The organism is Paraburkholderia sp. BL21I4N1 (assembly GCF_002973525.1).
In the GTDB taxonomy this organism is placed as follows: domain Bacteria; phylum Pseudomonadota; class Gammaproteobacteria; order Burkholderiales; family Burkholderiaceae; genus Paraburkholderia.
The window spans coordinates 57,672-171,971 of record NZ_PVEN01000014.1; the positions used below are offsets into that span (position 1 = coordinate 57,672).

104 protein-coding genes (2 of these 104 running past the window's edge) are annotated in these 114,300 nt (G+C 63.8%); 64 read left to right on the forward strand and 40 right to left on the reverse strand.

Features of this window, described 5'->3' with window-relative positions; all coding sequences use genetic code 11:
* The 9 genes from B0G83_RS28000 to B0G83_RS28040 all read left to right on the forward strand — a co-directional run.
* On the forward strand, window positions 1-576 hold the 3' portion of the coding sequence (locus B0G83_RS28000) for a hypothetical protein (RefSeq protein WP_105510643.1). The gene continues 114 nt to the left of window position 1, outside the view; only the last 576 of its 690 coding nucleotides appear in the window; its start codon lies beyond the left edge, outside the window; its stop codon occupies window positions 574-576.
* Between the two features lie 77 nt (window positions 577-653).
* Entirely contained in the window at window positions 654-1,274 is a 621-nt protein-coding gene (locus B0G83_RS28005; protein ID WP_105510644.1) for a YbjN domain-containing protein, read from the forward strand.
* A complete protein-coding gene (locus tag B0G83_RS28010; protein ID WP_105510645.1) occupies window positions 1,271-1,717 on the forward strand; it encodes a hypothetical protein in 447 nt (148 codons plus the stop codon). The genes B0G83_RS28005 and B0G83_RS28010 overlap by 4 nt, the downstream gene beginning before the upstream one ends.
* Window positions 1,718-1,809: 92 nt before the next feature.
* Complete coding sequence (locus B0G83_RS28015) at window positions 1,810-2,688, forward strand: peptidylprolyl isomerase (protein ID WP_105510646.1); 879 nt, start codon at window positions 1,810-1,812, stop codon at window positions 2,686-2,688.
* 111 nt (window positions 2,689-2,799) lie between these two features.
* Window positions 2,800-3,177, forward strand: coding sequence for a hypothetical protein (locus tag B0G83_RS28020; RefSeq protein ID WP_105510647.1), 378 nt, complete (start codon window positions 2,800-2,802; stop codon window positions 3,175-3,177).
* Window positions 3,174-3,368, forward strand: coding sequence for a hypothetical protein (locus tag B0G83_RS28025; RefSeq protein ID WP_105510648.1), 195 nt, complete (start codon window positions 3,174-3,176; stop codon window positions 3,366-3,368). The genes B0G83_RS28020 and B0G83_RS28025 overlap by 4 nt, the downstream gene beginning before the upstream one ends.
* Before the next feature lie 25 nt (window positions 3,369-3,393).
* Window positions 3,394-3,609, forward strand: coding sequence for a hypothetical protein (locus B0G83_RS28030; RefSeq protein ID WP_258168355.1), 216 nt, complete (start codon window positions 3,394-3,396; stop codon window positions 3,607-3,609).
* A 3-nt stretch (window positions 3,610-3,612) separates the two neighbouring features.
* On the forward strand, window positions 3,613-5,097 hold the full coding sequence (locus tag B0G83_RS28035) for a Do family serine endopeptidase (protein ID WP_258168357.1): 1,485 nt from the start codon (window positions 3,613-3,615) through the stop codon (window positions 5,095-5,097).
* Window positions 5,098-5,109: 12 nt separating this feature from the next.
* Complete coding sequence (locus B0G83_RS28040; protein WP_258168358.1) at window positions 5,110-5,577, forward strand: YbaB/EbfC family DNA-binding protein; 468 nt, start codon at window positions 5,110-5,112, stop codon at window positions 5,575-5,577.
* A 13-nt stretch (window positions 5,578-5,590) separates the two neighbouring features.
* Here B0G83_RS28040 and B0G83_RS28045 read toward each other — a convergent pair whose 3' ends face one another.
* Both B0G83_RS28045 and B0G83_RS28050 read right to left on the reverse strand, forming a co-directional pair.
* The gene (locus B0G83_RS28045; protein ID WP_105510649.1) at window positions 5,591-7,069 is read right to left on the reverse strand and encodes a UdgX family uracil-DNA binding protein; all 1,479 of its coding nucleotides are present in this window, start codon (window positions 7,067-7,069) and stop codon (window positions 5,591-5,593) included.
* Window positions 7,070-7,078: 9 nt separating this feature from the next.
* Entirely contained in the window at window positions 7,079-8,290 is a 1,212-nt protein-coding gene (locus B0G83_RS28050) for a putative DNA modification/repair radical SAM protein (protein WP_105510650.1), read from the reverse strand.
* A gap of 184 nt (window positions 8,291-8,474) precedes the next feature.
* Here B0G83_RS28050 and B0G83_RS28055 point away from each other — a divergent pair, with 184 nt between their 5' ends.
* From B0G83_RS28055 to B0G83_RS28105, 11 genes are all read left to right on the forward strand, one after another.
* Window positions 8,475-9,077: a 2'-5' RNA ligase family protein gene (locus tag B0G83_RS28055; RefSeq protein WP_105510651.1), complete on the forward strand. Its 603-nt coding sequence runs from the start codon at window positions 8,475-8,477 to the stop codon at window positions 9,075-9,077.
* 160 nt (window positions 9,078-9,237) lie between these two features.
* Window positions 9,238-9,639 (forward strand): DnaJ family domain-containing protein, encoded by a 402-nt coding sequence (locus B0G83_RS28060; RefSeq protein ID WP_105510652.1) that lies wholly within the window; start codon window positions 9,238-9,240, stop codon window positions 9,637-9,639.
* 89 nt (window positions 9,640-9,728) lie between these two features.
* On the forward strand, window positions 9,729-10,280 hold the full coding sequence (gene tadA / locus B0G83_RS28065) for a tRNA adenosine(34) deaminase TadA (RefSeq protein WP_374954948.1): 552 nt from the start codon (window positions 9,729-9,731) through the stop codon (window positions 10,278-10,280).
* A 28-nt stretch (window positions 10,281-10,308) separates the two neighbouring features.
* Window positions 10,309-11,235, forward strand: coding sequence for a muramoyltetrapeptide carboxypeptidase (gene ldcA / locus B0G83_RS28070; protein WP_105510654.1), 927 nt, complete (start codon window positions 10,309-10,311; stop codon window positions 11,233-11,235).
* 320 nt (window positions 11,236-11,555) lie between these two features.
* Window positions 11,556-12,296, forward strand: coding sequence for a GntR family transcriptional regulator (locus B0G83_RS28075; RefSeq protein WP_105510655.1), 741 nt, complete (start codon window positions 11,556-11,558; stop codon window positions 12,294-12,296).
* 337 nt (window positions 12,297-12,633) lie between these two features.
* Entirely contained in the window at window positions 12,634-14,115 is a 1,482-nt protein-coding gene (locus tag B0G83_RS28080) for an NCS1 family nucleobase:cation symporter-1 (RefSeq protein WP_105510656.1), read from the forward strand.
* 30 nt (window positions 14,116-14,145) lie between these two features.
* On the forward strand, window positions 14,146-15,012 hold the full coding sequence (locus tag B0G83_RS28085; protein WP_105510657.1) for an aspartate/glutamate racemase family protein: 867 nt from the start codon (window positions 14,146-14,148) through the stop codon (window positions 15,010-15,012).
* A 282-nt stretch (window positions 15,013-15,294) separates the two neighbouring features.
* Complete coding sequence (gene puuE / locus B0G83_RS28090) at window positions 15,295-16,245, forward strand: allantoinase PuuE (protein ID WP_105510658.1); 951 nt, start codon at window positions 15,295-15,297, stop codon at window positions 16,243-16,245.
* Entirely contained in the window at window positions 16,242-16,763 is a 522-nt protein-coding gene (uraD, locus tag B0G83_RS28095) for a 2-oxo-4-hydroxy-4-carboxy-5-ureidoimidazoline decarboxylase (RefSeq protein WP_105510659.1), read from the forward strand. The genes puuE and uraD overlap by 4 nt, the downstream gene beginning before the upstream one ends.
* 73 nt (window positions 16,764-16,836) lie before the next feature.
* Window positions 16,837-17,850 (forward strand): allantoicase, encoded by a 1,014-nt coding sequence (gene alc / locus B0G83_RS28100; protein WP_105510660.1) that lies wholly within the window; start codon window positions 16,837-16,839, stop codon window positions 17,848-17,850.
* The gene (locus B0G83_RS28105; protein WP_105510661.1) at window positions 17,847-18,359 is read left to right on the forward strand and encodes an ureidoglycolate lyase; all 513 of its coding nucleotides are present in this window, start codon (window positions 17,847-17,849) and stop codon (window positions 18,357-18,359) included. Before alc ends, B0G83_RS28105 begins: the two co-directional genes overlap by 4 nt.
* 473 nt (window positions 18,360-18,832) lie before the next feature.
* On the opposite strand, the gene B0G83_RS28110 is transcribed toward B0G83_RS28105, so the two are convergent.
* A complete protein-coding gene (locus B0G83_RS28110; protein WP_105510662.1) occupies window positions 18,833-20,026 on the reverse strand; it encodes a urate hydroxylase PuuD in 1,194 nt (397 codons plus the stop codon).
* Between the two features lie 320 nt (window positions 20,027-20,346).
* Window positions 20,347-20,700: a hydroxyisourate hydrolase gene (gene uraH, locus B0G83_RS28115; RefSeq protein ID WP_105510663.1), complete on the reverse strand. Its 354-nt coding sequence runs from the start codon at window positions 20,698-20,700 to the stop codon at window positions 20,347-20,349.
* Window positions 20,701-20,886: 186 nt separating this feature from the next.
* On the opposite strand from uraH, the gene B0G83_RS38295 reads away from it, so the two are divergent.
* Together B0G83_RS38295 and B0G83_RS28120 are read left to right on the forward strand one after the other, a co-directional pair.
* Entirely contained in the window at window positions 20,887-21,072 is a 186-nt protein-coding gene (locus tag B0G83_RS38295) for a hypothetical protein (protein ID WP_146120307.1), read from the forward strand.
* A gap of 181 nt (window positions 21,073-21,253) precedes the next feature.
* Window positions 21,254-22,642, forward strand: coding sequence for an 8-oxoguanine deaminase (locus B0G83_RS28120; RefSeq protein ID WP_105510664.1), 1,389 nt, complete (start codon window positions 21,254-21,256; stop codon window positions 22,640-22,642).
* A 68-nt stretch (window positions 22,643-22,710) separates the two neighbouring features.
* Here the strand turns inward: B0G83_RS28120 and B0G83_RS28125 are convergent, their stop codons facing one another.
* Window positions 22,711-23,643 (reverse strand): LysR substrate-binding domain-containing protein, encoded by a 933-nt coding sequence (locus B0G83_RS28125; RefSeq protein ID WP_006051768.1) that lies wholly within the window; start codon window positions 23,641-23,643, stop codon window positions 22,711-22,713.
* A 251-nt stretch (window positions 23,644-23,894) separates the two neighbouring features.
* Between B0G83_RS28125 and B0G83_RS28130 the strand changes: the two genes are divergently transcribed.
* The 4 genes from B0G83_RS28130 (at window position 23,895) to B0G83_RS28145 (ending at window position 28,793) form a co-directional block, all read left to right on the forward strand.
* Window positions 23,895-25,496 (forward strand): ABC transporter ATP-binding protein, encoded by a 1,602-nt coding sequence (locus B0G83_RS28130; RefSeq protein ID WP_105510665.1) that lies wholly within the window; start codon window positions 23,895-23,897, stop codon window positions 25,494-25,496.
* Between the two features lie 79 nt (window positions 25,497-25,575).
* The gene (locus B0G83_RS28135; RefSeq protein ID WP_105510666.1) at window positions 25,576-26,682 is read left to right on the forward strand and encodes an ABC transporter permease; all 1,107 of its coding nucleotides are present in this window, start codon (window positions 25,576-25,578) and stop codon (window positions 26,680-26,682) included.
* A gap of 28 nt (window positions 26,683-26,710) precedes the next feature.
* Complete coding sequence (locus B0G83_RS28140) at window positions 26,711-27,640, forward strand: ABC transporter permease (protein ID WP_105510667.1); 930 nt, start codon at window positions 26,711-26,713, stop codon at window positions 27,638-27,640.
* Window positions 27,641-27,698: 58 nt separating this feature from the next.
* Window positions 27,699-28,793 (forward strand): BMP family ABC transporter substrate-binding protein, encoded by a 1,095-nt coding sequence (locus B0G83_RS28145; protein ID WP_105510668.1) that lies wholly within the window; start codon window positions 27,699-27,701, stop codon window positions 28,791-28,793.
* A 167-nt stretch (window positions 28,794-28,960) separates the two neighbouring features.
* Here B0G83_RS28145 and B0G83_RS28150 read toward each other — a convergent pair whose 3' ends face one another.
* Window positions 28,961-29,167 carry a dodecin gene (locus B0G83_RS28150; RefSeq protein WP_105510669.1) on the reverse strand — a complete coding sequence of 69 codons (207 nt, stop codon included), beginning with the start codon at window positions 29,165-29,167 and terminating at the stop codon, window positions 28,961-28,963.
* 215 nt (window positions 29,168-29,382) lie between these two features.
* On the opposite strand from B0G83_RS28150, the gene B0G83_RS28155 reads away from it, so the two are divergent.
* From B0G83_RS28155 to B0G83_RS28170, 4 genes are all read left to right on the forward strand, one after another.
* The gene (locus B0G83_RS28155) at window positions 29,383-30,384 is read left to right on the forward strand and encodes an NAD(P)-dependent oxidoreductase (protein ID WP_105510670.1); all 1,002 of its coding nucleotides are present in this window, start codon (window positions 29,383-29,385) and stop codon (window positions 30,382-30,384) included.
* An 83-nt stretch (window positions 30,385-30,467) separates the two neighbouring features.
* On the forward strand, window positions 30,468-32,060 hold the full coding sequence (locus B0G83_RS28160) for an ABC-F family ATPase (RefSeq protein WP_105510671.1): 1,593 nt from the start codon (window positions 30,468-30,470) through the stop codon (window positions 32,058-32,060).
* Window positions 32,061-32,283: 223 nt separating this feature from the next.
* On the forward strand, window positions 32,284-33,474 hold the full coding sequence (locus B0G83_RS28165) for a nitronate monooxygenase family protein (RefSeq protein WP_105510672.1): 1,191 nt from the start codon (window positions 32,284-32,286) through the stop codon (window positions 33,472-33,474).
* 69 nt (window positions 33,475-33,543) lie between these two features.
* A complete protein-coding gene (locus tag B0G83_RS28170) occupies window positions 33,544-34,200 on the forward strand; it encodes an OmpW family protein (RefSeq protein ID WP_105510673.1) in 657 nt (218 codons plus the stop codon).
* Between the two features lie 66 nt (window positions 34,201-34,266).
* Here the strand turns inward: B0G83_RS28170 and B0G83_RS28175 are convergent, their stop codons facing one another.
* The 3 genes from B0G83_RS28175 to B0G83_RS28185 all read right to left on the reverse strand — a co-directional run bounded on the left by B0G83_RS28175 (window position 34,267) and on the right by B0G83_RS28185 (window position 37,404).
* Window positions 34,267-34,470 (reverse strand): DUF1289 domain-containing protein, encoded by a 204-nt coding sequence (locus tag B0G83_RS28175; RefSeq protein ID WP_105510674.1) that lies wholly within the window; start codon window positions 34,468-34,470, stop codon window positions 34,267-34,269.
* A gap of 151 nt (window positions 34,471-34,621) precedes the next feature.
* Window positions 34,622-35,884, reverse strand: a complete 1,263-nt coding sequence (locus B0G83_RS28180) for a phospholipase A (protein WP_105510675.1) — start codon at window positions 35,882-35,884, stop codon at window positions 34,622-34,624.
* A 215-nt stretch (window positions 35,885-36,099) separates the two neighbouring features.
* A complete protein-coding gene (locus B0G83_RS28185) occupies window positions 36,100-37,404 on the reverse strand; it encodes an Nramp family divalent metal transporter (RefSeq protein ID WP_105510676.1) in 1,305 nt (434 codons plus the stop codon).
* Window positions 37,405-37,913: 509 nt separating this feature from the next.
* On the opposite strand from B0G83_RS28185, the gene B0G83_RS28195 reads away from it, so the two are divergent.
* The 5 genes from B0G83_RS28195 (at window position 37,914) to B0G83_RS28215 (ending at window position 43,309) form a co-directional block, all read left to right on the forward strand.
* A complete protein-coding gene (locus B0G83_RS28195) occupies window positions 37,914-39,014 on the forward strand; it encodes a polyamine ABC transporter substrate-binding protein (protein ID WP_105510678.1) in 1,101 nt (366 codons plus the stop codon).
* A 93-nt stretch (window positions 39,015-39,107) separates the two neighbouring features.
* Window positions 39,108-40,274: an ABC transporter ATP-binding protein gene (locus B0G83_RS28200; protein WP_181157114.1), complete on the forward strand. Its 1,167-nt coding sequence runs from the start codon at window positions 39,108-39,110 to the stop codon at window positions 40,272-40,274.
* Complete coding sequence (locus B0G83_RS28205; protein WP_105510680.1) at window positions 40,271-41,200, forward strand: ABC transporter permease subunit; 930 nt, start codon at window positions 40,271-40,273, stop codon at window positions 41,198-41,200. Before B0G83_RS28200 ends, B0G83_RS28205 begins: the two co-directional genes overlap by 4 nt.
* Complete coding sequence (locus B0G83_RS28210) at window positions 41,200-42,018, forward strand: ABC transporter permease subunit (RefSeq protein WP_105510681.1); 819 nt, start codon at window positions 41,200-41,202, stop codon at window positions 42,016-42,018. The genes B0G83_RS28205 and B0G83_RS28210 overlap by 1 nt, the downstream gene beginning before the upstream one ends.
* Before the next feature lie 367 nt (window positions 42,019-42,385).
* Window positions 42,386-43,309, forward strand: coding sequence for a LysR family transcriptional regulator (locus B0G83_RS28215; protein WP_105510682.1), 924 nt, complete (start codon window positions 42,386-42,388; stop codon window positions 43,307-43,309).
* Between the two features lie 77 nt (window positions 43,310-43,386).
* Here B0G83_RS28215 and B0G83_RS28220 read toward each other — a convergent pair whose 3' ends face one another.
* The 9 genes from B0G83_RS28220 to B0G83_RS28260 form a co-directional block, all read right to left on the reverse strand.
* Window positions 43,387-44,301 (reverse strand): catechol 1,2-dioxygenase, encoded by a 915-nt coding sequence (locus tag B0G83_RS28220; RefSeq protein WP_105510683.1) that lies wholly within the window; start codon window positions 44,299-44,301, stop codon window positions 43,387-43,389.
* 45 nt (window positions 44,302-44,346) lie between these two features.
* Entirely contained in the window at window positions 44,347-45,318 is a 972-nt protein-coding gene (locus B0G83_RS28225) for a quinone oxidoreductase (protein WP_105510684.1), read from the reverse strand.
* A gap of 30 nt (window positions 45,319-45,348) precedes the next feature.
* Window positions 45,349-47,217, reverse strand: a complete 1,869-nt coding sequence (gene asnB / locus B0G83_RS28230; RefSeq protein WP_105510685.1) for an asparagine synthase (glutamine-hydrolyzing) — start codon at window positions 47,215-47,217, stop codon at window positions 45,349-45,351.
* Between the two features lie 48 nt (window positions 47,218-47,265).
* Complete coding sequence (locus tag B0G83_RS28235) at window positions 47,266-48,750, reverse strand: 4-hydroxyphenylacetate 3-hydroxylase family protein (protein ID WP_105510761.1); 1,485 nt, start codon at window positions 48,748-48,750, stop codon at window positions 47,266-47,268.
* 25 nt (window positions 48,751-48,775) lie between these two features.
* Window positions 48,776-49,669 carry a TauD/TfdA family dioxygenase gene (locus tag B0G83_RS28240; RefSeq protein WP_105510686.1) on the reverse strand — a complete coding sequence of 298 codons (894 nt, stop codon included), beginning with the start codon at window positions 49,667-49,669 and terminating at the stop codon, window positions 48,776-48,778.
* Entirely contained in the window at window positions 49,666-50,724 is a 1,059-nt protein-coding gene (locus B0G83_RS28245; RefSeq protein ID WP_105510687.1) for an L-tyrosine/L-tryptophan isonitrile synthase family protein, read from the reverse strand. The genes B0G83_RS28240 and B0G83_RS28245 overlap by 4 nt, the downstream gene beginning before the upstream one ends.
* A gap of 115 nt (window positions 50,725-50,839) precedes the next feature.
* Window positions 50,840-52,243, reverse strand: a complete 1,404-nt coding sequence (locus B0G83_RS28250; protein ID WP_105510688.1) for a methyl-accepting chemotaxis protein — start codon at window positions 52,241-52,243, stop codon at window positions 50,840-50,842.
* A 315-nt stretch (window positions 52,244-52,558) separates the two neighbouring features.
* On the reverse strand, window positions 52,559-53,548 hold the full coding sequence (locus B0G83_RS28255; protein ID WP_105510689.1) for an alpha/beta fold hydrolase: 990 nt from the start codon (window positions 53,546-53,548) through the stop codon (window positions 52,559-52,561).
* Window positions 53,549-53,610: 62 nt separating this feature from the next.
* Window positions 53,611-55,101: an NAD(P)/FAD-dependent oxidoreductase gene (locus tag B0G83_RS28260; RefSeq protein WP_105510762.1), complete on the reverse strand. Its 1,491-nt coding sequence runs from the start codon at window positions 55,099-55,101 to the stop codon at window positions 53,611-53,613.
* A 145-nt stretch (window positions 55,102-55,246) separates the two neighbouring features.
* On the opposite strand from B0G83_RS28260, the gene B0G83_RS28265 reads away from it, so the two are divergent.
* The gene (locus tag B0G83_RS28265) at window positions 55,247-55,936 is read left to right on the forward strand and encodes a TetR family transcriptional regulator (RefSeq protein WP_181157115.1); all 690 of its coding nucleotides are present in this window, start codon (window positions 55,247-55,249) and stop codon (window positions 55,934-55,936) included.
* 97 nt (window positions 55,937-56,033) lie between these two features.
* Here B0G83_RS28265 and B0G83_RS28270 read toward each other — a convergent pair whose 3' ends face one another.
* From B0G83_RS28270 to B0G83_RS28280, 3 genes are all read right to left on the reverse strand, one after another.
* On the reverse strand, window positions 56,034-57,221 hold the full coding sequence (locus tag B0G83_RS28270; protein ID WP_105510690.1) for a tetratricopeptide repeat protein: 1,188 nt from the start codon (window positions 57,219-57,221) through the stop codon (window positions 56,034-56,036).
* A 129-nt stretch (window positions 57,222-57,350) separates the two neighbouring features.
* On the reverse strand, window positions 57,351-58,031 hold the full coding sequence (locus B0G83_RS28275; protein ID WP_035545919.1) for a PspA/IM30 family protein: 681 nt from the start codon (window positions 58,029-58,031) through the stop codon (window positions 57,351-57,353).
* Between the two features lie 559 nt (window positions 58,032-58,590).
* Window positions 58,591-59,220, reverse strand: a complete 630-nt coding sequence (locus B0G83_RS28280; protein ID WP_105510764.1) for a hypothetical protein — start codon at window positions 59,218-59,220, stop codon at window positions 58,591-58,593.
* A 534-nt stretch (window positions 59,221-59,754) separates the two neighbouring features.
* On the opposite strand from B0G83_RS28280, the gene B0G83_RS28285 reads away from it, so the two are divergent.
* From B0G83_RS28285 to B0G83_RS28295, 3 genes are all read left to right on the forward strand, one after another.
* On the forward strand, window positions 59,755-62,265 hold the full coding sequence (locus B0G83_RS28285; RefSeq protein WP_105510691.1) for a penicillin-binding protein 1A: 2,511 nt from the start codon (window positions 59,755-59,757) through the stop codon (window positions 62,263-62,265).
* Between the two features lie 429 nt (window positions 62,266-62,694).
* Window positions 62,695-63,546 carry a lipid A biosynthesis lauroyl acyltransferase gene (locus B0G83_RS28290; RefSeq protein ID WP_258168364.1) on the forward strand — a complete coding sequence of 284 codons (852 nt, stop codon included), beginning with the start codon at window positions 62,695-62,697 and terminating at the stop codon, window positions 63,544-63,546.
* 494 nt (window positions 63,547-64,040) lie between these two features.
* Window positions 64,041-64,286 (forward strand): hypothetical protein, encoded by a 246-nt coding sequence (locus B0G83_RS28295; protein ID WP_105510693.1) that lies wholly within the window; start codon window positions 64,041-64,043, stop codon window positions 64,284-64,286.
* A 243-nt stretch (window positions 64,287-64,529) separates the two neighbouring features.
* Here B0G83_RS28295 and B0G83_RS28300 read toward each other — a convergent pair whose 3' ends face one another.
* The 3 genes from B0G83_RS28300 to B0G83_RS28310 are packed head-to-tail and all read right to left on the reverse strand — an operon-like array spanning window position 64,530 to window position 70,332.
* The gene (locus B0G83_RS28300; protein WP_105510694.1) at window positions 64,530-66,059 is read right to left on the reverse strand and encodes an efflux transporter outer membrane subunit; all 1,530 of its coding nucleotides are present in this window, start codon (window positions 66,057-66,059) and stop codon (window positions 64,530-64,532) included.
* Window positions 66,060-66,064: 5 nt separating this feature from the next.
* Window positions 66,065-69,187 carry an efflux RND transporter permease subunit gene (locus B0G83_RS28305; protein ID WP_105510695.1) on the reverse strand — a complete coding sequence of 1,041 codons (3,123 nt, stop codon included), beginning with the start codon at window positions 69,185-69,187 and terminating at the stop codon, window positions 66,065-66,067.
* Entirely contained in the window at window positions 69,184-70,332 is a 1,149-nt protein-coding gene (locus tag B0G83_RS28310) for an efflux RND transporter periplasmic adaptor subunit (protein ID WP_105510696.1), read from the reverse strand. The genes B0G83_RS28305 and B0G83_RS28310 overlap by 4 nt, the downstream gene beginning before the upstream one ends.
* 219 nt (window positions 70,333-70,551) lie before the next feature.
* Between B0G83_RS28310 and B0G83_RS28315 the strand changes: the two genes are divergently transcribed.
* On the forward strand, window positions 70,552-71,169 hold the full coding sequence (locus tag B0G83_RS28315) for a TetR/AcrR family transcriptional regulator (RefSeq protein WP_105510697.1): 618 nt from the start codon (window positions 70,552-70,554) through the stop codon (window positions 71,167-71,169).
* A 104-nt stretch (window positions 71,170-71,273) separates the two neighbouring features.
* On the opposite strand, the gene B0G83_RS28320 is transcribed toward B0G83_RS28315, so the two are convergent.
* Window positions 71,274-71,486: a hypothetical protein gene (locus B0G83_RS28320; RefSeq protein ID WP_105510698.1), complete on the reverse strand. Its 213-nt coding sequence runs from the start codon at window positions 71,484-71,486 to the stop codon at window positions 71,274-71,276.
* A gap of 261 nt (window positions 71,487-71,747) precedes the next feature.
* Here B0G83_RS28320 and B0G83_RS28325 point away from each other — a divergent pair, with 261 nt between their 5' ends.
* A complete protein-coding gene (locus B0G83_RS28325) occupies window positions 71,748-72,806 on the forward strand; it encodes a LysR family transcriptional regulator (RefSeq protein WP_105510699.1) in 1,059 nt (352 codons plus the stop codon).
* Window positions 72,807-72,876: 70 nt separating this feature from the next.
* Here the strand turns inward: B0G83_RS28325 and B0G83_RS38300 are convergent, their stop codons facing one another.
* The 9 genes from B0G83_RS38300 to B0G83_RS28370 form a co-directional block, all read right to left on the reverse strand.
* Window positions 72,877-74,325, reverse strand: a complete 1,449-nt coding sequence (locus B0G83_RS38300; protein ID WP_146120308.1) for a hypothetical protein — start codon at window positions 74,323-74,325, stop codon at window positions 72,877-72,879.
* A gap of 131 nt (window positions 74,326-74,456) precedes the next feature.
* The gene (locus B0G83_RS28335; protein ID WP_105510701.1) at window positions 74,457-74,846 is read right to left on the reverse strand and encodes a cupin domain-containing protein; all 390 of its coding nucleotides are present in this window, start codon (window positions 74,844-74,846) and stop codon (window positions 74,457-74,459) included.
* Window positions 74,847-74,992: 146 nt separating this feature from the next.
* Window positions 74,993-75,826: an AraC family transcriptional regulator gene (locus B0G83_RS28340; protein WP_105510702.1), complete on the reverse strand. Its 834-nt coding sequence runs from the start codon at window positions 75,824-75,826 to the stop codon at window positions 74,993-74,995.
* Window positions 75,823-76,053: a DUF2795 domain-containing protein gene (locus tag B0G83_RS28345; RefSeq protein WP_105510703.1), complete on the reverse strand. Its 231-nt coding sequence runs from the start codon at window positions 76,051-76,053 to the stop codon at window positions 75,823-75,825. Before B0G83_RS28345 ends, B0G83_RS28340 begins: the two co-directional genes overlap by 4 nt.
* A 103-nt stretch (window positions 76,054-76,156) precedes the next feature.
* Window positions 76,157-76,411: a hypothetical protein gene (locus tag B0G83_RS28350; RefSeq protein ID WP_105510704.1), complete on the reverse strand. Its 255-nt coding sequence runs from the start codon at window positions 76,409-76,411 to the stop codon at window positions 76,157-76,159.
* A gap of 356 nt (window positions 76,412-76,767) precedes the next feature.
* On the reverse strand, window positions 76,768-78,105 hold the full coding sequence (locus B0G83_RS28355) for a C45 family peptidase (protein ID WP_105510705.1): 1,338 nt from the start codon (window positions 78,103-78,105) through the stop codon (window positions 76,768-76,770).
* A gap of 116 nt (window positions 78,106-78,221) precedes the next feature.
* On the reverse strand, window positions 78,222-79,955 hold the full coding sequence (locus B0G83_RS28360; RefSeq protein ID WP_105510706.1) for a ClcB-like voltage-gated chloride channel protein: 1,734 nt from the start codon (window positions 79,953-79,955) through the stop codon (window positions 78,222-78,224).
* 112 nt (window positions 79,956-80,067) lie between these two features.
* Complete coding sequence (locus tag B0G83_RS28365) at window positions 80,068-80,805, reverse strand: glutathione S-transferase (RefSeq protein WP_105510707.1); 738 nt, start codon at window positions 80,803-80,805, stop codon at window positions 80,068-80,070.
* A 171-nt stretch (window positions 80,806-80,976) separates the two neighbouring features.
* Window positions 80,977-82,059 (reverse strand): YeiH family protein, encoded by a 1,083-nt coding sequence (locus B0G83_RS28370; RefSeq protein ID WP_105510708.1) that lies wholly within the window; start codon window positions 82,057-82,059, stop codon window positions 80,977-80,979.
* 123 nt (window positions 82,060-82,182) lie between these two features.
* Here B0G83_RS28370 and B0G83_RS28375 point away from each other — a divergent pair, with 123 nt between their 5' ends.
* From B0G83_RS28375 to B0G83_RS28410, 8 genes are all read left to right on the forward strand, one after another.
* Window positions 82,183-83,094: a LysR family transcriptional regulator gene (locus B0G83_RS28375; protein ID WP_105510709.1), complete on the forward strand. Its 912-nt coding sequence runs from the start codon at window positions 82,183-82,185 to the stop codon at window positions 83,092-83,094.
* Window positions 83,095-83,281: 187 nt separating this feature from the next.
* On the forward strand, window positions 83,282-84,055 hold the full coding sequence (locus tag B0G83_RS28380) for a sugar phosphate isomerase/epimerase (RefSeq protein ID WP_105510765.1): 774 nt from the start codon (window positions 83,282-83,284) through the stop codon (window positions 84,053-84,055).
* A gap of 181 nt (window positions 84,056-84,236) precedes the next feature.
* Window positions 84,237-85,220 carry a sugar kinase gene (locus B0G83_RS28385; protein WP_105510710.1) on the forward strand — a complete coding sequence of 328 codons (984 nt, stop codon included), beginning with the start codon at window positions 84,237-84,239 and terminating at the stop codon, window positions 85,218-85,220.
* 112 nt (window positions 85,221-85,332) lie between these two features.
* Window positions 85,333-86,628, forward strand: coding sequence for an MFS transporter (locus B0G83_RS28390; protein WP_105510711.1), 1,296 nt, complete (start codon window positions 85,333-85,335; stop codon window positions 86,626-86,628).
* A gap of 4 nt (window positions 86,629-86,632) precedes the next feature.
* Entirely contained in the window at window positions 86,633-87,610 is a 978-nt protein-coding gene (locus B0G83_RS28395; protein ID WP_105510712.1) for a D-glycerate dehydrogenase, read from the forward strand.
* Window positions 87,611-87,629: 19 nt separating this feature from the next.
* Window positions 87,630-88,703, forward strand: coding sequence for a LacI family DNA-binding transcriptional regulator (locus tag B0G83_RS28400; RefSeq protein WP_105510713.1), 1,074 nt, complete (start codon window positions 87,630-87,632; stop codon window positions 88,701-88,703).
* 60 nt (window positions 88,704-88,763) lie between these two features.
* Window positions 88,764-89,609, forward strand: coding sequence for a YhfC family intramembrane metalloprotease (locus B0G83_RS28405; protein ID WP_105510714.1), 846 nt, complete (start codon window positions 88,764-88,766; stop codon window positions 89,607-89,609).
* 75 nt (window positions 89,610-89,684) lie between these two features.
* The gene (locus tag B0G83_RS28410) at window positions 89,685-90,050 is read left to right on the forward strand and encodes a DUF3022 domain-containing protein (RefSeq protein ID WP_105510715.1); all 366 of its coding nucleotides are present in this window, start codon (window positions 89,685-89,687) and stop codon (window positions 90,048-90,050) included.
* Between the two features lie 91 nt (window positions 90,051-90,141).
* Here the strand turns inward: B0G83_RS28410 and B0G83_RS28415 are convergent, their stop codons facing one another.
* On the reverse strand, window positions 90,142-90,579 hold the full coding sequence (locus B0G83_RS28415; RefSeq protein ID WP_105510716.1) for a PGDYG domain-containing protein: 438 nt from the start codon (window positions 90,577-90,579) through the stop codon (window positions 90,142-90,144).
* Window positions 90,580-90,843: 264 nt separating this feature from the next.
* Window positions 90,844-91,356 carry a Spy/CpxP family protein refolding chaperone gene (locus B0G83_RS28420; protein ID WP_105510717.1) on the reverse strand — a complete coding sequence of 171 codons (513 nt, stop codon included), beginning with the start codon at window positions 91,354-91,356 and terminating at the stop codon, window positions 90,844-90,846.
* A gap of 209 nt (window positions 91,357-91,565) precedes the next feature.
* Here B0G83_RS28420 and B0G83_RS28425 point away from each other — a divergent pair, with 209 nt between their 5' ends.
* From B0G83_RS28425 to B0G83_RS28435, 3 genes are all read left to right on the forward strand, one after another.
* Window positions 91,566-92,450: a LysR family transcriptional regulator gene (locus tag B0G83_RS28425; protein WP_105510718.1), complete on the forward strand. Its 885-nt coding sequence runs from the start codon at window positions 91,566-91,568 to the stop codon at window positions 92,448-92,450.
* A gap of 79 nt (window positions 92,451-92,529) precedes the next feature.
* Entirely contained in the window at window positions 92,530-92,988 is a 459-nt protein-coding gene (locus B0G83_RS28430) for an Lrp/AsnC family transcriptional regulator (RefSeq protein WP_105510719.1), read from the forward strand.
* A gap of 243 nt (window positions 92,989-93,231) precedes the next feature.
* Window positions 93,232-94,329: a saccharopine dehydrogenase family protein gene (locus B0G83_RS28435; RefSeq protein ID WP_105510720.1), complete on the forward strand. Its 1,098-nt coding sequence runs from the start codon at window positions 93,232-93,234 to the stop codon at window positions 94,327-94,329.
* A gap of 174 nt (window positions 94,330-94,503) precedes the next feature.
* On the opposite strand, the gene B0G83_RS28440 is transcribed toward B0G83_RS28435, so the two are convergent.
* Entirely contained in the window at window positions 94,504-95,124 is a 621-nt protein-coding gene (locus tag B0G83_RS28440) for an ATP-binding protein (protein ID WP_105510721.1), read from the reverse strand.
* The gene (cydX, locus tag B0G83_RS28445) at window positions 95,121-95,267 is read right to left on the reverse strand and encodes a cytochrome bd-I oxidase subunit CydX (protein WP_105510766.1); all 147 of its coding nucleotides are present in this window, start codon (window positions 95,265-95,267) and stop codon (window positions 95,121-95,123) included. The genes B0G83_RS28440 and cydX overlap by 4 nt, the downstream gene beginning before the upstream one ends.
* A gap of 367 nt (window positions 95,268-95,634) precedes the next feature.
* Between cydX and B0G83_RS28450 the strand changes: the two genes are divergently transcribed.
* The 12 genes from B0G83_RS28450 to B0G83_RS28510 all read left to right on the forward strand — a co-directional run bounded on the left by B0G83_RS28450 (window position 95,635) and on the right by B0G83_RS28510 (window position 113,749).
* The gene (locus B0G83_RS28450; RefSeq protein WP_105510722.1) at window positions 95,635-96,120 is read left to right on the forward strand and encodes a hypothetical protein; all 486 of its coding nucleotides are present in this window, start codon (window positions 95,635-95,637) and stop codon (window positions 96,118-96,120) included.
* Between the two features lie 173 nt (window positions 96,121-96,293).
* Window positions 96,294-97,271: a magnesium/cobalt transporter CorA gene (gene corA / locus B0G83_RS28455; protein WP_105510723.1), complete on the forward strand. Its 978-nt coding sequence runs from the start codon at window positions 96,294-96,296 to the stop codon at window positions 97,269-97,271.
* A gap of 334 nt (window positions 97,272-97,605) precedes the next feature.
* Complete coding sequence (locus tag B0G83_RS28460; protein ID WP_105510724.1) at window positions 97,606-98,568, forward strand: sugar ABC transporter substrate-binding protein; 963 nt, start codon at window positions 97,606-97,608, stop codon at window positions 98,566-98,568.
* Window positions 98,569-98,953: 385 nt separating this feature from the next.
* Window positions 98,954-100,549, forward strand: coding sequence for a sugar ABC transporter ATP-binding protein (locus tag B0G83_RS28465; RefSeq protein ID WP_105510725.1), 1,596 nt, complete (start codon window positions 98,954-98,956; stop codon window positions 100,547-100,549).
* Entirely contained in the window at window positions 100,546-101,601 is a 1,056-nt protein-coding gene (locus B0G83_RS28470; RefSeq protein ID WP_105510726.1) for an ABC transporter permease, read from the forward strand. Before B0G83_RS28465 ends, B0G83_RS28470 begins: the two co-directional genes overlap by 4 nt.
* A gap of 179 nt (window positions 101,602-101,780) precedes the next feature.
* Window positions 101,781-102,821, forward strand: a complete 1,041-nt coding sequence (locus tag B0G83_RS28475; RefSeq protein WP_105510727.1) for a LacI family DNA-binding transcriptional regulator — start codon at window positions 101,781-101,783, stop codon at window positions 102,819-102,821.
* Window positions 102,822-103,151: 330 nt separating this feature from the next.
* Window positions 103,152-104,948, forward strand: a complete 1,797-nt coding sequence (locus B0G83_RS28480; RefSeq protein ID WP_105510728.1) for a methyl-accepting chemotaxis protein — start codon at window positions 103,152-103,154, stop codon at window positions 104,946-104,948.
* A gap of 421 nt (window positions 104,949-105,369) precedes the next feature.
* Window positions 105,370-106,131: a hydratase gene (locus B0G83_RS28485; RefSeq protein WP_105510729.1), complete on the forward strand. Its 762-nt coding sequence runs from the start codon at window positions 105,370-105,372 to the stop codon at window positions 106,129-106,131.
* 951 nt (window positions 106,132-107,082) lie between these two features.
* Window positions 107,083-109,005: a PrkA family serine protein kinase gene (locus B0G83_RS28495; RefSeq protein WP_105510731.1), complete on the forward strand. Its 1,923-nt coding sequence runs from the start codon at window positions 107,083-107,085 to the stop codon at window positions 109,003-109,005.
* Window positions 109,006-109,229: 224 nt separating this feature from the next.
* Entirely contained in the window at window positions 109,230-110,501 is a 1,272-nt protein-coding gene (locus tag B0G83_RS28500) for a YeaH/YhbH family protein (RefSeq protein WP_105510732.1), read from the forward strand.
* Window positions 110,498-112,219, forward strand: coding sequence for a SpoVR family protein (locus B0G83_RS28505; RefSeq protein ID WP_105510733.1), 1,722 nt, complete (start codon window positions 110,498-110,500; stop codon window positions 112,217-112,219). Before B0G83_RS28500 ends, B0G83_RS28505 begins: the two co-directional genes overlap by 4 nt.
* Window positions 112,220-112,444: 225 nt before the next feature.
* The gene (locus B0G83_RS28510; RefSeq protein ID WP_105510734.1) at window positions 112,445-113,749 is read left to right on the forward strand and encodes an MFS family transporter; all 1,305 of its coding nucleotides are present in this window, start codon (window positions 112,445-112,447) and stop codon (window positions 113,747-113,749) included.
* Between the two features lie 36 nt (window positions 113,750-113,785).
* Here the strand turns inward: B0G83_RS28510 and B0G83_RS28515 are convergent, their stop codons facing one another.
* The gene (locus B0G83_RS28515; RefSeq protein ID WP_105510735.1) at window positions 113,786-114,007 is read right to left on the reverse strand and encodes a hypothetical protein; all 222 of its coding nucleotides are present in this window, start codon (window positions 114,005-114,007) and stop codon (window positions 113,786-113,788) included.
* A gap of 150 nt (window positions 114,008-114,157) precedes the next feature.
* A protein-coding gene (locus tag B0G83_RS28520; protein WP_105510736.1) for a glycosyltransferase family 2 protein crosses the window boundary here: on the reverse strand, window positions 114,158-114,300 show its 3' portion. Its footprint extends 937 nt past the window's final position; only the last 143 of its 1,080 coding nucleotides appear in the window; its start codon lies beyond the right edge, outside the window; its stop codon occupies window positions 114,158-114,160.

Genomic DNA, 114,300 nt, shown 5'->3' on the forward strand with positions numbered 1-114,300 from the left:
TCCACGACGCAGACACTGCGTCAGCTTCAGGACAATCAGGCGCAACTTCAGGCCGACAAGACCGCCGCCGAGCAGCAACGTGATGCGGCGCAGGCGCGATTGAAGGATGTGCAGGCGCAGCTTGCGGCCGCGTCTGGCAAATCGGGCGGCGAGGCGGCGGCCGAGCGGGCGCTGTCTGTGGAAAAGAACAGTCATGCGCGGGACGCTCAGCAGCTCGCGAAGTACAAGTCGTCTTATGAGGAGCTGCTGACGGTCTCGCGAGCACGCGACGCGCAACGTTCGCAATGGCAGAACGACGTGAAGCAGCGCGATGCGCGCCTGCAGATGTGTCAGGCGAAGAACGCCGATCTGTATCGCGTGGGGCATGAAATTCTGGATGCGTATGAGCATGTCGGTTTCGGCTCGTTCTTCGCGTCGCGTCAGCCGTTCGCACAAGGCGCGCGCGTGAAGTACGACGAGATCGAACAGCGTTACGGCGACGCGCTTTACAGCGGCAAATACGATCCAGCGGCGCGCTCGACGGCTGCAGCGGCCGCGACCTCCGCGTCTCAGGACGCGCCTGCCGCCGCGCCGTGACACAAGCCGTGCGAGAGCACGAACAAACACGGCCCGGAACGGGCCGTTGGCAAATCAATCGACGTAGGAGCATCTCCATGAGCGACAAACAGACGAAGGCCGTGGCCGAGCAAGCGCCCGGCAGTGATTTGATCGAAGCGGTGAGCATCGATCGACTGGCGGACATCTTGAAGGCGGCCGGCTATCGCGTGACCGTCGCCGAACAGAACGGCGCGGTGCAGCTGATGAGCGCGAGCCAGGGCGTCGGTTTTTCGGTGCGCTTCGGCAACCCGGTGCAGGAAGCCTCCGCCGCGACCGTCGTCCGCTATCTGGACTACACGCATAGCTGCGTCCTGCAGGTGCAAGGCGAACTGCCGAGGGAACTGGTGGCAAGCTGGAACCGCACGAAACGTTTCGCGCGTCTCGCCGATCACGGGCCGTTCCTGGCGCTGGAGATGGACGTGATCGTCGCGGGCGGTGTGACCGAGCGCTATCTGCGCTCGACGATCGAACTCTGGGACCGTCTGATTCAGGAGTTCCTGTTGCATTTGCGTAACCGCCCGGCGTTGGCCGAACAGCAGGCGGGTTCACGGGCGACATCAGCAGTCGCCGCTCCCGCTGCCACGGCAACCGATCCCGCACCCGCGGCATTCGCCGGCGAGGACGCCGATGCCGCGGTGCGCGAAAGCGGCACGCGTGAGAGAGCGCTCGCGCCATGAATGTCGTGGGCCGCGTGAAGGCGTTCGGTGCGGCGCTGCTGTCCGCACTCGGCGGCGATCTACGCGTGAAACCCGACGCGGTCGCGGTCGGCGACGCGCCGGCCGCGTGGGTGCATTACGCGGAACAGGTCGCGCGGCGGCTGCACTCGGCACTCGACGGCGCGGATAGCGCCGCCTGCCGGCTTCGTGCGTCGCTCGAACAACGCGCCGGCGCGACGGGGGACAACGAGCCGCTGGCGTTGCGACTGAAGACTTGGCTCGACGCGCGTGGGCGCATCGAGCGGATCGAATGTGCGCCGCGTTGCGCGCCGGAAATCGAAGCCGATCTTCACCTCGTCGCGGTCGGCAAGGGGATCGGCAAGGCACCGCCGCGCGGCATGATCCAACCGATCGTCGTGCGGTTGGGCGGCCATGCAGCAATGAAGCGGTCCGCCGGATCGTAAGTTAAAGGCTGCGATCCCGGCCGCCGTGCAAGGGGCATGTCCCAATGAGGAGCGTGCCGTTGATGACAGCATTCAGGTAACCGCAGGGAGTCATGGTGAAGAAATTCGTACTGGCAGGATGTCTTGTGTCGACGATGCCGCTCGCCGCGATGGCGCAAAGCGATGTGATCGCCAGCGCGCCTCAGGCGTCGGTCACGCAGGCCGATATCGAACCGCTGCTGAAGTCGCTCAATCCCGACGGACGCACGCGGCTCGCGGCGGACCCGGCTGCGATGGATCAACTCGTGCGCTCGACGCTGGCGCAGAAAGCGGTGCTCGCCGAAGCCAGGGCGAAGGGCTGGGACAAGCAGCCGCAAGTGCGTACGGCGCTGGAACAGGCGCAGCGCGACGTGGTGGTTCGCAGCTATCTTGCTTCGGTGAATGCACCGCCGGCGGACTATCCGTCCGACGCGGAAATCCAGTCGGCGTACGACCAGAATCAGTCGGCGTTTACGGCGCCGCGCGCGCTGCATCTCGCGCAAATCTATCTCGAAGCACCGGCTAATTCGGACGCGGCGACGCTCGATAAAGCGCGCAAACAGGCGGCCGAACTCGCCAGTCGCGCGCGTACTGGTGATTTTGCCGCGCTGGCCAAGGCGAATTCGCAGGACACGACCAGCGCGGCGAATGGCGGCGACATGGGTGTCGTGCCCGACACGATGCTGTTGCCCCCGATTCGCCAGGCAGCCGATGCGCTCAAACCGGGTCAGGTGTCCGCGCCGGTCCAGACGCCGACCGGTTTTCACGTCGTCAAACTGATCGACGTGAAGGCCGCGACGCTGCGTCCGCTGGCCGACGTCAAGGAGCAGATTCGCACGACGTTGCGCGCGCAACGTTTGCAGCAGAACGTGCAGGCCTATGTCACGAAGCTGGCCGGCAATACGTCGATCAACGAGGACGCGCTGAAGAAGGCACTGGCCGCGGCACAGTGATCGGCGCGGGTGCCGGGTCAGTTTTGCGTTGAAGCGCGGCGCGCGCGGATATCTCGCGCGAACTGCCGTGGCGGCGCGTGCATCGCAGGGTGTCGCCGACTGGAGAGAGCCATGAATCTGGGTCGATTGATCGTCGTGGTGTTCGTTGCATTCGCATCGATGTCGGCTGGCGTGGCTTACGCGCAAACTGCCGCGCCGCGTGCGGGTTCTTCCGGCGCGGCGGCGTCCGCGACGAAGCCGGTGTGCGTGGATGCCGAGGTGGACGGCCAGCGCGCGCTGTCGTACGACTGCTTGAGTTCGCAACTGAAACCGAAGCCGGCGGTCCAGGCCGCAGCGTCGCGGACAGCGGCGGAAGCCGCGGCCAACGCGCCGTCGAACCGGGTCGGCACGTTCAATCTGTCCACCGAACGTAACCGGTTCGGCGCGAACTGGGGCAATTCGGTGACGCCCCAGCGTCCCGCCGCGCCGGTCGCGGTGCCGCCGAAATGATGCATGAACCCCAGCGTGAATTCGGTGCGGACGAGCGGCAGGACGAGGCTTCGTCGAGCGAGACCGCCGTGCGTGAGGGCGTCGACGAGTTCGTCGCCAATAAGCGTGTCGGCGCAATGGAGCGCAAGCGTCGCGGTGCCACGAGACGATCGCACCGCGGCATCAAAGTGCGGTTGTGGGACGAGACGTAGAGATCAAACGGCTGGGAGGACACGAATGATGGCGTGGGACAAGATGGACGACGTGGTCGAAATCGACGCGAAGGTGACCGAATCGACGGCGCATCGGATTTTGCGCAGCCGGGGCGGTTGGGTCGCATGGGATGCGTTGCGCGACTGTCCCGACTGGCAGATGGGCACCATCGCGCTGGACGGCCGTTTCTCGATGGATGAACTGCGCGCGCTGATTCTGTTCGCGCGTCGATGCGGCTGACGTATGGGACTTGCGGTGAAGGTGGCGAAGGCGGTGATAGCGCGTGGCAGGGGCGTGCGCACGGGCATGGCGGTGTCGATGCTAATGTGCGCCGGCCCCGCGCTCTGGGCGGCCAACCCGGGCGCGGCGGATAACGGTGTATCAAACGGCGTATCAAACGGCCCATCAAACGGCCCATCAAACGGCCCATCAAACAGCACCTCGCTGAGCGTTCCAAATTTCGCTGCGCTCGTCAAACGCTACGGCCAGGCCGTGGTCAACATCAGCGTCACGCGCGAAGTCACGCAGATGGGCATCCAGTTGCCGCCCGGCATCGCACCGGGCAATCCGCTTGCGCCGTTTCTCGCGCGCCGCGTGATCGGCAATCGCGAGGAAGTCAGTCTCGGCTCGGGATTTATCGTGAGTCCGGACGGCGTGATTCTGACCAACCGGCACGTGGTCGGCGACGCCGCGACCGTCGACGTGAAGCTGACCGACAAGCGCCAGTTCAAGGGCACGGTGATCGGCGGCGACGCGCTGTCGGACGTCGCGGTGATCCGCATCGACGCCCGCAATCTGCCGGCCGTCGTCACCGGTAATCCGGCCCGCACGGAGGTCGGCGACTGGGTGATGGCGATCGGTTCGCCGTACGGATTCGCGAATACGGTGACGCAAGGTATCGTCAGCGCGAAGTCGCGCTCGCTGCCGGGCGAGAGCTATATCCCGTTCATTCAGACCGATGTGCCGATCAATCCGGGCAATTCGGGCGGCCCGCTGTTCGACCTGAACGGCCGCGTGATCGCGATCAATTCGATGATCTATTCGAAGACGGGCGGTTATCAGGGACTGTCGTTCGCGATTCCGATCGACGTGGCGCTCGACGTGAAGGATCAACTGCTCAAGACCGGCAAAGTCACGCGCGGACGGCTCGGGGTTGCGTTGCAGGAAGTCAGCCAGGCGCTCGCGCGTTCGTTCGGACTGGCGCAACCGGATGGCGCGCTGATCAGCATGGTCGAGCCCGGCGGCCCCGGCGCGCAGGCGGGACTGCTCGCCGGCGATGTCGTGCTCGGCGTGAATGGCGACGTGGTGGCGGATCCCGTCGATCTGCTCGACACCATCGCCAGGATGAAGCCGGGGCAGAAGGCCGATCTTCTCGTCTGGCGCGCGGGCGCCCGGACGCGTGTTGAGGTTGCGGTGGGCGCGCTCGACAGCGGTGTTGCATCGAGCGGAAACCCGAAAGGGCCGGCGCGCATCGGCTTGAGCTTGCGGCCGTTGAATGGACAGGAACAGCAGCAGTTCGGCGTCGACCGAGGCTTGCTGGTCGAACAGGCGAGCGGTCAGGCGGCGCGCATCGGGTTGAAGCCGGGCGATATCGTGCTGTCGGTCAATGGCAAGCCCGTCGCGACCATCGACGCGTTGATCGCCGAAATCGGCGCGGCGCATGGCACGGTCGCGCTGCTCGTGCAGCGCGGCGGTTCGAGACTGTACCTTCCCATGGATCCGGATTAACCGGGAATCGTCATGAAGCCTAATACCGGCGGCAAGCTGTTTCGATGGACGGGCGCGATCGCTCTCGGATGCACGCTATTCTGGAGCACGCTGGCTGTGGCGCAGTCGCTCGACGTGCCGCAACCGTGGATCGATTACGCGCAGCGCGTTGGCCGGCAGTTTCAGACATCGCTCGAAGCGAACGACGACGCGGCCAACCAGTTCCATCAGTTCCTCGAAGACCGCGTGCTGAACGCGAAAGCCGATGCGCCACCACCCGCACTCGTGGTCCGCGCGTGGATCGGCGCGGATGGGGCGGTCACGAAGGTGCAGTTCGATTCGCTCGGCGATCCGCAGGCCGATGCGACCTTGCAGCAACTGTTGACCGTGCATCCGATTTCGGGGGCGCCGCCGGTGGACATGCGTCAACCGTTGAGAGTGCGCCTGCGGCTGACGGCGAATCCCGACGCGGGGCAAGGGGCGCAAGGTGCCGGACGTTAGGGCTTGTTACGTGTCAACTTTCCGGCGATTCGCGTCGCGGTTGCGTGACGGGCGCAACCGATTCTTCCGCTAGCCGACGCGCGTCCCTGAGCGCGTTGCTGATCTCGTCCAGCAGCTTGTCGCGGCTCGCGTCGCTCTGCTGCCTCAGCGCGAACGACGGATGCCACGTCGCAATGGCCCAGGCGCCCGCCGCTTCAAACGGTGCGCCGGTGTAGTCCTTCAAGCTGACTTTTCGTTGCAGCAACGCGTTGAGCGCGGTGGCGCCGAGCGCGACGATCACGACCGGGCGCACCGTCCGCAATTCCCGCTCGAGCCAATACGCACAGGCTGCGATTTCCTGCTGCCCGGGTGTTTTGTGCAATCTGCGTTTGCCGCGTGGTTCCCACTTGAAATGTTTGACCGCGTTGGTCAGATAAAGCTGCGCGCGCAACAAACCCGCACGCGCGATCGCAATGTCGAGTAGCTGCCCCGCCGGTCCGACGAACGGCTGTCCGGCCAGATCTTCCTGATCGCCGGGCTGCTCGCCGATCAGCATGATTCGTGCGTCGCCCGGCCCTGAACCGCCGACCGCCTGCGTTGCGTGGCGCCATAGTTCGCAACGCCGGCAACCATCGAGCGATGACGGTGGAACCCGAACCGGTTGCGCGAACTCCGCTTCAACCGGAATCGATTTGCCGCCGAGCGCGCCGACGCCACCGGCTTGCGCCACGCGCTGTGCGCCACTTTTCGCTTCGCTGATCATGGCGGGTATCAGATGACCTTCCGGCAAGCCCTTCCAGAAACGCACCGGCATGTGCTGTTCGAGTGCCGCTTCGTTCAGCCGCGCCGGATTGAACGTGCTGCGGTAGTAGGCCAGCCAAAGTGCTTCGGCGTCGTCCACCGTCTTGCCGCGATGCTCGCCCGGCAACGCGCGCCGCTGTTCCAGATGCAGTTCGCTGCCGTCCCAGAACGCGGCGCCGCGAGGTGTCGCGATCATCCATGTCGAGCGGCCCATGCGTTGGGCAAAATGGTCGGCGGCCCAGCCGAGCACGTCATGGTCCGGGTCGTACCACGCGATGTACTCGGGCGAGTGCGCCGCCGCCGTCTGCTTGCGAAACCGCACGTAGGCGATCATGTCGTGCTTCGCGCGACGCACGCTTTTTGCCATGCGAGTGAGCCGTGCGCCATCCACGTCGGCCGGCGATGCGACCGTGCGGTCGCCTTGTTGCCAACGCCACAACACTTTGTACAAAAACGCCCAGCGCTGCGGATCGCGAAACAGCGCGGCGTCTCGCAACAGTGCCGCCAATTCCTTCGAGACCTGTACGCCGCGCGCGGGCGATGGCGCGATGTCAGTCACCTCAAGGCAATCGAACAACGCCTGGGTTTGCGGCGACTCGGGCGCCTGTTTGACGCGCCATTCGATCGTCTCCGGCGCGAGGCCTCGACTCAACGCGTCGAGGGACGCCGCGCGCCACGCGGCAAAGTGGTCGTCGATCAGAACGGCTTGCATGACGCCGGATCAAAGCAGCGCGAGTTGAACCGGCGGCGCGGTCAAGGCCCGGCGCAATTGCGCGGACGACGCGTCGTGCATGGCCGCTCGATAGTCGTGCGTTACGACAAACGGCTGGATCTTCCGCAGCGGACAGCGCAAGCGCACGAGGTCTTCATAGCGCACACGCCGCGAGCGCCGCAATTCGACCAGCCGTTTCGCGGTGCGTAGCCCGATGCCCGGCACGCGCGCGATCATGCGCAGCGGCGCACGGTTCAGATCGACGGGAAATTGTTCGCGATGGGCGAGCGCCCACGCGAGCTTGGGATCGATTTCGAGCGACAGATTGCCCGGCTGTTCGAACAGTTCGTCGACGCTGAAGCCATAGGCTCGCAACAGAAAATCGGCCTGATAAAGCCGATGTTCGCGCAGCAGCGGCGGTGCCTGGGCGGGCAGCGCGGAAGGGCTATCGGGAATTGGGCTGAAAGCCGAGTAATACACGCGCTTGAGCTTGTAGGCGCTGTAGAGCGTGCTGGAGGTTTGAAGAATCGTGCTGTCGTTCGTCTGATCGGCGCCGACGATCATCTGCGTGCTTTGGCCTGCGGGCGTGAAGCTGGGCGCGCCGGTTTCGCCGTGGGCTTCTTCCTGCGCGAGACGGATCGACCCCATGGCGAGCTTGATGGTGCGGACGTTCTTTTCCGGCGCGAGGCGCGCGAGGCCGGCGTCGGTCGGTAGTTCGATGTTCACGCTCAAACGGTCGGCGTAACGCCCGGCCTGGGCAATCAGTTGCGGGTCGGCGTCTGGAATCGTCTTCAGATGAATGTAGCCGCGAAACCGATGGTCCTCGCGCAACGACTGCGCGACGCGTACAAGCTGCTCCATGGTGTAGTTCGCCGACCGGATGATGCCGGAGCTGAGGAACAGCCCGTCGATGTAATTGCGCCGATAAAAATCCAGCGTAAGCGTGACGACCTGCTCGGGCGTGAAGCGTGCGCGCGGCACATTGCTCGACCGCCGGTTGACGCAGTATTGGCAGTCGTACAGACAGAAGTTGGTGAGCAGGATTTTCAGCAGCGAGACGCAGCGCCCGTCTGGCGTAAAACTATGGCAAATGCCGGCGCCGGTGCTGGCGCCCAGACCGTCCACCCCGCGAGAGCCGCGTTTGGGCGCGCCGCTGCTCGCGCACGAGGCGTCGTATTTTGCCGCGTCAGCCAATATCTCCAGCTTTTTAAGCAATTCCACGTTGCCGCCAATACTGTATGAATGTACAGTATTGTACGTAAGAGGCTCAGTTGCGCAAGCGGTTTCTGGCAGTTTCTGGCGGTCTCGAAAGCGCGAGCGGCGAGCTTGATCGGCGGCTCGCGTCCAGGCACACTCAATCAACGGAGATTTATCGTCATGCCGGCTTCACCCGGTCAGGAGCACCATGCCTGAACAATTCTGGCTGCCCGGGCTCGAGGCGCCGCCCACACCGACAGACGGTCTGTTTTTCGCTGTTTTCCCCGATACCCAGACGGCCACCGGTATCGCGAAGTTCGCGCAACAGCTTTGTGTTGCAGCGCGCGTGCGCAGCAAGCCGCTGGCGGCGGGGCGTTTGCATGTCACCTTGCAGCACCTCGGCAATTTCGCGGGCGGTCTGCCGCAGGCGCGCGTCGACGCGGCGATGCAGGCGGCGGCCGCCATTCGCATGGAGCCGTTTACCGTCGAGTTCGATTCGGTGGTCAGCTTCGCGGCGCGGCCCCGGGCGGGGCCGCTGGTGCTGGGCGGCGGCGAGGGCGTGGCCGGTTTGCATGCGCTTCACGAGGCACTCCTGGCGGCGCTGCTCGACGCGGGTGGCGGGGCGGCTGCGGTATCTCCGGCGGTGTCCTATACGCCCCACGTCACGCTGGCCTATGGCATGCCCTGGGCAGCGACACGTGCCATTGAACCCGTCAGCTGGAACGTCCGCGAGTTTGCGCTGATGCACAGTTTGCTGGGGCGTACCCGGCATGTCGCGCTCGCACGCTGGCGGCTGGCCGGCGCTGCTTGACGGTGGCTTGAGCGCCGCCGCGAACCCGGCGGCCTGACCGATACCGCCCTGCGTCTGAAATACACAGAATCTGAAGACCAGGGGATTTCGTCGGTTCGCGAGCCGAAACCGTCGCGTGCTCCCTGATAGAATGCTCGGGCCGCAACGTAGTGGATTTCAGATGAAATTGCTTGACGCGCTAGTCGAACAGCGTATTGCCGCCGCAGCCGCGCGCGGCGAGTTCGATGCTTTGCCGGGCGCAGGCGCGCCGCTGCCGCTCGGGGACGATGCACTGGTCCCGGAGGAGGTGCGCGTCGCCAACCGGATTCTGAAAAACGCGGGCTTCGTGCCGCCCGCTGTCGAACAGTTGCGCGCGTTGCGCGACCTGCAAACGGAGTTGAATGCCGTGAGCGACCCAGCTACCCGTTGCCGTCTGCAGGCGCGCATGCTGGCGCTCGACATGGCGCTCGAGTCGCTGCGCGGCGGTCCGCTGGTGCTGCCGCGGGAATACTGCCGGCGTATCGCTGAGCGTTTGTCGGAGCGCGCCGGTAATCTCAACGCGGCCGAGGCGGGTTCGCGGTGAGCGGGCCGCTTACCGTTTGCGTTGCATCATCCGCTTCGGAATCGCTCGAATTGGCGGCGGCGAATAGCGTCGCGCCGTCTGCCGAGGCCTTGGCCGTGTCGACTCCCGCCGTCTCCGAACGCGATCGCCGCTTCATGGCGCTCGCCCAGGCCGCCGCCGAACAGGCGCGCGCAGCCGGCGAAGTGCCGGTCGGCGCCGTGCTCGTGCGCGGCGACGAGGTTATCGCCACGGGTTTCAATCATCCGATCGGCGCGCACGATCCGTCGGCCCATGCCGAAATGGTCGCGTTGCGCGCCGCTGCGCTGGCCGTCGAGAACTACCGTCTGCCGGGCTGCGAGCTCTACGTCACCCTCGAACCTTGTCTGATGTGCGCGGGCGCAATCATGCATGCACGCATCGCCCGCGTCGTATTCGGCGCGCGCGATCCGAAAACCGGCGCGTGCGGCAGTGTCGTCGACGCGTTCGCGAATCCGCAATTGAATCATCACACGTCGGTGACCGGCGGCGTGCTCGAAACCGAATGCGGCGCCGCGCTCAAATCGTTCTTCGCCGATCGGCGGCGCGCCAGCCGGGAAGCGCGTGCGGCGGCGCGAGCCGAGGCCGGCGAAACCGACACGCCAGGCTCTGCCGAGCCGCTCTAAACACAACAACATCGAACGGACTTCGCTCATGACCGTCCATCGCACTATCGAACTGATCGCGCCGTCCGGCTATCCCCATGATCCGGAAGCGGTGCATCGCGCGTTGCAGCGCTTTCATGCGCAAGGGCATCGCGTCGAAGGCGTGGAGGCGACGAAGCGTCGTTATCAGCGCTTTGCCGGCACGGACGGCGAGCGCGCGGCCGATCTGAACCGGCTCGCCGACCCGGCGCGCGCGCTGCCCGACATCGTGCTGGCGGTGCGTGGCGGCTACGGCGCGGCGCGGATCCTGCACGGTCTCGACTACGAAGGGCTGCAGCGGCGGCTGACCGATCAGCCGGTGGCGCTGGTGGGGCATAGCGATTTCACCGCGATCCAGCTTGCGTTGCTGGCGCGCGCCGGCGTCAAAAGCTTCGGTGGCCCGATGATCACAAGCGATTTCGGCGCCGAGGAACTCAGCGAATTCACCATGCAGCACTTCTGGTCGGCGCTCACCAAGCCGACCATGACCGTAACCAGCGCTACGCCGCAGGCACACGCCGTCAACGTCTCGGGCATGCTGTGGGGCGGCAATCTGGCGGTGCTGACGTCGCTGATCGGCACGCCCTACATGCCGCCGGTGCAGGGTGGCATCCTGTTTCTGGAAGACGTGAACGAGCAGCCGTTCCGCGTCGAGCGGATGATTTATCAACTGCACCTGTCGGGCATTCTCGCGCAGCAGCAGGCGCTCGTGCTGGGCGACTTTTCCGGCGGCAAGGCATACGACTACGACAACGGTTACGACCTGCACGCCATGATCGAGCAGGTGCGTTCGGTGATCGGCATTCCGGTCGTTACCGGGCTGCAATTCGGGCATGTCCGCAATATGTTGACGCTGCCGGTGGGTGCGGACGCCCACCTCGTCGCGGACGTGCACGGCTTCAAACTGAACTTGTCGGGGTATCCCACGTTGGCCTGAAGGTGAGGTGGCGTGGGGCAGGGGAGCGGGCGTTGCGCCCGCTTTAATTTGGTCACTCAACGCAACTAACGGTCTTGTTTTTCGACGTCCGGGCAAACAGACAAAGCGTGAAGGTCCTCCGATTTTGTTGACAAAAACAGCCACCAATAGACAACCTTCCATCCACCTATTTAAACTGATACTGAAGCTGTTCGGGCCTTGCAGCCGTACGCGCTGTCTTGCAGCCCAGCACCCTCCTCACGATTGTCGATATTCAAGATAAAAATTGTTGACAATCGTTATGTCCATCCTATGATGACCAACATACCGAGACGCACATCATGTCCGACACAGAATCCGCGGCCGTCAACAGTTCGAAGCCTGACGCGATCGCCGAGCGCATCCGCGCCGCGATCCTCGAGCATCGGCTAGCGCCGGGCGCGAAGCTGACCGAAGCCCAGTTGTGCGAAGTATTCGGCGTGAAGCGTGGCCCGATCCGGCAAGCGCTCGCGCAGTTGGCGACCGATCATCTCGTCGATCTCGAACCCAATCGCGGGGCGTTCGTCGCGAGTCCGTCGCTGCAGGAAGTGCATGAAGTGTTCGAGATGCGCCGCATCATCGAACTGGCGGTGGTGGAAAAGATTTGCAACGGTCACGGCATGCGGCGCCTGAAGAACATCGGCAGCATGATCGGCCGTGAACGCAAAGCGTTCGAAACCCGTGATTTTCCGGCGTGGATCCGTCTGTCGGGCGAGTTTCATACCGAGTTGGCCGGCCTCACCGGCAACGCGGTGTTGTGCGATTGTCTGAACGGTCTGGTGGCGCGTTCCACGCTGATTTCGGCGTTGTACGAGTCGCTCGGACGCAGCCCGTGCTCGTTCGAAGACCACGAAGCGATTCTCGCCGCGCTCGACGCCGGCGATGCCAAAGAGGCGGCGGCCCTGATGTCGCGCCATTTGCAAAGCGTCGAGTTGAAGATGTTGGAGCGCCCCGCACGCGGCGCGGCCGATCTGCATGAAGTGTTCGGCGCGCTCGACAGCGCATCGAAAGAATCATCGAAGAGCAAGTCCGCGCCAGGCTGAGGCAGGCGGCCGGTGCGCGCCCGTTCGTGGTGCGCGCCGCACTGAATTGAACTGAACCGAATCAGGTGTTGCAAGGCGGCTCGTCGTGAGCGCTGCCGGCTTGCGCACGCGTGTCCGTCGCCGGGAGACGGAACTCGAGCAGCGACGCAGCGTCGGCCATCCACGGTGGCGGGCGAGGCGATAACCACAAGTACGTCGGTACGGAGACATCCGCGACGCGGTCAGGCCGACGGCATCCGCGTCTTCGCTCCCGAGTGAGCGTGACGCGCGCGGTTGGCATGGTCGATGCAACGTCCTTCGATTCGCTTTTCGACGGTCCCTATCCCAAGGAGGAATCATGGCTCAGTTCAGTGCGGCGCCCGGCGCTCCAGCAGTTCACGCTTACGGAGAAGACGGCGCGTCCGGCGATCCGTCGATGCCGGCCGGCTACAGCGAGCGGCTTTACAACGAAGACCTCGCGCCGTTGCGCCATCAAACCTGGGGTGCGTACAACATCTTTGCGTTCTGGATGTCGGACGTGCACAGCGTGGGCGGTTATGTGTTCGCGGGCAGTCTGTTCGCGCTCGGCCTGACGAGCTGGCAGGTGCTGATCGCGCTGCTGGTCGGCATTACGATCGTCAACCTGTTGTGCAACCTGATCGCCAAGCCGAGCCAGGCGAACGGCGTGCCGTATCCGGTGGCGTGCCGCGCGACCTTCGGCGTGCTCGGCGCGAATATTCCCGCAGTGATTCGCGGTCTGATCGCGGTCGCGTGGTACGGCATTCAGACTTACCTCGCGTCGAGTGCGCTGGTGATCGTGGTGCTGAAATTCGTCCCGCAACTCCTGCCGTATGCCGACGTGCATCATCACGGCTTCATGGGGCTGTCGACGCTCGGCTGGAGCGGTTTCATGCTGCTGTGGGTGTTGCAGGCGCTGGTGTTCTGGCATGGCATGGAGACCATCAAGAAGTTCATCGACTTCGCCGGTCCCGCCGTCTACGTGGTGATGTTCCTGCTCGCGGGCTACATGGTGTATCGCGCGGGATGGCGCAACATCGGCATCAACCTGGGCGGCGTCAAGTATCACGGCATGGCGGTGGTGCCGGTGATGATCACGGCGATCTCGCTGGTGGTCTCGTACTTCTCCGGGCCCATGCTGAATTTCGGCGACTTCTCGCGCTACGGTAAAAGTTTTCGCAGCGTGCAGCGCGGCAATTTCTGGGGACTGCCGGTCAATTTTCTGGCCTTCTCGCTGGTGACGGTGGTCACGACCGCGGCCACGCTGCCGGTGTTCGGCGAGCTGATTACGGACCCGGTCGAAACCGTGGGCCGGATCGACTACCCGACCGCGGTGATTCTCGGCGCGCTGACGTTCACGATCGCGACGATCGGTATCAACATCGTCGCGAACTTCGTCTCGCCGGCGTTCGATTTTTCGAACGTCGCGCCGCGGCTGATCAGCTGGCGCATGGGCGGCATGCTGGCGGCGGTGGCGTCGATTTTCATCACACCGTGGAATCTGTTCAACAACCCGGCGGTGATCCATTACACGCTCGACGTGCTCGGCAGTTTCATCGGACCTTTGTACGGCGTCCTGATCGTCGACTACTACCTCGTGAAGCGCCAGAAGATCGTGCTCGACGATCTGTACACCGTCGCGCCCACCGGTTCGTACTGGTATCGCAACGGCGTCAACTATCGGGCCGTGGCCGCGTTGTTGCCCGCGGCGGTGATCGCCGTGCTGTGCGTGATGGTGCCGGCGCTCGACGGTATGGCGAATTTCTCGTGGTTCATCGGCGCGGGGCTGGCGGCGCTGTTCTATCGCATGCTGGCACGCTGAGTCTTGACGCTGCAGGCAACAGGAGTCGATATGCGCATCAAACTGATCAACCCGAACACGACCCAGCGAATGACCGACGCGATGGGCCGTTGCGCGCGCGAGGTCGCCGCGCCGGGCACCGAGGTGATCGCGGTAAATCCCACCATGGGACCGCCGTCGATCGAAGGCTACTACGACGAAGCGCTCGCGACGCCGGGCTTGCTGGCCGAAGTCATGGCCGGCGAGCGTGAAGGTTGCGACGGCTACGTGATCGCCTGTTTTGGCGACCCGGGTCTGTACGCCGCGCGCGAGGTGGCGCGCGGTCCGGTGATCGGCATCGCGGAAGCGGCGATGCACGCGGCGAGCGTGCTGGCGCCGGGCTTTTCGGTCGTGACGACGCTGGCGCGCACGTGTGGAATGGCGTGGCATCTCGCCGAGCGTTACGGCATGAAGCGGTTTTGCCGCAATGTCCGGGCCACGGATGTCGCCGTGCTCGATCTCGACAAGCCAGGTTCGGCGGCGCGCCGCATTATCCTCGACGAATGCCGGCGCGCGCTTGCCGAGGACGGTTCGGACGCGATCGTGCTGGGCTGCGCCGGCATGGCCGAATTGTGCGCGGAGATCGAAGACGCGCTGGGCGCGCCAGTGATCGAAGGCGTGACGGCTGCCGTGAAGTGGACCGAGGCGCTGATCGCGCTGCGCCTGTCGACGGCCAAGCGTGGCGACTATGCGCGGCCGCTCGCCAAGCGCTACGACGGCGCGCTGGAATCCTTCAGTCCGACCGCTGCCGACCCAAATCCGCGCATGCCGCGCGGGTCGGCCGCAAGTTCTGTCGGGAATCCGCAAGAAAATGCGCAAACCGTTGATTCGCTGCGGGTAAACGCTAAAAAAACGGACCCGCACATACATTCGGTCTGACACGCACTATCTGCCCGGGTGTATGGGCGCACCCGGGCGTTTTCGCTACACTGGTCCCACTCCGCGCTGGGGCCGCGACAGGCTTTTTGGCCGCAGCTACCCGCGCTGCTTCGAGTGAGTTTCCCGCCAGTACCGCCGTGAATTGCAGCAACGACTCGCAATTAAACCTGCAGCAAAGACCCGCAGGCAAACGTTGCAGTCGCAACCGCCCGGCCGAACCGCGCCAACCCACGCTCACCCCCACGCGAATTTTACGTACCGTCACCACGCATTCTTCAAACCATGCCACTCGACCCGAACTACCCACGCGATCTGATCGGCTACGGCCGCCACCCGGTGCAGGCCAACTGGCCGGGTCAAGCGCGTGTCGCGGTGCAATTCGTTCTGAATTACGAAGAAGGCGGTGAAAACTGCGTATTGCACGGCGATCCCGGCTCGGAGCAGTTTCTGTCGGAGATCGTTGGCGCCGCGGCTTACCCGGCGCGTCACATGAGCATGGAGTCGATCTACGAATACGGCTCGCGCGCGGGCGTCTGGCGCATTCTGCGCGAGTTCGACAAGCGCGGCCTGCCGCTAACGGTGTTCGGCGTCGGCATGGCGATCGAACGGAATCCGGAGGTCGCGCGCGCGTTCGTCGAACTGGGTCATGAGATCGCCTGCCACGGTTATCGCTGGATTCACTATCAGGACATGTCGCCGGAGAAAGAGGCGGAACACATGCGCCTCGGGATGGAAGCGATCGAACGCGTGACCGGCGAGCGTCCGCTCGGCTGGTACACCGGCCGCGACAGCCCCAATACGCATCGTCTGGTCGCCGAACACGGCGGTTTCCTGTACGACTCGGATTACTACGGCGATGACCTGCCGTTCTGGATGGACGTCGAAGTCACGGGCGGCGCGAAGGTGCCGCAACTGATCCTGCCGTACACGCTCGACACCAACGACATGCGCTTCGCAAGCCCGCAAGGTTTCAACACGGCGGACCACTTCTTCACCTATCTGCGCGACGCATTCGACGTGCTGTACGAAGAGGGCGACGAAGCGCCGAAGATGCTGTCGATCGGCATGCACTGCCGTCTGCTCGGACGCCCTGGCCGGTTCCGCGCACTGCAACGTTTTCTCGATCACATCGAACAGCACGATCGCGTGTGGGTGACGCGGCGCGTCGATATTGCGCGCCACTGGCGCGAACATCACCCTTACCAACCAAACAACCGCGGGGCTGCGGCATGAAGGCGATGCAATACACTCTGGACCAACTCAACAGCACCTCGACCGACGCGTTCGTCGCAGCGCTGTCCGGTATTTTCGAGCACTCGCCGTGGGTCGCGGAACTCGCCGCGCGGCAACGGCCGTTTGCCAGCATCGACGAGTTGCATCGCAAGATGTCGTCGCTCGTCGAGACCGCGGGCGAAGAGAAGCAACTGGCGCTGATCAACGCCCACCCGGAGCTCGCCGGCAAAGCTGCGGTACGCGGCGAGCTGACCGCCGAATCCACCCGTGAGCAGAGCGGCGCGGGCCTCGCGCAGTGCACGCAGGAAGAGTTCGACAAGCTGGTCGCGCTGAATAGCGCCTATCGTGAGAAGTTCGGCTTTCCGTTCATCCTCGCGGTGCGCGGCTTCGACCGTCACGGCATCATTGCGAACTTCGAGGCGCGGGTGAATAACAGCCGCGCCGACGAATTGCGCGCGAGCCTCGATCAGATCTACCGCATCGCACGTTTCCGGCTCGACGACCTGATCGACGCGTGACGCTTCATTCACGCGTCGCGGACCCCGAATCGAAACGTTTTTTCAGCACTAACAAACATTAAGGAAGACAAAGATGGCACTCCCGATTCTCGACCCCAATGCACCGGAATTCACGCGCCGTTATGTGAATCTGGCGGACCCGCGTCTGGGCGCACAGGCGCTCGAGACTAGCGACGATTTCTTCGCACCGAAGGAACGCATGCTGAATCCGGAGCCGGCCGTTTTCATTCCGGGTAAGTACGACGACCACGGCAAGTGGATGGACGGCTGGGAAACGCGCCGCAAGCGCGCCAACGGCTACGACTGGTGCGTCGTGAAGCTGGCGCGTCCGGGCGTCATCAAGGGTCTCGACCTCGACACCAGCCACTTCACCGGCAACTTCCCGCCGGCCGCTTCGGTGGAAGCCGCGCGCGTGGTGGACGGCGTGCCGAACCAGTCCACTCAATGGACCGAAATCGTTCCGTCGACCTCGTTGCAGGGCAACAGCCACCACTATCACGAAGTCAGCGACACGAACGCGTACACGCATTTGCGCGTGAACATCTATCCGGACGGCGGTATCGCGCGTCTGCGGGTGTACGGTCAGCCGCAAGTGGATTGGGCCGGCGCGAGCCGCACCGATCAGTTCGACCTGGCTGCAATGGAAAATGGTGCATACCTGGTCGCGGCCAATAACCAGCACTTCGGCGCTGCCTCCACGATCCTGATGCCGGGCCGTGGCGTGAACATGGGCGACGGCTGGGAAACGCGTCGCCGTCGCGAGCCGGGCAACGACTGGGCGATCGTCGCGCTGGCGCAACCGGGCGTCATCAAGAAGATCGAAGTCGACACGGCGCACTTCAAGGGCAACTATCCGGATCGCTGCTCGATCCAGGCGGCGTACGTGACGGGCGGCACCGACAGCTCGCTGATCACGCAAGCCATGTTCTGGCCGGTGCTGCTGGGCGAACAGAAGCTGAAGATGGATAACCAGCATTACTTCGAAAGCGAAATCGCGGCGCTGGGTCCGGTGACGCACGTGCGCTTCAACATCATTCCGGACGGCGGTGTCTCGCGTCTGCGTCTGTGGGGCACGCTCGCATCATGAAAACGCTCGCGATCGAACCCTTGACGAAAGAAGCGTTCGCCGCGTTCGGCGACGTGATCGAACTCGAAGGCGCGAAGCAGATTCCGATCAACCTCGGTACGACGATCCGCTTTCACGATCTCGCGAACGTGGACGTCACCGACGAGAACGGCCGCACGCTTGTGAACCTGTTTCGCGGGCAACCGCGCACGCTGCCGTTCGAAGTGAAGATGCTCGAACGTCATCCGCTGGGCAGCCAGGCATTCGTGCCGCTCAACGACAAGCCGTATCTGGTCGTGGTGGCGCCGGCGGGCGAGTTGGACGAGTCGGCGATTCGCGCGTTCGTGACGAGCGGCTGGCAGGGCGTCAACTATGCGAAGGGCGTATGGCACCATCCGCTGATCGCTTTGGGCGACGTGAGCGACTTTATCGTGGTCGATCGCGGTGGAGACGGGCTTAACCTCAATGAGCAGGATCTGGCCGAATCGCTGTGGCTCACGGAAGATGCGTTGAGCGCGGTGGCGGTTTGAGTATCGCCTAATGTCGTGACAAGCTGGTCGATGTGAAAGAAAGCCCACGGTGTATGCCGTGGGCTTTTTGCATGGGCGGGGGAAAGTGCGGAGCGACGCGCCGTGACTCATTGCCGTGTTCCTGTCCCCCGGTAGGGCTCATCGAGAAGCAGCGAACGCGCAATTACATCGCGCGCGCGTTGCGCCGGCTCCGGTGCGGAAAATCCATACGATGCGGCAGTTCCTGCTGCTAGCGGCTGCTTTCATGACGTACGGGCTACAAACTCGATCGATATCCAGTTTTTGTAGCGCCTGGGGGCGCATTTTTTGTATGCGCCTCCAGCGTTTCAAAGACGCCCTTAGCCGACCAAAACAAAAAAGCGGGCTTTCCGCTCACGCGAAAAGCCCGCTTCCTGTCCAGCAATACAACAATACAACAATACAACAATACAACAATACAACTGCATATCGGGCGCAAAGCCCGGCCAAACCGGTTACTTCGCTGCGCCGCCTTCGAACCATGCGGCGATCTTCATCCGCTCGTCGTCGGTCATGTGCGTGACGTTGCCGAGCGGCATCGCCTTCAACGTCACCGCCTGCTGATAAATCCGCTGTGCGTTCTGCGAGATTTCATCCGGCGTATCCAGCAGCACGCCAGCGGGCGCGCTGCCCATCATCGTCGGATGCGCGGAGTGGCACGCCACGCAGCGTTGTTGCAGCACCGGCGCGATGTCGGCCACCTTCACCGTCGGCGCGTTCGCGGCTTGCGCTTGCGGCACGACCGGCTTCGGCATGGTCCAGAAGAGGGCGCAGAACATCAGCACGATGCCGACCAGCGGCAGATACCACAGCACCTGGCCACGGTGACGCATCACGAAGAACTGGCGAATCAGCGCACCGGCCAGCATGATGATCAGCAGCACGGCCCAGTTGTACGGATGCGTGTACGTCATCGCGTAGTGGTTCGACAGCATCGCGAACACCACCGGCAACGTGAAATACGTGTTGTGCACCGAACGCTGCTTGCCGCGCTTGCCGTAGATCGGGTTCGGCGTGTCACCCTTGAGCATCGCGTCGACCATCTTGCGCTGACCCGGAATGATCACGAAGAACACGTTCGCCGACATGATCGTCGCCAGCATCGCACCCATGATCAGGTACGCCGCGCGGCCCGCGAAGATGTGGCAGGCCAGCCATGCGGCGATCAGCACGTATACGCCGACGCAGATGCCGAGCACCTTGTCTTTATTGCCCAGAATGCGGCACAGCGAGTCGTAAACGATCCAGCCGGCGGCGAGGAAGCCGAGCGCCGACGCCACGGCGACCACCGGGCCCATGTCCATCACGTTCTTGTCGATCAGATACGTGGACGGCGAGAACAGATATAGCACGGTGAACAGACCGAAGCCCGACAGCCACGTCGTGTACGACGGCCACTTCGACCAGTGCAGATCTTCCGGCATTTCCGGCGGTGCGACGGTGTACTTCTGCATGTTGTAGAAGCCGCCGCCATGCACGTGCCACAGTTCGCCGAACACACCGCGCTTACGCTGGTTCGGATCGGTTGGCGGTTTCAGGCTGTTGTCGAGCGCGACGAAATAGAACGACTCGCCGATCCATGCAATCGCGGCGATGACGTGGAACCAGCGAATCGCCAGATTCAACCAGTCGGTGATAAATCCTTCCATGAACTCCTCCACTTCTGATTCGTTGTACGCGCAACGACGACGGGTGCCTTCGGGAACCCGGCTATCGGGTTGCTGGCGGAGATGACGTCACTGCGCAGACTGCGGGGTGAAAGACGCGATGCGCTCAGTTCGCACAGCGTCGTTTTTAATGTGTCTTCGTGTCGGATCGGATCAGGCCGGTCGAGCCGTCGGCGTTTTTCGATTGCGTTTCGCGGGTGCTTGCGGTGAGAACCGTGCAGGCATCTGCGCAATGCAATCGAGCGTGAACGTCTGGGCGCGAACTCGACCGGGTCTCCTCCGGATCTCGCGGCAGACGTGCCTTAGCTGCCCCGATACGTGCTGTACGACCACGGCGACACCAGCAGCGGCACGTGATAGTGCGCACCGGCATCGGCCACGCCGAAGCGCAGCACGACACGATCGACGAAACGCGGCTCCGGCACTTTCGTGCCGATCGACGCGAAATAGTCGCCGGCGCCGAACACGAGTTCGTATTCGCCCGCGACTAGCGCTTCGCCTTCGAGCAGCGGCTGGTCGCAACGACCGTCGTCATTGGTGGTGGTGGTTTTGAGCGCGCGGCGGGTGTCGCCTGAGAGCGCGAAGAGTTCGACCTTGATGCCCGCGCCGGGACGGCCGTTCGCGGTGTCGAGCACATGGGTAGTGAGCTTTCCCATTCGCAATTTTCCTTATGTGAATGCGAGGTTTCGGCGGCAGCCCGATCCAGATACGTTTGCGGCGGATCGAGGCTCCACGTCAGTGGCTACATACCCGTCGGCGAATTGAAGCGAGCGCCGTGGCAGCCATTGTAAAAAGGTTGTTCCGCTCAGCGCGTCCGAGATAGGAAAGATAATACCTGGCGCATGACAGACAGCCTGCTGAAAGCCACGGCGAGTCGATTCGTTCGACTGTTGCCGGTCGTTCCGATCGTACCGGGGCCAAAAAAGGCCCACTATATCGACAGCCTGAACTTGGGTATCGCTATGGCGCGAGTTGTCAGCATTATTTTGGCCGTCGAAGGTTACACCCGTGCGCTGCAACAAGCATGAGCCGAGGCGGTTCGAGCGCGGCACACGCCCTGAAAGAAGTCCCCTTGGGGGACACCCCGAAGACGGCGTAATACGCTGGGTAACCGGGCCAACGGCGTTCGACGGGACGCGACGGCACGGTAGCGTGCCGTCACATCGCGTTCGGACGACTTTGCACGGAAGCATTAAAGCGGAGAAACGAATGACGATGGAACAGACGGCTGGCAAGCCGAAGAAAACGATGCTGGTGAAGCACGCGGACGTGCTGGTCACGATGGACGGCGCCCGGCGCGAACTGCGCGACGGCGGCCTGTATATCGAGGACAACCGCATCGTCGCGGTCGGACCGACGGCGGAGTTGCCGCAAGCGGCCGACGAAGTGCTGGACATGCGTGGGCATCTGGTGATCCCGGGGCTCGTGAACACGCACCATCACATGTATCAGAGCCTGACGCGCGCGATTCCCGCCGCGCAGAACGCCGAGCTGTTCGGCTGGCTGACCAACCTCTACAAGGTGTGGGCGAACCTCACGCCGGAGATGATCGAAGTTTCGACGCTGACGGCCATGGCCGAGCTGCTGCTGTCCGGTTGCACGACGTCGAGCGACCATTTGTATATCTACCCGAACGGCAGCCGTCTCGACGACAGCATCGCCGCGGCGCGCCGGATCGGCATGCGTTTTCACGCGGCGCGCGGCAGCATGAGCGTCGGGCAGAAGGACGGCGGTCTGCCGCCCGATTCGGTGGTCGAACGTGAAGCAGACATTCTGAAGGACACGCAGCGCCTGATCGAGACGTATCACGACGAAGGGCGTTACGCGATGCTGCGCGTGGTGGTGGCGCCGTGCTCGCCGTTCTCGGTGAGCCGCGATCTGATGCGCGAATCGGCCGTCATGGCGCGTCAGTATGGCGTGTCGCTGCATACGCACCTGGCGGAGAACGTCAACGACATCGCGTATAGCCGCGAGAAGTTCGGTATGACGCCGGCGGAGTATGCGGAAGATCTCGGTTGGGTCGGCCACGACGTATGGCACGCGCACTGCGTGCAACTCGACGAGGCAGGTATCGAACTGTTCGCCCGCACCGGCACCGGCGTCGCGCATTGCCCGTGCTCGAACATGCGGCTCGCGTCGGGCATCGCGCCGATCAAGCGGATGCGTCTCGCAGGCGTGCCGGTGGGGTTGGGCGTCGATGGTTCGGCGTCGAACGACGGCGCGCAGATGATCGCGGAAGTGCGTCAGGCGTTGCTGTTGCAGCGGGTCGGCTTCGGACCGGACGCGATGACCGCGCGCGAAGCGCTGGAAATCGCCACGCTGGGCGGCGCGAAAGTGCTCAATCGCGACGACATCGGCGCGTTGGCGCCGGGCATGGCGGCGGACTTCGTGTCGTTCGATCTGAAGCAGCCGCTGTTTGCCGGTGCCTTGCATGACCCGGTCGCGGCGCTGGTGTTCTGCGCGCCTTCGCAGGTGAGCTATAGCGTGATCGGCGGCAGGGTGGTGGTGAAGGACGGGCAGTTGGCGACGCTGGAACTCGGGCCGGTCATCGAGCAGCACAACCGGCTGGCGAAGACGTTGTACGAGGCAGCGGCATAAGAGCCGAACCAGGCGAGGTTGCCGGAGGCCGCCATTGAGCGGCCGCCGATAACCCGCCAGACAACACTTTAAGGCTTGTCGATCAAGGTCCTGGTCGCTTCGGCGACCAGACTGCGCAACCAGCGCACTTCGTCGGAATAATGCACGCGCTCGTGCCACAGCTGGTAGTACTGCATCGGCGGGAAATCGAGCGGCGCGGGCACCACGGTGAGCGGCAGGAACTTGGCGTAGTAATCCGCAAACAGGCGCGTCGTCGTGAAGATCAGATCGGATTTGATCAGCACGTACGGCGCCAGATTGAAGTACGGCAGGGTCACGACCACATGACGCTTGAGCCGCTCGCGTGCGAGGTGCACGTCGATCGCGCCGCGTTGGCCCACCGAATACGGAGTCGGCGCAAGATGCGGTGCATTCAGGTACTGGTCGAGCGTCAACCCGCCGCGTTTGGCGAACGGATGCGTGTTGCTCATCAGGCAGACGATCTGATCGACGAACAGATTCGACAGGTGCAGTTGCTCCGGCGGCTCCGGCCAGTTGCCGACCACGATGTCGAGTTTGCCGTCTTCGAGTGCGAGCTCGTAGTCGAAAGCGGGCCCAAGCGAATGAAACTCGAGCGTCGCGTTCGGCGCCGCCTGACGGAAGCGCTCGACCACCGTCGGCACGAACAGCACGTTCAGGTAGTCCGGGCAGCCGATCCGGTAACAGCGGATCGAGGTTGCCGGATCGAAGTTGTGCTGCTGGAACTTGATGCGTTCGATTTCGCGCAGCGCGTTCTGCACCGGTTCGAGCAGTCGCAGACCGTATTCGGTCGGCACCATGCCGGATTTACCGCGCACCAGCAGCGGGTCGCCGGTGATGTCGCGCAAACGGCGCAGCGCCGCGCTGATCGCGGGTTGCGATTGATTCAGTTTGACGGCCGCGCGCGTCACGCTGCGCTCCATCAACAGGGTGTGCAAGACGCGTAAAAGATACGTATCGATCGCCTCGCGTTGCTGACTCATGACTTCTCCGAAATATATGTTCTGGCTGATCGTACGGGCGTGGGGGTATATGCGTTTTAATATGAACTCGAGTTCACGTCAAGGGAGGGATACCCGCAGATCGCGCAGCGGCGCGGGTTTGCGGGGAATTTTGATGGCTCGACTGAGTGAGTCGAATTAGGTATTGTCATCCGGTTAAGGTGACGGATCGTCTGCCGGCAAGGCGGCGGCCCGCGCTGTAACCGGCGGTCACTGACGTACTACGGAATCACATGAGCGACTCTTTTTATAGCGACGGCGCCGCCGCGCAGCCGGCAACCAGGCCGGAACAGGCGGCGCCCCGGTTGATGCTTCAAGGCATCACCAAACAATATCCGGCCGTGCGAGCTAACGACGACGTCACGTTGATCGTCGCGCCGGGTGAAATCCATGCCGTGCTCGGCGAAAACGGCGCCGGCAAAAGCACGCTGATGAAAATCATCTACGGCGCGGTGCGGCCTGATGCCGGCGAGATTCGCTGGGAGGGCCAGGCGGTCGAGATCGCGAGTCCCGCGGCGGCGCGCAAGCTCGGCATAGGCATGGTGTTCCAGCATTTTTCGCTGTTCGAGACGCTCACGGTCGGCGAAAACATCGCGCTCGCGTTAGACGAACCCTTCGATCTGAAGACGCTCTCCAAACGGATTCGCGAAGTCTCCGCCGACTACGGCCTCGACATCGATCCGCAGCGTCACGTGCATAGCCTGACGGTGGGCGAGCGGCAACGCGTCGAGATCGTGCGTTGTCTGCTGCAGAACCCGCGTCTGCTGATCATGGACGAACCGACTTCAGTGCTCACGCCGCAAGCGGTCCGCAAGCTGTTCACCACGCTCAGGCGTCTCGCGGCCGAAGGTTGCAGCATCCTCTATATCAGCCACAAGCTCGACGAAATCCAGGAGCTGTGCGACACCGCCACGGTGATGCGCGGCGGCCGCGTGACGGGACATGTGAAGCCGAAGGGCGAAACGCATGCGTCGCTCGCACAGTTGATGGTGGGGCATTCGCTGCCCGACTACACGCGGCGTGAACACAATCCGGGTCCGGTGCTGCTCGACGTGAAGGCGCTGTCGGTGGAGAGCGACGACCCGTTCGGCACCTCGCTCGATAACGTGTCGTTCGGTGTGCATGCCGGCGAGATCTTCGGCATCGCGGGGGTGTCGGGCAATGGTCAGGCGGAATTGTTGTCGGCGCTGTCGGGCGAAAAGCGGGGCGTGCGCGCCGACGCGGTGACGATTTGCGGTAAAGCGGCCGGACGCCTCGGGGCGGGCGGGCGGCGCGCGCTCGGTTTCGGATTCGTGCCGGAAGAGCGGCTGGGCCGCGGCGCGGTGCCGGCCATGACGCTGTCGGAAAACGCGCTGCTCACCGCGCATCGGCAGCAGATGGTGAAGTCGGGCTGGATCAACGCCGGCGCGATGCGCGCGTTCGCGAAGCGCTGCATCGACGCGTTCGACGTGCGTTGCGGCGGCGTCGAAGCGCTCGCGCAGAGTTTGTCGGGCGGCAATCTGCAAAAGTACATCATGGGTCGTGAGATTTTGCAGGCGCCCAAGGTGCTGGTGGTCGCGCAACCTACCTGGGGCGTCGACGTCGGCGCGGCGGCGTTCATTCGTCAGCAGCTGCTCGATCTGTCGGCACGCGGCGTGGCGATTCTGGTGATCTCGGAGGAACTGGAGGAGTTGTTCGATATCTGCGACCGCATCGCGGTGCTCGCGGGCGGCCGGCTCTCGCCGGTGCGCGCCACCGGCGCGACCAATGCCGAGGAAATCGGCCGCTGGATGGCGGGCCTGTTCGGCGGCCGCGAGGGCGCGGCGCCGTCGGCGGAACAGCCGGCGCATGCCTGAGCGAAAGGGCGTCGCCAACGCTCACGCCAACGAGTCCGCACCATAAAACCAGAACCTGAACGACCACCACACGCTAGCCATGATTCTTCCGTATCGACTCGAAGCTCGCACGACACCCTCGCGCACGATGCAGCTCGCCGTACCGCTGATCGCCGCGTTGCTCACGCTCGCGATCGGCTTTCTGATCTTCAGCCTCGTCGGCCGCGACCCGCTCGACGCCATGCACGCGTTTTTCATCGAGCCGCTGTCCAGCGTGAACGGCTGGTCGGAACTGCTGCTGAAGGCCTCGCCGTTGTGCCTGATCGGCCTGGGTCTCGCGATCGGCTATCGCGCCAATGTGTGGAACATCGGCGCCGAAGGGCAGATGCTGCTCGGCGGGATTGCCGCGAGCGGCGTCGCGATCTATTTCGATCAGGCGACCGGCTGGTGGATTCTGCCGACCATGATGATCGCCGGTGTGTTGGGCGGCATGGCGTGGGCGGCGATTCCCGCGCTGCTGAAAAGCCGCTTCAACACCAACGAGATTCTCGTCAGCCTGATGCTCACGTATGTCGCCACGCAACTGCTGATTTATCTGGTCAGTGGTCCCTGGCGCGATCCGCAGGGGATGAATTTTCCACTGTCGGAAATGTTCAGCGGCGACGCGCTGTATCCGACCTTCTCCGGTGATTGGCACTGGAAATGGCTGCGCGGCACGCGCCTGAATGCGTCGGTATTCGTCACGCTGGCCGCGATTCCGCTCGTGTGGCTGTTCATGCGCAAGAGCTTCGCGGGCTACCGGATGAACGTCGGCGGTCTCGCGCCGCTCGCCGCGCGCTATGCCGGTTTCTCCGACAAGAAAACCATCTGGACCTCGCTGCTGATTAGCGGCGGTCTCGCGGGTCTGGCCGGTATGGGCGAGATCGCCGGTCCGATCGGCCAGCTTCAGGCGACGTGGTCGCCAGGCTACGGCTTCACCGCGATCATCGTGGTGTTCGTCGGACGGCTGCATCCGGTCGGCATCGTGCTCGCGAGTCTGCTGATGGCCTTGCTGTATCTCGGCGGGGAGGCTGTGCAGACCTCGATGCAATTGCCGCAGGCGCTCTCCGGCGTATTCCAGGGGCTGTTGCTGTTCTGCCTGCTGGGCGCCGACCTGTTCGTGAACTACCGTGTGCGCCGCCGAACCCTGGCCGCGCAAGTTCACTGATTCGCTCACCGATTCCCGCCGGATTGCCATGGATATCAACCAAGCCAGCGCGCTCACTTCGAGCGCCGTCACCGCCGCGATTCCGCTGATGTTCGCGGGCGCGGGCGAACTCGTCGCCGAGAAGTCCGGCGTTCTCAACCTCGGTGTGGAAGGCATGATGCTGATGGGCGCCGTCAGCGGCTACGCGGTCACCGCGATCACCGGCAACCCGTGGCTCGGCGTGCTCGCCGCGATCGGCGCCGGGCTCGCCATGTCGCTGCTGTTCGCCTTCCTCACGCTCACCATGCTGGCCAATCAGGTTGCCACCGGCCTGTCGCTGACGATCTTCGGCATCGGCCTGTCGGCGTATGTCGGCAAGCCGTACACGTCGGCGGCGGTGCGCGCGACCATCGACACGTGGACCATTCCGGGTCTCTCGAAGATTCCGGTGCTCGGCCCCGCGCTGTTCAGCCTCACGCCGCTCGATTACCTCGCGTTCCTGATGTTCGCGGCGATCGGCTGGTTCCTGTACCGCACGCGCGCGGGTCTCGTGCTGCGCTCGGTCGGCGAATCGCCGCAGGTGGCGCATTCGGTCGGCTTTCCGGTGGTCGGCGTGCGCTACGGTGCGGTGGCGTTCGGCGGCGGCATGGCCGGGCTGGCGGGCGGCTATTACTCGATCGTCAATCTGCATCTGTGGCAGGAAAACCTCACCTCGGGACGCGGCTGGATCGCGCTCGCGCTGGTCGTGTTCGCGACGTGGCGCCCCGGGCGTCTGCTGATCGGCGCGCTGCTGTTCGGCGCCGTGACGGGACTGCAGTTCTACGCGCAGGCGATCGGCGTGCCGGTGCCCACGCAGTTTCTCGCGATGCTGCCGTACGTCGCGACCGTCGTCGTGCTGGTGCTGATTTCGCGTAATCCGAACACGATCCGGCTGAATGCACCCGCGTCGCTGGGTAAACCGTTTTTCTCGGCAGGCTGACCGACCAGGTTTCGACCATCCGTTTCCAGATCATTCGATAAACACGACAGGAGAAAACATGAAGAGAAGAAATCTGCTGACCGCCTTCGCGTGGGGCGCGGCCTCGCTGGCGCTCGCCGCGCCGCTCGCGCAAACCGCGCAGGCCGCCGATGCACCGGGCGTCGCGTTCGTCTACCTCGGCAATCCGGGCGATGCCGGTTGGACCTACGCGCACGACCAGGGCTCGAAGGAAGCGGAAGCGAAGTTCGGCAACAAGATCAAGATCACCCGCATCGAGAACGTGCCCGAGTCGGCCGACTCCGAGCGCGTGTTCCGCGATCTCGCGAACAAGGGCAACAAGATCATCATCGGCTCGAGCTTCGGCTATCAGGACTTCGAGCTGAAGGTCGCGAAGGATTTCCCGGACACGGTGTTCCTGCACGCGACCGGCTACAAGAAGGCGCCGAACTTCGGCACCTACGACGTGCGCATGTACCAGGGCGCGTATCTGGCGGGTGTCGCGGCGGGCTATGTGACGAAGACCAACACGCTCGGCTTCGTCGCGTCGGTGCCGATTCCGGAAGTGATCCGCAACATCAACGCGTACACGCTCGGTGCGCGCTCGGTGAATCCGAAGGTGCATACCAAGGTGATCTGGATCAACAGCTGGTTCGATCCGGGCAAGGAAAAGCAGGCGGCTGAAACGCTGATCGGTCAGGGCGCCGACGTGCTGCTGCAAAACACCGATTCGAGCGCGACGCTCGCGACCGCATCGGAAAAGCACGTGCATGCGTTCGGCTGGGATTCGGACATGAAGAAGTTCGGTCCCGACGCGCATCTCGGCTCGGTGGTCGCGCACTGGGGGGTGTACTACAACGCGGCGATCCAGCAGGTGCTGGACGGCAAGTGGAAGAACGATCCGGTGTGGTGGGGCATTCCGCAGAAGGCCGTCAATCTGGAGGATCTGAATACCGGCGTGATTTCGGCTGATGCGCAGAAGCAGGTCGCGGCTAAGCGCGACGAACTGGCGGGCGGCAAGTGGGACGTGTTCACGGGGCCGATCAAGGATCAATCGGGCGCGGTCAAGGTGCCGGCGGGGAAGACGCTGGCCGATCCGGAATTGCAACGCCTGAACTGGTATGTGGAAGGCGTGGACGGCACGCTGCCGAAGTAAGCTGCGCTTCAACGCGCTTTTAAGGCATGACGATCGACCAGGCGGCGGTCTCAGCAACCGCTGCTTTAAGGCGCTGCGTCCACCATGGACGCAGCTTTTTTTGCTTCGGATTATTCGCGGGCCTCAGGCCTGACGGCGGCTTTAGACCAGCGCACCGCGCGCGCCTCTCAATCGATGCGCAAACCCACCTTGATGGTCACCTGCCAGTAGGCGACCTTGTCGTTCTCGATCTGGCCCCGCGTTTCCGTGACTTCGAACCAGTGCAGATGACGAAGCGTCTTCGACGCTTTGGCGATCGCGGTGCTAATGGCGTCGTCGATCGATTGGGTCGATGAACCGGTCAGTTCGATCTGCTTGTAGACGTGTTCGGACATGGACTGCCTCCTTTCGCGCTTCGTTGGTGTTCAAAAAGTATAGGCAACGGGTCAGGCGCCGCATGTCGTTCGCGCGGCCCTGTTCGCGTTCGCTCGGACTCGCGTCGGCCCGCATGAGCGAGTCATAACGCACATCGCGTGCCCGATATCCGGCGGCTTCGCGCGGCCGTTATCATGTCCGCGCAACTCAATCCGACAGCCAACGAGGTTCGAACGTGGAAATTGGTTTTTGCGGTCCCGGTCTGATGGGCGCGCCGATGATCCGGCATCTGCTGCGCGCGGGGCATACCGTGCATGTCTGGAATCGCACGCGGGCCAAGGCCGAAGCGTTGATCGCGGATGGCGCGAAGGTGGTCGACACGCCACGCGAACTGGCGGCGCGCTGTGAAGCGGTGCTGTTGTGTGTCGCGGATGCGGCGGCGGTGGAGGAGACGGTGTTCGGTGCGGCCGGTCTGCTGAGCGGCGGTGATGCCAGTGCTCCGAGCCGCGTGCGCTGGATCGTCGACCACTCCAGCATTCCGCCGGCCGCGACGCGCGTATTCGCGCAGCGCGCGGCGGGTGAGGCGACTCGCGAGAGCGCGGTGGCGGCCGCGTCATCAAGCGCGGCCGGCGATGCTCCGGCGACGCCCACGTCGACTCAGGCGCCCCACGAGCGCACCAGCGCACCACGCATCGGCTGGATCGACGCCCCCGTCTCCGGCGGCGTGGCTGGCGCGAACGCCGGCACGCTGGCCATCATGGCCGGCGGCGCCGAGGCCGACGTAGAAGCCGTCAAACCGTTGCTCTGCGCGTATGCCGCCCGCGTGACCCACATGGGCGAGGTCGGCGCGGGCCAGACCACCAAGCTGTGCAATCAAACCATCGTCACGGCCACGCTTGCGGCGATCGCCGAAGCCGTGAGCCTCGCGCAACGCAGCGGCATCGACGCCGCGAAGCTGACCGAAGGCCTCGCCGGCGGCTGGGCCGACTCCGTGCTGCTGCGCATTTTCGTGCCGCGCATGACGCAAAGCGGCCTCGCGCCGATCGGCGCGTTCCGGACCTTTCAGAAAGATATCGACACGGTGGCCGCCACCGCCTACGAGACCGGCACGCCGATGCCGGTGTCGTCGACGGTTCAGCAATTGCTACGGCTGGGCGCGGCGATGGGCCTCGGCGAGGCGGATCTGTCGGCGTTCATCGACGTTTTGCAGACGCCGCGCGGCGTCCCGCGCCAGTAACGCGGCGCGCGTGCGGGTTGCATTCGCGATAACCTGCTAAAATATTGGGTTTTTCGCCGATATCACATTCAAAGGGACGCGCCGTGCTGTCTACCGCCAATATCACCATGCAATTCGGGCCAAAGCCCCTCTTCGAGAATATCTCGGTCAAATTCGGGGGAGGGAACCGCTATGGCCTGATTGGTGCGAACGGCTGCGGTAAATCGACCTTCATGAAGATTCTGGGTTCCGACCTGGAACCGAGCTCCGGCAACGTGATGCTCGAGCCCAACATTCGCCTCGGTAAATTGCGCCAGGACCAGTTCGCGTACGAAGACGTACGCGTGCTCGACGTCGTGATGATGGGCCACGCCGAAATGTGGGCCGCCATGACCGAGCGCGACGCGATCTACGCGAACCCCGATGCGACCGACGACGACTACATGCACGCGGCCGAACTCGAAGCGAAGTTCGCCGAGTACGACGGCTACACGGCTGAAGCGCGCGCGGGCGAACTGCTGCTGGGCATCGGCATCGCGATCGAGGACCACAACGGTCCGATGAGCAACGTGGCGCCGGGCTGGAAGCTGCGCGTGCTGCTCGCGCAGGCGCTGTTCTCGAAGCCTGACGTGCTGCTGCTGGACGAGCCGACTAACAACCTGGACATCAACTCGATCCGTTGGCTGGAAGACGTGCTCAACCAGTACAACTCGACGATGATTATCATCTCGCACGATCGTCACTTTCTGAATCAGGTCTGCACGCACATGGCCGACATGGACTTCGGCACGCTGAAGGTCTATCCGGGCAATTACGACGACTACATGCTGGCCAGCACGCAGGCGCGCGAGCGTCAGCAGAACGCCAACGCCAAGGCGAAGGAACGCGTTGCCGATTTGCAGGACTTCGTGCGCCGCTTCTCGGCGAACAAGTCGAAGGCGCGTCAGGCCACCAGCCGCCTGAAGATGATCGACAAGATCAAGATCGAGGAATTCAAGCCGTCGTCGCGGCAGAATCCGTTCATTCGCTTCGAGTACGAAAAGAAGCTGCATAACATCGCGGTGGTGGCGGAGAAGATCTCGAAGAAATACGAGCGCACCATTTTCAACGACTTCAGCGTCAGCGTGCAGCCGGGCGAACGTATCGCGATCATCGGCGAGAACGGCGCGGGCAAGACCACGCTGCTGCGCTCGCTGCTCGGCAAACTGTCGCTCGATCACGGCACGGTGAAGTGGGCGGAAAACGCGAACATCGGCTACATGCCGCAAGACACGTACGAAGAGTTTCCGGACGACGTCACGTTGATGGACTGGATCGACGGCTATCGTCAGGAAGGCGACGACGAGCAGATGGTGCGCGGCACGCTCGGCCGGCTGCTGTTCAATGCCGACGACATCCGCAAGTCGGTGAAGGTGCTGTCGGGCGGCGAGAAGGGCCGCATGATCTGGGGCAAGCTGATGCTGGGCCGCCACAACGTGCTGCTGATGGACGAGCCGACCAACCACATGGACATGGAATCGATCGAGTCGCTGCAGATCGCGCTGGATAAGTTCGAAGGCACGCTGATTTTCGTCTCGCACGACCGCGAGTTCGTGAGCGGGTTGGCGAACCGGATTATCGAAGTGAAGACGGATGCTACGTTGAACGACTTCGGTGGCAATTATGAAGACTTCCTGGTGAGCCAGGGCGTGCAGTAAGCCTTATCGGCGCGGCCTCGCTCCGCCAGGCAAAACCCGCTTCTTCTTCGAAGAAGCGGGTTTTTTTATGCGGCGCGCGTCACGCAATCCCGCCCAGGCCTGACCCGTATCAACAAACCCCGCCGCAATGCCACGCCGTGCCCCCACACCTTGACCTGAAACAACGCCCCCCGGCCCGCACCGTCGATGATCGCCAGTTCGACCATCCGCCATCGGGCCCGTCATGTTCACCTCCCACGCATTTCCACCGCTCAACCTTCGTGGCCGCTCGCTACTGCCGATCGTGCAGGGCGGCATGGGCGTCGGCATCTCCGCGCATCGGCTGGCCGGCAGCGTCGCGCGTGAAGGCGCGCTAGGCACCATCGCCAGTATCGACCTGCGGCATCATCATCGCGATCTGGTCGAACAGTGCCGCCAGTCGCCCGACCGCGCCACGCTCGAACAGGCCAACCTCACCGCGCTGGCCCGCGAAATCCACGCCGCCAGGGCGCTCAGCCAAGGCCTCGGCATGATCGCCGTGAACGTGATGAAAGCGGTCAGCGCGCAAGCCGACTACGTGCGCACCGCCTGCGAAAACGGCGCCGACGCAATCGTGATGGGCGCGGGCCTGCCGCTCGATCTGCCCGACATGACGCAAGGCCACGACATTGCGCTGATCCCGATTCTGTCCGACAGCCGCGGCGTCGCGCTGATCCTCAAGAAGTGGATGAAGAAGGGCCGCTTGCCCGACGCCGTGGTGATCGAACATCCGGCGCATGCGGGAGGCCATCTCGGCGTCAACAACGTGGCCGACCTGCACGATCCGCGCTTCGATTTCCACCGCATTCTCGACGAACTCGACACGGTCTTCGCGTCGCTCGGTTTGCAACGTCGTGACGTGCCGCTGATTCTCGCGGGCGGCATCAATAGCCATGAGGCCGTGCGCGAACTGCTGAACGCGGGCGCGAGCGGCGTGCAGCTCGGCACACCGTTTGCCGTCACCGAGGAAGGCGACGCGCATCCGAATTTCAAGCGCGTGCTTGCGGAAGCGACGCCCGACGACATCGTCGAATTCGTCAGCGTGACGGGACTGCCCGCGCGCGCGGTGAAAACCCCGTGGCTGATGCGTTATCTACGTCACGAGAGCAAGATCCGCGAGCGCGTCGGTGCGCTTAAACACGCCTGTCCGACCGCGCTCGAATGCCTCGGTGCATGCGGCTGGCGCGACGGAATCGAGAAGTTCGGCCACTTCTGCATCGACACGCGACTCGCGGCGGCATTGCGCGGCGACGTGGCTAACGGTCTGTTCTTTCGCGGCCGCGAAGCGTTGCCGTTCGGCACGGCGATTCGCAGCGTCCACGATCTGATCGAGCTACTGCTGACCGGCGCAACGCGACCGGCTGTCGCAGGGCGATGGGCGTTTTCGCTCGGTTGATGCGTATCAACGTGTTTTGCAGCGAGAACTTCGACAATCCCCGCACGCAAACAACATTCGGGGAAGCAGATGAAGGGCTCACACAGAAACACAATCCGGGCCGTCGCGATCGCGGCGAGCCTGCTCGGCGCAAGCGTCGTGGCCACGCAGGCGCAGGCCGCCGGCAACGACGACATGACCGGCATTCACGCAGGCGACGTGCTGGTGCGTCTGCGCGCCATCAGCATCATGCCGAACGTGGGCACGAACCAGTCGCTGAAGGCGCTCGACGTGGGCGTCAACAACGCGATCGTGCCGGAGCTGGATTTCACCTACATGATCCGCGACTACCTCGGCGTCGAACTGATTCTCGGCACCTCGCGGCATCAGTTGACGTCGAGCCTCGGCAACCTGGGCGGCGTGAATGTCTTGCCGCCTACGCTGCTTCTGCAGTACCACTTCAACCACGCGGGCAAGATCCGGCCGTATGTCGGCGCGGGTATCAACTACACGCTGTTCTATAACGACGGCCTGCATGCCGGCGCGGCACCGATTTCGGTCAGCAATCACAGCTTTGGCCCGGCGCTGCAGGCCGGCGTTGACGTGCAGGTGACGAAGACGCTGTTCGTCAATGCCGACATCAAGAAGATCTGGATGCACACGGACGCGTCGCTCGGCGGTCAGTCGCTCGGACGCTTGAATATCGATCCGGTGGTGGTGGGGCTGGGTGTCGGGATGCGCTTCTGATTCTCGCCGGGAGCTATTGCCGTGAACGATTGCCGCGAACGCGCGACGTCACGCTGACGCGGCAGCCTACAGCTTGTCGTTCCTGAACCGCATGGCGGTGCCTTCCTGCTCGATGCGCACCCATACCGCGCGTTTTTCCTCGTCGCTCAGGAACACCCAGTTGGAGACTTCCGTGGCGGTGCGGCCGCAGCCTTTGCAGACGTCGTCGAAGAGCGTGGAACAGACGCCGATGCAAGGGCTGTCGGGAAGAGCATGGAGATTCGAAGCCATCGGAAACCTTGAGCGGAAAAGCGAAGTGTCGCTATGTTAACCGATGCGCGGCTCGCGACTCGCCGAGCCAGACCGCGTGGCCGCAGTTCATGTGCGCCTGGCAGCATCCGCCGTGCCGCCGCGGCAAGGCGCGGCGGCACGCCGCTGAACCTCAGCGCGCGATGCTGTAGCCGATCCGTGCCATCCAGTGCTGGCGATTGTTGTAGTCCAGCAAATCCTCGCCGTAGCCGTTGAAATACCCCACCCACAGATAACCGCCCCATGCGCTGCCCAGCAGTTTCGCGAGCGGGTAGGTGAATTGCGAATCGATGCTGCCGTACCAGTGCTTGGTGCCTTTGCGCAGCGTGGTGGCGAGTTGCCAACCGTCCGGGCTGCCGTATTTGATCAGCAGGTCCACGTAGCCGCGGTAGTCGGCGATATCGGGGTTGTTGCTGGTGCCGAGGTAGTAGTAGAAGCGCGGCGACACCGTCAGATGGTTGGCCGTCAGATCGCCGAATTCCCACGTCGGCCGGATGAAGGGCAGGTTGATGCTGCGCGAGTCGGCGCCGGCCTTGCCGTTCGATTCATGCGCGAAGCCCGCCGCGAATCCCATGCGGCTGAACCACGCACTGCGCCAGCCGGTGTCCGGCAGGTAGTAGAACAGTTGCGGCGAATAGGTCGTGTCGCGGAACGGCCGCGAATCGGCCGACAGGTCCCAGATCGAGGTCTGCGTGTAGGCGAAGTACAGGTTGTCGGTGAAGGCCTTCGAGCGCAGATCGTCGGGGATGCGGAGCCGGTATTTGAAGCTCAGTTGCAGCCGTGCGTTGGTGTCGCCGTTGTGGCCGGCGGCAAAGTACATCGGCTCGTAGTAGGACACGTGCGACAGCACGCCGCGTCCGGTAGTAGCCAGCGAATCGCCCGGCGGCGACATCGCGTCGCCGGTCGGACCGTCCACCAGCGCGGCGGTCGCGGCGGCCTGCGCCGGCTTGCTGGCGTGGCTTTCCGAGCGCTCAGCCTGGGCGATCGCGTCCTGCCGCGGCCCGCGATTGATAGCCACGAGCGCCGGCGACGCATCGAAACCCACCGGATCGATCCGCACCTCGCCACGCGCGTATTGCGGCCACGGCGCGGCGAAGCGCACCTTGCGAAACTGGCCGGGCAGCAGATGCAGCGTGTCCGGCACGCCCGGCTCGCGCTGCAGATCGAGCGGCTGCGGCGACTGTTCGGCCGCGCTCAGCGTGACGTGCAGCGTCGGCGGGACGCTGACCGTGAGCGGTTTGGCGTCGTCGGCGGAATAGAGCAGGGTGACTTGCAGCGGCTCGTTCGCCGCGGCCACACGGGCCGGTTGCAGCATGGCGACCGTCGCGCGGGCATTGTCTGACCAGCAGGCGGCACTCGCGATCAGCAGGAACAACAGGGCGGCTTGAAAACGCATGGGCGACGGGGCTTGTCCAAGGAAAACGGCAATGTCGCGCGACGCCGGCGACACAAAAACGGCTGCCGTAGAAACCCGGCAGCCGCGTCGAAACAGAATGCATAACCGGTGCGGCGCCTCGATGCGCAGCTACACCGGTCACAACCACTAATCCGAGAATACTTACAAAATCACTGCATTGCCAGGTCGATATGACGACCTGCGACGAAACAGCGTCACCCGCCCAGCGCCAGCTGCCACAGCAACGCGACGTTGAGCACCACGATAAAGACGGCGGACAACCACGCCAACGCAAGCCGCGTGCCGCGCACGCGCCAGCCGCGCATGAGTTCCGCGTCGGACGTGTAGCGGATCAGCGGCACGACCGCTAGCGGCAACTGCAGGCTCAAGACCACCTGGCTCGCCACCAGCAACTGATTCGAGCCATGCTGGCCGAACAGACCCACCGCGACGAGCGCTGGCCCGATCGCGAGCGCGCGGGTCAGCAACGCGCGCTTCCAGCGCGGCAGGCGGATCTGCAGGAAGCCTTCCATGACCGTCTGACCCGCCAGCGTGCCGGTCACGGTGGCGCTCAACCCGCACGCCAGCAGCGCCGCCGCGAACAGAATGCTGGCCCAGTGCGTGCCGACGAGCGGCGCGATCAACCGGTGGGCATCCGCGAGATCCGTGACGTCGCGATGGCCGCTCGAATAGAACACGGCGGCCGCCACGATCAGCAACGCCGCGTTGATCACGAACGCGAAGCTCAGCGAGCCGATGGTGTCGAGATTGACCACGTGCAGCGCGGCCCTGATCTGCGCGTCGCTGCTGTCGGGGGCATGGTGCTTGACGAGCGCCGAGTGCAGATAAAGGTTATGCGGCATGACCGTCGCGCCGACGATGCCCGCCGCCAGCCACACCATGCCGGCGTTGCGCAGCAGTTCAAGGCTCGGTGCGGTGCCGGCCAGCGCGGCGTGCCAGTCGGGCCGCGCGAGCGCCAGCTCGACCACGAAGCACAGTCCGACGAAGCCGATCAGCACGGCAATCACGGCTTCGAGTTTGCGGCCGCCTTTCTGCTGTAGCGCGAGTAACGCGAACGTGCAGACCGCCGACATCAGCACACCCACCGTCAGCGAGACGCCGAGCAGCAGTTGCAACGCCACGGCGCTGCCCACCACTTCGGCGACGTCGCACGCGATGATCGCGATCTCGCTGGTCAACCAGAGTAGTAGCGTGCCGCGCGGGCTCGAACGTTCGCGGCAGATCTGCGCGAGGTCGCGGCCGGTCACCACGCCTAGACGCGACGACAGCCATTGCATCAGCATGCCGATCAGGCTGGCCAGCAGCACGATGCCGAGCAGGCGATAGCCGTAGCCCGCGCCGGCGCCCAGCGCGGTGGCCCAGTTGCCGGGATCGATATAGCCGACCGCGATCAGCGCGCCCGCGCCGACGAAAGAGAACCAGTGAGCGGGACGTACCGGCCCATCGCCGGGCAGGTGCCGGCGGCGGTTCGGACGCAATGCGGACGGATTGGTGTTCATCGGTACCCGAGGTTCAAGACTGTATGCCCGTGCAAGCCACGTGCCCGTGTGCAGGCGGCGCGCAATGCGATCCTGCCGGAGCACACGTTGCACGTCGCGCGATGCGCCGTGCTGCGACGCTTCCTGAGCTATTGTGCACCGTCGCAAGCGCCGCGGCTGACGCTGGCCGCAACGTTAGCCGGAGCGCATGGGATTCGCGCAAAACGGCCGCGCGTCGCCGTTGCCGATCCGCCCGTGGCGCAGGCCGGATTCGCTAGTTTGACAACCAGCTGACAGCGTCCGCATGGCGCTGTTTTTTTCGGGTAGACAGGCGCGAATAACCCGCTAAAATTGCGGCCAATTTTCCAGCGGTACGGCTTGCGCTGTACCGTTTGCGCGACAGCCCGGGATTTTTTTTGGAGCGCGCAATAATTAATGGTAGTTTTCGGGTTTTTCAGGGGAGCCGTGCGCGCGGTGCCGCGGCGTGAGAGATGACGGTCGGCTCAGGCCGGTCAGGATCGGAGAACGGAATGAAGAAACGGGTAGTGGGGCAGGTGGCGGCGCTGGTTTTGTGCGCAACGCCGTGGTTGACGGCCGCTGCGAAAGATACGCAGTTGAACGTGTATAACTGGTCCGATTACATCGCCAAGGACACCATTCCGAACTTCAGCAAGCAGACCGGCGTTCAGGTCAAATACGACAACTACGACAGCGACGACACGCTGCAAGCCAAGCTCCTCACCGGCAATTCCGGCTACGACATCGTCGTGCCGACCAGCAATTACGCAGGCAAGCAGATCGCCGCGGGCATCTTCGCCCCGCTCGACAAATCGAAACTGCCGAACCTCAAATATCTCGACCCGTCGCTGATGGCACTGGTGGCCGGCGCGGATCCGGGCAACAAGTACACGGTGCCCTGGGCGTACGGCACGACCGGCCTCGGCTACAACGTCACGAAGGCACAGCAGATTCTCGGCAAGAACGTGCCGCTGGATAGCTGGGACGTGCTCTTCAAGCCGGAAAACATCTCGAAGCTGAAGGCCTGCGGCGTGTCCGTGCTCGATGCGCCGGACCAGATGTTCGCCGCCGCGCTGCACTACATCGGTAAAGATCCGATGAGCACGAACCCGGCCGACTATCGCGCCGCGCTCGAGATGATGAAGAAGATCCGTCCGTACATCACGCAGTTCAATTCGTCGGGCTATATCAACGACCTGGTCGGCGGCGACGTGTGCTTCGCGTACGGCTGGTCGGGCGACGTCGTGATCGCCAAGCATCGCGCGGTCGAAGCGAAGAAGCCCTTCAAGGTCGAGTACTACATTCCAAAGGGCGGCGCGCCGGTCTGGTTCGACGTGATGGCAATTCCGAAAGACGCGAAGAACAAGGAAGCCGCGCTCGAGTGGATCAACTACATCGAGACGCCGCAGGTGCACGCCGCGATCACCAATGCCGTTTACTATCCGAGCGCCAACCTCGAAGCGCGCAAGTACGTGGACAAGGACGTGGCGAACGACCCGGCGGTGTATCCGTCGCCGGAAGTCATCAAGACCCTGTTCCTGCTGAAGCCGCTGCCGCCGGAAATCCAGCGTCTGCAAACGCGGCTGTGGACTGAATTCAAGTCCGGCCGCTAAAACGCCGTCAATGTGAACGGGTAATGCATCATCATGAAGCCCTCGGTATCCACCGGGGGCTTTGTACGTTAAACGCCGGAGTCAAGCATTGTGATGAGTAGTGATCAGTCGGGCGCAGCGGCGGGGAATGCCGCGCCGTCCCTCAGTATGAGCGCCGGGTCGGGCGACACCGCGGACCAGTTCGTGCAGATCGTCGACGTCGTCAAGAAGTTCGGCGAATCCGTGGCGGTCAAGGGGGTCAACCTGTCGGTGAAGAAGGGCGAACTGTTCGCGCTGCTCGGCAGTTCCGGTTGCGGTAAGTCGACCTTGTTGCGCATGCTCGCCGGGCTCGAAACCGTTACGTCGGGCAAGATCCTGATCGACGGCGAAGATCTCGCGCAATTGCCGCCGTACCGCCGGCCGGTCAATATGATGTTCCAGTCCTACGCGCTGTTTCCGCATATGAACGTGGAAACGAACGTCGCGTTCGGTCTGAAGCAGGAAGGCGTGCCGAAGGCCGAGATCAAGGATCGCGTGCAGAGCGCGCTCGATCTGGTGCAGATGGGCCGCTTCGCGAAGCGCAAGCCGAATCAGCTTTCAGGGGGCCAGCAACAGCGCGTGGCGCTGGCGCGCTCGCTGGTCAAACGGCCCAAGCTGCTGCTGCTCGACGAGCCGATGTCCGCGCTCGACAAGCAGATCCGTCAGCGCACGCAGATCGAACTGGTCAACATTCTCGACAAGGTCGGCGTGACCTGCATGATGGTCACGCACGATCAAGAGGAGGCCATGACCATGGCCAGCCGCCTCGCCGTGATGAGCGAAGGCGAGATCATTCAGCTCGGCACGCCGCATGAGGTCTACGAGTACCCGAACACACGCTTTTCGGCGGAGTTCATCGGCTCGACCAATCTGTTCGACGGCCATGTCGTCGAAGACGAGCCCGATCACGTGTTTATCGACACGCCGGATCTGCCGTGCCGTCTGTACGTGAATCACGGCATTACGGGTCCGCTCGGCATGCCGGTGACCATCTCGGTGCGGCCCGAACGGATCGCGCTCACGCGCAAACCGCCCGAAGGCGCGTACAACTGGGGCAAGGGCGTCGTCACGAATATCGCTTACATGGGTGGCTATTCGCTCTATCACGTCAAGCTCGAAGCCGGCAAAACGGTGATCGCGAACGTGACCAGTCTCGCGTTGACGGAGATCGACACGCCCACGTGGGGCGACGAAGTGTACGTGCGCTGGAGCGCGTCGGCCGGCGTGGTGCTGACGTCATGAAGCGCTCGCTCAGTTCCCTCGCCAACTGGCCGGTGCGGCGTTTCAATCTGACCGGCCGCACCGCCGTGGTGGCCGGGCCGTTCGTCTGGCTGCTGCTGTTTTTCCTCGTGCCGTTCCTGCTGGTCGTGAAGATCAGCTTCGCCGATCTGCAACTCGGCATTCCGCCTTATACGGAATTGAGCACGTTCGCGGACGGCGCGGTTCACATCACGCTCGACCTGTCGCATTACGCGTTTCTGCTGACCGACAGCCTGTATTTCGCGACCTATGTGAATTCGGTGGTGGTGGCCGCGATCTCGACCTTGCTGTGTTTGCTGATCGGCTATCCGATGGCGTATTACATCGCGCGGTCGAATCCGGCGAGCCGCAATCTGCTGATGATGGCCGTGATGTTGCCGTTCTGGACGTCGTTTCTGATTCGCGTGTATGCGTGGATCGGGATTCTGAAGAACAACGGTTTGCTGAATAACTTCCTGATGTCGATCGGTTTGATTCATTCGCCGATCGAGCTGTATCACACGAATACGGCCGTCTACATCGGCATGGTGTATTCGTATCTGCCGTTTCTCGTCATGCCGCTGTACGCGCATCTGGTGAAGATGGATATGACGCTGCTCGAAGCGGCCTACGATCTCGGCGCGAAGCCGTGGAAGGCGTTCTGGCAGATTACGTTGCCGTTGTCCAGAAACGGAATCATCGCGGGCTGTTTGCTGGTGTTCATTCCGGCGGTGGGGGAGTATGTGATTCCTGAACTGCTCGGCGGCGCGAACACGCTGATGATCGGGCGCGTGATGTGGAATGAGTTCTTCGACAATGCCGATTGGCCGATGGCGTCGGCCGTGACGTGTGCGATGGTGTTGTTGCTGCTGGTGCCGATGGCGTTCTTCCAGTACGCGCAGGCGAAGGCGATGGAGGAACGGCGCTGATGAAACCGAATCGGGTTTTGCAGTTTATTGCGCTAGGGATCGGGTTTTTGTTTCTGTATATCCCGATTGTCAGTCTGGTTGTCTACTCGTTCAATGAGTCGCAGCTGGTCACCGTCTGGACGCGTTTTTCCACGCGCTGGTATGCGGCCCTGTTGCAGGATGACGAGTTGATCGCGGCGGCATGGTTGTCGTTGCGGGTGGCTTTGCTGACCGCGTTTGCTTCGGTGGTGATTGGCACGTGGGCTGGGTTTGTGTTGGCCCGGATGGGGCGGTTTCGTGGGTTTACGCTCTATACCGGCATGATTAACGCGCCATTGGTCATTCCTGAAGTCATTCAGGGGATCTCGTTGCTGTTGCTGTTCATCGAGATGGCCAAGTGGCTCGGTTGGCCCGCTGGGCGTGGGATCTTCACCATCTGGATCGGGCACGTCATGCTGTGTATCTCCTATGTCGCCATCATCGTGCAGTCGCGCGTCAAGGAGTTGCATCCGTCTCTCGAGGAGGCCGCTCTCGATCTCGGGGCTACGCCGATTCGGGTGTTCTTTTTTATTACCCTGCCGTTGATTTCTCAAGCGCTCGTTTCCGGGTGGCTGCTGTCTTTTACCCTTTCTATCGACGATCTCGTGCTGTCCGCGTTCCTGTCCGGGCCTGGGTCTACTACCTTGCCTCTCGTCGTTTTCTCCCGGGTTCGGCTTGGGCTTAATCCTGAGATGAATGCGCTGGCTACGCTGTTTATCGCTGTTGTTACTGTTGGGGTTGTTGTTGCTAACTATCTCATGCAGAGGGCTGAGAGGAAGAAGGCTGTTATGGCTGTCTGAGGTTGTTGTTGTTGTTGTTGTTGTTGTTGGCCTCTCCTTGGTTTGTTAGTGGTCTATTGGCGTTCCCCCTGTGCGGGGGGCACCTACTTCTCTTTGCCGCGGCAAAGAGAAGTAGGCAAGAGAAAGCCGCTCACACCGCTAATTCTTAAGCGGGGCCCCCGCGCAGTCACGGTAGTGGCTCATCTGGAATCCGTGTTCTTGCACATTCCGCGCCGGTGACAAGGCCGTCATTCTTCCGGCGGCGCTGCGCGCGCCCTTGTGGTTTTTCCTCTCGGTGCGGCGAATTGTGGCGGTTTGGCTCGCTGTGCTCGCGTTATGTTGGAGTCAATCCGTTACGGTTTCCATGGTTGACATCGATGAGGTGGGTATGGCTGAGCGTGAGATCAGGAATCTGAATTATCTTCGCGTTTTTATCGCCGTTGTCGAACACGGCAGTTTTACCGCTGCGGCCGATCGTCTCTGTATGTCTAAATCGCTCGTCAGCGAATATCTCGGGCGCCTCGAAGCGGAAATCGATACCCAACTCGTTCTGCGTAGTACCCGCAAAATCGCCCCCACCGATGCCGGACATACCCTCTTTCTCGCCGCCCAGGAATGCGTCAGTCATCTCCATGAGGCCGTTGGGAACATTCGGCGTCTGCGCCACGAATCAACCGGGCTGCTGCGCGTCGCCGCACCCGCCGCATTCTCCTCGGTACTGCTGAGTCGTATCGTCGCGACGTTCGCTGACCTGCATCCGCGGATCGATCTGGAAATGCTCTGCAACGACCATGGCGTCGATCTGATCGGACAACGCATCGATCTCGCCTTCGAAACCGGTTGGCCCAAAAAGAAAGGCTTCCGCATGAAAATGCTCGGCGCCTTCGAACAATACCTCGTCGCTTCTCCCGACTACGCGCGCCAACACGCAGCGCCTCATCATCCCAATGATCTGCCCGGCGAGCACTGGATCTCGCATGACGGCCTTGCCAATGCCGGCTATTCGCTGTTCATCAATAACGGACAGTCCGCCCGCATCGTCACCGATGGACGCCTCAAGGTACAGAGCGTCCTGCTCGCGCTTGAACTGGTGCTGGCAGGCGCCGGCGTCGGCGTGTTTCCCGATTACCTCGTCGCCAACGACCTGCGCGAAGGGCGCCTGTGCCGCCTGCTGCCCGCCTGGACAACGCCGCCAGGGGGAATCTATGCATTTCGGACGGCCGCCCGCCATGCGTCGATCCGGGAGCGTCTGTTCCTCGATGCAGTGCGGACGTCGCTGTCGGATGGCGCGCGCGAGCGAGCAACCGCCTGAGTGTTCGCACGCCGGCGGCCGGCATGCGCCGCGCTCGCCACGAGCCGGGCGCATTCGCGTTTCGATGTCGAATCCGATCATCCGCCGGTCGGTGTCCCGCTATGCCGCGGCGCGGCTCGCGGCCACTGGCCCCCGGTGGGTCTGAACCACAGATGGATATGTCCGCTGCCGATACCGTTCTCGTACTCGCTGAACGCCTCGCCTCGCGACGCGCACGCGTGCCCGCCGAGCGCCCCGGCCATCATCAGGTAGTGGCCGAAGTTAGCCTCCGGATGGACGCGCAGGAACGCCGGCATGGATTCGATCACCCGGTCGTGCCGGCCCGCCTCGAGCCACGCGATTCGCTGCAGGTCGGCGTCGCGCGCGGCGGCTGTCACGATGTTCGACGACGCGCCGCTCATCCGTTCGCATAGTTCCGCAAGCGGCCAGAACGCGTGCGACAAGCCACCCGATGCAATCAGCAGCGCGTCGCGATCGAGACGCTCGATAGCCTCCGCGACGATCGCGCCCATCCGCAGAAAATCGGCGCTGGTGGCGGTCTGGCATACGGAAATGGTGAGCCAGCGTTTGTCTTTGCGGCCAAGATGGCGCCACGGAATCAGCGTGGCGTAGTGGATCGGCAGGCAGGGATCGTCGACGGCGTCGATCCACGAAGCGCGCTGCGCCGCCACGCCGGCGATCGCGTGCGCGAGCTCGGGGTCGCCGCGCAGATCGTAGGGCAGCTGCCGGAGCGCCGCGGGCATCTCGTCCGACGTGAAGTAGCCCGAGCGGCGTGCGTGCGCGGCGACGACCGCCTCGGTCGTGGTTCGCCAGTGACTGTCGAACACCACCACCGTGTCGTAACGTGCCACGTCGAAGATTTCGTCCCGCAGCCGGATGAGACCGGTGGCGAGCGTGAAGTCGCGGCCGCCGTTCGCGCGCATGCGCGTCGACTCGGACATCATGACGACCGGCGCATGCGAAATCAGCCCCGCGCCCACGATCTTACCCATGGCGCAATGTCCTGCCGGATGGCTGCGTGAACGGGTGATACGTCATCACGGAACCAGCAGCAATTTGCCGGTGGTGCGTCGTGCCGCAAGGTCGGCGTGAGCCCGACGCGCGTCCGCTAGCGGATAGACGCCGCCAATCCTGATCCGCAGCGCGCCGCTCGCGATCGCGTCGAACACGTCACCCGCCCGCCGTTCGAATTCGTCGCGCGTCGCACGAAAATGTTCAAGATAAGGGCGTGTCAACGTCAGTGAGCCGCCCCACAACAAACGCATCACGTCGACCGGCGGCACCGGTCCGCTCGCACCGCCGAATATCACCAGGGTGCCGCGCGTGCGCAAACTGTCGAGGCTGGCGTCGAAGGTCGCGGCGCCGACGCCGTCGTACGCCGCATGCACGCCCTTGCCGTCGCTCAGGCGGCGAACTTCGGCGGCGAGATCGTCGACGGCGCCGTGCAGGATCACCACGTCGGCGCCATGACCGCGCGCGAGCGCCGCTTTTTCCGCCGTCGACACGGTGGCGATCACCCGCACGCCGCGCCGCGTCAACCACTGAGTCAACAAGCCGCCCACGCCACCCGCCGCGGCATGGATCAGGACGATATCGCCTGCGCGAGCCGGGTAAGAGTCGTTGGCCAGGTAGTGCGCGGTCATGCCCTGAACCAGCGCCGCCGCCGCCGTGCGCAGATCGAGCGCCGCCGGCACGGCGATCGCCTTGTCCTGCGGCACGATCACGCGGCTGGCGTAACTGCCCATCACGGTGGTCCATGCGACGCGGTCTCCCGCCCTGAAGCGGTCGACGTTCGCGCCGGCCGCCAGCACGTGCCCCGCGCCTTCTTCTCCGGGTACGCCGGGCAGCGACATCGGATAGCGGCCCTCGCGCCGGTACAGGTCGATGAAATTCACGCCGGCCGCCGCCACCTCGACCAGCAATTCACCGTCGCCCGGCATGCGCTCAGGTTGCGTGACGTAGTCGAGAACGTCGGGACCGCCGGTCGCGCGGATCTGGATCGCATGCATCGCGTGGCTCCTGGTGTCGAGGTGAAAAATTCAACCCGCCGGTACGGCGTCGAGATCGACCTGATACAGCGCGAGCCAGCTGTTGAGCCGCGTGCTCGACTCCACCAGGATCCGTTCGAATTCAGCAAGGGTGCTGCTCGTGGTGCGCGCCGCGAGCCGGTTCAACGCGTCCGGGTCGATAAAGGCATGCAGCGGCGCGCGCGGGTCGTCGAGCGCCGCGTTCAGACGGGCGATGAGGCCGCGGTCGTAGGCCGGCGTCTGGATCGACGGATAAGCCGCCTTCTTGCGACGCAGTACCGATTCAGGCAGCAGGTCGTCCGCGGCGGCTCGCAGCAGCGCCTTGTCCCGGCCGTTGAAGGTTTTCATCGCCCACGGAATGTTGAAGGCGTACTCGACGAGCCGGTGATCGCAGAACGGCACCCGTCCTTCGATCGCGTTGGCCATGCCCATCCGGTCTTTCTTGTCGAGTAGCAGCGGCAGCCAGCGCGTCAGCGTCAGATAGCTCAGCTCGCGCGTGCGCCGCTGTTCCGGGCTCTCGCCGGCCAGCCGGGGCACTTCCGCGAGCGCCGAGCGGTAGAGATCCGCTTCGTATTCGTCGAGTTTCAACGCATCGATGAAACCGGCGCGGAACAGCGCGCGTGGATCGAGGCCGCGATGCGCGCCGAGTTTGAGCCACGGAAAAGTTTGCGCGCGACGCGCGACCGGATCGGTAAACCACAGGTAGCCGCCGAAAATTTCGTCGGCGGCTTCACCCGATAGCGCGACGGTCGCGTGCCGGCGTACCGCGGCGAACAGCTGATGCAGCGACACGTCGAGGTCGGCGAAGTTGAACGGCAGATCCCACGCACGCAGCACCGCTTCGCGCACCCGGGGATCGAGCAGCACGGCGTGGCTCAGCTCGATCGTACGATGATCGCTGCCAATGTGCCGCGCGACTTCGTGGGCGAACGGCGCGTCGGCCGTCGGACGAATCGGGTCGGCCTGAAAGTGTTGCGTGTGCCCGGTGAAGTCGACGCAGAACGTCGGGAGCCGGCCGCCGCCGGATGCGTTTCGCTGTCGCTGCGCGAGCGCGGCGACGGTGCTCGAATCCACGCCGCCGGACAGCAGGGCGCACAGCGGCACGTCGGCGATCGTCTGGTGCGACACGATGTCGTCGAGCAACCCGCGCAGCGTCGCGATGGTCGCCGGCAGGTCGTCGGTGTGCTCGCGCGCCTCCAGCGCCCAATAGCGCTCCTCCACGATGCGTCCGCGCCGTACCCGCAGCAGGTGGCCGGGCTTTAACTCATGCATGCCGGAGAGGGGCACCCGTCCCGGCGTGCGCAAAAACAGCAGCGCGTCGCAGAGCCCTTCGGACGAGGTGCGCGCCCGGACGTCGGGGTGGGCGAGAATCGCTTTCGGTTCGGAGCCGAAGATCACGCCGTGTGCCGTCGGATAGTAGAACAGCGGCTTCACGCCGAGACGGTCACGCACGAGCAGAAGCTCCTGCCGAACCGTATCCCACAGCGCGATCGCGTACATCCCGTTAAGGCGTTCGACGAACGGCGCGCCCCATTGCAGATACGCATGCAGCACGACTTCCGTGTCGCACCGCGTAGCGAAGCGGTGGCCGAGCGCGCCGAGTTCGGTCCGCAGCTCGCAAAAGTTGTAGGTTTCTCCGCCGTAGCAGATCACCGCGTGCGGCAGGCCGCGCGCATCGTGTGAGGGGCTGCACAGCGGTTGCGCGCCCTGTGCGGGATCGATGATCGCCAGCCGCCGGTGTCCCAGCGCCACGTGCCTGTCGAGCCACACGCCACGCCCGTCCGGACCGCGATGGGCCAGGCTGTCCGTCATTGTGTCGACGATCTCTGCCGTGCACCGCAAGTCGCGCTCGAAGTCGACCCATCCAGCGATCCCGCACATAGAAGTTTCCTCGAACTGAAACAGTCGAAACCGGCTGGCCCGCTCCGGTCAGTCGGACCGCCACGGGCCGCGCAGCCAGCCCTGCGTGCCGTAGTCGTCCATGCAGTGCTGCGCGAACGCTTCATGGTCGGCGAGCTGGCCGCGTCGCGTTGCCCAGTTCAACGCGTCGAGACGGATCTGGTCGAAGTTGCCGGCGTAGTGCGTTTCATAAACGGTATGGCGCGAGCCGAACTCGCTGCGGGTCGCGTCCCAGATCAGTTTGAACAGCTTGATCCGCTGTTCCGGCGCGAGCGCCGCGCCGCGGTAGTACGCGTCGATCAACGGCCTGACCCGGGGATCGAGCAGATCCGCCGCGCTGGAGGCCGTGACGAGCGGCGCGCCGCCGAGGGCGCCGGCCAGCAGTGCCTGCGCGCGCAGCCAGATCCGTGGCGCTTCGACCCGCAGCGCGGACGCATACTCGAGTTTCGGAATGAGCACGCCGGCCGCCGTGCGCTCCGGATCGCGCGCCATCGCGCAGACAAGGCCCTTAAGCAGATCGCGCAGCGCGATCAGTTCGCCTAGCGCCGCCTGGATCGCGCGGAACGCGTGGGTGCCGTTCGCCTGCGTGCCGAGCGACAGCAGCCCGATCAGCAATTCCAGCTTCACCGCGAGGCGGATACCGGACTGGAGGTTGTACAGATTCGCGAAGCCGGACGCGGCATAAAAACCGCTCGCGCGCTCCACGTCGCGGTAGACCAGCACGTCTTCCCACGGAATCAGCGCTTGGTCGAAGATCACCACGCTGTCGTTCTCGTCGAAGCGGCTCGCGAGCGGCGCATCGAACGGGCTGGGCGCGGCGGCTTCATAGGAGGGGCGGCACATCAGGCTCAATCCCGGGTTGTCCATGCGGGCGAAGAACACCAGCGCGAAATCCTCCGCTTTGCCGGCTTCGAGTCGCGCCGACGCGACCGGTGCGACGAACGTCGCATGGGTGAGCGCGCCTGCGGTCGCGAGCATCTTCACGCCGCTCACGACGATACCGCGAGCGGTTTCCGCGACGACGTGGACGAACACGTCGCGCATGTCGTGAATCGGCTTGCTGCGATCGAACGGCGGATCGATCAGCGCGTGGTTCAGATACAGCCCTTTGGCGGCGAAGCGCCGGTGCCAGTCGACCGCGTGCTGGCGGAACTCGCCGTAGTAGCCGGCGCCGGCTTCCAAGCCGGACATGAAGGCGGCCTTGTAGTCGGGCGTGCGGCCCATGAAGCCGTACGTCATCCGCGACCACAATTCGATCGCGTCCTGCGCTGCCAGCAGATCGTCGACGCAATAGCTGGGTTTGAAGAAGCGGTGCGTGATCTGGCCGCGCGCATCCGGCGCGGTCAGGCGTTCGCGATGCTCGCCGTGCAACGCGTCGTACAGCGACGCGATACTGCGAGCGGCGTTACGAAACGCACGGTGCGTGGTGACATCGGCGATCTTCTCGCCGCCCAGATAGACGTTGCGGCCGTCGCGCAGGCTGTCGAGATAGTCGTCGCCGGTCATCAGCGTCATGACGCCGGCGCCGGGGAGGAGGGGCTCAGACGGCTGCATCACGCGGCCGTGTCGATAGATGCGGGTTGTGCAGCGGCGGCGCGCTATGGACATGCACGCGGCGTAAATGTCGCCCGCTGCGGCTGACGAAGCGTTCGCGTCCGTGCAGCAAGGTGAAGTTGTCGGTCAACACGACGTCGCCCGTTTGCCAGCGATGCGCGTAGTGCGCGCGCGGATCGTAGAGTGCCTGCCGCAGACTCGCGAGCAGCGCCTCCCGCTCGTGTTCGCCGATGCCGTCGAACGCGTGGGCGCAGGGATTGATGAAGCTGCTGTCGCCGTCGAGCGGCGGTTCGCAAAACCGCAGCACCGGAAACGCGCGGCGTGGATGCCGGCCGACAATCGGCGCCACCACCGTGGCGCTGTAGAGCGCGACCTTGCGTTGATAGATGCCGCTGGCCCGGCGCCAGAGTGCCTGGGCCTGTGGCGTCGCGATGTGCAGCGCCTCGCGGGTGCTCGAAAACGTGGTGCGTCCGCCTTGCGTGTCGCCGGGTGCGTGGACGCAATGAAACAGCTGGTATTCCGGCACGGTTGCCAGGTACATCCCGTCCCAATGCAAAGGTACATAGCTGCTCGCGAAGATATGATCCTCGGGGTCGGCGTGCTCGACCAGTTCGAGCACCGCGCCGAACGGCCACATCATGATTTCGCCGAACGTCGCGCAAAAACGGCTCAGGCCGCCGGCGTCGTCGAAGCTGTCGAAACCGCGCAAGACGACCAGTTGATGGCGATGCACCAGCGCGCGCAACCATTCGGCCCACAGCTCGTCGACATGAAGATCCGGACGGCGCGAGGTCACGAGGATACCGAACGAACAGGCGTTGCCGGTGCTGCCGAGCAACGGTTCGAAGCTCAGCGAGCGTTGCACGAAGAGATCGATCATTGAACCTCCGGCCTGATCGGGACGAGCTCCGCACCGGTCAGCGCCGCCTGGCGGATGCTGTTTTGAGGAACGGGCGGGTAGCGGTTGGCGAGATGCGCCGGATCGATCCGATAGTGGCTCGCCTGTTGATCTTGCATCACGATGCGGCCACCCAGCCGCGCGGCGTCGCGGCGTTTCATCAGCGTGAACTGGCCGTTGCGTTCGACTGCGACGCCGTGCCACGGCGTTAGCCAGTTGTCGTGCGTCGGCATCAGGTGAATGCCGATTTTTGGGCCGGTTGCCGGTTGCGGATGAATCGACAGACGGATCGCGTCCGGGAACCGCCTGGCGAGCAGCGCGCCCCATGCCCAGCTGCGCTGAATCACCGCGAGCGCGCGGGTTTTCGAATCCTTTTGCAGGGCGGTTCGGGAGCCGCGATAGTAGGGCGTCAGGCCGTCTTCGAACAGGAAGCGGGTAATGGCGCGATAGAGTTGCGTGCCCGCTGGATCGCCGAGGAGTGTCTGTTTGATCGTCTCGATGGGATGCGCGTATTCGTCGACCAGTTGTTCGCGCATCGCATTGAAGTTGGCGGTGTGAGCGGCGTGTGGGCTGATCTGTTCGAGGTTGACCAATTCGAGGTGGTCCGCGCGACAGTCGGCGATGAGGCGTTGCAAGGCCTTCAGATAGGCGCTGACGTGGTGGTCGTCGACCCGGATCAGATCGCCGAAGACGCGACCGTCCGAGCAGATTGTCAGTTTGGCGCCTGGTGGGTGATGGTGTTGAATGCGCTGGCAGAGCGCGTTGAGGAACGAGAGCGAGAGTTTTTCCGCCATGTCGGGGAGGCGGCCTAGTACTTTCGCGGGGTTGGGGGATTTCGACGGGAAGGCGGGGAGGACGAATTCGATCGGCTGGTTGGCTTCGACGAAGGCGCGGATTTTGGGTAGCTGGACCGCGCTGATTTTCTGGTTGTCGTGGTGGATTTCCGAAGCGGTTTTCGGGGCAGGGTGTCGGCGAAGAAGCTGGATTATTTCTTCAAGGATGGCACGGGACGTGAGTCGATTCCGGTCGTGTGGCATGGAGGGCGACCTCGCTGGTTCGATCGATAGGAAGCGAGGTCGATTCTATTTTTCACCGGGCGATTGATAAACATGGATTGGTCGATATGACCGTTCGGTTTATCCGCAAAACACCTCAAACCCGATATCCCACCCGAACCCCGCCCCAATGCCTTCCCCCAACAAAAACCGGCGCGGACGCATCCTTCATCAAAACAAACTCTCCACCCCCCATATCCCGCCGATACGTCTGCAACAAAAACCGCTTGGTATGCGAAGCGGCGGCAATCCCGGTCCGATCATCGAACATCCGTCGATTCCGGCAATTCGCCATGTTCCAGACCACATCCTCCCGCTGCGCCAGGGAGAACTTCAGATTGTGCGTCGGCAAATACCCCCGCAAATCGACGGCGGCACAAAACGCCACCCGCGAATCGAGCTTGAGCAATGGCTCCTGAATAGCCGGCAACACCCGATCGGTAAACGCGGTAAACCGCGTAACGAACTGCGGAGGATTACTCCCGGCCACCGCCACATATCGCTGATCGAACAGATCCTCGATCGACACTTCACCCCGCGCGACAGCGGTCTCAAACACCTGACTCACCGCCGCAGCGGCCCGCTGCACCGCATCGATAAAAAGCGTATCCGCGGTCTCGACGCCCGTCGCGGCCGTCAACTCGATCAGCGTCTCCGATACCCCCAGCAGATTCCCCAACCGGTTCTTGGCCTGCACGAAGTTCTCGCTCGAATCCTCGACGCCGCTCGCCATTTCGAGCACCTGCGCCTCGAGTCCATCGCACTGCGTTTCGATCTCGCCGGTCAACGCGGCAATCTCACCCGCATCGTGGTTCAATTGCGCAATCGCATCGCCCGTTGCATGCACGACGTCGCCGATCTTGCGCGTGCCTTCACGCACCCGATGCGCCCGCTCGGTATTCACCGATCCCTCGCTAATCAGTTGCTCGGTCTGCTGCGTGAGTTGCGCGAGCGTCGTTTCGATCTGCCCGGTAGCTTGCGCGGTCTTCGCCGACAGGTTCTTCACCTCGGCGGCCACCACCGCGAAACTCTTGCCGGAATCGCCCGCGCGCGCCGCTTCGATCGCGGCGTTCAACGCCAGCAGATGCGTCTGACGCGCGATCAGCGAAATCTCTTCGGAGACCCGGCTCACATGCGCCAACGCGCTGCGTAACGCGCCGATCTGACTCTCGATCACCGTCACGCCTTCGACGAGTCCGTGAATGTCGGCAAGCGAGGCCTGCAAGGTCTCCTGCGACGCCTGCACACCGGTCGCGGCCTCGGCCGACACGTTGCGCATTGCGCGTGCGGCAGTCGCAATGCGATGATTGCCCGCCAGCGTCTGCGCCGCGGATTCGCGCAGCGCGCGGCAAACCTGCGCCTGATGTTGCACGCGCGCGGCGACTTCCTCGACGTGGCCCGAGACGTCGCAGATTTCAATGCCGAGTTTGCCGGCCTGCGCCGCAATATCGCCGACCACACCTTGTGAATGCACCCGTCTGCGGAATTTGAAACGCATCATTTACGTCTCCTCGATGGCGCGCGTAGCGCGCTCGGGTTGCGCTGTCATCCCTGGCGGATGCAGCGTCTCCTCGATGCGTTTACGGCAGACTTTCAATCGACTTGATACGGGCTATCCCGCAGTCGTTATGATGTGCGGTCGAACCGCCATCCGCAGCCCTGATTTCTTGCCTCCATCCATCATGATCGACTCCTTCGCGCGCGTTTCGGGCTGGCAACAGCTCTATCACCTGTGGGAGCTGATCGTGATGCTCTGCAAGTTCTTGTGGGGGCTGTTGCGGTTTCTCGGCGGCGGGTGAGGGGGCCGGGCTGAAGTTCAGACCGGCGCGCGACGGCTGTCTTCGTCAACCGGCACACCCGCGCCCGGCGTGCCGAGAAACGCGCGCAGATCCGTCATCACCCGATCGGGCGCTTCTTCCATCGGAATGTGGCCAAGCCCCGGATACATCACCGATTGAGCGCCCGGAATACGGCTCGCGAACTCGTTCGCGTGCGCGGGCGGAATCCAGCGATCCCTGGCGCCCCACAGCACCAGCGTGGGCACGTCGAGCGTTCTCAGCACCTCGGTATCGACTTCCTTGAAATCGAGCGTCGGCACCATCTTGCCGATCGCGGTGCGCGCGCCCTCGGCGTGAAAGAAGTCGACGTAGCGCCGCATCGTCACCGCGTCGATCTTGCGCGGATCGCCGTACACGTTGCGCACCGCGCTTTTGATAATGGGCTCGGGCAGCCACCACGGCGAACTCATTCGCACCAACGCGTGATTGAACAGGTCGATGTAAATCGGCAGCTTCATCGGAAAGCCGGCCGAGTCGATCAGCACCAGCCGTTCGACGGCGTCGCGGTGGCGCACCGCGTAGTCCCACGAAATCAGCCCGCCGAGCGAGTTGCCGATCAAGGTCGCGCGGGTAACGCCGAGCGCCTGCATGAACGTGTCGATGAAGCGCCGGTAGGTCGGCAGGTTCATCGTGTCGATTTCGCCGCTGCGGGAACGCAGCGGTCCGGTTACGCCGAACGGCGGCAGATCGAGGCGAATCACGCGATGCTCGCGCTTGAGTTCGTCGGCGACGCGGTTCCACGTATGCAGCGACGACGCGAAGCCGTGAATCATCACGATCGTGTCCCCGCTGCCTTCGTCGACGTAGTGCACGTCGGCACCCATGAGTTCGACGAACCGCGAGCCGCTTTGCGTGTAGCGGCGCCGCAATTCATCGCGCGGCACGCTGGTCAGGCCCAGGCGCGCGGCGAGCGAGCGCGGCGGCAACGGCGTAGTGGTGGCGGGCGAGGTGGATTCGATGCTTGCCATGATGCTTGTCTCCCTGGTTGTTCGACTCGTCGGAATGCGTCAAACCGTTACCGCCCACGGCCTTACGGCGCGAAGCGATATTCCCCCGGCCGCACGCGCCGCGTCCGCTTGCGAAAGCTGAACGTGAAACCCGGCCACAGCGCCGTCACCTTGCCGCTCCTGGTCTGATACCAGCTATGGCAGCCGCTGACCCACACCGAGTGCTGCATATCCTTCTGCAGGCGCGCGTTGAAATCGCGCTGCACGTCGGGCCGTAGATTCATCGTGCGTGCTTTGCGGCGGCGCAACTCGCGCAGACAATCGGCGATGTATTGCACCTGCGACTCGATCATGTAGATCATCGAGTTATGACCGAGCCCGGTGTTCGGGCCAACGATCATGAAGAAGTTCGGGAAGTCGGCGACGCTCACGCCGAGATAGGCTTCCGGACCGTCGCGCAGCCACATCGCGCCGAGATCCGCACCGCCGAGGCCGGTCACGTCGAACGGCGCGCCGACGTCGTTGACCTGGAAACCGGTGCCGCAGACGATGGCGTCGGCACGATGCAGCACACCGTCTTCGGTCACGATGCCGTCGGCGACGACCTCGCGAATGCCGGTCGTGATCACGTCGACATTCGGTTTGCCGAGCGCCGGGTAGTAATCGCTCGACAGCAGCACGCGCTTGCAGCCGAGCCGGTAGTTCGGCGTGAGTTTGGCGCGCAGCGCGGGGTCCGGCACGCGCCGTTCGAGATAGCTGAGGCCGAACTTCATCGGCATTTTCATCAGCTTGGGATTGACCACGAACGCAATGGCGCGCGATTCGAGCTGCCAGTAAATCGCGCTGCGCACGAACCGCTGCGTGAACGGCAGATGCCGGAACAGCCAATGCGCGCGCGGCCCGACCGGCTTGTCCGGCTTCGGCATGATCCACGGCGCGGTGCGCTGGAACAGGTCGAGCTGCGCGACGCGCGGCTGGATTCGCGGCACGAACTGGATCGCGCTCGCACCGGTGCCGATCACCGCGACGCGTTTGCCTTCGAGCGGATACGCGTGGTCCCAGCGGGCCGAATGAAACAGCTTGCCTTTGAAACTATCGAGCCCCGCGATTCGCGGCATCGCCGGACGCGACAGCGGACCGCTCGCGGCGATCACCACGTCCGCTTCGATGGTTTCACGCGCGCCGCGCGCGTCGATCTCGACGTTCCACACCTGGCGCGTTGCATCGAAGCGGGCGGCGGTTACGGGCGCGTTGCAACGCACGTAGCGATCCACGCCATATTTGCGCGCGCAATGCTTCAGATAGTCGAGAATTTCCGCCTGGCCGCCAAACGCGCGCGACCATGCCGGGTTCGGCTCGAACGAAAACGAATAGAGATGCGACGGCACGTCGCAAGCTGCGCCGGGATAGGTGTTGTCACGCCACGTACCGCCGATATCGGCGGCGGCTTCGTAAACGGTGAACGACGTAATGCCCATTTGCAGCAGACGGATCGCCATGCCGATGCCGGCAAAGCCGCTGCCTACGATGGCAATGTGCGGTGCGGCGGAGGAAGGGGAAGAGGCGGGCGTCACGGTGATCTCCGGCATGGAACGTAGTTCGGGAGTCTACATATGTCTACTCCGGTATAACGCGCAGAGTAGACAACTGTGCACTTGGCGTCAAGATCGTTTAGAGTACCGCTATTAAACGCGCACGGCGCACCGTGATTGAAAGCTCATGAACCCCGTCTCCGAAGCGTCGAACGCTGCCGACCCCGATCTCGCGACCGCGCAGGAATTGCCGGCCGGCAAGCGCAAGCTGATCGAAGCCGCGTTGCGGCTCACAGCGGGCGGGCGCAGCTTCGCAAGCCTGGGGTTGCGCGAACTGGCCCGCGAGGCAGGGCTGAATCCCAACACGTTCTACCGTCACTTCGACACGCTCGACGACCTGGCGCGCGAGGCGGTCGAGTCGGTAAGCCGGCGCCTACGGCCCATGTTGCGGCGCGAGCGCTGGCTCGCCGCGCACGCCGAGCCGCAGAGCGTGCCGCGTCGCGCGTGCGTGGCGTTCTTCGCGTTCGCGCTGGAGAACCGTGAGGCCTTTCTGAGCGCGCTGGCCGAGTATCACGGTACGTCGCCGGCGTTGCGCGAGGCGGTGCGCGCGAACCTCCACGAGGTGTCGGCGGAAATGGCCGACGACGTCGTTCAGTTGACACTGATGCCGACGCTCGAGCGCGATACCGTCGACGAAGTCTGCACGCAGATCGTGCTGCAGCTGTTTCATCTGTCGGCGGAATATATCAGCGCGGATGCGGCGCGGCGTGAGGCGCTGGTTGCGTATGCGGAGCGTTTTATTGTCCGGTTGTTTGCCGGGTCGATCTTGCTGGCGCAGCATGAAACGGGCAGGGCGCCGGTTTCGGTGCCGGTGTGAAATCCGTTAACTGAAGCTGAATCAAAACCGGCATAAAAAATGGGCTCCTTTTTGAAGGAGCCCATTTTTGTTTCAGCTTGCCGTGCGGCTACGCCGCTCAGGTATCGTTCCAGCCGCCGGAGTCGTCGTTGCTGCCCATGTCGACGCCACCGCCGCTGTTGTCGTTCCAGTCGTTCGAGCCCTGGCCGAAGTCGAGGCCTCCGCCATTGCCGCCGTCGTTGCCGCGCCGGCGCGTTTCGTCGTCGACGATCACGTCGCGCTCCACCACGCGCTCGCGGCCCGAGTTCAGCGCTTCGCCGAGCAGCACGCCGGTCAGCAGACCGCCCATGCCGCCGCCGAAACCGCCACCGCCTTGCTGCACGATAACCTGCGGCTGCTGCTGATACGGACCTTGCTGCGGATAGGGCGCTTGCGGCGGATTGCCGAAACGGTCGGCTTCCTGCGCATAAGGCGATTGTTGCGTGGCGGCTGCCGGCGCGGCGTACGGATCGGGCCGGCCGTCGGCGCGTGCGCGCAGGCTGCCGATGCGTTGTTCGAGTTCGTCGAGCTGATACGGCGGGACCGGGTTCTTGCTGTTCGACAGTGTTTCGACGAGGCCGCGCAACTGGTCTTCGGTTGCTTCGACTTCTTTCTCCAGCGCTTCGTGACCTTGCACGGTGGAGAGCTTCACGTCGAGCTTCAGCGAACGCACGGCGTTGAGCATGTCGGTAGCGCGCTTCAGCTGCACGCGGCGATCGTCGTCGGCGCGCGTGTCGTCCTGGGAACGCGCGCGACGCAGCGTCCAGCGCAACACCAGCGCGATTGCGCCGATCAGCAGAATGATGCCGATCCACATGCCCATGCCCGGACCATGCCGTTGCGGCGCAGGCGACATCGTCGCCGACTGCTGCTGCACGGCCGGCGCGTTCTGCTGCGCGAACGGGTTCGGCGCGGTGGTGTTGCCCGAGTTGCCGCCGGCGCGTTCCGCGTCTTTGCGGATGCGCGCTTCGGTCTGCGCGAAACGGGTCGGGTCGGTGAAGCGGATTTGCGGGTCGAGCGTCTTGGCCTGCTGGACCTGGGCGAGCGCGTCGGCATAGCGGCCTTCGCGATCCAGCACCTGGCTGTACAGATAGTGCGCGCGGGCATTGTTCGGATGGGCCTGCAACACTTCGCTCAAGCCGGCGTCGGCCTGCTGCCAGTTGCCTTGCGACATGGCGGATTCGATCTGCTGAACCGTCGGCACCGCGAAGGCTGCGGCCGATACGAACAGCAACGAAGCGAATGCGCCTGCGAGAAATTTTTTCATGGTCGGACCAGGCGCGTGGCGCCCGTCTCCTTCAGTCGTTTCTGGTGGCCGGCGGCCGGAGTCCCGGCGACCGGCTACCAGGCGCTCCGGCGCTTGCCTGGCGTAAGCGAGGAGCTACTGCTGACGCAATTACTGAGCCGGCGTATTGATCTGCTTCTTCAATGCTTCGAGACGATCCTCGACGGACGGGCCACGGTTCAGATCCGCGAGCTTGTCGTCGAGCGCCTTGCCGCTGGTTGCGTCGGCGGAGTTCAGGCGCGCGTCGGAACGGGCATTCGACAGCGCGACCTTGTCTTCCAGCTTCTGGAAATCCTGCGACAGGTTCTTGCCGCCGATACCACCCAGTGCCGTAGCCGCGACGTCTTTTGCCTGCGCGATCTGCTGCTTGGCTTGCAGAATGTTCGAGCGAGCGTTCAGGTCGTTACGACGGCTGCGCATGTCGTCGATCTGGCTCTTCAGTTGCGCGACCGAAGGTTCGAGCGTGGTCAGTTCCTTCGCCAGCGCGTCGCGTTCGGCTTCGGCCGTGGCTTGTGCGCCGAGGGCTTCGCGTGCGAGGGCTTCGTCGCCGGATTGCAGCGCGCGCTTCGCGCCGTCTTCGTACTTCTTCGCCTTGTCCGCGGCAACGTCGCGCTTGCTTTGCTGCGTGGCCACTTGCGCCTGAATCTCGATCAGCGAGTTCTCGGCTTTGGCGATGCTTTCGTCGAGTTCGCGCACGATCTGGCGCGAATCGCGCGACGGGTCTTGCACGGAATCGGCTGCGTCGTTAAGGAGACCTTTAAGCGTGCGCGAAATGCTGTCGAATAGCGACATGAAAACCTCCAGAGAATGGTGTCGGCGCTGAGTGATCCTGCGCGTCCAACTGCTTTTAACTACTACTTTACGCCGCTGCGCGTGAAGCTGCGCACGTTCGGACCGGAGTTCGGGGCGTGCTCGCCATTTGCAATAGCCGCGCCGTAAATTGTTCGATCGATGAATCGAATCGCCAACCATGATCGCGGTTAGAACGCGCGGCCAGTGATTCAGCCGCCCGCGGATATTACACCAAGGCTCGCTTAAATCCGCCTTAAAGGGCGCGATGACGGAATCGCGTAGTGTGCGCGTGTTGGGTGTCGTCGATGTGAAGCACCGCGGCTTGTGTGGGCTGAGTTGCGAAGCGGGAGTCTGTTCAGCTGAATGCGATTGGCGACGCGAAAGACGATGCGCAAAAAGCAGGCTAAAGCTAGGCCCAAGCTTTTACCTCGCGCGCCAGTTGCGGGTTCAATTCGTCAAGCTTGCAATGTCGAAAGCTTGCGCGTTTAAACGCGCCCAGCATGACTTTCAACGATCTGCCGGCGCGATTTGCGATACCCGTTTGCGCTAAAACGCTTCGTCAAGCGAAGCGGCCGCCTTCGGTGCTCGGATCGGTGCGGGGATCGTCGTCGTCGCGGGCACTGTCCACGCGCGGGCGCTTGAGCACGCCGCGCAGCTGCGCTTCCGTGTCGGTGAGCGGCGGCGTCGCGGCTTCGGCCGCGGCGGCTTTGGCGGCTGCCACGCGTGCTACCGCTTCAGCCGTGGCCACGGCTTCGTCGTCGATCTCGGCGGCCAGCGCGGCGGCGACCCCCGCCGGCAGCAGCGGCGCAGGCTCGGCTGCGGCGGGTTGGCGCGGCACGACGTTCGCGTTCGACGGCGTGCTCGCTGCTCCCGTTGCTCCCGTTGTGCCCGGCACGCCGGTTTCGCTGCCGCCACGCGTTTGCAAGGCCGCCGGCAGCGCCGCGCGCGCGTGGCGCGTGCCGCGCGCGACCCGCTGCAACGCGGCGTCGAGCGCATCCGGCGCGCGCGGGGCGCGCAGGCGGTCGACGATGCTGGCCGCCTTCACCTGTTCGCTGGTCGCGCCGAAGCTCAGCACCGCGCGCCGCATCAGCTCGCTGACGCTAATGCCCAGATTTTCGGCGGTGGCGGCGATCGCGCGTTTCTGCGCGGTCGTGACGAATACGACGATGCGTTCGCTGGGCTTGTTCATGATCGGCTCGCATACTTGTTGGCATGGGCGGGGCGGCTTGGCAGTGCGCCTGGTAGTACGCTCGCTGGTGCGCTTGCTGGTGCGTTCGGCAAAGCGTTCCGCGGCGCGCCGGTTCGATGCACGCGCCGAACCCATCATAAGACGAGTTGCAACGCTGCGGAACGGGCGTGACATGAAAATCCCGTGACATCAACGGCTTGTGACGATTCCGGCGAGCTTGTCCACAGGTCTTTCAACACTTTCTGTTGATAACCCAGGCCGTCCGCGCAAGGCGTGACGGCGCGGGGCAGGAGCGGCGGGCGCGCAAGGAACGCGAAGGGAATTCTTACAAAAAAACTCGCTTCGGCCTGTCTTGATTTCTTTAAAATGCGCTGTTACGTTGCGCCGGACACTGTCCCGGGCGCCGTGCGGCTGGCCGGGGGCACAGGGCCGCGCGGCGGTGTGCGTCCGAGGCCACGGTGCTCGATCACGATCCATGCACACGCCACGAGCGTGTGCAGAAAGGCGTTCAGTTATGCGCCCACTATTCCAGTCATGCCAATCATCAAACGACCGCATTCCTCCCATTCTCCGGCTGGTGAAGACCGGGACTCCTACCAACGCACGCCAGGACGTAACGCCGCTTCGCGCGAGGCCGAAGGTGACGCGCGCGGCCGCCGGTCGATCGGCCTGACCCTCGTGATCTGGTTCGCCAGCCTGCTGGGCACGCTCGCCGTGGTGGGCGCGCTGATCGTCGGCTACGCGCTGGTGGTGATGGGGCCGCAGTTGCCGTCGCTCGACGCGTTGACCGACTACCGGCCGAAAGTGCCGCTGCGGGTCTACACCGCCGACCACGTGCTGATCGGCGAATTCGGCGACGAGCGGCGCAGCATCGTGCGCTTCCAGGACATTCCCGATCAGATGAAGAAAGCGGTGCTCGCGATCGAAGACTATCGTTTCTACGAGCACGGCGGCGTCGACTTCCTGGGCATTCTGCGCGCCGGTTTTGCCGACCTCGCGCACGGCGGCGCCTCGCAGGGCGCGAGCACGATCACGATGCAGGTAGCGCGCAACTTCTTCCTGTCGAGCGAGAAGACCTACACGCGCAAGATTTACGAGATGCTGCTGGCGTACAAGATCGAGCGCGCGCTGACCAAAGACCAGATTCTCGAGCTGTACATGAACCAGATTTATCTGGGCGAGCGCGCTTACGGTTTCGCGTCGGCGGCGCGCGTGTATTTCGGCAAGGATCTGAAGGACATCACGCTGGCCGAAGCCGCGATGCTGGCCGGCCTGCCGAAAGCGCCGTCCGCGTATAACCCGGTGGTCAATCCGAAGCGCGCGAAGATCCGCCAGGAGTACATTCTGCGGCGCATGTTCGAGCTGAAATACATCAGCCAGGAGCAGTACGACCAGGCGGTGAAGGAAGAGATTCACACCAAGAATCCGGGTAACGAATACAGCGTGCACGCCGAGTACATCGCCGAAATGGTGCGGCAGATGATGTACGCGCAGTACAAGGACGAAACCTATACACGCGGGTTGAACGTCACCACCACGATCGATTCGGCGGATCAGGACGCTGCCTACCGCGCGGTGCGCAAGGGCGTGATGGACTACGAGCGCCGGCACGGCTACCGCGGGCCGGAAGGGTTCGTGCAGCTGCCCCCGCCGGGCGACGACCGCGATCAGACGATCGACGACGCGCTCACCGATCACCCCGACAACGGCGAGATCATCGCCGCCGTGGTGACCGACGCGAATCCGAAGCTGGTGAAGGCGCAACTGGTGGACGGCACGCAGGTGGCGATCAGCGGCGACGGACTGCGCTTCGTCGCGGGCGGGTTGAGCGCGCGCGCCACCGCGGCCACCAAGATCAAGCCGGGTTCGATCGTGCGCGTGATCGCCGACGACAACGGCAACTGGCAGATCACGCAGTTGCCGCAGGTGGAAGGCGCGCTGGTGTCGCTCACGCCGCAGGACGGCGCGATTCGCGCGCTGGTGGGCGGCTTCGACTTCAACAAGAACAAGTTCAACCATGTCACCCAGGCGTGGCGTCAGCCGGGTTCGAGCTTCAAGCCGTTCATCTATTCGGCGGCGCTGGACAAAGGTCTCGGACCGGCCACCATCATCAACGACGCGCCGCTGTATTTCCCGTCGAGCACGCCGGGCGGCGACGCGTGGGAGCCGAAGGACGACGACCAGCCGGACGGTCCGATGCCGATGCGTCTCGCGCTGCAGAAGTCGAAGAACCTGGTGTCGATCCGTATTCTGTCGTTCATCGGCACCAAGTACGCACAGGACTTCGTCACGCAGCGTTTCGGTTTCGACGCCGACAAGACGCCACCGTATCTGCCGATGGCGCTCGGCGCCGGCCTCGTCACGCCGTTGCAGTCGGCCGGGGCGTACTCGGTGTTCGCGAACGGCGGCTACCGGATCAATCCGTATCTGATCGCCGAGGTGACGGACGCGCGCGGCGAGCCGCTTTCCAAGGCGCAGCCGCTGACGGCCGGGCGCGACGCGCCGCGCACGCTCGAACCGCGTAACGCCTACATCATGAACAGCCTGCTGCATTCGGTGGCGACGGCCGGTACGGGTGCGGGCACCAACGTGCTGCACCGCTCGGACCTGCAGGGCAAGACGGGGACCACCAACGACGCGAAAGACGGCTGGTTCGCGGGCTATCAGCAGTCGCTGGTGGCGGTGGCGTGGATGGGTTACGACCAGCCGAAGAGCCTCGGCAGCCGCGAATTCGGCGCGCAACTCGCGTTGCCGATCTGGGTCGAGTATATGCAGCGTGCGCTGCGCGGCGTGCCGCAGGCCGAACCGGCGCAGCCCGACGGCGTGACCTCGGTCGACGGCGAGCTGTTCTATACCGACATGACACCGGGCAACGGCTTCGTCGCCAGCATCGGTCTGGATTCGGCGAATCCGACCGCGGGCGCGAGCGATGCCGTGGGTGGCGTCGGACCGGCGGGCATGACGCCGCCGGCGGTGCCGCCGCCGAACGTGTCGTCGAACGAGAAGAAGCAGATTCTCGACCTGTTCGAATCGAACAAGCCTTGATGTTCCCGAGCGGGATTTTCTTAAGGCTGCGTTAAGCGGGCGCGGTTCACTATACGGTGGGCCGCGCACGTCAAATTTGGAAAGATTGGCGAAGCGCCTGCCAGGCTTGGATTTCACGGCATTGGGCAGCGCAGCTTCCAGCAGTTTTTGTGCCCGGCATTCGCAGTATGTTTTAATCACGCCTGCGGTGCTTTCATACCGGGTCCTAACGGACTCCCGATACCTGGCTGGTGTCGGTCTCCAGCATCTCTACGTTTCGCCACGGGCGAGGCGTCCACCCCAGAAAAAAAGCGCGGCGAGAGACACGGTTTGACGCACGCGCATGCCACTTCGATCGTTGCGCGCCGTGAGGCCGTGGCGGCCGGCGTGTTCGCCATTTAGCATCCACCGGGTCCACGCCGAGTGAAAAGTCGAATCCTCATCTGTCTCATGACAGGTCTGTTGCGCGCGTTCGCATTCCTGCCGTATGGCGCCGTCGCGCGGATCGGCACCGCGATCGGCGCTTTGCTGTACCGCATTCCGAGCGCCCGCCGGCGCGTCGTTCACACCAATCTGAAGCTGTGTTTTCCGGACATGAGCGACGAAGCGCGCGAACGGCTCGCGCGGGCGCATTTCTGTCATGTGATCCGCAGTTACGTGGAGCGCGGACCGCAATGGTTCGGCAATGCGCGGGCGCTCGCGCGGCTCGTGGAAGTGGAAAGCGCGATCGATCTGTCCGACATGCAATCGCAGCCGACGATTTTCGTCGGCTTCCATTTCGTCGGGATCGAGGCGGGCTGCATGATGTATTCGACGCGGCATCCGGTGGCGTCGCTTTACACGCCGATGTCGAACCTGCTGCTCGATGCAATGGCGCGGCGTCAGCGAGGCCGTTTCGGCACGGAGATGATTCCGCGCAGCGACAGCGTGCGGCGCGCGTTGCGCGTGCTGCGCGAGGGCAAGCCGGTGATGCTGGCGGCCGATATGGATTTTGGCTTACGCGACTCGGTGTTCGTGCCGTTCTTCGGCGTGCCGGCTTGCACGCTGACGTCCGTGTCGCGGATGGCGCGGGCAGGCAATGCCCGTGTCGTGCCGTTCGTGACGGAAGTGCTGCCGGATTATCGCGGCTACAAGCTGACGATTTTCGAACCGCTAAGTAACTTTCCGTCAGACGACGTGGCCGTCGACGCGCGCAGGATCACCGAATTTCTCGAGACGCAGGTTCGGCGGATTCCCGATCAATATTATTGGGTGCATAAGCGGTTCAAGAACCGGCCGGCGGGAGAGGCGGGGGTTTATTGAGCGTTTGCGGTGAGGGGGCGGCTGCGCTGCCGCTCGGCGTGCCCGCGTCGGCAAATCGGTCTCGCACTGAATCCGTTGCGCGCTCAAGTACTTAGTTGGGATCTCCAGGCGTTATCAACAGGGCTGTCAACATTATCTGTGGATAAGTTGTGGGGCTGCGGGTTGGACGGCGTGCAGGCTATCTTGCACGTACGTTTCCAATCGTTATTCTTCAATTGATATCGTCGTACCACGTTCGCGGATGACATGTCCGTGAACTGTCTACGCGCAGCTACCTGTCGTTCTTTATGCTCAGCTATTCCGAAGCAACGACAACTCCGACGCTGGTTTTGACAAATGCGCTTACGGCAAACCGATTACGAGGCGTTGCCGTGAAGTGACTGAGCGATGCATTGATAAATGCCACGTTCTATTTCAGACTTCCGACTACGGCATTACTTTTTTCAGGTGTAAAAACGCATGTATGGCGGACAACGATTGCTGAAGGAAACGTCATGATTGAAGACAGAAGCGTTGCAGCGGAAGTTAGCGACAAATTGCTCGCGGCGAACCATTCCATCGTGGATGCGCTGAAAGTTGTTGAACAGCACTGCTCGAAGGAGGAGGCGGAGATGTTTCGTGTTGAAGCGGCAAACGTGGCCGGGCATCTGTTCGCGTTTCTTTTAAGGCCTCTTTGGCAGCTTCATCCAGACCTCGCACCCGAAGGCCTGGACATGACCGCCTCGAAGAAAAAGCCGTAGCAGCGCTGAAGGCGCATTCAACCGCGTCTTCAATCGCGACGCGATCTTGTCAGGAGGGCGGATCAACCCGCTCGCCGCGCGCAGATCTCGTCACAAATCGACCGCCGTTGCCCCCATCCGCACCGCCCCCGATAAACCCATTCGCATCAAGCACTTAACCCGTTAGCCCAGGAGTTATCAACAACCCTGTCAACACAAACTGGGGATAACTCAGCGAATGTTGGTACGGAATCCCAGGTTTAGTCAGTTGACTGCCGTCACGTTCGACGCCGGAACCACCGGCGCCGCAGGCGCATTGGCAGAGGTTGCAACGCCACCCGCCGTCTCAACCGGCGGATTTCCCATCGCCTGAAACAACGCCGCCGTATCCGTCAACCTCGCACTCGTATAGCGAATCTCATCGAGCTGCGCATTCCTGAACTGCTGTTCGCTGGAACGCGTCGTCGCGATCGGCACCGCGCCCAGACGATACCGTCCCGACGTTTCCTCGAAAATCCCCTGCGCGGAGCGCGCCGCGACGTTAGCCGAATCCAACGCCTGCGCGTCGTGTTCGAGCGCGGCGAGCGAATCGGCGACGTTCTGGAACGCGGACAGCACGGTCTGCTTGTACTGCGAGACCGTCGCGTCGTACGTATCCACCGCCGCGCGCCGCTGCGCGAACAGCGCCCCGCCGTGGAACAGCGGTTGCGACAGCGAAGCCCCCAGACTCCAGATCGCCCCCGCACCCGAAAGCGCCACCGGCCAGCTAAACCCGCCTTGTCCCATCGACGCGCTCAGCGACAGGCTCGGAAACATCTGCGCCGTCGCAACGCCGACGTCGGCCGCCGCGGCTTTCAATGCGGCGTCGGCCGCCTGAATGTCGGGCCGCGTGCGCAGCAGTTCCGAAGGCACCACCACCGGCACCTGCTGCGGCAACTGCAACTGCGCGAGCGCGAGATCGTCGGGCACGGCGTCCGGCGTGCGGCCGAGCAGCACCGCCAGCGCATGACGCGTGGTCGACCATTGCTGCCGCAAACCCGGCAAGCTCGCCGACAGACTCGCCGCGCTTTGTTGCGCGCTCAACTGATCGGCATGCGAGACCGCGCCCAACACGTAACGCCGCTGCGTGTCGCGCGCCTGATCGTCGGCGAGCGTCACGAGCCGTTCGGTCGTGTCGATCTGCGCACGCAGCGCGGCGCTCGTGATGGCTGCCGTCACGATGTTGGCGGCCAGCGCGCGGCGCGCCGCGTCCAACTGATACGCCTGCACGTTCACGCGCGACGCCAGCGCCGCGTCGGCGAGGCGCGAGGCGCCGAACAGGTCGATCGTGTAGTGCGCCTGCAGTTGCCCGACGAACACGTCGTACAGCATCGTGCTGGGACCGAACCCGGGAATCGTCAACGCGCGATTGCGGGTCGCCTGGCCACCTGCATCGATGGTCGGCAGCATCGAACTGCCGATCTGCGCACGTAACTGCTCGCGCGCGGCGGCCAGGTTTTTGTCGGTGGCGGCGAGTGTCGGACTGTTGCGCAGACCTTCGTCGACCAGTGCGTTCAACGCGTCCGATTGATACTGCTTCCACCATTCGGGCACCGGCTTCGCGCCGACCACGAAGTGCTGCGTGACGCCTTGCGCGGCCACGGTCTGGGTCGGCTGCGCGGCGGCGCCGTAGTGAGCCGGCTGCGGCATCGCAGGCGGTGCGCCATTGGGCCCGAACGAACAGGCGGCGAGCGCGCACGTCGCACTGGCCAGCGTGACGATGCGCGGATAGCGGAAGAAGGGGATCGTAGCCATGCTCATCAATTTCCCGAATGCGCCGCGCCGGACGGTGCCGGTGGCTCGCGCTCGTCGCCGCGCACCCTGAACGACGCGGCGTACAGCGCGGGCAGATAGAACAGCGTGAGGATGGTCGCGCTGGTAATGCCGCCCATCAGCGCGGTTGCCATCGGACCGAAGAAGTTCGAGCGCAACAGCGGAATCAGCGCGAGCACGGCCGCGGCGGCGGTCAGCGTGATCGGCCGGAAACGCCGCACGGTCGCGCCGACGATCGCGTCGAAACGCTGATGTCCCGCAGCAATGTCCTGCTCGATCTGATCGACCAGAATCACCGAGTTACGCATGATGATGCCGAACATCGCGATCACGCCGAGCATGGCGACGAAGCCGAACGGCTGACCGAACAGCAGCAGCGTGGCGACCACGCCGATCAGCCCGAGCGGCGCGGTCAGCACCACCATCAGCACGCGCGCGAAGCTCTGCAACTGGATCATCAGCAGCGTCAGCACGGCAATGATCATGATCGGCATCTGCGCGTTGATCGATGTCTGCCCTTTGCCGCTTTCCTCGACCGAGCCGCCGATCTCGATCCGGTAGCCGACCGGCAGCGTCGCGCGAATGGAACTCAACGCCTTGTCGACCGCATGCGTGACGTCGATGCCTTGCGCGCCCGGCGCCACGTCGGACTGCACGGTGATGGTCGGCTGGCGATCGCGTTCCCAGATCACACCGTATTCGAGATTGTTGCGCAGATGGCCGAGCGTACCGAGCGGCACCGGACCGTTCGGCGTCGGCATGGCCAGTGTGACGAGCTGCGCTGGATCGACGCGTTCCGCTTTCGGCGCGCGCAGATCGACGCTGATCAGCTTGTCGCGTTCGCGATACTGCGTGACGGTGTAGCCGGACAAGGTCATCGCGAGGAAGCTGGAAATGTCGTCGGAGCTCACGCCGAGTTCGCGCGCTTTCTTCTGATCGACTTCGAAGCGCACCGAGCGTTCGGCCGGCTCGTCCCAATCGAACTGGACGTTGCGGGTGCCACCGTCGGCGCGCAGCGTGGCCGCGACGCGCTCGGCGATCGCGCGAACGGTGGCGATGTCGTCGCCGCTCACGCGAAACTGCACCGGGTAACCGACCGGCGGCCCGTTCTCGAGACGCGACAGGCGCGTGCGGATCGCCGGGAAGTTATTGCGCAATTCCGGTTCGAGCCACTGCGCGAGCTTCTCGCGGTCTTTCACGGATTTCGCGGTGATCACGAACTGCGCGAAATTCGGCGTCTGCAATTGCTGGTCGAGCGGCAGGTAGAAGCGCGGCGCGCCGCTGCCGACGAAGTCCACCGTATGATCGATTTCAGGCCGGCCCACCAGCACTTTTTCGAGCCGTTGAGCTTCCCGCAGCGTTGCCTGGAACGAAGCGCCTTCGGGCAGCCGCACGTCGACCAGCAACTCGGGACGGTCGGAGCTCGGGAAGAACTGTTGCGGCACCAGCGTGAAGCCCGCCATGGCCACCACGAACAGCACCACGGTGATCGCCAGCACGATGAAGCGCCGCTCGATGCACCAGCTGATCCAGCCGCGCAGCCGCGTGTAGAAGCGTGTGTCGTAGATGTCGTGTTCGTGGTCGTCCGCTTCGTGCGCCTGGCGTTTGCGCTCCGGCAGCATGTGATAGCCGAGCAGCGGAATCAGCACGACCGCCGCGAGCCACGACGCGATCAACGCGATCGCCGACACTTCGAAGATGGACCGCGTGTATTCGCCTGTGCTCGACTTGGCGAGCGCGATCGGCAGGAAGCCGGACACGGTCACGAGCGTGCCGGTCAGCATCGGAAACGCCGTGCTGGTGTACGCATAGGCGGCCGAGCGCGTGCGGTTCCAGCCTTGCTCCAGCTTCACCGACATCATTTCGACGGCGATGATCGCGTCGTCGACCAGCAGCCCGAGCGCGAGCACCAGCGTGCCGAGCGACACCTTGTGCAAGCCGATATCGAACAGATACATGCACAACGCGGTGACGGCGAGCACGACCGGAATCGAGATCACCACCACCATGCCCGTGCGCACGCCGAGCGACAGCAGGCTGACCACCAGCACGATCGCGATTGCTTCGGCCACGGCTTCGAGGAAGTCGTCGACCGATTGCGCGACGGCGTGCGGCATGCTCGACACTTCGACGAGCTGCAGGCCCGTGGGCAGCGCCTGACGCAACTGGACCATCTGCTTGTCGAGCGCCTTGCCGAGCTGGATCACGTCGCCGCCCGGCTGCATCGTCACGCCGATGCCGAGCACGGCCTTGCCGCCGGAACGCATCTGCGTGACGACCGGATCGTCGTAGCCGCGTTTGATCGTGGCGATGTCGCCGAGACGGAACGAACGGTTGTTGATGCGGATCAGCGTGTCGGCGAGTGCGTTGACGTCTTTGAACTGGCCGGTGGGGCGCACGAACACGCGGTCGTCGGTGGTGGTCAGCGTGCCCGCCGCCGAGACGCTGTTCTGCGAATTGATCGCCTGGCCGAGTTGCTGCGGCGAGATGCCCAGACGCGTGAGTTGCGTGTTGGCGATCTCGATGTAGATGTGCTGATCCGGATCGCCGAAATAATCGACCTTACCGACTCCCGGCACCCGCAGCAGCACCGTACGCAACTGGTCCGCGTAGTCGTGCAGTTGCGCGGCGGAGAAGCCGTCGCCTTCGAGCGTGTAGATGTTGGTGTAGACGTCGCCGAACTCGTCGTTGAAGAACGGGCCTTGAATGCCCGGCGGCAGCGTGGCCGCGATATCGCCGACTTTCTTGCGCACCTGATACCAGGTTTCGGGCACGTCCTTGACCGGCGCCGAGTCTTTCATCGAGAAGAACATCAGCGACTCGCCGGGGCGCGAATAGCTGCGCACGAAGTCGATGGCCGGCGTTTCCTGCAATTTGCGGCCGATGCGGTCCGTCACCTGCTCCTGCACCTGGCGCGCGGTGGCGCCGGGCCAGAAGGTGCGGATCACCATCACGCGGAACGTGAAGGGCGGGTCTTCGGATTGCGCGAGCTTTGTATAGGCCAGGATGCCGAAGGCGGTGGCGAGCGCGATCAGGAAAACGACCAGCGCCTGATGGCGCAGCGCCCATGCGGACAGGTTGAAGCGTCCCTCTTCATGCGGGGTGCTCATGAAGCGAAGTCCTCGGGATGCAGCGGCGCAACCACCCGGACTTTCTCGCCGGCGGTGACGGTGTGCACGCCTTGCAGCACGACGCGCTCGCCGTCCTTGAGCCCCTGGCCGATCACGATAGTGCGCTCGTTGTAGCGCGTGACCGTGACGCGGCGCAGTTCCAGCGCGTTGTCCGCGGCGCGTACGATCCACACGGCCGGTTGCGTGCCGTCGTGGAACAACGCCGTAGCGGCAACGGTGAAGGCGCCGCCGTTCTGATTCGCGTTGCCGTTGGCCGGCGCGGCGAGCGCGATATCTGCGGTCATGCCGAGGCGCACGTCCGGGCCGGGATTGTCGAGCGTGAGTTTGGCGCGATAGGTGCGGCTGTGCGGATCGGCGGCGGGCGACAGTTCGCGCACGCGTGCGCTGAACTTGCGGCCCGGCAGCGCGGCCAGCGTGACGCTCGCGGTTTGGCCGACCGACAGCGCGGCCAGCGCGCTTTCCGGCACGTCGCAGACCACGTCGATGTCGCCGCTCCACGCGAGGTTGTAGACGGCCTGACCGGCGGACACGTTCTGGCCGGTGTCGGCCTGCTCGGCGGTAATCACGCCGGCGTGATCCGCGGCGAGCGTGGTGTACTGCAACTGATCTTTCGACAACGCGGCCTGCTGCGCGGCCTGATCGCGCTGCGCGGCCGCCGAAGCGTAAGCATTGGTGGTCTGTTCGAGCTGGGCGGGGGCGATCAGATTTTCTTTCGCCTGCGCCTGATCGCGATCGAGCTGCTGCTTCGCGTAGACAAGGCTGTGCTCCGCGGCGGCCAGTTGAGCCTGCGCGCTGGCGGCATTCTTCTGCTGATCGGCCGGGTCGAGACGGGCGACGATCTGACCGTTCTTCACGACGTCGCCGAGCCGCACCAGCCGCTCGACGATCTTGCCGCTCACCCGAAACGATAGCGGCGTCGAATAGCGCGCCTGAACTTCGCCGGGCAGCGAGGCCGCCTGTTGGGCATTGCCGTCGGCATGCACCGCCACGGCAACCACCGGACGCGGCGTGTTCTCCGCCACTTCTTTCTTCGAGCACGCCGTCAGTGCGACGACGCCGGCAAGGCTTAGCGCGAGCACGGCGCGCCGCGCGCGCCGACCATGCCGATGAGACTGCTGGCGCATCGCTGACGATGCGGGAGGACCGGGACGCTTCACAATTACTCCAACAGGAGACAGCGTACGAACACGGCAAGCCGCAGCGGCCCGCCAGCGATAACGTGTATGCCGATCCATGCAACCGGCATACGTAGTTGACTTCGAATGAATCCGTGCATTCTAATACACACCTGTATTTGAATGTGATGCTGAATTGGAAATCTTTTCAGTGCTAGACTTCCGCCCATGAAAAGGCAAAGACTCACTCGCGAGCAGAGCAAAGACCAGACGCGCCTGCGTCTGCTCGATGCCGCGCAAGCAATTTTTATGAAGAAAGGTTTTGTCGCGGCGAGCGTCGAAGACATCGCGGCGGCGGCGGGCTACACACGTGGCGCGTTCTATTCGAACTTTCGCGGCAAGAACGAGCTGTTTCTCGAACTGTTGAGGCGCGATCACGAAGCCATGCAGGGCGGGCTACAGGCAATCTTCGCGAGCGCGGCGTCGCGTGAGGAAATGGAGGCGCGCGTGCTGCGCTACTACAGCACGCTACATTGCGAGAACAAGTGTTTTCTGCTGTGGGCGGAGGCCAAGTTACTGGCGGTGCGCGACGGCCGTTTCCGGATCCGCTTCAACGCGTTCATGCACGAGAAGCTGGAACAACTGGGCGCGTATATTCGCGAATTCTCGGCGCGAGTCGGCACGCCGATGCTGATGACGCCTGAAACGCTGGCAATCGGTTTGATGGGTTTGTGCGACGGCGTGCAGTTCTTCTACACGATCGATCCGCAAAACGTGCCGACGGAGCTGGCTGAGAAGGTGCTGGCGGGATTCTTCGCGCGCGTGGTGTTCGGCCGCGACGCGTAATTAACGGCGCGCGGCGATCGGCCAGCTACGAGAGCGTGCGCCGGCGTACGGCGAGGGCGCGCAGCGTGCGAGGGCAGTCGGGCGACGTGGCCGCCGCCCGCTAATTAGTTGGTCGGGAATTGCGCACAGGCGTCGGCAACCGGCGACGAGCAGGCGAACGAATACTGCCCGCTGTAGCGCAGGGCTTCTTCGCCAACGTGTAAAACGACCTTGATATCCGGGCAGCGCTCATAAGCGATAAAGGCCGAACAGGCCGCCGCGGACCAGCAAACCAGCGAAAACGCGATTTTTTCCAGAAGCTGAAAACGATGTGTCATAGCGATTAATTTCCTTTCGGGCGCTATGTTACCAGCATATAAGGGTTTATACCTACTCAAAATCCGCAATAAAAGCTCGCAAAAGTGACGGGCGGCGCTGCGTCAACCTGACCGGATTGTCATGTTCGAGTCAGGGTTGGGACATGATCGGATCGATACAATCGGAAACGTTGGGCAAACCCGCGCGCGCCTGGTCGCCCGGGTCGACACAGGCGGCCAGAGGTGGCGCCGGCCCGGCTTTACCGAGGCAGGAGTCGTCCCATGAATCAATTGCAATCCATGCGCGTGTTCGTCAAAGTCGCCGATCTCGGCAGTTTCGTCGGCGCGGCCGGCGCGCTGGATCTGTCCACCGCGGTCGTCACGCGTCACGTGGCCGATCTGGAGGCGCGCCTGGGCACGCGGCTGCTCAATCGCACCACTCGGCGTCTGTCGCTAACCGAGTCGGGCAGCACGTATCTGGAGCGCGTGCGGCATATTCTCGACGACCTCGAAGGCGTCGAGCAGATGGTGGTGGCGCGCAATCACGAACCGGTCGGCACCTTGCGCATCGTGGCGCCGGTGGTGTTCGGGCTGCATAGTCTTGCGCCCGTGGTGCAGTCGTACGCGGCGCGCTATCCGGATGTGATGCCGGACGTCACGCTGGCGGATCGCCAGGTGGATCTGGTCGAGGAGGGTTACGACGTCGGCATCATGGTCACGCGGCATATGCGCAGCGCGAGCATCGTCACGCGGCGGCTGACCACCGGCTATATGACGGTCTGCGCGACGCCCGCCTATCTGGCGCAGCACGGCACGCCGACGCGCCCCGAGCATCTGCTCGAGCATCCCTGTCTGAGCCGGCCGTCCGAGCAGGGCGGCGACGAGCGGGTGTTCACCGGTCCGGAGGGCGAGGTCCGCGTGCGGCCCAGCAATGCGATCGCCGCGAACAACACCGAGATGCTCAGGCAGTTCGCGCTGCTGGGCATGGGCGTCGCGATTCTGCCGAGTTATCTGATCGGCCGCGATCTGGCGTCCGGGCGGCTCGTGCCGTTGCTCGGCGACTACCGGTTGCCGCAGATTGAAATCACGATTGCGTATCCGAGCCGGTTGCACTTGCCGGCTAAGGTGCGAACCTTTATCGATCATCTGGTCGAGTATTTCCAGCCGGGCCAGGCGTCGCCGCGCGACCGGTCGGCCGCGGCGTTTGCATTCGGGGTAACCGCGCTGGATCCCGCGCACGATCTGCCGGACGCGGATTTGCACGGCGAAGCGGTGCGTTCGGTGCGTACTGCCGCGCGAACGCGGAGTGCGGCGCCGGTGTCGGCTTCGTCGCCGATCTGATTGGAAAAGGGGCGTTGGTGAAGGGCATTGCGTGACGCTCGCGTGCCGGCGCCCCTTTTTTTGTCGATATTCACGCGCCGTATTTCTTCTTCAGATAGTCGATAAGGTGGAAACCCAGAATCCCGCCAGCCACGTTGACCTTCGACCAGTTCCAGAATTCCAGTTGCCCCTTGAGTTGTCGATCGCGGAAATAGCCGGCAACGTCATTGTCGAATTCGTTCTGAAGCCGTGACCTTTCCTTTATAACACCCTGCATGCTGTTGTCGCCGTTTCCGAAACGATATAGTGCGTCCTCGTAAAACGTTTTTCTGGCCTCGATATATTGAATGGTTTCGTCGTTTTTCCTGTAAGGCATGATTCTAGTGACCAGGTTTCCTTCGCCCGAGAAAGGCAACTTGAGCGATATTTTTTTCAGGGACTTGAGCGAGCGGCCGTCCAGTTTGAAGATTGGACTGTCGTCATTAAGTGCCTCGCGTTGCAGGATATACACGTCCCGTTTGAAGTCCTGACGGGCAGTCAGTTCGTTTCTATACGTGTTCGAAGTAATCTGGGGAATTGATTTGGCAGGGTCCAGAAGCGTTTCATGAAATTTCGAATTGAACAGAACCAGATCCATGGTCTGATCGTCGATGTAATTCATGAGATTGGTTTTTTGATTTTTTATCAGCGCTTGCCAGATGTTGGAAAGATTTTTGCCTTTGGTTTCTTCGGTGCCCCACACTTCCTGCCATCGTTTCATGAAGGGTGAATTTCTTTCGTTAGAAAGTGGGCCGAGGGTCGAGTTTTTATTTTCTCCAAAATAAGGTTCCTTCGTGCCCATATTGAGCCATGCCGGATTCCTGTCCATTTTCAAATGCCCGAGCTGACTATTGGCTTCGTCGATGGAGTTGAATTTTGAGTAAAACAATAATTCGCGATTGCTTGGCGGCGGTGGCAGTGGCAGATCCTGCCCTCTGGCTCGGCGCAAGGCATTCCTCCTGACGAAGGGCCGCGGAGTAGATTCGTTGTCAAAGTGTCCATCGCCTTCGAGGGGCGATGCCAATTTCGATCGACCTGGATTGGAATAACCTGACGTCGTCGCGACAGGTTGCGCATCGGCGAAGTCTGACCGCGTTCCCGCCGGCATAGAGGCGGATCCCTGATTGCCGTGTGCCGGCCGCTTTGAATAACGGGCCTGACCTGTTTGCGGACTGAGGCTCGCGTGGCCATCCGGCGACGGGACCGGTTCATTTGCTTTTTTCGGCGATCGCGGCGGCCGGGTTGGGCTCAGCGGATAACTTGGTTGCCCTTCGACTCGTTGCGGCGGATTAAAGAACGAATCGGCACCGAACCGTGCTGTCGAGTCAAACGCGCATTCAGGCATGTAAATGTGCGGCTGACTATCTGACGGCATGTCTCGTCGATCTGGCTGTAGCGTGGTAATCGCGTCGCCATGCCTGGCCGGGACGGCTTCCGAAACTAAAGGCGAGGGGTCTTGCAAACGTTGCTGCGGCTGATCCTGGTTAGTCGCGATTTTCATAGCTCCACTCCTTGGGCAGTAATGAGCCGTGCCGGCATCGGCAGGAGTGTTCAGTATTCGGGGAAATATCCTCGCCAGGTGGTACATAGGTGCGCCTGAGCGACGGCCGGCGCATCCACGTTTTTCAATGGCTAGATCCACACGTCGTTTTCGGCGGTGCGGTCGCTGGTTTCGTCGCCGGTATTTTTCACGCCGCGCGGCTCGATCAGCATCATCTTGACCTCGCGTTCGGCGGACGGCTTATGCTCGACGCCCTTGGGCACCACGAACATTTCCCCGGCTGAGACCAGCACGAAACCGTCACGCATGTCGATCCGCAACTGGCCGTCGAGCACGATAAACGTCTCGTCGGTATCGGCGTGGTCGTGCCAGATGAATTCACCTTCGATCCGTACCACCTTGAACTGGTAGTCGTTCATTTCCGCGACCACGCGCGGCTGCCAATGATCGTGAATACGGGCCAGTTTGTCGGCGAAATTGATGGGCTGGTAGCTCGCTTGGGTCGTTTGATCGTTTGACATGGAAGGTGCCTCCTGAGCACGATGGGTCAGGCCGGAGCATAGTGCTCGACCCCGCTCAGGGTCTTGCACGTTTGTGCGCGTGCAGGTGGCGCGATGCGCGAGGGGTTGGGCTTTCCTGCCGGGAGGTCCGCGAATGCCGCCTTCGTTCAGCGCCGACCCGGCGCCGAAGCGCCCAGCATCTTCAGCCACTGCGCCGGCGCCACGCCCCACGTGCGTTTGAAATGCCGGGTCATATGGCTCTGATCGGTGAAGCCGCTGGCGGCCGCCGCATCGGCGAGCGACATGCCATGAACCACCCGTTGCCGGACCCGATCGAGACGCCGCATGGTCAGATAGCGATGCGGGCTGGTGCCGAATAGCGCGCGAAAATCCCGCGACAAACTCCAGCGGTCGCGACCGGTCGCGGTGGCCAGTTCGTCGAGCGTGACCGCGTTCTCTAGCGAGGCCAGCAGATACTCGCGAGCGCGCGCCGCGGCGTGAAAATCCACCGGACGTCGCGTGCTCGCGGCGCCGGCCACGGCGTCGAGCGCGATCGCCAGGTCGTAAAGGGCATCGTCCTGTTCGAGCGGGTCGAGCGCGTTATGCATCATGCGCAGCAGGTTTGCGGTGGCGGTGAAAAGACGCAGATCGTCCGACAGTCCGCCTTTGACGAACGGCAACGGCTTGCCGCCGAGCGCCTGCTGCAGCAGCGCCGGGTCGACGTAGATCATGCGGTAGCGGAAGCCGTCGCCGGTGCCGGCCTGGCCGTCATGCGGTTCGTCGGGATGCAGCACCATCGTGCCGCCTGGCAGGCTGTTGCAGGAGCCGCCGCGATAACGAAAATTTTGCACGCCGGCCAACGTGTGGCCGATGGCATAGGTATCGTGCCGGTGCATCGCGTAGGCGTTGTGATGAAAGAACGCCTCGATCCGCTCGATGCCGTTCGCGGCATCCGACAGCGGTGAGCGATAGATCCAGTCGGTGCCGGACGGTGGACTCACGCGCCCAGTCCCGGGCCGAAACTGCCGCCGATCAGCCGCGTCACGGCGGCCACGTCGGCGTAATCCTGTTCCGGCAAACCGTCGAGCATGGACAGCACTTCGTTGCTCGCACCGGCTTCGCGCGCGGCGTCGACGAGGCCATCTTTATTCGCCGGGAAATGGACTTCGCCGAGCACGTCGGCGATTTGCAGATCAATCGATTCGCCGGGAATGGCCGATGCGGTCATGCAAACGCTCCTGCGGATTCGTTGGAAGGATGAAGCCTGCGATTCGCCTTAACGACGCAACACAATACGCAACTCTAGCAACTTCGCGCGGCGCGCGCCGATGTCAGGTCTGAAGATGCTCGTCCTGGCCGGTAAAGCTGCGCTCGAGATGTCGGGACTTCGGCAACGCAATATGTTGCCATTGTTGCGGACGGGTGCCGTCCGTGGCGGCGACGCCCGGCGCCGCGGGGGCGACCGGTGCGGCATTGGCGCGTTCGGCGAGGCTGTTCGCGTCGGTACCGTCGCGCGCGGTATGCACCGGCGCGGCGAAACACGAAGCTGACAGTGTCACCATGGTCAACAGTGTCGAGGTTTTCATCGCCCGACCTCCTAAGCTCATGCGGCGCTGTCAGTTGAGCAAGCGCTGTGCCGTCCCCGCGTCGAAAGGAAGGCGCAAGCTGCGCGCGATGTCGTCGTATGCGAATTGCGTGCATCTACCATCTTAGATGGCAAATCCTGCAACGCGCGCACATTTGCGACAAAACGGTATTGTAAATTTCAAATGATGGCAGCCAAAAGGCAGGTCTAGGATAAGCCGGAAATAGCGCGGCGGCGAACTGGCCGCAAAGGCCTGGCCGGCGGCTCTGTTGCGCTGCGGCGGAGCGCGCTGCGGCCAAGCGTGGCACGCTTGACCGGCCGCGTGGCGATGCGAACCCGCAGGCGCTGCGTGCTCTCCTAGCGCACCGCCTCGAACCGCGTCCACGGCCACGACGGCCGGTCGCGCATATACCCATTCAACCAGTTCCACTGCGGATGCCGCTTCATGAACGCCTGCGCGTCGAACGGCCGTCCGCACGGATGCCCCCAGCGGGCGGCGAACGCCATTGCGCTCGCCATGTCGCTGTCGGCCACTTTACCGTCGTTCGCGCCCCACGGATTGAACGGCCCCTGATCGTTGCCGCCGAAGCGCGCGTCGTCCAGTTCCAGGTGCCCGCAGATGGTGCGCGAGCAGGGATTGTCGGGACGGTCGAGATACACGTCGTGGTGATCGGCAATCATCGCCTTGGCCAGTTCGACGTCGATCTTGCCGTGATGCAATTCCGCGAGCTGCATGAAGCGCAACCGCCGTGCGCCGTTCTTGCGCACGTCGGTGTAATCCTCGCCTTCGCCGATGCATTCCTGATTGCGGATTTTCAGATCGGTGGCGGTGTTGTAGCCACTGTAGAACCCATCCTTCGTGCTCTCGAAGCCGGCGTAATGCAGCCCGAGTTCGTAGCGCGCGATCTCGCCGGTCTTGGTGTCGCCGAGCAGCCAGCTGTTCGCGTAGCCGCCGTTGTTGGCGAGCGCGAACAGCTCGCACCATTCGGCGATGCTGTTCGCGTATTGCGACGCGCGCCGTGAGCGATAGAACTCGGGCGCGCCCGCCGCGTGATAGCCGACGAAGTTCGAGATGGTGGTTTCGGTCACCATTAGCCCGGCGGCGGTGATCCAGAAGTCGGTGAGGCTCGATATGCAGCCCGGCAAACCTTGCATGAGAATGCGGTTGCCGCGCTCCGGCACGATGTCGAACACCACGTTGAACGCGTCGCCGGCGGCGTAGCGGTCCCACGAGTTATGCGCCATCACGATGCGGCCGTCGCGCGTGGCGCTACCGGTCGCGATGAATGCGCTGCAATGATGGCCGCGCCGGCCACGCCACGGTTTCAGGCCCAGCTCGGGCTTCTGCTGCGCCGCGTGGGCCGGCCACCAGCTTTGCAGCAGATCCATGTAGCCGTTCCACGCCAGCACTTCGGCGAACGGCAGCTTCGCGCCGTCGGCGATGCCCTGGATTTCGTCGGCGAATTCGGTGTCGAGCTGGTTGGCGAACTGCGACACGGCGGCGCCGACGAAGGTGTCGAAGTCTTCGCCGGTGTCCCACTTCGCGAGGTAGCGGGCGGTGTGGATCGCGTTGCGGATTTCGGTGGCGAGTAGCTGGCCGTGCTGTTCGCCGCGATCGTACGGTTCACCCTCGATATGCACGAAAATCCAGCCCGCCTGATCGCGGCGCACGGCATCGTGTGACGATTCGCTCATGTTCGCTCCGGTGCTCACTTCTTGCTGCAGCGATCTCCCTATTGTAGAAAGTCTGCTGGGCTTTGCACGGAGCGGAAGGGGCGCAAGGTGGGGCTGATCTGACGGCGAGCGAGCGCTCAGCGCGTCGGATTCATCCGGAAATAAGCATCGAGCAGCGACGTTTTGTAGACCACGCCCGCGAGTTTCGGATGCGCGGCGCTTTCAACCACCGGCAGCCGCTCGCCCTGAAACGCCATGAAGTGCTGCAACGCGACGCCGAGCGGCATGTCGGGCGTCAGCACGTCGAAATGCGGCTGCAGATAGTCAGCGGCGGTCTTCGCGGCGGTGTCGCGTTTCTCAAGCAGATCGGAGGTGATGTCCTTCAGCGCCACCACGCCGAGAAACGCGCCCGACTCGTTCGCCACGTACAGATACTTCACCGGATACTCGAGAAACACGCGCGTCATATCGTGCACCGTCGCGTTCGGCGGCACGACGGTTTCGGCGGGCCGGATCAGTTCGCGCATCTGCGTGGAGCGCAGCCGCGAACGCGCCTGTTCCTCCTGATTACGGTGCAGCGTGATCTCGTACATCGACGTCTTGCCGATTGCGCGCGAGACGAAATACGCGACCACGCACGACAGCATCAGCGGCAGCACCACCTGATAGCTGAGCGTCATTTCGAAGATCATCAGGATCGCCATCAGCGGCGCCTGGGTCGCGCCGGCCAGGAACGCGCCCATGCCGACCATCGCGTACGCGAACGGCGCCGAGGTGCCGTGCGGCCACAGCGCATGCATGCCCTGGCCGAACAGCGAGCCGACCACCGCGCCGACGAACAGCGTCGGCGTAAACACCCCGCCGACCGCGCCGGAACCCGCGGTCGCGGCGGTCGCGACGAGCTTGAACGCCAGCACCAGCACGAGCGCGGTCCAGGTCCACGGCGAGTGCAGAATCGAGTTGACCACGCTATAGCCGTTGCCCCATACCTCGGGCGACCAGACCGACAGAATGCCGACCACCAGACCGCCGATCGCGAGGCGCACCGGCAGCGGCAACGGCAGCTTGCGAAAGCTCGCCTTGGATACATCCAGCAGTCGCAGAAACTGCGGCGCCGCCGCGCCGCACAGCGCGCCGAGCGCGACGAACAGCAGCACTTCGAGGCCGGCCACCGGCGGAAACACCGGCATCTCGTACGGCGGCTTGTAGCCGGCGAATTCACGCATCGTGATGTTTGCGACCACGGCCGCGACCACCACCGGCCCGAAGCTTTCCATGGCGATCGAACCGAGCACGATCTCGGTGACGAAAAACGCGCCGGCAATCGGCGCGCTATACGCGGACGTGATACCGGCCGCCGCGCCGCACGCCACCAGCAGACGCAGCCGTGGCGGATCGAAATGCACCCAGCGGCCGATCAGCGACGCGGCCAGCGCCGCCAGTTGCACCATCGGCCCTTCGCGGCCGATCGAGCCGCCGCTCGAAATCGTGAACAGCGACGACACGCTGCGCCAGAAGCTCAGTTTCACCGGCACCACGCCGTCGCCGATCGCGACCGCTTCCATGTAGTCGACGTGGCTGTTCTTGTCCGCATGACGTCGCGCGATCAGCAGGAAGAAACCGGCGATCAGACCGCCGGCGGCGGGCAGCCAGATGCGCACCGTCCACGGCAGACTGCGCGCCATTTCGACGAAGCTGCCGGACTTGCCGACTGTCGCCAGTTGCAGCAGCGCGATAGCCTCACGAAAAGCGATCGTCGCGAAGGCGCCGGCGACGCCGACCACCACCGACCAGACCAGCATCGTGTGGGCGTCGGAGAGGCGGAACAGATGTTGGGCGCGGGTGCGCAGCTTCAGCAGGAATGAAAGCACGTCGGCGTGACAGGGTGTGAGGGGTTGAACGGCGGCATGCCTCGCAACGGCCGTACGCGCGCCGCGGACGGCGCGCGCGTGACGGCGGCGAGGCGGTGAAGGGCGACGCAGCTCAAGCCGCCGCCTTGTCGAGCTCGGGATAGTGCCGGAAGATGCACGCCTCGTTATGCTCGATGCGGCGCGCCGACTGCAGATACGCGGCGATGTTCGGCCGCTCGATCACCGCGTCGTGCAACGCGGCGAGCCGTGGATAGTGTTCGCCGAAGCGTTTGAGCGCGCGCGGAAACGCGTACAGCAGGCCGTCGATCAACTGGAACATCGACAGGTCGACGTAGCTGAGCGCGTCGCCGACCATCCAGGTGGCGCCGGCCGGGTTCTGCTTCAGCACGCGCTCGAAGTACGTCATGAACTTCGGAATCCGGTTGTCGATGAAGTCATGCGCGCGCACTTTCGCGGCGTCTTTCTGGTCTTCGTAATACAGCGCGCTGGCGAGCGGATGATGCGTGTCGTGCGCTTCGGTGACCATGTCGGCGATGGTCAGTTGCAGGCCGTTGGCGACGTAGCGCAGGCTTTCCACCTGCGGCGCCAGATTCAGTCGCGGCCCGAGGTAGAACAGAATGTTGGCGGTCTGCGCGATCACCAGATCGCCGTCTTTCAGAAACGGCGGCGCGTACGGCGGGTAGGGCACGTCGCGACTTTTCATGACGGCCATCATCGCGTTGGTACCGAGGCCGTCCGACGGCTCGCCGCGCGCTACTTCCACGTAGTCGGCGCCGGCTTCTTCCAGCGCCAGCCGCACGAATTCGCCGCGGCCTTGCAGACCGTCCCAATAGTAAAGTTCCAGGCTCATCGATCGATCCTCATTCCGGTTGCCCATGTGTCTCTTGAACGGGCAGGTTGCACGACGGATTGCGTGAACTGACGACGTCAGCAACCAGTATGCCGTGCGCTCGGGCCGGATGGGGCGCCTGAATGCGCAAAACCCCGCACGCGGCGGGGTGGGTTCGAAGGCGGGAGCCGTTTAGCCGAACAGGTGCTGGACGGCCCATGTAATTCCGAGTCCGCCGGCAATCAGCCAGACGTACAGAATGAAGCCGGTGGTCAGTGCGCGGGGCCCGGCCTGGCGAATTTGCGAGATCCGCGTTTCGATGCCGAGTGCCGTCATGGCCATGGTCAGCGCGAAGGTGTCGAGCATGTTCAGCGTACTGGTCGCGGCTTCCGGCAACACATGCAGCGAGTTGATCACGACGAACGCGAGGAAGCCGAGCGCGAACCAGGGGATCGCCAGCTTGCGCGGCCCATGCGACGCGGCGCCTTCATGCGACGCAGACGAGCGCGCCGAGCGGTTCACCCACACGCCGACCACCAGCAGCACCGGCACCAGCAGCATCACGCGAGTCATCTTGACGATGGTGGCGATATGCTCGGCTTCCGGGCTCACGTTGCTGGCCGCGCCGACCACCTGCGCCACTTCGTGAATCGTGCCGCCGAAGAAGAGGCCCGCGCCCACCGTGTCCAGATGCAGCCAGCCCGCCTTGAACAGCACCGGGTAGAGGAACATGGAGAGCGTGCCGAACAGCACCACGCTGCCCACCGCCATCGCGCTCTTGTGCGGCTTGGATTGCAGCGTCGATTCGAAGGCGAGCACGGCGGCCGCGCCGCAGATCGCGCTGCCGGCTGCCGTCAGCAGCGCGGTGTCGCGGTCGAGCTTCATGATTTTCATGCCGGCCCACGTGCCGATCACGAGCGTGCTGACGACGATCAGCACCGATTCCGCAAGGCCCGGCAAGCCGACCTGAGCGATTTCCTGCAGGCTCACGCGCAGGCCGAAGAAGGCGACCGCGATGCGCAGCAGTTTGCGCGCCGAGAAGTTGACGCCGGCCGACCAGCTGGCCGGCATGCCGTCGCGCAGGCCGTTGCCGTAGAGCGCGCCGGCCACGATGCCGACGATCAGCGGGCTCAGGCCCAGGCCGGCAATCGCCGGAATCGCGGCGATCCGCGTGACGGCGGCGGCGAACAGCGCGACGAACAGAATGCCGTTGAGTTGGCCGCGAGTCGATGACTCGGCGGCAGGAGTAGCGGCGGTGAGGTGAGCGGTTGACATGGTTTGCAGCCCTTTTCTATGACTGACTCAGATTCGATAGGGCTTATCCTAAATTAGATATATCGATATGAAAAATCGTGATTTAGGATGTAAAGTATAGGTTGTGCCGATACTTTGGTTCCCATGACCCCCGATCAACTTATAACGTTCGCCGCCGTCGCCGAGCATCGCAATATCAGCCGGGCGGCGGTCGCGCTGCATTTATCGCAGCCGGCCGTGTCCGGCCAGTTGCGGCAATTGCAGGACGAATTCGGCGAGCCGCTTTATCAGCGCGACGGCCGCGGCGTGCGTCTGACACCGGCCGGCGAACAGTTGGCGAGCTATGCGACGCGGCTGCGCGATACGTGGCGGCAGGCGCATGCGTACCGCGACGCGTTGCGCGGGCTGGAGCAGGGCACCTTGCGGATCGGCGCGAGCACCACGCCGGCGAGTTATCTGCTGCCGTATCTGATCGCCGAGTTTCATCGGCGCTTTCCTGAGGTCACGCTGCATGCCGCCGACGGCAACACCACGGAAATCGTCGGCGCGCTGGGTTCGGTCGATATCGCGATGATCGAGGGACCGGTTGGCGCGGATTTGCCGCCGGATACGGCGGTGCATGCGTGGCGCGAGGACGAGATCGTCGCGATCATGCCGAGTTCGCATCCGTTGGCGCGGTTGAGCGGGGAGAGTGGCGCAAGCGGTGAGGGGGCGCGCGTCGAACTGGCGGCGTTCGGCGACTATCCGCTGGTGTTGCGCGAGACCGGTTCCGGCGTGCGGCAGATCGTCGAGCGCGCGTTTGCGCGGGCGGGCGTGCCGATGCGCGTGGCGCTGGAGATTGCCGGTGTGGAAGGCGTAAAGGAAGCGGTGCGGGCTGGCATGGGCATCGGTTTCGTGTCGGCCATGTCGATGCGGCATGAAAACGGCGCGTTGCGTCTGTTCTCGCTGAGCCCGGAACCGCTGACGCGACGCTTGTCGATCCTTGTGCCGCATGCGAGTGCTCCGGCGCGGGTGGTGGAGCAGTTTCTCGCGCTGTGTCTGGCGGACGGGGCTTGAGCGATCAAGGCGCGGGCTCGCTGCGCCCATAAGCCGGCACGCCCACTCCTGGGGATTTCCACTATGGTGCATGACGCCGGCTCCGGCGCACTATTCGGGCATCGCAAGCGCCTCGGCGCTTTTTTTGAAAACGCATTTGGAACCGGTTCCAAATGCCGATTGGCAGACGGGTTTGAGTAAATTCGACATGACTGACGCAGTGGACGTGGTGATCGTCGCCAGCGCGTTCGGGCCGGATGCGGTGCGTGCGCACGGTCATCTGAAGTGGGCGGAAACGAGCCGGCAAGCCGGAGCGGCGGGTTTCGAAGTGCGTCGCGAGTTGTTCGCCGACGAAACCGACGCGGCCCCGCACAAGTTGCGCGAGTTGGGCGAGCGGATCGCGGCGCTCGGTTTGTGGTGCGTGTACTCGACGCCGGCTTCGCTGTACGCCGCCGACGGCACGCTCGACGCCGACGCGCTGCGCCTGTCGATCGAAGAAGCGTTGGCGCTCGGCGCACGCTTCGTGAAGTTGCAACTGGGCGGTTTCGCTCGCGAGGCCAACGCGGCCGTGATCGCCGATCACCTGCGTTGCGCGGCGCTGCGGCTGGTCGTCGAAAACGGTCAACTCGCCGAGGGCGGTTCGCTCGACCAGTTCGTCGGTCTGTTCGACGCGCTGGCGCGCGAGGGCCACGCGGACGTACTCGGCATGACCTTCGATATCGGCAACTGGGCCTGGCGCGACGTCGCGCCGCTCGCCGCCGCCGGGTCGCTGGCCACGCACGTCGACTACATCCATTGCAAGACGACGACGGGCGAGGGCGCACGGCGTTTTCCGGCCGCCCCGGCCGCCGACGACGCGCAGTTCGCCGCAGTGCTCGACTCTCTACCGCGGGATGTACCGCGCGGCATCGAATTTCCGTTCGAGACGAATCGTATCGACGCGGACGCGGCGCACTACGTCGCGTGGCTGTCGGCGGCGTGAGCGGTGCGCGGAACCTGAGAGAAAGCGGTAGAGAAAACCGCACGCGGCAGGCAACACACGAAGCACGCAGCACCGAACACGCAACCCGAACACGCAACCCGAACACGCAACCCGAACCACCACGCCCGCGTCGCGCCACACGCCGACGACGCAGCAAAAAAGAGCCACGCAGGAGCAAAGCATGAGCAACCCCCACGCAGGACTCGATGTCGTCACCTACGGCGAAGCCATGGCCATGTTCGTGGCCGCCGAAACCGGCGAGCTCGCGGCGGTCGGTCAGTTCATCAAACGTGTTGCCGGCGCCGATCTGAACGTGGCGATCGGCCTGTCGCGGCTCGGCTTCAAGGTGGGCTGGATGAGCCGCGTCGGCAGCGACTCGTTCGGTCAGTTCGTGCGCGACACGTTGACGAAAGAAGGCATCGACCAGCGCTGCGTGACGACCGACGAACACCACCCGACCGGCTTCCAGCTGAAGTCGAAAAACGACGACGGCAGCGACCCGGCGATCGAGTATTTCCGCAAAGGCTCGGCGGCCAGTCATCTGTCGCTGGCGGACTACGCGGCGGGTTACGTGCTGCCCGCGCGTCATCTGCACCTGACCGGCGTCGCGCCGGCGATCTCGGCAAGTTCGCGTGAGCTCGCGTTCCATCTTGCGCGCGAAATGCGGGCCGCCGGCAAGACGATTTCGTTCGACCCGAATCTGCGCCCGACCTTGTGGCCGTCACGTGCCGCGATGGTCGACGGCTTGAACGCGCTGGCCGCGCTGGCCGACTGGGTGCTGCCCGGCATCGGCGAGGGCGAGATTCTGACCGGCTACACGAAGCCGGACGACATCGCGAAGTTCTATCTCGACCAGGGCGCGCGCGGCGTCATCATCAAGCTCGGCGCGCAAGGCGCGTATTTCCGCACCGCCGACGATGCCGCCGTGATTCCCGGCCGCCCGGTCGCGAAGGTGGTGGACACGGTCGGCGCGGGCGACGGCTTCGCGGTCGGCGTGGTCAGCGCGCTGCTCGAAGGCCGCACGCTGCCGCAAGCCGTGGCGCGCGGCAACCGCATCGGCGCGCTGGCGATTCAGGTGATCGGCGATTCGGAAGGCTTGCCGACCCGCGCCGAACTGGATGCGCTCGAACTGGCCGAGGTGCCGCCGGTTGCGACCGCATTGTGAACGACGGGCGGCAGCGTCAGGCACCCAGGTACCACCCCAACAGCAAGAGCGCGCCGAACCGCGCCCCATGACCGTTCATCATTGTTTCGGGAAGCCGTCAAAGGAGACACCCATGACCTCATCGCTTGCGATTCGCCGCTGGTGGACGATCATGCCGATCGTGTTCATCACCTATAGCCTCGCTTATCTGGACCGCGCGAACTTCGGCTTCGCGTCGGCGGCCGGCATCAACCAGGATCTCGGCATCAGCAAAGGGCTGGCGTCGCTGATCGGCGCGCTGTTCTTCCTCGGCTATTTCTTTTTCCAGATTCCCGGCGCGATCTACGCCGAACGCCGCAGCGTCAAGAAGCTCGTGTTCTGGAGCCTCGTGCTGTGGGGCGGCTGCGCGGCGCTGACCGGCATGGTCAGCAATATTCCGTCGCTGATGGTGATCCGTTTCTTGCTCGGCGTGGTCGAAGCCGCGGTGATGCCGGCCATGCTGATCTTCATCAGCAACTGGTTCACCAAGGGCGAACGCTCGCGCGCCAACACCTTCCTGATTCTCGGCAATCCGGTCACCGTCCTGTGGATGTCGGTCGTGTCCGGCTATCTGGTGCATTCGTTCGGCTGGCGTCATATGTTCATCGCCGAGGGCGCGCCCGCCATTGTCTGGGCCGTGTGCTGGTGGTTCATAGTGAAGGACAAGCCGCAGCAGGTGTCGTGGCTGACCCAGCAGCAAAAGGACGAACTCGCGCAAACGCTGCGTGCCGAGCAGGCCGCGATCAAGCCGGTGCGCAACTATAGCGAGGCGTTTCGCAACCCCGCGGTGATCAAGCTGTGCGCGCAATACTTCTGCTGGAGTATCGGCGTGTACGGCTTCGTGTTGTGGCTGCCGTCTATCCTGAAGAACGGTTCGACGCTCGGCATGGTCGAAACCGGCTGGCTCTCGGCGCTGCCGTATCTGGCTGCGACCATCGCGATGCTTGCAGCTTCGTGGGCATCGGATAAACTCAACCGCCGCAAAGTGTTCGTCTGGCCGTTTCTGCTGGTCGGCGCGGTGGCGTTCGCGGCGTCGTACGCGCTCGGTTCCACGCATTTCTGGCTCTCGTATGCGCTGCTGGTGATCGCCGGCGGCGCGATGTACGCGCCGTACGGACCGTTCTTCGCGATCGTGCCGGAGCTGCTGCCGAAGAACGTCGCGGGCGGCGCGATGGCGCTGATCAACAGCATGGGCGCGCTCGGGTCGTTCGTCGGCTCGTACGTGGTCGGTTATCTGAACGGCGCCACCGGTTCGCCGTCGGCGTCGTATGCATTCATGAGCGTGGCGCTGGTCGCCGCGGTGATCCTGACGCTGATCGTCAAGCCGCAGCCGCGGGATCAGACGCCGAACGACGCGACCCCGCTCGCTACACCGTTGCAAGGAAAATAAGCTGATGAAGAAGATCGTCGCCTGGAAGCCGCTGCCCGAAGATGTGCTCGCGTATCTGCGGCAGCATGGGGAGGTCGTGCAGGTCGATGCGGCTCAGCACGACACGTTCGTCGCCGCGCTGCGAGACGCGGACGGCGGCATCGGTTCGAGCGTGAAGATCACGCCGGCCATGCTCGAAGGCGCGACGCGGCTCAAGGCGCTGTCGACCATCTCGGTGGGCTTCGACCAGTTCGACGTCGCCGATCTGACGCGTCGTGGCATCGTGCTTGCCCATACGCCCGACGTGCTGACCGAGTCCACGGCGGACACGGTGTTTTCGTTGATTCTCGCCTCGGCGCGCCGGGTGGTCGAACTCGCCGACTGGGTGAAGGCCGGCGAGTGGCGGCACAGCATCGGGCCGGCCCAGTTCGGGGTCGACGTGCAGGGCAAGACGCTCGGTATCGTCGGCCTGGGCCGGATCGGCGGCGCGGTCGCGCGGCGCGCGGCGCTGGGCTTCAACATGACGGTGCTGTACACCAACCGCAGCGCGAATCCGCAGGCCGAACAGGCTTACGGCGCGCGGCGCGTCGAGTTGGCGGAGCTGCTCGCCACGGCCGATTTCGTCTGCCTGCAAGTGCCGCTCACGGCCGAAACGAAGCATCTGATCGGCGCGGCCGAACTCAAATCGATGAAGCCGGGCGCGATTCTGATCAACGCATCGCGCGGCGCAACCGTCGACGAACCGGCGCTGATCGAGGCGCTGCAAAACGGCACGATTCGCGGCGCGGGACTCGACGTGTTCGAGACCGAACCGCTGCCGGCCGACTCGCCGCTGCTGAAGCTCGCGAACGTGGTCGCGCTGCCGCATATCGGCTCGGCGACCCACGAGACGCGTCACGCGATGGCGCGCAACGCGGCGGAAAACCTGGTCGCCGCGTTGCAAGGTACGCTCGCGAATAACATCGTCAATCGTGAGGTGTTGAGTCAGCGAGGCAACGCGTGAACGGCCTGGCGAGGCGCCGATGAGTACGACACCGCAAACCGCGCCGCGCCGCGCGACGATCACCGACGTCGCGCGGGAAGCCGGCACCGGCAAGACCAGTATTTCGCGCTATCTGAACGGCGAGATGAGCGTGTTGTCGCCGGAACTGCGCGCGCGGATCGAGGCCGCGATCGCGCGGCTCGACTATCAGCCGAATCAGATGGCGCGCGGCCTCAAGCGAGGCCGCAACCGGTTGATCGGCATGCTGCTCGCCGACTTGACGAATCCGTACACGGTCGAAGTGCTGCAAGGCGTGGAAGCGGCCTGTCACGCGCTGGGTTTGATGCCGCTGATCTGCCATGCCGCCAACGAAGTCGAAATGGAGCGCCGTTATCTGCAACTGCTGACCACGTATCGGGTTGAGGGCGTGATCGTCAACGCGCTGGGCGTGCGGGAAGCGACGTTGCGGCCGGTCGTCGGCAACGGGATTCCGGCCGTGCTGGTGGATCGGTTGGTGGATGGGCTGGTCGCCGATATGGTGGGACTGGATAATCGCGCGGCCGCTGAACTGGGTACACGGCATCTGCTCGACAGTGGCTTCGACGACATCTGGTTCGCCGTTCAACCGTTCGAACAGGTGAGCTCGCGGCAATTGCGCGAAGCGGCGTTTCGCGAGGCGATAAACGCGCGAGCGGGGCAAGCGACTCGAGGCGCGCAGGGAGGCCACGGCGGCGCGCGTGGCCACACGCTGGTGCTGAATCTCGCGGACACCGCCGAAGTCGAACGCAGCATCGTCGAGCTGGACCGCGCGATCGATGCCGCCGCCTCTCGCCGCCTCGCGCTATTCGCGGCCAACGCGCCGGTCGCACTGTGTCTCGCGCTGCACCTGAAAGCCCGCTACGGCGCCGACTGGCAAAGCCGCGTCGCGCTGCTCTCCATCGACGACCCCGACTGGGCCGAATTGACCGGCGTGACGACGATCCGCCAGCCGACCTACGAGATCGGCTATCGCGCGGTCGAGTTCCTGCACGAGCGCATCGAAGGCGTTCAGACCGCCGCGCGCGACTGTCTGCTGCCGGGTGAATTGATCGTCCGCGCGTCAACTTCGCGCTGATCTGCGATCATTCGGGCTGCGGCGCGCAGCGGGTGCGCGCCGGTCATTGCAAGGACACTCATGGTTGTAGCACCGCTTACTCTCTCCAGTCTCGCCGTCGCGACGCTGCTGGTCGCCGCCTTACCCTTCCTGATCTACCGCCGTCTGCGCCGGCCGCTCGCGCTGAAACCGCGCGATGCGATCACCGGTATCGCGATCTTCGCGTTGTTCGCCATGGTGATCGAGCGCGCCTTGAACGACTACGTGCTGCATCGGAACGAGGCGACCGCAACCTTCCTCGCCAATCCGCTGGCTTTCGTGGTGTACGGCGCGCTGGCCGCGGGCATCTGCGAGGAAGTGGGGCGCTTCATCGGTATGCGGCTGCTGCTCAAGCGGGCTGCGGCCAAAGCGTCTGCGGCGACCTCCGCCACCTCCACTACGCCGGACAGCGCGGCCGCGCGCGGCGATGACGGCACCGCGCTGACCTACGGCCTCGGCCACGGCGGCGCGGAAGCGTGGCTGGTGGGCGTGCTGGTGCAGATTCAATGGATTCTGTTCGCGGTGTTCGAAAACCGCGGCGAACTGGACAGTTACCTGGGCAACCTGCCGACCGATTCGGTGATGCGTATCCATCTGATCCTCGCCAGTCTGACGCCGCAAACGGCCGGGATTTTCGCGCTCGAACGCGTGGCCGCGCTGATCTTCCAGATTGGTTTGTCGGTGCTGATGTGGCGTGGTCTGCGTGCCGGCTGGCGCGGCATCCTGCCGCTCGCGATCCTGCTGCATGCGCTGGTGGACGTGCCCGCCGCCCTGTTTCAGGCGCAACTGGTGCCGCTCGCCGCGGTGGATGGCGTGTATGCGCTGGGTGCGTTGGTCGTCGCCGGGCTGTTGTTCAGAACGTACCGGCGGCCGGCGGTCGCGGCATAATCCGGCCGCGATGTTCTCTCGTCGGCGGCTTCCCGTGAGCGGCCGACCCTTCAGCATGACCACCGGACCCTTCCCATGGAAGCTTACCAATACGACTGCGCGAATCCCGAGTTCGAGGCATTGGCGCGTGTCATCAGCGATCTGTTTCCCGAGCAGACGCAGTTCATCCAGCGCGCGGCGGAAGACGGCACGCCGACGCTGGCTATTCACTGGGTGGCGATGCGCTTCGGCGCGGCAGCGCGCCGCATCGTGATGACGGTGGTGATTACGCCGGCCGCGTTGGCGCGTTACCTTGCGTTGCCGGCGCGGTTGCGCGGCCGCAGTTTTGCCGTGTTGCGCGCGTATGTCGAGGCGAGCATCGGCTCGCTCGAAGAACAGTATGCGAATGGCGAGGCGGTGCCGCGCGACGTCACGGTGGATCTCGGCGACGAGTTTGCTTGACGTGTCGGTGTGAGGTTCGGGGCGAGCGTTTCAGGCCTGAACACCAGGCCTGAACCCCGAACCCCAGGCCCGAAACGCAGGCCCGAACCCCTCAATCGGCCAACCGATAAACCTTCGCGAAGCGCACCGCCTGCACCACGCCGTAATCGCCCGGCGCGTATTGCATGATCCAGTCGCCGGCGGCACCGTGCAGCACGTCGCCGCCGGCCGCGGAACGCGCGAGCGAGAACGCTTCCGTCATCTGTCTGGCGAGGACGACGGCCGGTCGGTTGCGATAGGCGCCGGCTTCGCCGTGCGCGAGCGCGGCGTCGGCGGGCACGTATTTGGCGTCGAAGCGTTCGCGCGAGACGACCCAGCGGTCGCCAGTCGAGCCGGTAATCAACGCGTCGCCCGGGACGAAACGGTTCGGACCTTCGAGGCTCATCAGTTCGCCTTCGACAGCGGCGAAGTCGACGTGCACGGTTTCGTCTTTAACGACGCGACGGGCGAGCGGATCTTGACTCAGATCGAGATTGTTGAGTTCGTTCATGAAGCGGACAGAGATAGAGAGATTGACGGCGGCGCGCGGGCAGGGGATCGCGACGAGGTGTCTCTGAACCCGTTGCCGGAAGCCGCGAACTCGCATCATGCCAGATGGATCCGACGCCCGGTTTGTTTTGGTTGGGGTGGCGCGATAAGCGCGCGGCGAAGAACTCGCCGGTCGCCAGAAAGAACAGGGCGAGCGGCGCGATGTCTCGCGCCGCTCGCCCCTTACCGCCGAACTGCCGAATGACCTGACTATCGATCCGCGCGCTTACTGCGCCGCGTCGCTCGCCGGCGCCGGTGCGGCCTTGCCGGCCTTGCCCTTACCGTGATGACGCGCAGCGCCGTTCGGACCGCCCGGCTGATGGAACGTCACATCGGCCAGCTTCTTCTGCTCGGGCGAGAAGCTGCTATACAGCGGGTCGAACGCATCGACCAGCTTCTTCATGCCATCCGCATGCGCTTGCGCGATCGAAGCGTATTGCTTCATGTCGTCGATCGCGGACAGGTTGCCCGCGGCCTTGCGTTGCTGGAACAACTGGCCCATCGTTTCGCCGTTGCTGCGCATGACGTCGGCGAAAGCGTTCCATTGCGATTCCTGCGCCGAGGTGATCTTCAGTTGCGAGTGCAGGTAGGCGATCCGGTCTTCGACATTGCGCTCGTGGCCGGCTTTGCCGGCGGGGGCCGCCATGGCGCCGGCCGGTGCCGATGCCGGCGCGGGGGTTTGTGCGAACGCGCCGCTCATGGCGACTGCGGTGGCCAGCATTACCAGTGCTTTTTTCATCGAAACTCCTGATGTCTATTCGAATTGGGACAAGGCGCGTGTGGCGAGCGGCCCGCCTCGCGTCGTTACGGCTGAGTCACGACGCGTGACTCATAACGCGTGGCGGCCGGCTGCCCATTTTGCCGTCGCCGCTATTAGTATCACGATATCCCTACAATGCGCCGCTTATGCGACAAACGCTTACAACCGAAACCAACAGGAAATAGCGGGTGGATAAATTCGTCAGCATGGAAATCTTCGTCGCGGTGGTCGAGGCGGGCAGCCTGACGGCGGCGGCCGAGCGGTTTGACATTTCGTCGGCAATGGTCGGTAAACATATCCGTGCGCTCGAAACCCGGCTGGCGACGCGGCTGCTGACCCGCACCACGCGCCGGCAAAGTCTGACGGAGATCGGCCGGCAGTATTACGAGCAATGCAGACGCATTCTGGCCGACGTGAAGAATGCCGAGTCGCTCGCCGAGGCGATGGCCGCCGCGCCGCGCGGCGTGCTCAAGGTAACCGTGCCGCTGACCTATGGCGTCGAAGTGTTCGCGCCGGCCATGACCGACTACCTCACCGCATGGCCGGACGTGATCCTCGAACTCGATCTCTCGAACCGTGTGATCGATCTGGTGGAAGAGGGCTTCGACGCGTCCGTGCGGATCGGTCATCTGGCGGAGTCGAGTTTCGTCGCGCGGCCGCTGAAGCCTTACCGGATGCGCGCGTGCGCGTCGCCGGCGTATCTGGCGCGGGTCGGCACGCCACGCACGCCGGCCGATCTGGTGGACCACGAATGTCTGGGCTTTCTGCACTGGGGCCGCGAAGGATTGTGGCGGCTCGATGGCGAGACGCTTGCGGAAAACCAGTTGCGCGCCGGACGATTCCGCGCGAACAACGGACAGGCGCTGAAGGTGGCCGCGTTGCGCGGATTCGGCCTGGTGTTGCAGCCGGAGGCGCTGCTCGCGCGGGAGATCGCTAGCGGCGAGCTGGTGTCCGTGCTGGAAGATTATCTGCCCGACGGCGCACCGGTTCATCTGGTCTATCCGCGCGACCGGCGCGCCACGCCGAAGCTCACCAGTTTCATCGACTTCGTGATAGAGCGCTTCGGCGTGTGATCCGCCGCACGACTTCGCCGCCCGCCGCTCAAGACGCGCGATAATCCGCTCCACCGTTGACCTTCTTCCTTCGCCCTCGATGAGACCTCCGCGCCTCGACCAACTCGACGACCTCGACCGTAACCTCGTTGCGCTGCTGCAAGCCAACGCGCGCGAAAGCGTCGCCAATCTCGCGCGTCAGCTGGACGTGGCGCGTACCACCGTGATTGCCCGCATCGCGCGGCTCGAACGCAGCAATGTGATCGCCGGCTATAGCGTGCGGCTTGGGCAGGACGTGCTCGATTCGAGCATCGTCGCCTATGTCGGCATCATCATCGCGCCCCGGCATGGGCCGGCCGTGCAGAAGCGGCTCGGCAAGATGCCGGAGGTGCAACTGCTGTGCGCGGTGAGCGGCGAGTTCGACTACGTGGCGTGGCTGCGCGCCGATTCGCCCGACCGGCTGAACGATCTGCTCGATGAGATCGGCGGATTGGAGGGCGTGGAGCGCACCACGACGTCGATCATTCTGGCGCGCAAGATCGATCGCGGCATGGTGTGAGCGGGTGCGGCCACCATTCCCCGCAGCCCCGCCGTTTACGCCGTTTTAACAACTTTTCGACATATTGACTGATAAGTTCGTCATAACGTCGAAATTCATGGTCATATCGCAGCATTTTGCGCGTATGAACTGTTTTTGCTTCTCCCTAAACTGTTGCTCAAGGGTTCAGCCCGCCGGGCGCGGCGCCACAGCGCAGCGCACTTCCCAAGCTGGAGACAGCAGTCAGAGAATCAGGAGAAGCGCATGAAAGTAGCCATTGTTGGCGCAGGTTTGATCGGTCACACCATCGCCCACATGTTGCGTGAAACCGGCGACTACGAAGTCGTCGCGTTCGACCGCGATCAACACGCGCTCGATAAGCTCGCCGCCCAGGGGATTCCGACGCAGCGCGTCGACTCCGCCGATGCCGCCGCGCTGCGGGCGGCCGTGCAAGGCTTCGATGCGCTCGTCAACGCGTTGCCGTATTACCTCGCGGTGAACGTGGCGTCGGCGGCCAAGGGCGCGGGCGTGCATTACTTCGACCTGACCGAAGACGTGCGCGCCACTTCCGCGATCCGTGAAATCGCGGAATCCGCCGATCACGCGTTCATGCCGCAGTGCGGTCTCGCACCGGGTTTCATCGGCATTGCGGCGCACGAACTGGCGAACCGCTTCACCGAAATCCGCGACGTCAAGATGCGGGTCGGCGCGCTGCCGGAATTCCCGACCAATGCGCTGAAGTACAACCTGACGTGGAGCGTGGACGGTCTGATCAACGAGTACTGCCAGCCGTGCGAAGCGATTCGCGACAGCCGCACGCAGTGGGTGCAGCCGCTCGAAGGCCTCGAACATTTTTCGCTCGACGGCACCGAATACGAAGCCTTCAATACGTCCGGCGGCCTCGGCACGCTGTGCGAAACGCTGGCCGGCCGCGTCGAATCGCTCGACTACAAGTCGGTGCGTTATCCGGGTCACCGCAACCTGATGCAGTTCCTGCTGGAAGACCTGCGTCTGGCCACCGACCGCGACACGCTGAAGAACATCATGCGCCGCTCGGTACCGTCGACCGCGCAGGACGTGGTGCTGGTGTTCATCACCGTGAGCGGCATGCGCGACGGTCAACTGGTGCAGGAAGTCTTCACCCGCAAGATTTTCGCGAAGACGGTGTGCGGCGTGCCGATGAGCGCGATCCAGATCACCACGGCCGGCGCGATGTGCGCGGTGCTCGACCTGTTCCGCGAAAAGAAGCTGCCGCAAAGCGGTTTCGTGCGCCAGGAGCAGGTGTCGCTGCGCGACTTCCTCGCGAACCGGTTTGGGCAGCTGTATGAAGGGCAGTCGCTGGATGCGATGGCGACGGTCTAAGATCGGGTGGCGCCGCGAGACGCGGCGGGCTTCGAATCGAGGACTCTGGAAACGCTCCGTATTGACGGTTAGTCATGCGGGGCGTTTTTGTTTCCGCGCTATGTCGGGGCGATCTCGAGGGCGACGCTCGGGCGGTTTTCAAACGGCGCCTGGGTAGCGTGATGCCAACGCCGCCTACACCGGCAACGGCGGCTGCATCGTGGCGGCCGGATAAGCCTCGCCGATGAGGCGTGCAAGCAGCGCCTCATGATCCGCCGATGTCGGCGCGGTGTTGTCGAACATCAACAGATCGTCACGCGTCTCACCGTGCGGCACGAAGCGGCGCTGCCGGTATTCGTCCCAATGCGCGAGCTTGTACGCGTCGTTCGGATTGCCTCGCTCGACGATGCGCCGATGCGCGGTTTCTTCGTCCGTGTAGACCCACACGACCCTGAGCGCGACTTTGTGGCCGACTCCCAGCCAGGCGCGATCGAACAGCCGCCGCTCACGCACTTCACGCGACAGCGGGGCGACCACCAGCGCGCTCACACCGAGTTCGAGATTGTCGCGGGCGGTGTCGATCAGGCTGCGATATTCCGGGTCGCGCAGATGTTGCAGGAACAGCGGGCTGTCGCGGTCGTTCGGGTCGCCGGTCAGCATGGCCATCGCGGCCGCGCTGTAGTCGCCGTAGAGCGTGTCTTTGTCGAGCAGGCAGAAGGGCGCGCCGCTCGCTTGCGTCAGCGGGCCGAACAGTTTCTTCGCGAGCGTGGTCTTGCCCGTGCCCGCGTGGCCGCAAACGAACACCAGATAAGTCACGCAGTATTGTCCTCCGGCGCGGCCGAGGCGGCGCCGAGTTGCGGGTCACGCGCGAACTTGCCGCCGGCTTCCAGCCACATCACGTTAATGATGCCGAAGCCCAACGCCACGCCAATGCCGAGAATCCAGGTGAAGTACCACATTGCAATCTCCTTGATCGAATCTCCGCCGATACGGAGCGTGAAGCATTGCGCATACACACGATGGCGAAGACGCTGCTGACAAGCGAGGCGGGCGCGTGGCAACCGAGGGTAAATCCGTAACGCGCCGGACCTGCGCAAGCGCCCCTTTTGCAGCGATGATGAAGAAGAACGCGGCGGCATGCAAGAGGGCGGAGACAGGTTGGCGCGAGGTCGGCCCGCGGTTGGCCATCCGGCCAGGGTGGCAGAATGGCCGCGCATTGCTATCATGCCTGGCAATGGGTGAGCGGGAGCATTCAGGATGGCAAAACATCGCCCCGCACCCTCATAACAAAATCCGCCACGACAACCCGCCACCAGGGAGAACCACATGCCTCAGCGCCTGCATTGCCACCTCCGGGCCGGGTTGCTCGCGCTTGCCGCGTCGTCAGCCGCGCCCACGCTCGCGCCGTTCGTCATGTCAAGCGTCGCGCTGCTGGCCGGTTGCGCCGCCGCCCCGGCCGAGCCGGTGCCGTTCAAGGCGGTGCCGGCCGCGCGCATCGTCCAGCCCGGCTACACCGAGCGGGGCGACGGACTCGTCGCGGTCGACGTGCGGCGTGAACGTTCGCGCGACGTGATCGTGCGCTTTCGCGACGCACTGGTGTATATCGACGGCGAACAGGTCACCGACCTGATGAACGGCGAGCACGTGGTCTTCTATCTCAGCCCGGGCGTGCATCGCATCGGCGTGTCCACGCAGTTCGACCCGGTCGTCGAATTGCCCTTCACGGTGACGGCGGACACGCGCTATACGAATCGCGCGTCGATCGTCTTCAATGAAGAGCACCGCATCGCGCTGCGCCGGGTCGCCCGATAGCGGCGAGCGCCGCCGCGCGCCAGGCCGGATACGCCACGTTTAACAAATGGATACAAGACGTTCACGCCGGGCCTTTAACATGGCGGATACGTTGACCACCCATGCAGATCCCGACCCCGGGCACGCACCCTGCGCAGCTCGGCGGTCTGTTTTCGTTTTCAAGGTAATCCATCATGCTGATCAATTGCGCCGCCTATCAGGACGGCAGGAAGCTGGCCGATATCGACATCGATAGCATTAGCGACTATGTAGCGCGTCCCGAGTGTTTCGTCTGGGTCGCGCTGAAAGACCCGGAGCCCGACGAACTGGCCGTGATGAAGCACGAGTTCAACCTGCACGAACTCGCCATCGAAGATGCGCAGAACGGTCACCAGAGCCCCAAGATCGAGGAGTACGGCGAGTCGCTGTTCGCGGTCATGCACACGGTAGAAATGGACGAAGCGGGCGAACTGCTGATCGGCGAAGTCGACGTGTTCGTCGGCAAGAACTATGTGCTCTCCGTGCGTCGCGGCACGCGGGCCGGTTTTCAGAACGTGCGCGCCCGCTGCGAGCGCGAGCCGGAACTGCTCAAGGAAGGGTCGGCGTTCGTGCTGTACGCGCTGGCCGACGACATTGTCGATCGCTACTTTCCGATCATCGAGGCGATGAACCAGGAGATCGAAGCGCTCGAAGACCGCATTTTCGAGCGCAATAATTCGGCGGCGTCGCGCGAGATCATTCAGGAACTGTATTCGCTCAAACGCCGCCTCGTGATCCTGCAACACCATATCGCGCCGCTGCAGGAAGCGATCAGCAAGCTGACCGGCGGACGCATTCCGAGCATTTGCGCAGGCATGCAGGCGTACTTTCGCGACGTCTACGATCACCTCGAACGGATCGTCAAGATTATCGACGGCCGGCGTGAGCTCGTGGTGACCGCCGTGCAGGTCAACCTCGGCATGATCTCGCTGGCCGAGAGCGAGGTGACCAAGCGGCTCGGCTCGTTCGCGGCGCTGTTCGCGGTGCCGACCATGATCGCCGGCATCTACGGCATGAATTTTCAGAGCATCCCCGAACTGCACTACAAGTACGGTTATCCGCTGTGCCTGACCGTGATGTTCGCGGTCGATTGCGTGCTGTACTGGCGCTTTCGCAAGGCGGGTTGGCTGTAACCCGCGCCTCTCGTTGTCCCCGCTTGCACCCCACGCAATAAAAGTCCAGCATAAGCGACCCGCCGGCCTGCGATCTTGCAGCCGGCGGCAAAACGACTACGCGCGGACCGAGCGAGGGACTCTTGCCACACTCAGCCTGCCGGCACGCCTATCCGGCGCGCCGGTTCGATTCGAACGACTGCAACGCACCGCCGCCCACACGGCATGGCGGTGCGTTGCAACACCGTGAATCGTTGACATTACAGAAAGACTGCGCTGAGAATAGGCCTCGCAAACGTTTGCGTTTCGCTAGAAATACGGCTCCCGTTGGAGCCCGATAACCCTGGAGATCTGCATGAGCCAACGCATTCGCCGCCGCCTGTTGACGGCTGCCGTCCTCGTCACCGCTACCGCCGGCTTGCCGCTGTCGTCCGCGTACGCGCAGAGCGCGCCCGCGCACAAGCCGAAAGTCGCGCTGGTGATGAAGTCGCTCGCCAACGAGTTTTTCCTGACCATGGAAAACGGCGCGAAGGACTACCAGAAACACAACCCCTCCCAGTTCGACCTGATCACCAACGGCATCAAGGACGAGACCGATACCGCCAACCAGATCCGTATCGTCGAGCAGATGATCGTCTCGAAGGTCGACGCGATCGTGCTGGCGCCGGCTGATTCGAAAGCGTTGGTGCCGGTCGTCAAGAAGGCGGTGGACGCGGGCATCATCGTTGTGAATATCGACAACCGGCTCGACCCGGACGTGCTCAAGTCGAAAGACCTGAACGTGCCGTTCGTCGGCCCGGATAACCGCAAGGGCGCGCAGAAGGTCGGCGACTACCTCGCGAAGAAGCTGAAGGCGGGCGACGAGGTCGGCATCATCGAAGGCGTGTCGACCACTACCAACGCGCAACAGCGCACCGCGGGCTTCAAGGACGCGATGCAGACCGTCGGCGCGAAGGTCGTGTCGGTGCAATCGGGTGAATGGGAAATCGACAAGGGCAACGCGGTTGCGTCGGCCATGCTCAATGAATATCCGAACCTGAAGGCACTGCTCGCCGGTAACGACAACATGGCGATCGGCGCCGTCTCGGCGGTGCGCGCGGCCGGCAAGCAGGGCAAGGTGCTGGTGGTCGGCTACGACAACATCGGCGCGATCAAGCCGATGCTGAAGGATGGTCGCGTACTGGCCACGGCGGATCAATACGCCGCCAAGCAGGCCGTGTTCGGCATCGATACCGCGCTGAAGGCGATCAGCGAGCACAAGAAGCAATCGCAGTTGTCCGGCGTGGTGGAAACGCCGTGCGATCTGGTGACCAAGTAAGGGCGACCCGATCGGCGTGACCCCGCGAGGGGCGCACGCAGTTGAGTAATCAGGCAGTCGAGTCATCAGGCAGTCAAGCTCCCGGGCGGCATCGCCCGGGAAACAAGTCTCAGCCACGCGAAATCGCGCCGGCGCCGCTGCATGCAGTCTGCATCGCACCAACGCGTGAATTCGCGTCTATTCAATAAACGCTCAAGAAACCTGCCGGGCCGCCGTTAATTCCAGAGGTAAGCGTCATGACGGTGGCTGCGCGGCGGGAGGGAGCGCGGCCATTGGCGCCCGCGCATTTCGCGCATTGGGCCGGCATGACACGTGGCGGCCGGCGCCGGCTTCATGCGAGCGAAATCGCGTGAGGCCGGCCCGGCCGCCATGAACCAGGATTGCAATGGATTCAACCGACCACGACGCCTTGCCTGCCGTACTGTCCGTCAGCGGTATCGGCAAGACCTATGCCGAACCGGTGCTCGCCGACGTTTCGCTGTCGCTGCGCGCCGGCGAGGTATTGGCGCTGACCGGCGAGAACGGTGCGGGCAAGAGTACGCTGTCCAAAATTATCGGTGGGCTGGTCGAGCCGACCGCCGGCACCATGCGCCTCGGCGGCGAGCCTTACGCGCCGTCGAGCCGCACCGACGCCGAGAAGCTCGGCGTGCGCATGGTGATGCAGGAGTTGAATCTGTTGCCGACTTTGTCGGTGGCCGAAAACCTGTTCCTGAACCGCTTGCCGCGCGCGGGTGCGTTCAGCTTCGGCTGGATCGATCGCCGCAAGCTGCGGGACGACGCGCGCAGGGCGATGGCGCAGGTCGGGCTGGATGCGATCGACCCGGACACGCTGGTCGGCGAACTCGGCATCGGTCATCAGCAGATGGTGGAAATCGCCCGCAATCTGATCGACGACTGCCGCGTGCTGATCCTCGACGAACCGACCGCGATGCTGACCGCGCGCGAAGTCGACCTGCTGTTCGAGCAGATCGATCGTCTCAAGGCGCGCGGCGTGGCGCTGGTCTACATCTCGCACCGGCTCGAAGAGCTGGCGCGGGTCGCCGAACAGATCGCGGTGCTGCGCGACGGCCGGCTGGTGCATGTCGACGCCATGGCCAACCTCACGAGCGACCAGATCGTCACGTGGATGGTCGGTCGCGAACTCGGCGAGCGGATCGATCTGGGCGTGCGCAACATCGGCGCGCCGCTGCTGAAAGTGGACCGGCTCGCGCGCGGCAAGGTGGTGCGCGACGTGTCGTTCGAGGTACGCGCGGGCGAGATTTTCGGCATCAGCGGTCTGATCGGCGCGGGGCGCACCGAGCTGATGCGGCTGATCTACGGCGCCGATCAGAAGGACGGCGGCAGCGTCGCGCTGGCGGCGACGCCGGGCGCCGTGCCCACGGCGGTGCGGATCGACTCGCCGTCGGACGCGGTGCGCGCGGGAATCGCGCTGATCACCGAAGACCGCAAGGGCGAAGGCCTGCTGTTACCGCAACCGATCGCCGCGAATGTGTCGCTGGGCAACGTCGGCAGCGTGGCGCGGCATGGCGTGGTCGACGCGAAGCGCGAGAACGTGCTCGCACAGAAGCAGATCGACGCGATGCGGATTCGCAGCTCGGGTCCGGCGCAGATTGTCGGCGAGCTGTCGGGCGGCAACCAGCAGAAGGTGGTGATCGGCCGCTGGCTGGCGCGCGATTGCCGTGTGCTGTTATTCGACGAACCCACGCGCGGCATCGACGTCGGCGCGAAGTTCGATATTTATGGCTTGATGGGCGCGCTGGCGCGGGAAGGGCGCGCGCTCGTCGTGGTGTCGAGCGACCTGCGTGAGCTGATGCTGATCTGCGACCGGATCGGCGTGATGTCCGCGGGCAGCATGACGGGGGTGTTCGAGCGCGATAGCTGGTCGCAGGATGCGTTGCTGGCCTCGGCATTTGCCGGCTATCGCAGCCGCGAAGCGTTGCTGCACGCCCCCGATACCCACCAGGCAGGGAGTGCCTCATGAACGAACAATCGTTGCCGGACAAGCCGGACGGCGGTCAGTCAAACCAGCCCGGCACGGCGAACGTCACACCGCCGGCCGATCCGTCGGCGCCGCTCGCCAGCGGCAAACCGGCCGGTACGCGGCTGGGTTTTTCGAACTATCTGGGTCTGGCCGGTGCGCTGCTGGCCATGATCGCGCTGTTTTCCGTGCTGAGTTCGCACTTCTTCACGTACGACACGTTCAGCACGATCGCCAACCAGATTCCGGATCTGGTGGTGATGTCGGTGGGCATGACCTTCGTGTTGATCATCGCCGGGATCGATCTGTCGGTCGGCTCGGTGCTGGCGCTGGGTGCTTCGGTGGTGAGCGTGGCCGCGCTGAAGTGGGGTTGGGGGCCGTTTCCGTCGGCGTTGCTCGGCGTCGCCGCGGCCGCGCTGACCGGCACGATCACCGGCGCGGTGACGGTGGGCTGGCGGATTCCGTCGTTCATCGTCTCGCTGGGCGTGCTCGAAGCGGCGCGCGGCATGGCGTACCAGATGACGAACTCGCGCACCGCCTATATCGGCGACGCCTTCGATTTTCTGTCGAATCCGATCGCGCTCGGCATTTCGCCGGCCTTCCTGATCGCGGTGGCGGTCATGATCGTCGCGCAACTGGTGCTCACGCGCACGGTGTTCGGCCGCTATCTGGTCGGCATCGGCACCAACGAGGAAGCGGTGCGGCTCGCGGGCGTCAATCCGCGGCCCTACAAAATTATCGTGTTCGCGCTGATGGGCGCGCTCGCGGGGCTCGCCGCGCTGTTCCAGATTTCGCGTCTGGAAGCGGCCGATCCGAACGCGGGCGTCGGCGCTGAACTGCAGGTGATCGCCGCCGTGGTGATCGGCGGGACGAGTTTGATGGGCGGACGCGGCTCGGTCATCAGCACCTTTTTCGGCGTGTTGATCATTTCGGTGCTGGCGGCCGGCCTCGCGCAGATCGGCGCGAACGAGCCGACCAAGCGGATGATCACCGGTGCGGTGATCGTGGTGGCGGTGGTGCTGGATACGTACCGCAGCCGCCGCAAGCGGGCGTAAGTGCTGGTGAGTCGGGTGGGCGGCGTCCCGGCGCGAGCCGGACAGTCGATGTGTGACGAGCGGTCAGGCAGCGGTTTTCATAAGTTGGGTCGGTCTTCGATGAAGCCGTCCGGTGGGCCGCCAGGCGGCATGGACGGCGGGAACGACCGCGGGAACTACAGGCAGGAGAGCAACAGGTTATGGCGACGATCAAGGATGTAGCGGCTGTGGCGGGCGTGTCGTTCACGACGGTATCGCACGTGGTGAACAACTCGCGCCCGGTGTCGGCCGACGTGCGCGCGAAGGTCGAACACGCGATCCGTCAGCTTCACTATGTTCCGTCGGCCGTGGCCCGTTCGCTGAAGGCGCGCGCCACGGCGACGATCGGACTGGTGGTGCCGAACAGCACGAACCCGTATTTCGCGGAAATGGCCCGTGGTATCGAAGACGGTTGCTCGCGCAACGGCTACTGCCTGTTCTTCTGCAATTCCGACGACGATCCGGCCAAGCAGCGTAACTATCTGCGCGTGCTGCAGGAAAAGCGCATCGACGGGCTGATTATCGCGTCCGCCGGCGACGACGCCGTGCTCGCGCAGACGCTCGCCGACTCGCGCGAACCGCTGGTGATCGTCGACCGCAATATCGAAGGCCTGAACGCCGATCTGGTGCAGATCGACCATGAGAAGGGCGGGTATCTGGCCACGCGTCATTTGCTGGAACTGGGACACGTGCGGATCGGCTGCATTACCGGGCCGGTGCAGACGGCCGTCAGTGCGATGCGGGTGCATGGCTTCATCCGCGCGATGACGGAACGGGGCATCGAGATTCCGCCCGACGCGATCGTCGAAAGCGATTTTTCGGGCACCGGCGGCCATCGGGCGGCCGGGCAGCTGTTCGATACCGTGCGGCCGTCGGCGATTTTCGCCGGTAACGACATGATGGGCATCGGCGCGTTGCGCGCCGCGGCGGAACGCAATATCAGCGTGCCGCGCGATTGCTCCATCATCGGTTTCGACGATATCGAACTGGGACGTTTCACCTACCCGGCGCTGTCGACGGTCGGGCAGTCGGTGCGCGCGCTCGGCGACATGGCCGCGCAGACGCTGATCGAACGCATCGCCGGGACCTCGGCGGGCAATCCGCGTGCGCCGGGCCGCCGGCGGGTGGTGTCGCCACGGCTGATCGTGCGCGAATCCACCGCGACTTGGGTTGGCGCGGCGAGGCGCGATCTGGCGGCCTGAGCGCCGCGTTAGGCCCGGGAGAGCGGAGGTGTCGGCCGCTCTCCCTCGACGTTCTGAAGCCGCCGTATTGCTCCTTCGCGACACGTCATCGCGCGTGTTCCGCATGTCCCTCGTCACGACGTGACAAGCTGGCCGTCGTCAGCTTCTTGTAATTCCTTCCAATTCCTTTCAGCAGCTTTCTTCATACTAGATAAATCCTTCAAGTATGCAGTTGGAATGCCGTAAACGGGACTATTAGAGCGCCACATCAAAAAGCGCCGGACGCAGACGCCACACGCTACCCCGCGCTGCGTACGCAGCCTCTCATTTCGTCTAAGTACAGGATTAAGCATGTTGAACAAAGGCATCACGATCAAGGCGCGGATTGGCCTTACGATGGCTTTTCTCGCCGCGCTGCTGGTTGCCATTGGTGTTTTCGGTCTGATCGGCATGAGCCGTTCGAACGACGCCTACAAGGACACCTTCACTAACGCCATGCCGAGCGCCGTCGATATCGGCAACGCCGAGCTGTTCGCGGCGCGTGAACGCCTCGCGCTGGATCGCGCCGCGTTCATGATCGGCACGCCGGACGTGGCGTCGACGCTGGAGCGCGCGCGCGCCATGCGCACCACGTCCGACATGTGGTGGAAAAAGTATATGGACCTGCCGCGCGACGCGAATGAAGACCGGCTCGCGCAGGACGTGGTCGCCAAACGCGACGCATTGCATCAGCAACTGGACGCCTTTTCGGCGACCATCGCGGCCAACGACCAGGCGAAGGTGCTAGGCGGCGCCCAGCGTCTGCAAGCCTCGTACAACGAGCTCGCCAACGCCGACGACGCGCTGCGCAAGGATCAGTTCACGTCGGCGCGGGAGGGTTACGACTCCGCGCAAGGCAGCTTCGCGACGTTCCGCCTCGTCAGCATCGGTGCGCTGGTGCTCGGCCTCGTCGCCGCCGTGTTTTCCTACCTGACGCTCAGCCGCGCGATCGCCCGGCCGCTCGACGAGGCGCTCGGTCATTTCGACGCGATCGCCGGCGGCGATTTGCGTCGCCCGGTGATCGTCACGTCGCGTGACGAAATGGGGCAGTTGCTCGAAGGCATTGCGAAGATGCAGCGCAGTCTCACCGAAACGGTGCGTACGGTGCGCAGCGGCAGCGAGTCGATCGCGACCGCCACCCGCCAGATCGCGGCCGGCAATATCGACCTGTCGTCGCGCACCGAAGAGCAGGCCTCGGCGCTGCAGGAAACCGCGTCGAGCATGGAAGAGCTGACCGGCACGGTCAAACAGAACGCCGACAACGCCCGCCAGGCGAGCTCGCTCGCGGCCAATGCGTCGGAGATCGCCAACAAGGGCAGCGCGGTGGTCGGCCAGGTGGTCGGCACGATGGGCGACATCAATCAGAGCTCGGCGAAGATTGCCGACATCATCTCCATCATCGAAGGGATCGCGTTCCAGACCAACATCCTGGCCCTGAATGCAGCCGTGGAAGCGGCGCGGGCCGGTGAGGAAGGGCGTGGCTTCGCGGTCGTGGCCGGCGAAGTGCGCAGCCTCGCGCAGCGCTCGTCGGCGGCGGCGAAGGAAATCAAGGAACTGATCGACACCTCGGTCGAGCGCGTGCAGTCGGGCTCGGCGCTGGTGGACGAAGCGGGCCGCACGATGACGGAGATCATCAGCGCGGTGCAACGCGTGACCGACATCATGGGCGAGATCGCCGCGGCGTCGGAAGAGCAGAGCAGCGGCATCGACCAGGTGGCGCGCGCCGTCACGCAGATGGACGAAGTGACGCAGCAGAATGCCGCGCTGGTCGAAGAGGCGGCAGCCGCCGCGTCGTCGCTCGAAGACCAGGCCGGCAAGCTGCGCACCGCCGTCTCGGTGTTCCAGGTCGAGGAAGGCGCTTACAAGGCGCCCGTGAACGCGCCGAAGCGGATGAGTGCGCCGGTGCGCTCGACGGTGGCGCGCAAGCCCTCGCGGCCGGCGGTGGCGGCCTCGCATCCGGCGCCGCAAGCCGCTGCCCCGCAGCCCGCGCACGCGGCGCCGCAAGTGGCTACGGCCGCCAAGGCACCGGCTGCGACGCCCGCGCGCGCGCCCGCCAAAGCGATGGCGACAGTCAGCGCCGGCAGCGACCAGGATTGGGAAACCTTCTGATCCGACTCGATCCGCGCCGAGCGTCGCAACATTCGTTCCCGGCGGCGGCGCCAATTGAACCGCGGCGTTGCCGATGATGGCCACCCGTTGATCCAAAAAAAAACCGCGATTGCGCCTGCAGTCGCGGTTTTTTTCATGATGGGCGCATCAAATCCAGTCCGCTATCGCAGCCGGATCGCAGCCCGTTCGCGACCCGGTTGCAACCTATACCCTGGCGAGCGCCACGATCCGGTACATTGACGGGCGGACTCGGCCTCGCGCCGCGACGTGACGTGACGTGACAGTAAAGCCGCCGCGACCTGTCTGCCCGAACGGCGGGCGCGCCGCCGGCCCGCGCCGCGGCGTCCGGCCCTGCCTCCACCCACGCGCCGCCCTCAACCGCTTAACGAACCGCTCAACGCGCCAGCCCTAAAGGACCGACATGACGCAATACGATCTTGCGCAACGCCTCGTCGAAGCACGCCGGCAGCATCGGCCGATCGAAGCGCCCGCACCCGATAGCCTGCCGCCCGACGCGGCCACCGCGTATGCGATCCAGCAGGCTGTCATCGCGGCCCTCGGCGACTCGACCGGCGCCTGGAAGATCGGCGCGCGGGCGCCGGGCGGCCCCGGCGCGGGCGCGCCGATTCCGGCTGCGCTGGTGTTGCCGTCGCCGGCGCGCGCCGCGCATGGCGCTTTCTTCCGCGTGCTGGTGGAACTGGAGATCGCGTTCCGTTTCGCCGAAGCGATCGAACCGCGCGGTCGCGCCTATGCGCGCGACGAAGTGCTGTCGAAAGTCGGCGTCGTGCTGCCCGCTATCGAGATCGTCGACAGCCGCTTCGCGGAATGGCCGAATGTCGCACCGCTCGCGCAACTGGCCGACGCGCAGAACAACGGCGCGCTGATCACCGGTCACGCGGTGGCCTATGCCGGGCTCGCGCGCGGTTTCGATTTCGTGTCGCCTGAACTGGCACTGAGCTTCAACGGCAACTCGCTGTTGCCGGAGACCACCGGCAACCCGGCCGGCGACCCGCGCGAACTCCTGGTCTGGTTCGTCAACCACTGCGCGGCGATGGGTATCACCATCGAGCCGGAGTGGACCATCACGACCGGCTCCTACGTCGGCGGCATCAAGCTGAACGAGCCGGGGCACGTACACGGTCACATCGACGGCCTCGGGGACGTGGAGATTGAACTGACCTGAGCGTGCAGTCGGTTGCCGCGCGTTACGGCGAGGCTTCACGCTGGCTCGTCGAGAGGCGGCGTCTGTCATATTCGTCCGTCACCTTGCCCTCTTCATGACCACGCTTCAAAACGAACGGCTGCCTTCGGGCGGCCGTTTTACCTTTGTCGCATCTGTCGCGGTGGCTTTGCCGTATACACCTATGAAAGCCGTTGGCCGCGTCGCCGTCATCCAGTTATGGAGGCAGCGACGCGGGGCGAAGGCCGACCCTGCCGGCGACGCGGTTAATCCGGAACGTGCAATGGACCACACGCAAGGCATGCATGTCGCACGCGACGATAGATGGCGCGTTTGTCATGTAACACGGAAAGCGCGGAACAAAATGCGTCGCATGGTGACGAACAGCCTGACGACGTATCGTGCAATCGCGGTGCGCGCGGGAACGGCCACTCAACATGTAACAGGCAGCGCGCGTTGTAGACCGAATGCCGATGTCGCGCGTTGTGGAAAAAAGGTGAAGAGGGTTCGAGCGGTGTGTGCAAGAACAGCGCATGCTGTCCACGCTTTTAGCAACGAAGTGTGCGCATGCAGACAGGGCGTCCGATATCGCGGTGAGATCGTTCGATGTAACTGAACGAGTGGCGCAATGGCGTGTTACATGCGCAGTGAGCAGCAGTGCCAGGCGAGCTGTGTTACACAAACCGGGCACTGTGAACGTTCGGGCGCGGGTGACGAATCAGGCCGTAAAACAGGCAGCAAGTGTGCGCATCGATCGCTACGATGTGAGCGCAAGATTGTAGGTGGTGGAAAGTGTGTTTCCAAGTGAGGAATGTCGGGAGGCGAATGCGGCGCGATTTTCGCAACGTAGTTCGTGAAAAAAAATTTAAAAGGGTTTAGGATGAATTCGAGCGATGTCGTTTCCGAATAGCGCGCCGCGCACGACATCGGTCTAGACTTCGGCGAGGAGGTAGCATGGATATCTACAGCAGTTTCGCGACCCGCTTCGAGAAAACGCGAGAAGATGAGCTCTCGCTCGAGGAGTATCTCGCGCTCTGCAAAGACAATCCCGCCGCGTACGCCACGGCTGGCGAACGCATGTTGACGGCAATCGGAGAACCGGAACAGATCGACACTCGCAACGATCCGCGCATGTCGCGAATCTTCGCGAACAAGGTCATCAAGGTATACCCCGCATTCCGTGAGTTCTACGGAATGGAAGAGGTGATCGAGCAGGTGGTCGCCTACTTCCGGCACTCGGCCCAGGGGCTCGAGGAAAAGAAGCAGATCTTGTATCTGTTGGGTCCGGTCGGCGGCGGCAAATCGTCGATCGCGGAACGCCTGAAACAGCTCATGGAACGCGTGCCGTTCTATTCGATCAAGGGCTCGCCCGTCAACGAGTCGCCTCTCGGTCTGTTCGACTACGAGGAAGACGGTCCGATCCTCGAAGAACAATATGGCATTCCACGCCGCTACCTGAAAAGCATTCTGAGTCCGTGGGCGGTGAAGCGCCTGCACGAATACAACGGCGACATCCGCAAGTTCAAGGTGGTGCGCCGCTACCCGTCGATCCTTCGTCAGATCGGTATCGCCAAGACCGAGCCGGGCGACGAAAACAACCAGGACATTTCGTCGCTGGTCGGCAAGGTCGACATCCGCAAGCTCGAACAGTACGCCCAAGACGACGCGGACGCGTACAGCTACTCCGGCGGCCTGTGTCTCGCCAATCAGGGGCTGCTCGAGTTCGTCGAAATGTTCAAGGCGCCGATCAAGGTCCTGCACCCGTTGCTGACCGCCACCCAGGAAGGCAACTTCAAGGGCACGGAAGGGTTCGGTGCGATTCCGTTCGACGGCGTGATCCTCGCGCACTCGAACGAGTCGGAATGGAAGGCGTTCCGCAACAATCGCAACAACGAAGCACTGCTCGACCGGATCTTCGTCGTGAAGGTGCCGTACTGCCTGCGCTACGGTGAAGAGGTCAAGATCTACGAGAAGCTGCTGCGCAATTCGTCGCTGGCGAATGCGGTCTGCGCGCCGGGCACGTTGAAGATGATGGCGCAGATGTCGGTGCTCACGCGCCTGCAGGAGCCGGAGAATTCGAGCCTGTTCTCGAAGATGCAGGTGTATGACGGCGAGAATCTGAAGGACACCGACCCGAAGGCCAAGTCGTACCAGGAGTACCGCGATTTCGCGGGCGTGGACGAAGGCATGACCGGTGTGTCGACCCGCTTCGCGTTCAAGATCATGTCGCGCGTGTTCAACTTCGATTCGACCGAAGTCGCGGCCAATCCGGTGCATCTGATGTACGTGCTCGAACAGCAGATCGAGCGCGAGCAGTTCCCGCCGGAAACCGAACAGAAGTATCTGTCGTTCATCAAGGACGTGCTCGCGTCGCGCTATGCCGAGTTCATCGGCAAGGAGATTCAGACCGCGTACCTGGAGTCGTATTCCGAGTATGGTCAGAACATCTTCGATCGCTATGTGACGTACGCGGACTTCTGGATTCAGGATCAGGAGTTCCGCGACCACGACACCGGCGAGAGCTTCGATCGCGCGGCATTGAACGCCGAGCTGGAGAAGATCGAGAAACCCGCGGGCATCAGCAACCCGAAGGACTTCCGCAACGAGATCGTGAATTTCGTGCTGCGTGCGCGTGCTGCGAATGCGGGGAAGAATCCCGCGTGGATCAGTTACGAGAAGCTGCGCGTCGTGATCGAAAAGAAGATGTTCTCGAACACGGAAGAGCTGTTGCCGGTGATCTCGTTCAACGCCAAGGGCTCGGCGGAAGAGCAACGCAAGCACGAAGACTTCGTCAATCGCATGGTGACGAAGGGCTATACGCCGAAACAGGTGCGCTTGCTGTGTGACTGGTATCTGCGTGTGCGCAAGTCGTCATGAAATGCACCGCGTGCCGCCCGCGTGGTCCGACCGCGCGGGCACCCTGCGAGGCGCAAGCTGCATGGACATAGCGTTGCATCGTGCAGCGTGCGTCTCGCGCACCGGAAATTAGTGCGGGGTGTGGGGAAGGCGTCGGCGCTGAGCGCCAACGCCGATCGACATGCTCTGCATGGGGCGGGAGTCGGCGCTAAAGCGCCAACTCTCGCCGACAAGGGAGACCGGGCGTGCTTCATCAAATCATCGACCGCAGGTTAGCTGGCAAAAACAAGAGCATTGCGAATCGCGAGCGGTTTTTGCGTCGCGTCAAGAACTACATCCGTCGCGCCGTTTCGGAAGCGGTGCGCGACCGCAGCATCAAAGACATTCAGAACACCCAGAGCATCACGATCCCGCGCAAGGATATTGCGGAGCCGTCGTTCCGGCATGGTCCCGGCGGCAAGCGGGAGATGGTGCACCCGGGTAACGCCGACTACATTCGCGGCGACAAGATCCAGCGTCCGCAGGGCGGCGGCGGTGGGGGCGGCGGCAATCAGGCCAGCAACGAAGGCGAGGGGCAGGACGACTTCGTGTTCGAACTGAGCCGCGAAGAATTCATGCAGTATTTCTTCGACGATCTCGAACTGCCGCGACTCGTCAAAACCCACCTGATGGCCGTACCGACGTGGAAAAGCATCCGCGCGGGCTGGGCCGCGGAAGGCACGCCGAACAATATCGACGTGGTCCGTTCGCTGCGCAGCGCGCTCGGCCGCCGCATCGCGCTCGGGGCACCGCTCGTCAACCAGTTGCATGAGATGGAACGGCAACTGGAAGTCATGAAGGCCGACCCCGACGACCGTCGCGAAGAGATCAAACTGCTCGAAGAGGAAATTCATCATTTGCGCGGGCGCATCTGGCGGATTCCGTTTATCGATCCGTTCGATCTGCGCTATGTGAATCGCGTGAAGCAGCCCACGCCGTCCAGCCAGGCCGTGATGTTCTGTCTGATGGATGTGTCCGGCTCGATGGACGAGCAGCGCAAAGACCTCGCCAAGCGCTTCTTCATCCTGCTGTATCTGTTCCTCAAGCGAAACTACGAGAAGATCGAGGTGGTGTTCATTCGCCATCACACGCGCGCCGAGGAGGTCGACGAAGACACGTTCTTCCATTCGACCGAAAGCGGCGGCACGGTCGTGTCGAGCGCGCTGGAACTGATGCAGAAGGTAATGGACGAGCGCTACTCGCCGACTGAATGGAATATTTACGGCGCCCAGGCGTCGGACGGCGACAACTGGACCGACGATTCGCCCAAGTGCCGCAAGATACTGTCGGATGACATCCTGGAGAAGGTGCGCTATTTTGCGTATATTCAGGTGACACCCGAAGAGCAGAACCTGTGGCTCGAATATGCGCAGTTAGCGTTGAGCCAGCCGCACATGGCGATGAAGAAGGTCGAAACCGCGGCTGACATTTATCCGGTGTTTCGTGAGTTGTTTGAAAAGCAGGTGGCGTCGTCGTGACGTCGAAGCACCTGCACAACGAAGCGCGCGGCGATCAGCCGGTGCGCGGGAAAGGCGTGCCGCAGCAGCCATCGTCGGGGCATGCCGAGGCAGCAGCGCAGCCGCCGGGCTCCGCCGCTGCTGGAGCAGCAGTCGACACCGCTGCAGCACGGGGACACACCGGAACGCCCACTGAGGGGCAAAGGGAAGTCCGTATGAACGTAGCCGATAGACGGCCTCTGCCGTGCCCGTCCGACTGGACCTTCGAATTGATCGAAGAGTACGACTCGCATATTGCCCGTGTTGCAGAGCAATATGAACTCGACGTGTATCCGATCCAGCTCGAACTCATCAGCGCCGAACAGATGATGGACGCCTACGCGTCCGTCGGCATGCCGGTGAACTACCGTCACTGGTCGTTCGGCAAACACTTTCTCTCCACCGAAAAAAGCTACCGTCGCGGGCAGATGGGGCTGGCGTACGAGATCGTCATCAATTCGAACCCTTGCATCGCGTATCTGATGGAAGAGAACACGATGACGATGCAGGCGCTCGTCATCGCGCATGCGGCCTACGGGCACAACTCGTTCTTCAAGGGCAACTATCTGTTCAAGCTCTGGACGGATGCGCATGCCATTATCGACTACCTCGTCTACGCGAAGAATTACATTGCCGAATGCGAGGAGCGTTTTGGGCTCGATCGGGTCGAGGAGTTGCTCGACTCGTGCCACGCGTTGATGAATTACGGCGTGGACCGTTACAAGCGGCCGCAGAAGCTGTCGCTGGAGAAGGAATTCGCCGCGCGCCGCGAACGCGAGGCGTATCTGCAGTCGCAGGTCAATGAACTGTGGCGCACCTTGCCGACCCGGCATACACCGTTGCCGGAGGAAATCGAGGAGCGCTATCCGCCCGAGCCGCAGGAAAACCTGCTGTATTTCGCCGAGAAAAACGCACCGCTGCTGGAGCCGTGGGAGCGGGAAGTGATCCGCATCGTGCGCAAGGTCGGGCAGTATTTCTATCCGCAACGGCAGACCCAGGTCATGAACGAAGGCTGGGCGACGTTCTGGCATTACACGTTGCTCAACACTATGTACGCGCAGGGCAAGCTGGAAGACGGCTTCATGATGGAGTTTCTCCATTCGCACAGCAACGTGGTCTACCAGCCGCCGGTCACGAAGCAGTATTACAGCGGCATCAACCCGTACGCGCTCGGTTTTTCGATGATGAGCGACATTCGGCGGATCTGCGAAGCGCCCACCGAAGAAGACCGCCGCTGGTTTCCCGAGCTCGCGGGCAGTCCGTGGCTGCCGGCCATGCACTACGCGATGCGCAATTTCAAGGACGAGAGTTTCGTCGCGCAGTATCTGTCGCCGCATCTGATCCGGGAAATGCGCCTGTTCTCGGTGCTCGACGACGACATGCGCGATTCGCTCGAAGTCTCGGCGATTCATGACGACAGCGGCTATCAGTACGTGCGTCAGGCGTTGTCGCGGCAGTACGACATGCATCACCGGGAGCCGAATATTCAGGTGTGGGCGGTCAACACGCGCGGCGACCGGAGTTTGACGCTGCGGCACTTCATGAGCGACAACCGGCATCTGTCGGGGGATAGCGAGGAAGTGCTCAAGCACATGGCGCGGCTGTGGCAATTCGACGTTTATCTGGAGAGCGTCGACGAAAACGGCACGGTGCGTAAGCGCTACGAGTGCCGTTATGTGCCGCCGGCGGTGCGGGTGTGATGGTGTGTCACTGAGGGTTGCTGAAAACAAAGCCAGCTTTCGAGCTGGCTTTTTCGTTGAGTGGCGGCGACTTTGTCGCCGGGCATTCCCTACCTGACAAACGCCCATCTTCCCCTTGCATTTCTGTAAAATTCGCGCACGCACGCGATGAGCACCTCGCCACGCGCGTTGTGAAGGCGGCGCCACGACCGCCACTTCCGCTTACAGACAAGGAAAGACAACAGCATGACCGACCTGACCGACCAAACCGTGGCCTCGGCTCACGACACCCGTCGCCGCATCCTCGCGATCGTGGGCGCTTCATCGGGCAATCTCGTCGAGTGGTTCGACTTTTACGTGTACTCGTTCTGCGCGCTGTACTTCGCGCCGGCGTTCTTCCCGAGCGGCAACACCACCACCCAGTTGCTCAACACCGCGGGGGTGTTCGCCGCGGGCTTTCTGATGCGGCCGATCGGCGGCTGGTTCTTCGGTCGCCTCGCCGACAAGCGCGGCCGCCGCACCGCCATGATGGTGTCGGTGTTCATGATGTGCGGCGGCTCGCTGGTGATCGCCGTGCTGCCCACCTATGCGCAGATCGGCGCGCTGGCGCCGGCCTTGCTGCTGGTGGCGCGCCTGTTCCAGGGCTTGTCGGTCGGGGGCGAATACGGCACCAGCGCGACCTATATGAGTGAGGTCGCGCTAAAAGGCCGGCGCGGGTTCTTCGCGTCGTTCCAGTACGTCACGCTGATCGGCGGCCAGTTGTGCGCGCTGCTGGTGCTGGTGATCCTGCAACAAACGCTGTCCACCGACGAACTGAAGGCGTGGGGCTGGCGCGTGCCGTTCGTGATCGGCGCGCTGGCGGCGCTGGTCGCGCTGTACCTGCGTAAATCGCTCGAGGAAACCACCACCGCCGCCACGCGTCAGCGCAAGGAAGCGGGCACGCTGCGCGGCTTGTGGCTGCACAAGGGTGCCTTCATGACGGTGCTTGGCTTCACGGCCGGCGGCTCGCTGATCTTCTACACGTTCACCACGTATATGCAGAAGTACCTGGTCAACACGGCCGGCATGCACGCAAAAACCGCCAGCAATGTGATGACAGCGGCGCTGTTCGTCTACATGCTGATGCAGCCCGCGTTCGGCGCATTGTCGGACCGGATCGGCCGGCGTCGTTCCATGCTGTTCTTCGGCTTCTTCGCGACCCTCGGCACGGTGCCGTTGTTGCATGCGCTGAAAGACGTGACGAGCCCGTACGCGGCGTTCGGGCTGGTCGTGGTGGCATTGGCGATCGTCAGTTTTTATACGTCGATCAGCGGCCTCATCAAGGCCGAGATGTTCCCGCCGGAAGTGCGCGCGCTCGGCGTCGGGCTGTCGTACGCGGTGGCCAATGCGATCTTCGGCGGCTCGGCGGAATATGTGGCGCTGTGGCTGAAGTCGATCGGCAGCGAAACGGCCTTCTTCTGGTACGTCACCGCGTTGTGCGCGATCGCCGGGATTGTTTCGCTGCGTATGCGCGATCCGTCGAAAGAAGGGTTTTTGCGGCACGAGCCGTGAGCCACCTTGCCGCGAACCTGACGTAGCGCCGCGCGCTCAGGCCACCACGATATCCGTGCCCAACGCATGCAGCAGATCGCGCAGCGCCTCGGCCTGCGCCATCTTCGCGTCGCTGCGCAAATGGATCTGCAGCGCTCGTCCCGCAATGCCGTCGACGGGATGCGCGAGCCATAGCTCCACGGCGAGCCCCAAACCTTCCGGCTGGTTGACGGCGACCGGCTCGATCACACGCGGCTTGAAACAGGCACTGTCGGACATGGCGGATCACCTCGGTTGATGATGATGGTTCGGGTTCATCGTAATCAACGCGGCGTGCCATACCAAGCAACGAATACGCGTTTGCTAAGCAGAGGATGCTTAGCAGAAAACGCGCTGACCAACGGGCCGACTAGCGCCCGCCAGCCAGCCTCACACCGGTTCGGAGCGGTCCGCGACCAGTTCGGAAACGAGTTCCTTTACCGCGGCCACGGGTTCGGCGGCCACGGCGGGCGCCGCCGCCACCGCTGCGACCGCCGCCGCCGCGACAGCCCGTGGCCGCATGCTGAATCCCG

Bases quoted from the DNA above. Each gene is read 5' to 3' on its own strand.
- B0G83_RS28005 (WP_105510644.1), top strand. From the start codon at position 654: ATGAGCGACAAACAGACGAAGGCCGTGGCCGAGCAAGCGCCCGGCAGT.
- B0G83_RS28010 (WP_105510645.1), top strand. From the start codon at position 1,271: ATGAATGTCGTGGGCCGCGTGAAGGCGTTCGGTGCGGCGCTGCTGTCC.
- B0G83_RS28015 (WP_105510646.1), top strand. From the start codon at position 1,810: ATGGTGAAGAAATTCGTACTGGCAGGATGTCTTGTGTCGACGATGCCG.
- B0G83_RS28020 (WP_105510647.1), top strand. From the start codon at position 2,800: ATGAATCTGGGTCGATTGATCGTCGTGGTGTTCGTTGCATTCGCATCG.
- B0G83_RS28025 (WP_105510648.1), top strand. From the start codon at position 3,174: ATGATGCATGAACCCCAGCGTGAATTCGGTGCGGACGAGCGGCAGGAC.
- B0G83_RS28030 (WP_258168355.1), top strand. From the start codon at position 3,394: ATGATGGCGTGGGACAAGATGGACGACGTGGTCGAAATCGACGCGAAG.
- B0G83_RS28035 (WP_258168357.1), top strand. From the start codon at position 3,613: ATGGGACTTGCGGTGAAGGTGGCGAAGGCGGTGATAGCGCGTGGCAGG.
- B0G83_RS28040 (WP_258168358.1), top strand. From the start codon at position 5,110: ATGAAGCCTAATACCGGCGGCAAGCTGTTTCGATGGACGGGCGCGATC.
- B0G83_RS28045 (WP_105510649.1), bottom strand. From the start codon at position 7,069: ATGCAAGCCGTTCTGATCGACGACCACTTTGCCGCGTGGCGCGCGGCG.
- B0G83_RS28055 (WP_105510651.1), top strand. From the start codon at position 8,475: ATGCCTGAACAATTCTGGCTGCCCGGGCTCGAGGCGCCGCCCACACCG.
- B0G83_RS28060 (WP_105510652.1), top strand. From the start codon at position 9,238: ATGAAATTGCTTGACGCGCTAGTCGAACAGCGTATTGCCGCCGCAGCC.
- ldcA (WP_105510654.1), top strand. From the start codon at position 10,309: ATGACCGTCCATCGCACTATCGAACTGATCGCGCCGTCCGGCTATCCC.
- B0G83_RS28075 (WP_105510655.1), top strand. From the start codon at position 11,556: ATGTCCGACACAGAATCCGCGGCCGTCAACAGTTCGAAGCCTGACGCG.
- B0G83_RS28080 (WP_105510656.1), top strand. From the start codon at position 12,634: ATGGCTCAGTTCAGTGCGGCGCCCGGCGCTCCAGCAGTTCACGCTTAC.
- B0G83_RS28085 (WP_105510657.1), top strand. From the start codon at position 14,146: ATGCGCATCAAACTGATCAACCCGAACACGACCCAGCGAATGACCGAC.
- puuE (WP_105510658.1), top strand. From the start codon at position 15,295: ATGCCACTCGACCCGAACTACCCACGCGATCTGATCGGCTACGGCCGC.
- uraD (WP_105510659.1), top strand. From the start codon at position 16,242: ATGAAGGCGATGCAATACACTCTGGACCAACTCAACAGCACCTCGACC.
- alc (WP_105510660.1), top strand. From the start codon at position 16,837: ATGGCACTCCCGATTCTCGACCCCAATGCACCGGAATTCACGCGCCGT.
- B0G83_RS28105 (WP_105510661.1), top strand. From the start codon at position 17,847: ATGAAAACGCTCGCGATCGAACCCTTGACGAAAGAAGCGTTCGCCGCG.
- B0G83_RS28110 (WP_105510662.1), bottom strand. From the start codon at position 20,026: ATGGAAGGATTTATCACCGACTGGTTGAATCTGGCGATTCGCTGGTTC.
- uraH (WP_105510663.1), bottom strand. From the start codon at position 20,700: ATGGGAAAGCTCACTACCCATGTGCTCGACACCGCGAACGGCCGTCCC.
- B0G83_RS38295 (WP_146120307.1), top strand. From the start codon at position 20,887: ATGACAGACAGCCTGCTGAAAGCCACGGCGAGTCGATTCGTTCGACTG.
- B0G83_RS28120 (WP_105510664.1), top strand. From the start codon at position 21,254: ATGACGATGGAACAGACGGCTGGCAAGCCGAAGAAAACGATGCTGGTG.
- B0G83_RS28125 (WP_006051768.1), bottom strand. From the start codon at position 23,643: ATGAGTCAGCAACGCGAGGCGATCGATACGTATCTTTTACGCGTCTTG.
- B0G83_RS28130 (WP_105510665.1), top strand. From the start codon at position 23,895: ATGAGCGACTCTTTTTATAGCGACGGCGCCGCCGCGCAGCCGGCAACC.
- B0G83_RS28135 (WP_105510666.1), top strand. From the start codon at position 25,576: ATGATTCTTCCGTATCGACTCGAAGCTCGCACGACACCCTCGCGCACG.
- B0G83_RS28140 (WP_105510667.1), top strand. From the start codon at position 26,711: ATGGATATCAACCAAGCCAGCGCGCTCACTTCGAGCGCCGTCACCGCC.
- B0G83_RS28145 (WP_105510668.1), top strand. From the start codon at position 27,699: ATGAAGAGAAGAAATCTGCTGACCGCCTTCGCGTGGGGCGCGGCCTCG.
- B0G83_RS28150 (WP_105510669.1), bottom strand. From the start codon at position 29,167: ATGTCCGAACACGTCTACAAGCAGATCGAACTGACCGGTTCATCGACC.
- B0G83_RS28165 (WP_105510672.1), top strand. From the start codon at position 32,284: ATGTTCACCTCCCACGCATTTCCACCGCTCAACCTTCGTGGCCGCTCG.
- B0G83_RS28170 (WP_105510673.1), top strand. From the start codon at position 33,544: ATGAAGGGCTCACACAGAAACACAATCCGGGCCGTCGCGATCGCGGCG.
- B0G83_RS28175 (WP_105510674.1), bottom strand. From the start codon at position 34,470: ATGGCTTCGAATCTCCATGCTCTTCCCGACAGCCCTTGCATCGGCGTC.
- B0G83_RS28180 (WP_105510675.1), bottom strand. From the start codon at position 35,884: ATGCGTTTTCAAGCCGCCCTGTTGTTCCTGCTGATCGCGAGTGCCGCC.
- B0G83_RS28185 (WP_105510676.1), bottom strand. From the start codon at position 37,404: ATGAACACCAATCCGTCCGCATTGCGTCCGAACCGCCGCCGGCACCTG.
- B0G83_RS28195 (WP_105510678.1), top strand. From the start codon at position 37,914: ATGAAGAAACGGGTAGTGGGGCAGGTGGCGGCGCTGGTTTTGTGCGCA.
- B0G83_RS28200 (WP_181157114.1), top strand. From the start codon at position 39,108: ATGAGTAGTGATCAGTCGGGCGCAGCGGCGGGGAATGCCGCGCCGTCC.
- B0G83_RS28205 (WP_105510680.1), top strand. From the start codon at position 40,271: ATGAAGCGCTCGCTCAGTTCCCTCGCCAACTGGCCGGTGCGGCGTTTC.
- B0G83_RS28210 (WP_105510681.1), top strand. From the start codon at position 41,200: ATGAAACCGAATCGGGTTTTGCAGTTTATTGCGCTAGGGATCGGGTTT.
- B0G83_RS28215 (WP_105510682.1), top strand. From the start codon at position 42,386: ATGGCTGAGCGTGAGATCAGGAATCTGAATTATCTTCGCGTTTTTATC.
- B0G83_RS28220 (WP_105510683.1), bottom strand. From the start codon at position 44,301: ATGGGTAAGATCGTGGGCGCGGGGCTGATTTCGCATGCGCCGGTCGTC.
- B0G83_RS28225 (WP_105510684.1), bottom strand. From the start codon at position 45,318: ATGCATGCGATCCAGATCCGCGCGACCGGCGGTCCCGACGTTCTCGAC.
- asnB (WP_105510685.1), bottom strand. From the start codon at position 47,217: ATGTGCGGGATCGCTGGATGGGTCGACTTCGAGCGCGACTTGCGGTGC.
- B0G83_RS28235 (WP_105510761.1), bottom strand. From the start codon at position 48,750: ATGACGCTGATGACCGGCGACGACTATCTCGACAGCCTGCGCGACGGC.
- B0G83_RS28240 (WP_105510686.1), bottom strand. From the start codon at position 49,669: ATGATCGATCTCTTCGTGCAACGCTCGCTGAGCTTCGAACCGTTGCTC.
- B0G83_RS28245 (WP_105510687.1), bottom strand. From the start codon at position 50,724: ATGCCACACGACCGGAATCGACTCACGTCCCGTGCCATCCTTGAAGAA.
- B0G83_RS28250 (WP_105510688.1), bottom strand. From the start codon at position 52,243: ATGATGCGTTTCAAATTCCGCAGACGGGTGCATTCACAAGGTGTGGTC.
- B0G83_RS28255 (WP_105510689.1), bottom strand. From the start codon at position 53,548: ATGGCAAGCATCGAATCCACCTCGCCCGCCACCACTACGCCGTTGCCG.
- B0G83_RS28265 (WP_181157115.1), top strand. From the start codon at position 55,247: ATGAACCCCGTCTCCGAAGCGTCGAACGCTGCCGACCCCGATCTCGCG.
- B0G83_RS28270 (WP_105510690.1), bottom strand. From the start codon at position 57,221: ATGAAAAAATTTCTCGCAGGCGCATTCGCTTCGTTGCTGTTCGTATCG.
- B0G83_RS28275 (WP_035545919.1), bottom strand. From the start codon at position 58,031: ATGTCGCTATTCGACAGCATTTCGCGCACGCTTAAAGGTCTCCTTAAC.
- B0G83_RS28280 (WP_105510764.1), bottom strand. From the start codon at position 59,220: ATGAACAAGCCCAGCGAACGCATCGTCGTATTCGTCACGACCGCGCAG.
- B0G83_RS28285 (WP_105510691.1), top strand. From the start codon at position 59,755: ATGCCAATCATCAAACGACCGCATTCCTCCCATTCTCCGGCTGGTGAA.
- B0G83_RS28290 (WP_258168364.1), top strand. From the start codon at position 62,695: ATGACAGGTCTGTTGCGCGCGTTCGCATTCCTGCCGTATGGCGCCGTC.
- B0G83_RS28295 (WP_105510693.1), top strand. From the start codon at position 64,041: ATGATTGAAGACAGAAGCGTTGCAGCGGAAGTTAGCGACAAATTGCTC.
- B0G83_RS28300 (WP_105510694.1), bottom strand. From the start codon at position 66,059: ATGGCTACGATCCCCTTCTTCCGCTATCCGCGCATCGTCACGCTGGCC.
- B0G83_RS28305 (WP_105510695.1), bottom strand. From the start codon at position 69,187: ATGAGCACCCCGCATGAAGAGGGACGCTTCAACCTGTCCGCATGGGCG.
- B0G83_RS28310 (WP_105510696.1), bottom strand. From the start codon at position 70,332: ATGCGCCAGCAGTCTCATCGGCATGGTCGGCGCGCGCGGCGCGCCGTG.
- B0G83_RS28315 (WP_105510697.1), top strand. From the start codon at position 70,552: ATGAAAAGGCAAAGACTCACTCGCGAGCAGAGCAAAGACCAGACGCGC.
- B0G83_RS28320 (WP_105510698.1), bottom strand. From the start codon at position 71,486: ATGACACATCGTTTTCAGCTTCTGGAAAAAATCGCGTTTTCGCTGGTT.
- B0G83_RS28325 (WP_105510699.1), top strand. From the start codon at position 71,748: ATGAATCAATTGCAATCCATGCGCGTGTTCGTCAAAGTCGCCGATCTC.
- B0G83_RS38300 (WP_146120308.1), bottom strand. From the start codon at position 74,325: ATGAAAATCGCGACTAACCAGGATCAGCCGCAGCAACGTTTGCAAGAC.
- B0G83_RS28335 (WP_105510701.1), bottom strand. From the start codon at position 74,846: ATGTCAAACGATCAAACGACCCAAGCGAGCTACCAGCCCATCAATTTC.
- B0G83_RS28345 (WP_105510703.1), bottom strand. From the start codon at position 76,053: ATGACCGCATCGGCCATTCCCGGCGAATCGATTGATCTGCAAATCGCC.
- B0G83_RS28350 (WP_105510704.1), bottom strand. From the start codon at position 76,411: ATGAAAACCTCGACACTGTTGACCATGGTGACACTGTCAGCTTCGTGT.
- B0G83_RS28355 (WP_105510705.1), bottom strand. From the start codon at position 78,105: ATGAGCGAATCGTCACACGATGCCGTGCGCCGCGATCAGGCGGGCTGG.
- B0G83_RS28365 (WP_105510707.1), bottom strand. From the start codon at position 80,805: ATGAGCCTGGAACTTTACTATTGGGACGGTCTGCAAGGCCGCGGCGAA.
- B0G83_RS28370 (WP_105510708.1), bottom strand. From the start codon at position 82,059: ATGTCAACCGCTCACCTCACCGCCGCTACTCCTGCCGCCGAGTCATCG.
- B0G83_RS28375 (WP_105510709.1), top strand. From the start codon at position 82,183: ATGACCCCCGATCAACTTATAACGTTCGCCGCCGTCGCCGAGCATCGC.
- B0G83_RS28380 (WP_105510765.1), top strand. From the start codon at position 83,282: ATGACTGACGCAGTGGACGTGGTGATCGTCGCCAGCGCGTTCGGGCCG.
- B0G83_RS28385 (WP_105510710.1), top strand. From the start codon at position 84,237: ATGAGCAACCCCCACGCAGGACTCGATGTCGTCACCTACGGCGAAGCC.
- B0G83_RS28390 (WP_105510711.1), top strand. From the start codon at position 85,333: ATGACCTCATCGCTTGCGATTCGCCGCTGGTGGACGATCATGCCGATC.
- B0G83_RS28395 (WP_105510712.1), top strand. From the start codon at position 86,633: ATGAAGAAGATCGTCGCCTGGAAGCCGCTGCCCGAAGATGTGCTCGCG.
- B0G83_RS28400 (WP_105510713.1), top strand. From the start codon at position 87,630: ATGAGTACGACACCGCAAACCGCGCCGCGCCGCGCGACGATCACCGAC.
- B0G83_RS28405 (WP_105510714.1), top strand. From the start codon at position 88,764: ATGGTTGTAGCACCGCTTACTCTCTCCAGTCTCGCCGTCGCGACGCTG.
- B0G83_RS28410 (WP_105510715.1), top strand. From the start codon at position 89,685: ATGGAAGCTTACCAATACGACTGCGCGAATCCCGAGTTCGAGGCATTG.
- B0G83_RS28415 (WP_105510716.1), bottom strand. From the start codon at position 90,579: ATGAACGAACTCAACAATCTCGATCTGAGTCAAGATCCGCTCGCCCGT.
- B0G83_RS28420 (WP_105510717.1), bottom strand. From the start codon at position 91,356: ATGAAAAAAGCACTGGTAATGCTGGCCACCGCAGTCGCCATGAGCGGC.
- B0G83_RS28430 (WP_105510719.1), top strand. From the start codon at position 92,530: ATGAGACCTCCGCGCCTCGACCAACTCGACGACCTCGACCGTAACCTC.
- B0G83_RS28435 (WP_105510720.1), top strand. From the start codon at position 93,232: ATGAAAGTAGCCATTGTTGGCGCAGGTTTGATCGGTCACACCATCGCC.
- cydX (WP_105510766.1), bottom strand. From the start codon at position 95,267: ATGTGGTACTTCACCTGGATTCTCGGCATTGGCGTGGCGTTGGGCTTC.
- B0G83_RS28450 (WP_105510722.1), top strand. From the start codon at position 95,635: ATGCCTCAGCGCCTGCATTGCCACCTCCGGGCCGGGTTGCTCGCGCTT.
- corA (WP_105510723.1), top strand. From the start codon at position 96,294: ATGCTGATCAATTGCGCCGCCTATCAGGACGGCAGGAAGCTGGCCGAT.
- B0G83_RS28460 (WP_105510724.1), top strand. From the start codon at position 97,606: ATGAGCCAACGCATTCGCCGCCGCCTGTTGACGGCTGCCGTCCTCGTC.
- B0G83_RS28465 (WP_105510725.1), top strand. From the start codon at position 98,954: ATGGATTCAACCGACCACGACGCCTTGCCTGCCGTACTGTCCGTCAGC.
- B0G83_RS28470 (WP_105510726.1), top strand. From the start codon at position 100,546: ATGAACGAACAATCGTTGCCGGACAAGCCGGACGGCGGTCAGTCAAAC.
- B0G83_RS28475 (WP_105510727.1), top strand. From the start codon at position 101,781: ATGGCGACGATCAAGGATGTAGCGGCTGTGGCGGGCGTGTCGTTCACG.
- B0G83_RS28480 (WP_105510728.1), top strand. From the start codon at position 103,152: ATGTTGAACAAAGGCATCACGATCAAGGCGCGGATTGGCCTTACGATG.
- B0G83_RS28485 (WP_105510729.1), top strand. From the start codon at position 105,370: ATGACGCAATACGATCTTGCGCAACGCCTCGTCGAAGCACGCCGGCAG.
- B0G83_RS28495 (WP_105510731.1), top strand. From the start codon at position 107,083: ATGGATATCTACAGCAGTTTCGCGACCCGCTTCGAGAAAACGCGAGAA.
- B0G83_RS28510 (WP_105510734.1), top strand. From the start codon at position 112,445: ATGACCGACCTGACCGACCAAACCGTGGCCTCGGCTCACGACACCCGT.
- B0G83_RS28515 (WP_105510735.1), bottom strand. From the start codon at position 114,007: ATGTCCGACAGTGCCTGTTTCAAGCCGCGTGTGATCGAGCCGGTCGCC.